Here is a 115,048-nt window from a genome sequence, read left to right as displayed (position 1 = left end):
CAGGGGCCAGGTTGACCGTGATGTGTTTGCTCGGGAACTCGAAATTGCCGTTGAGCAGGGCGCTGCGCACCCGATCCCGCGACTCTTTCACCGAGGTTTCCGGCAACCCCACCATGTTGAAGGCGGGCAGGCCGTTGGAGAGGTGCACCTCCACCGTGACTTGCGGCGCCGCTATCCCCAGGCTGGCACGGCTATAAACAACAGCTAATGACATAAATACCGTCCTTGGTTTGATGTATATGCTGGTTAACCGTTTTTTATTAGTTTTTTGTTCCAGTTGTCAGGTTTCAGAGCAGTCAAAATCAGAGTCTTGTCAGGTAAAAAGTGCTTGCCCAATAAAAATCACCGTGCTAGTTCTAATAGCCATTCGCGGCAAGCTCCGCTCCCATTTCACAGGATTTCCGGTTGTAACTATGAACATGGCCTCCCGTTTCGTCAGCATTATTGTGGTCCTAGTGGTGATTATTATCTCACCGCTCGGGGCTCGTTTGGCTGCACGGAACAAGGGATAGACCCACCACCGGACAGAACGAAACAAGCGACCCCCGAGCCTCACGGCCCGGGGGTTTTTTTTCGACCAAAGGACAGGATTTTCCACATGAACGGCGCGCAGTTTTTGGTACAGGCTCTCAAGAAACAGGGTGTGACCCAGGTGTTTGGTTACCCGGGCGGGGCCATCATGCCGGTCTACGACGCCCTGTATGACGGTGGCCTGGCCCATCAGCTCTGCCGCCACGAGCAGGGTGCCGCCATGGCTGCGGTGGGTTATGCCCGCGCTTCCGGTCAGGTGGGGGTCTGCATCGCTACCTCTGGCCCCGGCGCCACCAACCTGGTCACCGGCCTCGCGGAGGCACTGCTCGATTCGGTACCGCTGGTGGCCATCAGCGGCCAGGTGCCCTGCGCCGCCGTCGGTACCGATGCCTTTCAGGAAGTGGACGTGCTCGGCATGTCCCTCTCCTGCACCAAGCACTCCTTCATGGTGACGGACCCGGCGGATCTGGGACGGGTCATTGCCGAAGCCTTCGCCATCGCCACCGAAGGGCGTCCGGGCCCCGTGCTCATCGACCTGCCCAAGGATGTGCAACTGGCCGCCGTTCCCTCTCAAAGCCCGCTGTTTGCCGTGGAGGAACCCGACCCCCTGAATCAGGCCGAGCTGACGGTCGCCCGTACCCTGCTGGCCGGAGCTGAGCGTCCGGTACTCTACGTCGGCGGCGGGGTGGGCATGGCCAATGCCGAGCAGCAGCTGCGCGACTTTGCCGCCACCACGGGGATGCCGGCGGTCACCACCCTCAAGGGGATAGGTGCCCTCGATCCCGACAGCCCCGTTTATCTGGGCATGCTCGGCATGCACGGTACCAAGGCCGCCAACCTGGCGGTACAGCAGTGCGATCTGCTGGTGGTGGTAGGCGCCCGTTTCGATGATCGGGTGACCGGCAAGCTGGAGGAATTTGCCCCCGAGGCGAAGGTGATCCACCTGGATGTGGACGCCGCCGAGTTCGGCAAGCGCCGCGCCGCCGATGTGGGGATCACCACGGATCTCAAGCGTGTGCTGCCCGCCCTGGCGATGACGCTGACCCTCGACCCCTGGCGCGAGTACTGCGCCACCATGGCTCGGGAATACGCCTTCCGCTACGACCATCCGGGTCAGGCCATCTACGCCCCGGCCCTGCTCAAAGAGCTTTCAAGCCAGCTGCCTGACACCAGCGTGGTGGCCTGCGATGTGGGTCAGCACCAGATGTGGGTGGCCCAGCACATGCGTTTCACCAGCCCGCGCAACCACCTCTCCAGTGCCGGCCTCGGCACCATGGGCTTCGGCCTGCCCGCCGCCATCGGCGCCAAGATGTCGCGCCCCGATGACGAGGTGGTGCTGGTGAGCGGCGACGGCTCCTTCATGATGAACGTGCAGGAGCTCGGCACCATCCGCCGGGCCCGGCTCAAGGTGAAGATGGTGCTGCTGGACAACCAGCGCCTCGGCATGGTGCGCCAATGGCAGGAGCTGTTCTTCGACGGTCGCTACAGCGAGACCAATCTGTCCGACAACCCCGATTTCGTCGCCCTGGCTGCCGCCTTCGGCATTCCCGGCGAGACCATCACATGCAAGGAAGAGATAGGTCCGGCACTGGATCGCCTGCTGGCGAGCGAGAGTGCCTATCTGCTGCATGTGGCTATTTCAGAGGAAGAAAATGTCTGGCCCCTGGTTCCGCCAGGAGTCGCCAACCACAAGATGATGGAGCAACGCCCATGAACCAGCTCAATACCAGCACCCTGGAAATCCATGCCCAACCCAGACCCGAAGTGATGGAACGGGTGCTGCGGGTGGTCCGTCACCGCGGTTTCAATCTCTGCGCCCTCAACATGGAGCAGGATTGCCAACAGCTGCGGATCACGGTTACTGTCGAATCGGTACGTCCCATCCAGCAGTTGTGGAGCCAGCTGGTGAAGCTGGTGGATGTCTCCCGGGTCGATGCACTGGAACAGCAACCCCGGATCAGAGCTTAAGGAGCCAAGCCAATGTCACAGCCTTCCCAATCCGCCGCCCACCCCCAATACATCTGGTTCAACGGCAAGCTGGTCCCCTGGCAGGATGCCCAGGTGCATGTCATGAGCCATGCCCTGCACTACGGCTCCTCGGTGTTCGAGGGGGTGCGGGCCTATGACACTCCCAAGGGGGCCTGCATCTTCCGCCTGCAGGAGCACACCCGCCGCTTGTTCGACTCCGCCAAGATCTACTGGATGGACGTCCCCTACAGCGAGTCTGAGGTGAATGAAGCCTGCCGCACCGTGGTGCGCGAGAACGGCCTGAAGAGCGGCTACCTGCGCCCGCTGGCCTTTGTCGGCAACGTGGGGCTGGGGCTGCATCCGCCGCTGGATGCTAAGGCCGACCTCATGGTTGCGGCCCTGCCCTGGGGCGCCTACCTCGGTGAAGAGGGGTTGAAAAACGGAGTGGATGTGTGCGTCACCTCCTGGAACCGGCTCGCTCCCAACACCATCCCGACCGGTGCCAAGGCGGGAGGCAACTATCTCTCCTCCCAGCTCATCAGCCGCGAGGCCAAGCGCAACGGCTTCGCCGAGGGGCTGGCGCTGGATGTGAACGGCTATCTGAGCGAAGGGGCGGGGGAGAACCTGTTTCTGGTGAAGAACGGCGTGCTGTTCACCCCGCCCGCCACCGCCGCCATCCTGCCCGGCATCACCCGCGACACCATCATGACGCTGGCGCGCGACTTGGGTTACGAGGTACGCGAGCAGGCGCTGCCCCGTGAAGCGCTGTACGTCGCAGACGAAATCTTCATGACCGGCACCGCCGCCGAGGTGACCCCGGTGCGCTCGGTGGATCGGATGAAGGTGGGCGCCGGTTGCCGTGGCCCGGTGACCGAGCAGTTGCAGAACGCCTTCTTCGGCCTGTTCAACGGCAAGACCGAAGACAAGTGGGGCTGGCTGACGCCGGTCAACGACTGATGAGAGCGGGGAGGCGTCACGCCTCCCCGAGTCGCTTCCGGTGAAGGCTCCCCGAGGTGCCTTCACCAGGATCGATTCCCGATCCGCGAATCACACATTCATGTTGAAAGACAATGCGCCCCAGGGGCATTCAGGGAGTAGAGACAATGCCGAAGTTGAGATCCGCCACCACCACCCACGGACGTAACATGGCCGGGGCCCGCGCCCTCTGGCGTGCCACCGGCATGACCGATCAGGATTTCGGCAAGCCCATCATCGCCGTGGTCAACTCCTTCACCCAGTTCGTGCCGGGCCACGTCCACCTCAAGGATCTGGGCCAACTGGTCGCCCGCGAAATCGAGGCGGCTGGCGGGGTCGCGAAGGAGTTCAACACCATCGCCGTGGATGACGGCATCGCCATGGGCCACGGTGGCATGCTCTATTCCCTGCCGTCCCGCGAACTCATCGCCGACTCGGTGGAGTACATGGTCAACGCCCACTGCGCCGACGCCATGGTCTGCATCTCTAACTGCGACAAGATCACCCCGGGGATGCTGATGGCTGCCCTGCGCATCAACATCCCGGTGATCTTCGTCTCCGGCGGCCCCATGGAAGCGGGCAAGACCAAGCTGTCGGATCAGATCATCAAGCTGGATCTGGTGGACGCCATGATCCAGGGCGCCGACCCCAAGGTCTCCGACGCCCAGAGCGACCAGATCGAGCGCAGCGCCTGCCCCACCTGCGGCTCCTGCTCCGGCATGTTCACCGCCAACTCCATGAACTGCCTGACCGAGGCACTGGGTCTCTCCCAGCCGGGCAACGGCTCCCTGCTGGCGACCCACGCCGATCGCGAGCAGCTGTTCAAGCTGGCGGGCCAGCGCATCGTCACTCTGGCCAAGCGCTGGTATGAGCAGGACGATGCCTCGGCACTGCCGCGCAACATCGCCACCAAGGCGGCGTTCGAGAACGCCATGGCGCTCGACATCGCCATGGGCGGCTCCACCAATACCGTGCTGCACCTGCTGGCGGCAGCCCAGGAGGCGGGCGTCGACTTCACCATGGCCGACATCGACCGCATGTCCCGCAAGGTGCCCCAGCTGTGCAAGGTGGCGCCTTCCACCCAGAAGTACCACATGGAAGACGTGCACCGCGCCGGCGGCGTGGTTGCCATCCTGGGTCAGCTGGAAAAAGCGGGCCTGGTGCACGGGGATACCCGCAACGTGCTGGGCACTTCCCTGGTGGAGCTGCTGGCCGAATATGACGTCAGCCGCAGCAATGACAAGGGGGTTCACGACTTCTACCGTGCAGGCCCTGCCGGCATCCGTACCACCAAGGCGTTCAGTCAGGATTGCCGCTGGCCCGAGCTGGATCTGGACCGCGCCGAGGGGTGCATCCGCTCCTTCGATCACGCCTACAGCCAGGAAGGTGGCCTGGCGGTCCTCGCTGGCAACCTCGCCCTCAACGGGGCCATCGTCAAGACCGCCGGGGTGGACGAGGAGAACCTCACCTTCCGCGGCCCGGCCCGGGTATTCGAGAGCCAGGAGAGCGCGGTGAGCGGCATTCTGGACGGCACGGTGAAAGCCGGTGAAGTGGTGGTGATCCGCTACGAGGGCCCGAAAGGGGGCCCCGGCATGCAGGAGATGCTCTATCCCACCACCTATCTCAAGTCCATGGGATTGGGCAAGGCGTGTGCCCTCATCACCGACGGTCGCTTCTCCGGCGGTACCTCGGGTCTCTCCATCGGTCATGTCTCCCCGGAGGCGGCCTCCGGTGGCACTATCGGTCTGGTGGAGGATGGCGACATCATCAACATCGACATCCCGGCCCGCAGCATGGTGCTGGAGGTGGCAGACAGCGTGCTGGCTGCTCGTCGCGCCGCCGTCTCTGCCCGTGGCTGGAAGCCGGTCGATCGTCAGCGCGAGGTCTCCTTTGCCCTGCGCGCCTACGCCATGTTCGCCACCAGCGCCGACAAGGGCGCGGTGCGCGATCGCACCCTGCTGGGGGAGTGAGAGAATGAACTGTCATGATATGGGCGCATTGCGCGCCCTTCGCCACGAGACGGGGGTATAAACCATGGTCTCTGCGGCGGATTATCTACGCAAGGTACTGCTCTCCCCCGTCTACGAGGCGGCGAGGGTCACCCCTTTGCAAACCCTGAAGAAACTCTCCGAGCGGCTCGGCAATCACGTCAGCCTGAAGCGGGAGGATTTGCAACCGGTTCACTCCTTCAAGCTGCGCGGCGCCTACCACAAGATCGCCACCCTGACCCAGGAGCAGAAAGAACGCGGCGTCATCGCCGCCTCTGCCGGCAACCACGCCCAGGGGGTCGCCCTGTCGGCCGCCAAGCTCGGCATCAAGGCGATCATCGTGATGCCCAAGACCACGCCGGACATCAAGATCGACGCGGTGCGCCGTCAGGGCGGCAACGTCATGCTGTTTGGCAACAGCTTCGATGAGGCCTACGGCGAGAGCCGCCGACTCGCCGAGTTGGAGGGCTACACCCTGATCCCGCCGTTCGACGACGTCGAGGTGATCGCGGGCCAGGGCACCATCGGCAAGGAGCTGCTGGAGCAGGATACCCACCTCACCCACGTCTTCGTGCCGGTGGGCGGCGGCGGCCTGGCCGCCGGGGTGGCGGTCTACATCAAGCAGCTGCTGCCGGATGTGAAGGTGATCGGGGTGGAGGCGGAGGGGTCCGCCTGCCTCAAGGCGGCGCTGGCGGCTGGCGAGCCGGTCAATCTGGACCGGGTCTCCCTGTTTGCGGACGGGGTGGCGGTCAAGCGCATCGGCGAGGAGACCTTCCGGCTGTGCAACCAGTATCTGGACGAGGTGGTGACCGTCTCCAACGACCAGATCTGCGCCGCCCTGAAAGACATCTTCGATGACTGCCGCGCCATCGCCGAGCCGTCAGGGGCCTTGTCCCTGGCGGGCCTCAAGGCCTACAGCGAGCGAGAGCAGGTGAAAGGGGGGCGGATGGCGGCCATTCTGTCCGGCGCCAACGTCAACTTCCACAGCCTGCGTTACGTGTCGGAGCGCTGCGAGATCGGCGAGAAGCGCGAGGGCATGCTGGCGGTGACCATCCCCGAGCGCAAGGGGGCCTTCCTCGACTTCTGTCGTCAGCTGGGGCCGCGCATGGTGACCGAGTTCAACTACCGCTATGCGGATGCCGAGCAGGCGTCGCTGTTCGTTTCGGTGCGCCTCACCGGCGGTGACGAGGAGCTGGGCCAGATCATCGATCAGCTCGGCGGCAACGGCTATCCGGTGGTCAACATGACCGAGAGCGAGCTGGCCAAGAACCACGTGCGCTACATGATTGGCGGCCGCCCGGCCCGGCCCCTCGGTGAACGCCTCTACAGCTTCAAGTTTCCGGAGCAGCCGGGTGCCCTGATGCGCTTCCTCGAGACCCTGGGCTGTCGCTGGAACATCAGCCTGTTCCACTACCGCAACCACGGCGCCGACTACGGACGGGTGCTCTGCGCCTTCGAGCTGCCGGACGAGGACGTGGCCGCCTTCCACGACTACCTGCACGAGATTGGCTACGGCTGGAAAGAGGTGAGCGAGGATCCCGCCTACCGCCTGTTCCTGGCGAGCCAGGGCAGTCAGTGAGCAGGGAGCCATCCCCTTGCCAGATGAAAAACGAAGAGCCCGGCTCTTCGTTTTTTTATGGGCAACGCGCCGGCCCCCATGATTGGGGGCACGGTGGCCGATAATGTCGCCAATATCACACTCCTGAGTCCCTGGTCGTTTGAGGCTGGTTGCAGATGGGATAATCTGAATGCGGGGCTTGGGTTCAGGGCCCCGTCAGGGAAGAGAGACGCAGCCGCGTCATAACAATTCATTGCAGGGGCTCATCCATGAACAGATCTATGCTCGCCGTCCTGATCGGCGCTTTGATGGCAACAGGGACGGTGCAGGCTGCCGCCCAGGACAACACCTGGTATGTCGGCGGCAAGGCCGGCTGGTCAAATTATTACGGGGTGGATTACAACGCTCAGGTCGAAGAGCTGTTCGATGCGACCAAGGTGAACGAGAACAGCGATGATCTCGGTCTGGGGCTGTTTGCCGGTTATCAGGTGAACAGAAACGTGGCGATTGAGCTCGGCTATGACTGGCTCGGCAAGTATCAGGTGGACAAGCACTACTCGGGCAACGGGGTTGATTTCGCACTCGATGGCGAGGCCAAGGCCCAGATGGTGCAGGCCACCATGAAGATTATCCTGCCTGCAACCTCGGCACTGGATATCTACGGTCGTCTCGGGGGGGCCTATGCCTGGACCGAGAGCTCACTCAACGTCAGGGCCAGCGATGGCACCAGCAGCCTCTCCGAATCCCATGAGGGCAACAAATATCATGGTGCCGCCTTTGTCGGGGCGCTGGGGGTCGAATACGCCATCGACAAGGATTGGGCCGCCCGCCTCGAATACCAGTACACCACCCCCCTTGGGAAGACTTCCCTCGACGAGTCAGGCATCGAGATGGACAACGGCCTGCTGTCGGTCGGCATGCTCTATCGCTTCGGCCAGATCGGGGACGAGCCGGTGGCACCAACGCCTGCGCCCGAACCTGCGCCCGCCCCGGCCCCCGTGCTGGTGGAGAAGCAGTTCAGCCTGGATTCCGATGTGCTGTTCGAGTTCAACAAGGCGACCCTGAAGCCAGCCGCCAGTCAGGCCCTCGACAACCTGTTTGCCCAGATCCTGGCAGCCAATCCGAAAGACGGGGTGGCGACGGTGATCGGTCATACCGACCGCATCGGCTCGGAGGCCTACAACCAGTCCCTTTCCGAACAGCGTGCCCGCACGGTGGCGGATTATCTCATCGCCAAGGGATTGTTTGCCGACAAGGTGCGTGCCGAAGGGCGGGGAGAGTCTTCGCCCGTGACCGGGGGCAGCTGCCCGGATGGCGCCAAGGCGCAGATGATCGCCTGTCTGGCCCCGGATCGCCGGGTCGAGGTACGCCTGACCGGGGTCTCCCAGGTCGCCGAATAAGCCATCTTTGCCTTGCTATTAAACAACGAGGGGGCCTTGGCCCCCTCGTTGTTTATGTGGTTGTGAGTCGTGACGTTTGCAGCCGCCTGGCGCAATGACTCACCATGATCAGCAGCAAGGCGCCGGGCAGCACGGTTTGCCAGAGGAAAGGCCAGGACTGGGTGGTGAGCAGGATCAACAGTGGATTGGCTCCGGCAGGGGGGTGGATCAGCCCCAGTCCCTGCATGAGTGCAATGGACAGGCCCACACCCAGCGCCAGCTTGAGTTCCATCGGTAGCGGTAGCAATTGCACCACTAACCCCACGGTGGCCGATAACAGGTGGCCTCCCAGCACGTTCTGCGGACGGGCCAGCGGACTGTCCGGCAGTGAGAAGAGCAGCACACAGCTTGCCCCGAACGGTGCCATCAACAGGGTCGACTGCCAGCTCATGTCCAGCCAGCCGAGCAACATTATGGCCAGGCAGGCACCGAGCCCTGCCAGCCAGGCACTTCGCCATCGTCTTGTTTCCATCTCCTGTCTCCTTGTCTGTGCCGGATCACTTGATCCAGCCTGCGACATTAGGTAGACAGATCGGTGTACTTCAAGAGGAAAGTCACCATGAGCGAAAAACGGCAACAGCTGATGACGACAGCTTATCGGTTGTTCAATCGTCACGGCTTTCACGCCACCGGCATCGATCGCATCTGGGCCGAGGCAGGCAGTACCAAACGCACCCTCTATCGCCACTTCCCCACCAAGGATGCCTTGATCGAAGCGGTGCTGATGGCGCGGGATGCGGAGTTCTTTGCCCTGCTCGATGCAAGGATGGATGGGGTGTCGGGACGGGAGGCCAGGTTGCTGGCACTGCTCGACGGCTTTGCGGACTGGTTTGGCCGCAGCGACTTCTACGGCTGCAACTTCATCAACGCGAGCGCCGAGTTCTCCGATCCTCGCCACCCGGTGCGCAAGCTGGTGGTGGCCCACAAGCGTGCGTTGCTGAACTGGGTCAGGGAGGCCCTCGAATGCACCGAGGTGCAGGCCATCGGATTATGCCTGCTGCTGGAAGGGGCCGTGGTGATGGCCCACAGCTATCAGCAGCCCCTGGCTCTGGAACAGGCCAGGGTGTTGGCGGAGGCCGTGCTGGCAGAGCCGCGCTAGTTCAGTTCCGTGGGGTCGATATCCAGACTCCAGCGCACCCGCTTGGTCTCGGGCCACCCCTCCAGCTCCGTCACCGCCCAGTCGAGCAACTGGGCCAGCGGTGCCCGGCTGGGCCCCTGCACCAGCAGCTGCATGCGAAACTTGCCCGCCTTGCGCTCCATGAAGCCGCTGATGGGCCCCAGCACCTGCACCTGGGGATAGCGGGCGCTGCGCAGGGTATCGGCGAGCCGGCTGAGGAACAGCTGCACCTCGTCGCGACCGTTGGCCTCGGCCCGGAACAGTCCCTGATGGCTGAACGGTGGCAGCCCCAGCAGGCGGCGCTCTTTCAGCGCCGTGTCGGCGAAGTGGCCATAGCCGTTCTGGGTCAGATCCTGCAGCAGGGCGTGTTCGGGATGGTGGCTCTGCAGCACCACCAACCCGGGTTTGCTGGCGCGACCAGCCCGGCCCGCCACCTGGGTGTAGAGCTGGGCCAGTTTCTCGGCAGCGCGAAAATCGGCACTGAATAGCGCACCATCCACATCCAGCAGGCCCACTAGCGTCACGTCCGGGAAGTGGTGGCCCTTGGCCAGCATCTGGGTGCCGATCAGGATCTTGTACTTGCCCGCCTTGATGTCGCCGAGGTGGGTTTCGAGTTCCCCCTTGCGCCGGGTGTTGTCCCGGTCGATGCGCACCACCGGATATTGCGGGAACACGGTGCCGAGCAGCTGCTCCAGCTGTTCGGTGCCGACCCCGGAGCCGATGAGCTCGTTGCTGCCACACTCGGGACAGTGGTGGGGCAGCGGGCGCACGCTGTCGCAGTGGTGGCAGTGCAGCCGCCGACCGGCCTGGTGCCAGGTGTACCAGGCGTCACAGCGCTCGCAGGCGGCACTCCAGCCGCACTGGTGGCAGATGAGTGCCGGCGCATAGCCCCGGCGGTTGAGAAACAGCATCACCTGGTTGCCCGCCGCCAGGTGCTCGGCCATCAGCTGCTCCAGCTGGGGGGAGAGCCCCGCCTGCAGCCGCACGTTCTTGATGTCGAGGATCACCTGGCGAGCAGTCTGGGCGTTGCCGGCGCGGCGAGTGAGCGTGAGGTGGTGATACTTGCCGCTACGGGCGTTGTGCAGCGTCTCCAGCGACGGGGTGGCAGATCCAAGCAGGATGGGAATGCCGGCGCGATGGGCCCGCATCACTGCCAGATCCCGCGCGTGGTAGCGAAAGCCGTCCTGTTGCTTGAAGGAGCCGTCGTGCTCCTCGTCGATGATGATGATGCCGAGGTCCTTGAACGGCGTGAACACCGCAGATCGGGTGCCGATCAGAATGGCGGCACCGCCGTCGCGGCAGGCCAGCCAGGCATCGAGCCGCTCCCTGTCGTTCATGGCGGAGTTCATCGCCACCACGGGCACGTTGAAGCGGCGGCGAAAGCGGTTGATGGTCTGGGGGGTGAGGCCGATTTCAGGCACCATCACCAGCGCCTGCTTGCCAGCCTTGAGCAGGGGCTCGAGGATGCTGAGGTAAACCTCGGTCTTGCCGGAGCCCGTGATGCCGTCCAGCAGGAAGGCACCGAACTTGTTGCTCTGGCTGGTGACGGCGGCCACCGCCAGCGCCTGCTCGCCGTTGAGGCGCAGCCCCTCACCCGGCTCGAAGCGGGTGGCCCAATCGCCATCATGGCTCGGCTCCAGCGAGCGCTTTTCCAGCAGTCCCTTCTTCTCCAGCGTGGTGAGGGCCGCGCTCTGGATCTCCTCCTGTTTGAGGGCGGAGGGGGTCTGCGGCCCCTTGCGCAGCAAGGCGAGGGCCTGCTGCTGCTTGGCCGCCCGCTTGAGCTCGTTGAGGTCGATGGCCATGCCCGCATCGGTAGCAAACCAGAACTCCAGCTCCCGATAGGCGGCGGGCTCCCCCTTGCGCACCAGCACCGGCAGGGCATGGGGCAGCACTTCCCCCAGCGGATGCTGGTAGTAACCGGCGCTCCAGGCCATCAGCGCCAGAATGTCGGGCCCCAGCACGGGGGCGTTGTCGAGCACTCTCTTCAAGGGCTTTAATTTGTTGCGGGGGACCTGGCTCTCGGTCGGGTGATCCACCACCAGACCGACCAGGGTCTGCGGGCCGAACGGGATCTCGACCCGGCAACCGGGGGCAGGCAAGGGCAGGGGAGAGAGATAGTCGAAATGACGGCGTAACGGCACCGGCACAGCCACACGAACCAGATCCAGCGTTTGGGAAGAATTCACCAGGGGTTGCCTATTTTTTCTGCGAAGCCACTTGCCTGATCTCAGGCGTTTCCTATATTATTCGCAGCCTTTGAAACTGTGTTCAACAATCGTGTGGTGTCCGACAAGAGATCGGATGGCGACACGGCCTGATAATTGAGGTTGTCCATGAAAGCTGGTATCCATCCTGACTACGTAGCCATCACCGCCAAGTGCTCTTGCGGTAACGTCATCAACACCTTCTCTACCATCGGTAAAGATCTGAACCTGGACGTGTGCTCCGAGTGCCACCCGTTCTACACCGGCAAGCAGAAAGAAGTTTCTAGCGGCGGCCGCGTAGACAAGTTCAACAAGCGTTTCGGTGGCTTGACCTCCAAGAAGTAATCTTGCTTCTGAAGAATTCTGAAAAAGGCGCCCATCGGGTGCCTTTTTTATTGGCCGCCATTCTGTAATTCCCCGCTTTGCCCTATGGTGTTGGCTCAACCAAGGGAGAAGAGCCGATGCGCACATGTCTGGTGATGGGAGCTGCCGGGTACATAGGATCCTACCTGGTGCCCCATCTGCAGGGTCTGGGGTACAGGGTCATCGCCGGGGCCCGTCGTCCCTGCCGTCTGCCGGAGGGGGTGGCGTTTCGCCTCGCCGACAGCCTCAAGCCGGCCACCCTGCCCCCTGCGCTGGCGGGGGTCGACACCGTCTTCTATCTGGTACACGCCATGGGGGCGGGGGCCGGTTTTCACCGGCTGGAGCAGCAGGGAGTGAAGAACTTCGCCGCCGCCGCCCGTGCCGCCGGGGTGCGCCGCATCGTCTATCTCGGGGCCATCCAGCCCGAGCCCTGCAACAGTCGCCACCTCAACTCCCGGCGCTACTGTGGCGAGCTGTTTCGCAGCGCAGGGGTGCCCACGGTAGAGCTGCGTGCCGGCATCATCATAGGCCCCGGCTCGGCGGCGTTCGAGGTGATGCGGGATCTGGTGTACAACCTGCCCATGATGGTGACGCCCAAGTGGGTGCGTTCCCGCACGCCCCCCATCGCCCTCTCCAACCTCTTGCACTATCTGGGCGGGCTGGTGGAAGCCGACGGGGTGGACGGCCAGATCTTCAACGCGGCGGGCCCCGAGCTGCTCAGCTACCAGCAGCAGCTCCAGAAATTCGCCGCCCATATCGGCAAACGCTGCCCCATCATTCCGATCCCCTTTTTGAGCCCCCGGCTCTCCGCCTGGTGGCTGCAGTTCGCCACCTCGGTTCCCCAGCCCATCGCCAAGGCGCTGGTGGGGGGGCTCAAGCACGACATCCCGGCGGATGACGGCCCCTTGCGCGCCCTGCTGCCCCAGCATCTGCTCAGCTTCGATGAGGCGCTGGCGGAGAGCCTGGCGCTGGAGCAGAGGCTCGGTGCCGAGCAGCACGGGGAGGAGACGCCCCTTGGTCTGCGCTGGCGCCATCCCGAATATGGCTTCTACGACCGCACCGCCAGCGGGGAGGCGGATTGCCTCGCCGCCCCCGAGGTGGTGTGGCAGGTGTTGCAGCAGCTGGGGGGTGAGCAGCGCTACTTCTACATGAACGAGCTGTGGGTGGTGCGCGAATGGATGGATCACCTGATCGGCGGCCCGGCCCGGACCCGGGGGCGTACCAACCCGGATCGCTTCGTGAAGGGGGACATGCTGGACTCCTGGCAGATCCTCGGGGTGGATGAAGGACGCAGGCTGGATCTGCTGTTCAACATGAAGGCCCCCGGCGTCGGTCGGCTGGAGTTCAACATTCAGCCCCTGGAGTCCGGCCTGACCCGGCTGCGGGTGACGGCCCACTGGCATCCGCAGGGGGCCTGGGGGCTGGCCTACTGGCTCGCCATGCTGCCGTTTCACCTCTTCATCTTCCAGGGGATGACGGAGGCCATCGCCCGGCAGGCAGAGGCAAAAGCCGGCATTCCAGTCATGGATTGAAATCGAATCTATAACTAATTGGGTAATTATGGGTGGCATGACATGCTACTGACTAGCGTGTCATTGCTATCCAGCGATATTTTATGCTGTGAAAGGGCGGGGGATTTCTTTATGATCCTCAGCCCTCGCCCGCTGGCGAGCCAACGCATCACTCATTCATTTCCGTATCGGGGTCCCCCATGTCCGATCAGCAGCACGATCTCCGCCAACAGGCACTCGACTACCACGCCCAACCCGTTCCGGGCAAAATCGCCATCGCCCTCACCAAGCCCGCCGAGACCGCTCGCGATCTGGCGCTGGCCTACAGCCCGGGCGTAGCCGAACCGGTACGCGAGATCGCCGCCAATCCGGCCGATGCCTACCGCTACACCGGCAAGGGCAACCTGGTGGCCGTCATCTCCAACGGCACAGCCATCCTGGGGCTGGGCAATCTGGGCCCGCTGGCCTCCAAGCCGGTGATGGAGGGCAAGGCCCTGCTGTTCAAGCGCTTTGCCGGCATCGACGCCATCGACATCGAGGTGAAGCACGAGACCAGCGCCCAGTTCATCGATACGGTGGCCGCCATCGCCGACACCTTTGGCGGCATCAACCTGGAAGACATCAAGGCCCCCGAGTGCTTCGAGATTGAAGAGGCGCTGATCGCCCGCTGCGACATCCCGGTGTTCCACGATGACCAGCACGGTACCGCCATCGTCACCGCCGCCGGGCTGCTCAACGCGCTGGAAGTGCAGGGCAAGGAGATTGGCACCAGCCGCATCGTCTGCATGGGCGCCGGTGCCGCCGCCACCGCCTGCATGGATCTGCTGATCAAGTGCGGGGCTGCGCCGCACAACATCTTCATGCTGGACCGCCAGGGTGTGATCCACAGCGGCCGCACCGATCTGAACCAGTACAAGCAGCGTTTCGCCAACGACACCCCTCTGCGCACTCTGATGGATGTCATCGACGGGGCTGACGTCTTCGTCGGCGTCTCCGGCCCGGACGTACTGCCTGCCGAGGCGGTGGCCCTGATGGCCCCCAACCCGGTGATCTTTGCCTGTTCCAACCCGGACCCCGAGATCAAGCCTGCCCTGGCTCACGGAGTGCGCGGGGATCTCATCATGGGAACCGGCCGCTCGGACTACCCGAACCAGATCAACAACGTGCTCTGCTTCCCCTTCATCTTCCGCGGCGCCCTCGACGCCCGTGCCAGCCGCATCAACGATGCCATGAAGATTGCGGCAGTGGAGGCGATCCGGGCTCTGGCCAAGGAGCCGGTTCCCGCCGAGGTGCTGACCGCCGCTGGCGTGAGTGAACTCGCCTTCGGCAAGGATTACGTCATTCCCAAGCCCATGGATGCCCGCCTGCTGCCGCGGGTTGCCCGTGCCGTGGCGCTGGCGGCGGTTGCCTCCGGGGTGGCCCGCATCGAACTGCCAGGGGATTACATGCTGGGTTGAGTCACGGCAAGCGCGCAAAAACAGAAGGGGCCCCCTGTCGGGGGCCCCTCTTTCATGGCGGAAGCGGGCAGCTTACTTGGTCTTGGGGGCAACCTTGACGGCCGGCGCCTTGGCGTGGGCAGCCTTGTGATGCTTTTTCACGACCTTGGTCTGGGTGGCGTGGGGAGCGGCGGCCTTGGTCGGGGTGGCGGCCATGGTGAAGCCGGAGGTCAGGGCGAAGACAGCGGCCAGAGTCAGGGGGATCAGCTTGTTCATATTCCAGTTCCTCGTTCGGTTTGATGACATGGAGCGTTTCTCCATGACTTCATCCTAGGGCTGTTCGACCTGCGGTTCAGTGAGCGACTGGTGACGGTTTGTATCCAAATGTACGGGCAGGGTCAGGCAGAAACGGGCACCGCTGCTGCTTGGCAGCAGTTGCACCTCGCCGCCATGGTGGTGGGCGATGCTGCGCACTATGGCCAGCCCCAGCCCGGCGCCGCCGGTGCGTCTGTCCCGGCTCTGATCCAGGCGCACGAAGGGCTCGAAGATTTGCGGGGCCAGCGCGGGATCGATGCCGGGGCCATCGTCGGCCACCTCCAGCAGATAGTCGTCCCCCTGTCGCGCTATGCAGAGGCTTGCCTGGCTGGTGGCATGGCGCAGGGCGTTGCCGATGAGGTTCTCCAGCGCCCGGTCCAGCAATCGGGTGTCGCCGCGCCAGGGCAGAGCCATGGCCGGGCGCACGAAGTCGAGCCGCTTGTCCGGTCGCAGGGCCTGCCAGTCGGCCAGGCGGCTGCCGGCCCAGCTGCCGAGCTCCAGATCGCTGCATTGCAGCGGCAGTTCGGGGCGATCGAGCCTGGCATAGGTCAGCATCTCCTCGATGAGGGCATCGAGGGCGCCGAGGTCCCGCTCCAGTCCCTGCTGCTCCTCGGGTGAGGGAGGCTCGGCCAGCATGGCGAGGCGATAGCGCAGCCGCACCAGGGGGGAGCGCAGCTCGTGGGCGATGGCGTCGGTCAACTGCTTGCGACTGGCCAGCATGGCCTGCAACTGCTCCGCCATCTGGTCGAAGGTGCGGCCGACCCGGCCCAGGCTGCTGCCGGGCGGCAAACCGGTGCGACAGGAGAGATCCCCGTCGCCGACCCGGCGGGCGGTCTGTTCGAGCTGTTGCAGGCCGCGCCAGTGGGGGCGCAGCCAGAGCAGGATGGGCAGGCCGAGGGAAAGGCCGATGAGCAGCAGCAGCCCCACGTCCACCCAGTGCAGCTCGTGCAGGTAGGAGAGGTAGGGGACAGGGCCGACGATCAGCACCTTGTCGGTGTTCGGGATGCGCTGCAGGAAGGTGTCATCCTCTTCGACGATGACGATGTTGCCCGCCTCGAGGAAGGCCTGATCCTCGCTGGCCAGGGGCTGGTTGGCGAGGACGCCGATCTGCAGCGGCAGATTGAGCTGGCGGCTCTGCTCGCCGGTGCGGGTGGCCCAGTGTTCCGGCGGCAGCCGGGCCAGCTCGCCAGTGAGCAGGCCGAGGGAGCCTTGCATCATCCGCTCCAGATAACGGTCCCCCGCCCGCTCTGCACTGACCTGATAGACCAGCCCGATGAGCAGAATGGCGAGGGTGAAGCAGCCTATCAGCAGCAGATAGAACTGGATAAACAGGCGTCGCATCGGGGCTCTCCTCTTGCCTGGATTGCGTCTGGGCATTGCCTTGTTGCCCCTCATCCCCAACCCTTCTCCCGCAAGGGGAGAAGGGCGCTGAGAGCATCAAGGTCATTCGGCGGGGCTTATTCCCAGGCCTGGGGCACCAGCAGGTAACCTTTCTGGCGCACCGTCTTGATCCAGATCGAGTTGTTGCTGTCATTCCCTGGCTTCTGGTGTGCAGGCGTGTGAGACACCAGCTCATTCCCAGGCCTGGGGTACGAGTAGATAACCCTTCTGGCGCACCGTCTTGATGCGGGTCGGGTTGTTGCTGTCATCCCCGAGCCGGCGGCGCAGACGGGAGATGGCCACGTCCATGCTGCGATCCTGGCCGTCGTAGTCGCGCCCCCGCAGGCTGCGAAACAGCGCCTCCCGCCCCAGGATCTGGCCGGCGTGGCAGGCCAGCTCCCACAGGAGGTCGAAATCGGCGGTGGAGAGGGGAATGCTCTCCCCATCGAGGCGCACGTCCCGACCCGGGCCGTCTATCTGGAGGCGGCCGAACTGCAGGCGCTGGGGTGGGGCGGCGGGGACCACGGCCTGCTGGCTCTGCCCCTGCTGGCGAAACTGGACCCGCAGCCGGGCCAGCAGCACCGGGGGGGGTGTGGTCTTGAGGATGTAGTCGTTGGCCCCCAGCTCCAGGCTCAGGATCTGGTTCATGTCGCTGTCGAGCGAGGTGAGCATGACGATGGGGCCGGCAAAGCGCGGGCGCAGATCCCGGCACAGGGAGAGGCCATCCTGCCCCGGCAGCATGATGTCGAGCAGCACCAGATCCGGCTGCTCGGCCAGGGCCCTGTCGAGAGCACGGTCACCCCGGGTCTCCAGCAGCACCTCGATGTCGTGGCGACCGAGCCAGCTGCTGATGAGCTGGCCAATCTCGGGATCGTCTTCAACAAACAGAACGCGTGGCATGGTGGCGTGATTCCCCGGTCATGGCGTGAGTGGGCGTGTCGCCAGCATAACGGCTGCGTCCGCGCTCTGCACCGGGATAACTAATCAATGCGGGGGTTTTTGCCCCTTCTCCCGGGGGAGAAGGGGGGACAGGATGAATCGGTTGGTATCGGGCCGCCCCCACTTGTCCCGTGGCGGGTCGGGGCAGCGCGATGAGGCAGGATCCGTGCCCTTCAGTGGCCATAGCGGCCCCGGCTGCCATGGAGCAGCCGGGGAACCGCCCGGATCAGCCGCCCTTGCGCTTCAGGTACACCCCGGCTTCCATGTGGTGGGTCCAGGGGAACTGGTCGAACAGGGCGAAGCGGGCGATCTCGTGGGTTTCACCGAGCACGGCCATGTTGGCCTGCAGGGTCTCGGGGTTGCAGGAGATGTAGAGGATATTGTCGTAATCCTGCACCAGCTTGACGGTGGCGTCGTCCAGACCGGCCCGGGGCGGGTCGACGAAGATGGTGTTGCACTGGTAGGCGCCGAGATCGACCCCCTTGAGGCGGTTGAACTCCCGCTCACCGCGCATCGCCATGGTGAACTCCTCCGCCGACATGCGCAGGATGATCAGGTTGTCGACACCGTTGGCGGCGATGTTGAACTGGGCGGAGTCCACGCTCGGCTTGGCGATCTCGGTGGCCAGCACCTTGCGAAAGTTCTGCGCCAGGGCGATGGAGAAGTTGCCGTTGCCGCAGTAGAGCTCCAGCAGGTCCCCCTCGCTCTCTTTGGTCACGTCCAGGGCCCAGCCCAGCATCTGTTCGTTGATGGCGGCGTTGGGCTGGGTGAAGCTGTTTTCCACCTGCTTGTAGACCAGCTCGCGCCCCTGCACGGTCAGGCGTTCGATGACGAAGTCATCCCCGAGGCAGATCTTCTGCTTGTGGGCGCGGCCAATCAGTTGCAGCTCGAACCCCTTGGCACGCAGGTCGGCCTGCAGCGCCTCGGCGGCCTGCTGCCACTCGGCTTCCAGCTTGCGGTGGTAGAGCAGGCTGACGCAGATCTGGCCGGACTGGGTGGAGAGGTAGTCGATCTGGAACAGCTTCTTGCGCAGCACGGGGTGCGGGCGAAGCCCGGCCAGCAGCACCGGCATCAGCCGGTTGATGAGCAGGCTGGCGGTGGGGAAGCTGTCGACCCGGATGATCTCCTTGGTGGCCGGTGCATACATGCAGTGGAAGAGGTCATCCCCCTCGTGCCAGATGCGGAACTCGGCGCGCATCCGGTAGTGTTCGGCGGGAGAGGCGTGCAACTCCAGCGCGGGCGGATTGAGGGGGGCGAACAGCTGGGTGAGGCGATCGCGCTTCTCGTCGAGCTGGGTCTGGTAGTCGGCAGGAGTCCGTCTGCCCTGGGCGTCGGCGGAAGAGGGCTGGGATTGAGTCATGGATACCTCGCATGCACCGGGCTGAGCCGGGGAAAGACCGGGGGAAGGCCGTAGCCAACCAAAGGGTGGGGATTTTAAAAGGCCGTTGCGGATTGTCCAAGTTTTTTGTGGTCAAGAAGTGGCCAGTCGGGCCGATAACCGATCCACCACTATAGGCGGGAGAGTAATGATGCAAATTGATGGCATGGGCGCAGCCCAACCCAAGGGAGTGGGCATTGCTCCCAAATCGCCTCAACAGACGGAGTCGAAGACGGCGGACAAGGGGGATGAGGTCTCCCTGAACAAGCCCCCGAAATGGGCCCAGGTGCTGATCCAGCAGGCGCTGCAATTTGCGCTGGAGATCAACGGCCAGGGCTACAAGGCACCCAAGGTGCAGGAGCCCCAGGAGGTTACTCCGGAGACCCTGTTCGATTTCCAGTCGGTGGCGGACAACGTGTTGCAGTTCGTCACCGGGCGGATAGGCGCGGCCCGTGCCGACGGCAAGTCCGACGACGACCTGACCAAGATGATGGAGCAGGCCCGCAAGGGGGTGGACAAGGGCTTCGGTGACGCCAGGAAGCTGCTCGGTGACTGGGCGGACAACGAGGACATCAAGACCGGCATGGATCAGAGCTACAAGCTGATCCAGAAGGGGCTCGACGAGTTCGAGAAGGAGTTCTTCGGCAAGGTGTCGACCACGGATCTGGGGGATGCCAGGATGGCCAGCCGCCAGCAGGCCCTCCTCGAGATCGAGACCCGGGACGGGGACAAGGTGATGCTGCGCTTCAGCGACAGCTGGCAGTTCAAGTCCCAGAGCGACGGGGGTGGCAGCCAGTTCAGCCTCAAGTCGAGCCAGAGCTTCGACTTCTCCCTGGAGGGGGATCTCGACAGTGCCGAGATGGATGCCATCGGCACCCTGGTCAAGGGGCTGGACGAGCTGGCCGGGCAGTTCTTCAAGGGGGGCGACGGCAAGACTCTGGCTGACGGGCTGAACGGGCTGCAACTGGATGACAGCCAGCTGGTCTCCTACTCCCTCAAGCTCAAGCAATCGGCCAAGTTGAGTCAGACCTACCAGGGGGCCAGTTCCCTGCAGGAGAGCCTCAAGCCCCTGGCGGACTACCTGCCGAGGCTCAGCCGGTTGCAGCAGCAGGCCGACGCCCTGCTGCCCCCTTCCCAGCAGGAGGCGCTGACGCCCACCGTGCTGGCGGCGCGGGGTCAGGACGGGGCGACCCAGGGGGCAGGCTTCATGGGCTTCAACCAGCGGATGCTGGAGGCCATGCGGCTGCTTGGCCAGCAGATGGCGACCGGCTAGTCTGGCGACGCCCCCGTGATGCCGGCGGGGGCGGGGTGTTTGCCAGCCCGTCCCCGGGCTGGCACACTGCCCTTTTCCCCAGCCCGGCGATGCCATGAACCCCAAGAAGCCAAGAGACAAGCGCGAGCTCTGCTACCCCTTCATCTTCGAAACCCAGTTCCAGTGCGACTACGAGATCGCCACCGACGAGCTCTGCTGCCAGGTGGGGGCCGTGCTCTCTCATCTGATGCCGGATGAGGATACCCGGCCCGTGATGGCGGATCTGGCGACCCTGCAGCGGCTCATCTACAACCTCAACGGCTCGGTGCGGGGACGGCTCGGCATCTTCGAGGAGGATCTGGACTGGCTGAAGGGACGGTACGATCACTACAACGAGGCGAGTCGCGGCCGGGTGACCGGCTTCGTGCTGCCCCAGGGGCCCCAGCCCATTCCCACCCTGCACCTGTGCCGCTGTGGCAGCAAGAAGGTGGTGCGCCTGCTGGTGCGCCTGGAAGAGAGCGGCGTGCGCTTCGATCCCATCCTCTATCGCTTCGCCAATCTGCTGGCCAACTTCTTCTTCGTGCTCACCGTCTACCTCAAGCAGGCGTGGGATGTGACCGAAGTCCCCTATGTCAGCATCAACTACTGATGAAGAGATGATGTTTGATGCATTCGTCGCATCACACATGGCGGCGTAGGGTTATTGGATCGAAAAACAGCGATGAGGCAGCATCCGTCACTTCGGGGGATGCAGGCATAAAAAAACCGGCGCCCCGAGCGCCGGTTTTCTATTGCCGCTATCCCTAGCTCGACAGCAGTACCCTGGCCGAGTTGGCCGGGATGGTGAGCTGCACCTCCCCCTGCACCACCTCGCACTTGTCGCCGTTGAAGGCGTCGGTGAAGCGGCTGGCGGGGCTGGCGGTCTGCCACAGGGGCAGGCTGATGGTGCGCGGCTCCGTGGGGTGGCGGTTGCAGGCGACCACCACCTGATCGCTTTGCAGGGTACGGGCGAACACATAGCTGTGAGGGCCGGCGTAGAGGGTCTGGATGTCTCCCCGACGCAGGGCCGGGCGCTGGCGGCGCAGCTGGATCAGGCGGCGATAGTGGTCGTGCAGCACGTGATCCCAGTCGGTGGTATCCCAGGGGAAGCAGCGGCGGCAGTCCGGGTCGTTGCCGCCGGAGAGCCCCACCTCGTCGCCGTAGTAGATGGAGGGCACGCCGATGTAGGTGATGAGCAGGGTGGCGGCGAGTCGCATCCGCTGCTTGTCTTCCCCCAGCAGGTGCAGGAAGCGGGCGGTGTCGTGGCTGTCCAGCAGGTTGAACTGGGCCAGCTGGTTCTTGAACGGAATATGGGCCCGCGCCAGCTTGAGCCAGTGATCCAGCTCGGTGGCGCTGATCTTGATGGGGTGATAGGCGATGTCCTGCCCCGCCAGGAAAGCGCGGATGGGGTGGGCGAAGCCGTAGTAGTTCATCGCGCCATCCTCCTGATCCCCCTGCAGCCACTGGCTCGCCTCGAAGAAGTGCTCGCCCAGCACGTAGGCGTCCGGATTCTCCTGCTTCACCGCACCGCGAATGGCGCGCACATGGCCGCGATTGCCCTCGGCAGTGCCCCGCTCCCCCAGCATGTGGATGACGTCAAAGCGCCAGCCATCGATCTGGTAGGGGGCGCGCATCCAGTAGCGCAGAATGGCGTTGTCTGCCCGATAAACGGCGTCCTGCACCTGTTCACTTGAGAAATCCAGCTTGGGCAGGCTGCGGATCCCTTTCCAGCTAACATAATCCCCTTCCTGATCGAAGGTGTAGAAGCTGCGCCAGGGGGAGTCCGGGTTGCTCTGGGCGCCCAGCGGCGGGCAGAACCAGGGGTGCTCGGTGGAGGTGTGGTTGACCACCGCATCCAGGATGATCCTCATGCCGCGCTGGTGCAGGTTGCGGGTCAGCTCGGCAAACTGGGCATTGGTACCGAGGTGCGCATCCACCTTGAAGTAGTCCTGGGTGTCGTACTTGTGGTTGCTCGGCGAATCGAAGATGGGGTTGAGGTAGAGCGCCGTCACCCCCAGGGATTGCAGGTAGTGCAGCTTGGCGTCGATGCCCGCCAGATCCCCGCCGTAGAATTCACAGGCGCCGTGCCCCTCTTCGTGGCGGCTGACCGGCTCGCCCCAGGCCTTGCTGATGACCGCCTTGCCCCTGTACTCGTACTCGTGATGCTTGACGCTCAGCGACGGGTCGCCGTTGCAGAAGCGGTCGGGGAAGATCTGGTAGAACACCTGATCCTGCACCCAGGCCGGGGGCTGGTGATGGCTGTTGAAGCGGAAATGCTGCTCCCGCGGCGGCATGGCGGCGCTGACGCCTGCCCCGTGCAGCCACCACTGCTCCTCGTCGGTGAGGCACTTGAAGCAGTAGAGGTGGATCTCCTGCCCTCTGGCCAGCGGCAGTTCGACCTGCCAGACCTGAAGCCTGTCCCGGGTGGCGACCGGCGTCATGGCGACCAGATACTCCTCGTTGTCCGGCTCGTGGCGCAGCCACACCTCGCGGATGGGGGCGTTCAGCTCGCTGAACAGGGTGAGCTGCAGGGTGTCGGCATTCTCTTTGAACCAGGGTGCCGCCTGGGGGTGAAACAGGAAGGGATGGGTCATGGTATCTACTGTGTCAGAGAGGCTCAGGAGTGGGGGATGGGCGCAGGCCATCTTATCCCGTCCATGGGCGTGTGTATGTGACGACCGGCCAGAATGAGACGGTGCTTCCGGCTTGGCTGGGCGGTCTGCCGTGACGCTATTGGGTCAGCAAATCGGCAAGGGCATTGCCTTGTTCGTACAGCTGTTCGAGCTGATCCTCCAGAATGAGACGGGGATCCGGCTCCTGCTGATCGGCCGTTGTACATCTACTGGGTCAGCAAATCGGCCAGGGCGTTGCCCTGTTCGTGCAGCTGCTCCAGCTGATCCGCCAGGCTGGCGGGATCCAGCCCCAGCTGGTCAGCCAGGGTTCTGGGGAAACGGGCGATGATGGCCTGTGCCGGTACGCCGGCCTGCCAGGCGAAGGAGACGAAGACGGCGAGCCGGATGAGCACGGCCTCCTTGCTGACCGGATCGTGGGAGAGGGGGTCGAGCTGCTGGGCGATGGCATCCACGAAGGCGGGCGACAGGTTCCAGCGCCGCGCCAGCTCTGCGCCGAGCTGGGCATAGTCGTAACCCAGCATCTCCCGCTGGGCATCGACCCGGCTGCTGCCTTTCTCGATGGCCAGATTGATGAGTCCCGCCTCTTCCGGCAGGGTGCTCTGGATCAGCAGCTCGCCGATGTTGTGAATGAGGGCGCAGGTGAAGGCGGTCTCGGGATCCACCGAGGTGGTCTGCTGTGCCAGGGTGCGGGCAATGGTGGCGACCTGGAAGGTCTGGGTCCAGAAGTGGAGCTTGTCAAAGCCGGGGGGGGCCTTGAAGCTGCTGATGATGCCGGAGGCGACCACCACGGAGCGCAGGCGGTTGAAACCGAGGCGGATCACCGCCTGTTCGATGGAGGTGATTTCATTGCCACGGCGCAGGGCGGCGGAGTTGGCCATCCGCAGTACCTTGACGCTGATCACCTGGTCCATGGCGATCTTGGCCGCGATCTCGTCGATGCGGGCATTCTCGTCGTTGAAACTCTGCATCAGCTCGTGCAGCAGTTTCGGAATTGTGGGCAGTTGCTTGATCTTGCCAAACAGGCGATCCATCGACATGGCTGAGGCAGCCTCCATTGCTAACAATGCCTCATATTGTGCCACAGCCTGGCCAGTTGTTCCTGCTGGCGAGCGGTTTTGTGAGCCCTAGTACACCCAGTCTTGCAGCCTGTATTCCAAACGGTGCCGTTTTCCCTGGAGGATCAGGGTCTGGGTGGAACCGCTCAGTGTGGCCCCCTCCGTCAGGGTGGCGAGCACGGCCTGCTCTATCAGATCGAGTTCGGGGGGGCAGGCCATGGCGGTGCTGCCGAGGCTGGTGACCCAGAGCTTGTTCCCCTTGAGGTGACCCTGGCCGAAGTAGCGGTTGCAACCGGCGATGCCGTTGACGGTGAAGTGTTCACCGATCTCGATGTCGGGGGGATTGCTGCGGCGGCTGGCGATGGCCTGGCCATCCAGCCGATCGAGCACCCAGTGATGGTGTTGCAGATCTTGCGAGGCAAAGCGGGGAGCACTGCTGCAGGCGCTGAGCAGAAGCAGGGCGAGCAGCAGTAGCAGGTATCTGGGCATTGAAGGGGCTCCGGTGGTGGGTATGACAAGCATACCCGTCCCCGGGCCCGGGCGGCAGGGCGAGGGGGGAGGAGCCCGACCGCTTCTGTCGCCCCGGGGGAAGAGGGGGTGTCGGCAAATGGCAACACCCGCCCCGAGCGAACCTGTCTACCGGTTGCCCATGGCTCCCCTGGCCGTCTCAGTCCGCAAACAGGCGCTCGGCATAGCGGGCGAGGCCCGAGGCCACCGAACCGAAGTCATCACCCCCCTCCAGCGGTACCTTGGGCAGTTTCTGCTGGATGAAGGCCTTGATGAGGGGGGAGCGGGCACTGCCGCCGGTGACGAAGACCCGGTCAGGCTGCACGCCTGCCGCCTGGATCGCCTCGTCCATCAGCTCGCCAATCTTTTCCAGCAAGGGGGCGGAAGCACTGGCCAGCTGGGGGCGGGTGAGTGCCGCCTCCAGCCCTTTTTCCAGCTCGTTCAGGGTCTGGTGATTGTGCTCGTGGTCGGAGAGGGCGATCTTGCCCTGCTCGGCGCGCCACACCAGTTGATGGCTCAGCTTGTGGGCCCGCAGGCTGGCGAGGCGCGGGAGCTTGCTGCCGGGCTGGCTGTCGAGCTGGAGATCCTGCAACTGGCGGGCGGTATCCAGGCTGTAGAAACGGCTCTGGGCACTGACGTCATTGATGGCGGCGGCGTCCCAGAACAGGGGATGGGGCAGCGGCTTGCCGGTCTTGAGGGTCTCGTGCATGCCGAGCAGCGGCATCATGCCCTCCACGGTCAGGCGGATGTCGAAGTCGTTGCCCCCGATGCGCTGGCCGCTGTGACCGAGCAGATCGCCGCTGCGATCCAGCTGGTCACGGTGGCTCGGGCCCATGCGCAGTACGGAGCAGTCGGTGGTCCCGCCCCCGATGTCCACCACCAGCACCACCGCATCCTCGGTGAGGCGCGCTTCGAACTCGAAGCCGGCGGCCACCGGCTCATAGAGGAACTCCACCCGCTCGAACCCGGCGAGGCGTGCCGCCTCCCTCAGGATGGCGATGGCCTGGCGGTTGCTCTCTTCCCCCGCCAGTCCCTGGAAGTTGACCGGTCGGCCGATCACCGCCTGGCGGATGGTGCTGCCCGTCTGCTGCTCCGCCTCCCGGCGCACGTGCAGCATCATGGCGCAGACGATGTCCTCGAACAGGGCGATCTGGGGAGCCTTGAGGCCATAGGCACCGAGAAAGGATTTGGGGGACTTGATGTAGTAGCCCTCGTCCGGCTCTTCCAGATAGCGCGTCAGCGCCGCACCGCCGAAGCTCAGCTCGTCGATGAGTCCCTCTTCGCGCATCTGGCGGCGCACCGCTTGTGCCCGGGTCACCACGGGACCGCGCAGCTTGAGGTATTCGCTCTGCTGGACGGGGGCCAGGCCTTCGGCCAGGAGGCCGGCGATGGCGTCCCGGTGGGGGGCGTGCAGGGTGGAGGGAAGGTAATGGGAACCGGAGAGGGTCAGCAGCCTGGGGCTGCCCTGTTCCATCACGGCGACGGCACAGTTGGAGGTACCGTAATCAAATCCGATGAACATGCTGGCCAGACTCCTGTACAAAAAAGGGCTGGTAGCCTACCCGATGCCGCCGGGTCTCACAACCCGGCGGCGGGATCAATGGCGTGGCGACAACGCCTCAGGGATCACTCCACTTCGTTGTCAGAGCGGCCCTGGCTCTCGATGGCCTGGATGTTGCTGAGGGTGGTGTCGGCGATGGCGTGCAGCGCCTCCCGGGTCAGGAAGGCCTGGTGACCGGTGAACAGCACGTTGTGGCAGGCAGACAGGCGGCGGAAGACGTCGTCGGTGATCACCTCGTTGGACTTGTCCTCGAAGAAGAGGTCTTCCTCCTCCTCGTAGACGTCCAGCCCCAGGGCGCCGATGCGGGCAGTCTTGAGGGCCTCGATGGCGGCGTTGGAGTCGAGCAGGCCGCCCCGGCTGGTGTTGATGATCATCACCCCGTCCTTCATCTTGGCGAAGGCCTCCTTGTTCAGCAGGTGATAGTTCTCCTTGAACAGGGGGCAGTGCAGGCTGATGACATCGGACTGACGGAATAGGGTGTCGAGATCCACGTACTCGGCGCCCAGATCGATGGCCGCCTGGTTCGGATAGGGATCGCTCACCAGCAGGCGCATGCCGAACCCCTTGAGGATGCGCAAGGTGGCGATGCCGATCTTGCCGGTGCCTATGATGCCGGCGGTGCGGCCATGCATGTTGAAGCCGACCAGCCCCTCCAGGGAGAAGTTGGCGTCCCGGGTGCGCTGATACGCCTTATGGATGCGGCGGTTGAGGGTCATCATCAGGCCCACCGCATGTTCGGCAACGGCCTCGGGGGAGTAGGCAGGCACCCGCACCACCTTGAGTCCCAGCTCCTTGGCGGCGGCCAGATCCACGTTGTTGTAACCGGCGCAGCGCAGGGCGATGACCCTGGTGCCGTACTGCGCCAGCTCGGTCAGCACTTCGCGGTCGGCATCATCGTTGACGAACAGGCAGACCACGGGGAAGCCGTGGGCGAGACGGGCCGTCTTGGCCTCCAGCCGCACGTCGAAGAACTCCAGATCGAAACCGTACTGGGCGTTGGCCTGGTGGAAATGTTCCTTGTCGTAGCTCTTGGTACTGAAAACGGCGACTCTCATGGTGCGCTCTCCGTAGATAATGATGTGGTTAAATTACAACAAATAGTGACCGTCATCACGGGATAAGTGGTGCTGTTTCAACCCCAGGGCATGATGGGGACGGCACTCACTGCACTCTTGTACGAACCATCCACCAACTTGGTGCTGTAAGTCAGATAGACAAGGGCATTGCGCTTCTCGTCGTAAAAACGCACCACCTTCTGCTCCTTGAACACCAGCGAGGTGCTGACGTCGAACACCTCTTCCCCCGCCTTCAGCTTGGCGGGCAGGGTGATGGGGCCGATCTGGTGGCAGGAGAGGGAGGCGGGGGAGGGATCTTCCGCCAGCCCAAGGCCACCCTTGACGCCGCCGGTCTTGGGGCGGGCCAGATAGCAGGCGACACCGGCGATTTTAGGGTCGTCGAACGCCTCCACCAGGATCTTGTGGTTGGGTCCGAGCAGCTTGAAAGCGGTGCTCACCTCGCCGACGGGATCGGCCTTGTCGGCCAGCACCGGGCCGGCCATCAGTGCCCCCAGCAGCAGGGGCAGGGTGCGAGCAAGGGTCTGAAGATGTCTCATGGTCTCTCCTGTTGGCCTCCCTCAGAAAGGGATGCCCAAACGACGATAGAGGCTGGCCAGCACCCAGGCGGGGCCTACCAGCAGAAATTGCAGGTCGGTGAGAAAGGAGGGGCGTTTCCCCTCGATATGGTGACCGACGAACTGGGCTATCCAGAACAGCACGAACCCGATAAGGGCAGGCCACAGCAGCGGCCCCTGCCAGACGTGGCAGAAGGCCAGTCCCAGGGCGGTCAGGGCTGTCATCCCCGTAAAGATCGTCAACGACAGCCGCAGGTAGAAGACCAGCACCGGGATGGCCACCAGCCCCGCCCAGTTGAAGGACGCTGGCAGGGGACCGGCGGGCAGGCACCAGAGCAGTGCCAGGATGCAGAGGTAGATGCCTGGCACCGCCACCTTGTGGATGGCCACATTGACGGGGTGTTGATGGCTCTGGCCGTAGTCGCGAAACCAGTCATCCAGTCGTTTCATGGCACCTCCCTGGTGCGCGTATTGAGGCCGGGCGACCTCGCGTTCCTGTGCGTCTGCGGCGGGCTGCGCCCACCGGATGGGGTGACCCGCGGCTGATCACGCTCCCGGCGGTGGATATTCCCAATGCCGGGATACCGTGTCCGTTCACGCTCGCAGCGGTGGATATTCCCAACGCCGGAGACCGTGTCCGCTCATGCTCGCAGCGGTGGATATTCTCAACGCCAGATATCGTGTCTGTTCACGCTCGCAGCGGTGGATATTCTCAACGCCGGATATCGTGTCCATTTACTCCTGCGACGGTGGATATTCCCAATATTGGGCCGGAATGCTTTTGAGCAAGGGGGTCATGTCGGGATTGGGCAGGGCGATGGTGACTCTCTGCTCCAGATTGGCGCTGGCCAGGGCCTCGCGGATCTTGGGGTTCTCCCGAAAGAACGCCATGAAGCTGCCGTCGGCATAGGCACGCTCGAGGCCGGTCTGGATCGCCTTGGCCAGCTTCGGCGACTCCGGGCTGACGAAGAAGAACTCGGCGAAGGGGTAGCGGATCAGCAGGTGCTGATCGATCACCAGGTTGGGATATTGTGCCGCCAGCTCGCTGCGTTCGGCGAAGATTTCCACCAGACCACGGGGGAAGAAATCCAGCTTGTCGCCGTCATTCATCAGGCGAAACAGGTTGCTGTAGCGCCCGGCATAGGTGGGAATGCCTGCCAGTTCCAGGATCTTGTTGTCGGCCCAGCCCACCCCCTGTGCGGCTTTCAGTTTCTTGAGGTCTGCCAGGGTGTTGATCTGGTTGAACCGCTCCTGGGCATCAGCGTGGATGAAGGAGAGGCGCAGCCCTTCCAGGCCACGAAACAGCGGGATTGGCACTGCGGTGAGGGAGGATTCCAGCGCGCTGGAGGTACCCATCCAGAACACATTGATGACCTTGCCCTTGGCAAGCGCCTGCTGGAGGCTGTACTGGTTGAGATTGAGGTCGACCCGCTCCAGCTTGTAGGGCTGCCCGGCGTGGTTGAGCGCCAGTTCCAGCAGCTTGAGCTGGTATTCGTTGTCGAGATCGTTGATCGGTCGGCTGGGGACCTTGACGGTGAGCGTCTGTGCTTGTGCCAGTAATGGCAGGCACAAGCACAGCCTGATGAGCCATTTCACGCTTTGATCTCCTGTAGGATCCGGGACTTGCCCGGAGTCTAACAGAAGTTGTCACGCTCTTGCTGTGAAAGGGGCCGGGGATCACCCGGCCGCGTCATCTTCGGGCATGACCTGCCCTGTGCCCGGCTCGTACCGAGGCCGGGCTTGTTCGCCGCATCAGGCGACGCGACGGAACACGTGAGTGTCGTTGAATTCCTTGGTGCTCTGGCATTCAACACAGAAGCGGGACTCGGGACGGGCCTGCAGCCGCTTGAGAGAGATCTCGTCGCCACAGGATTCGCAATAGCCGAAATCCCCTTCATTGATCCGCTTCAACGCCCCTTTCAGCTTGCGCAGGTGCAACTTGTCGTGCTCGATGCGGTTCAGCTCCAGGCGACGGGCCTCCTCGACACTGGCACGGTCAATTTCATCCGCCATTTCGTTGGTATCGGTGGCGATAGCCTGGCTGGCCTGGGAGTTGAGACGTTCTTCGAGCTCAAGGATTTGTCGCTCGATCTGGCCTTTGTAGAAGGTCAGTTGGTCTTCTGTCATGAAATCACACATACGGTTTGCTACCAGTCAGTTTCCCAATGTTACCCATTGATGGGGGCTGTCTGTCGTCAGACCAAGCCCTTGTATCCCGTTTTGCACCAAATCCATGCAGGAGAGTGCAAATCAGGGCGGGCCTTGTACCAAAAAAATGCAGACATGCAAAGGAAATTGGATAAGGAGTGTGCGCCCTTGCAAAGAAATGGGCCTTCTCCGACAGGGTCTGACTGAGTATCGAACGAGATCCCGCCGCCGTTGGCATCGAGCTTGCAGTGGGCTGATCGTGACACAAAGTGTTTAGTATTTGGTGCCGCGCTGGTCATTATACAGGCCGTTGTTTATAGTTTTTTAAACACCGCTGCTTGACAAAGGCCTTTATCACGGGCTTTTATGGTGTGGTCGATTACATTTTCTTAACAAGGGTGTTCCTTATATTAGACACCCTTGACAATGGCAACCGTAAAGTCGGGGTTTAACATGGACAGTATCAAGGGCTGGATGGAGAGCAATCGCATCACGGAAGTGGAGTGCCTGTTTCCAGATTTCACCGGCAATGCCCGAGGCAAGATCATTCCAGCCAACAAGTTTCTGCGCGAGGGGGGCATGCGGCTGCCCGAGGTCATCTTCACCCAGACGGTGACCGGCGAGTACCCGGATGACGACAGCATGATAGACCCGCTGGAGCGGGACATGCAGCTCTATCCCGATCCCAACACCATTCGTTTCGTACCCTGGGCGCTGGAGCCCACCGCCCAGGTGATCCACGACTGCTTTGACGTCAACGGCAAGCTCATCGACATCGCTCCCCGCTCCGTGCTGCGCCGGGTTCTGTCATTCTACGAGAAGCAGGGCTGGAAGCCGGTGGTGGCGCCGGAGCTGGAGTTCTACCTGGTGACCCGCAACGAAGATCCCGACTATCCGCTGGTGCCGCCGGTGGGCCGCAACGGCCGCCCGGAAACGGCCCGCCAGTCGTTCAGCATCGATGCGGTGAACGAATTCGACCCCATCTTCGAGGACATGTACGACTACTGCGAGGCCCAGGAGCTTGAGGTGGACACCCTGATCCACGAATCCGGCGCCGCCCAGATGGAGATCAACTTCCTGCACGGGGATGCCATCGATCTCGCCGACCAGGTGTTTCTGTTCAAGCGCACCATGCGCGAGGCCGCCCATCGCCACGGCATCTATGCCACCTTCATGGCCAAGCCCATGAGCAACGAACCGGGTTCCGCCATGCACATCCACCAGAGCCTGGAAGACATGGATGGCAACAACCTGTTTGGTACCAGCGAAGGGGGCAACTCCGATCTGTTCATGCATTTCATCGCCGGCCTGCAGAAATACACCCCGGCAGTGACCGCCCTGCTGGCGCCGAACGTCAACTCCTACCGCCGCCTCACCTTTGGCGAGAGTGCGCCGCGCAACGTGCAGTGGGGGGTGGAAAACCGCACCTGCGGCCTGCGGGTCCCCTTCTCCGAACCGAGCGCACGCCGGGTCGAGAACCGCTTCGCCGGGGCCGATGCCAATCCGTATCTGGCTCTGGCCGCCACCCTGGCCTGCGGCTACCTCGGCATGCTGGAGAAGCTCGAACCCATGCAGGAGATGAAGGCGAGTGCCTATGACCTGCCCTACAGCCTGCCCCGCTCGCTGGAGGAATCGCTGAGCCACCTGGAGCAGTGTGAACCCATCAAGGACATGCTGGGGGAGCGCTTCATCCGCGCCTTCGTGGCCGTCAAGCGCAAGGAGTACGAGACCTATTTCGGCGTGATCAGCCGCTGGGAACGGGAATTCCTGCTGCTGAACGTCTGATCTGTCCCCGGGGGAGGCGAGGCCTCTCCCCGTCATATCGCAAGCAAGGGGCTGAAGGCCCGTCTCGCGGCGGCGCCCGCGACCCGGAAGGCACCGAGTAAAGGTGAGGCCCGCTCCCGCAATGGAGAGGGGGTCACCTGCAATCAACTGGCGACGATGTTCGCCCCATGGAAAGGCATCGAGCAGGCAAGAGAGTGCCAGCCCCGTGAATGGCAGTGACCGGGCCGGCCATCCGTGCCCTCATGAATGGCGACAAGATTCGCCGAATCGAAGGAACCGAGGAGCAAGCAATGCAGCACACCACCCGTGAGTGGCAGCAACTGGAAGCCAGCCATCATCTGCATCCGTTTACCGATTTTCAGGCCCTGAACAAGAAGGGCAGTCGCATCATCACCAAGGCCGAAGGCGTCTATCTGGAAGACTCCGAAGGCAAGCGCATTCTGGACGGGATGGCGGGTCTGTGGTGCGTCAACATGGGCTACGGCCGTAAGGAGCTGGTGGATGCCGCCACTCGCCAGATGCAGCAACTGCCCTACTACAACCTCTTCTTCCAGACCAGCCACCCCCCTGCTGCCGAGCTGGCCACCCTGCTGGCCGAGATCACCCCTTCCCACCTCAACCACGTCTTCTTCACCGGTTCGGGTTCCGAGTGCAACGACACCGTGCTGCGCATGGTGCGCCACTACTGGGCCAGCAAGGGACAACCTGACAAGCAGGTGATCATCAGCCGCCACAATGCCTATCACGGCTCCACCGTGGCGGGGGCCAGTCTGGGGGGCATGAAGGGGATGCACGCCCAGGGCGGCTTGCCCATTCCGGGCATAGTCCACATCGACCAGCCCTATCACTTCGGTGAGGGAGAGGGCATGAGCGCCCACGAGTTCGGTCTGGCCCGTGCCCGCCAGCTGGAAGAGAAGATCCTGGCACTGGGGGTGGACAAGGTAGCCGCCTTCATCGGCGAGCCTATCCAGGGTGCGGGGGGGGTCATCATTCCGCCCGAGAGCTACTGGCCGGAGATCCAGCGCATCTGCGACCAGTACGGCATCCTGCTCATCGCAGACGAGGTGATCTGCGGCTTTGGCCGCACCGGCCACTGGTTTGCCAGTGAAGGTTTTGGCATCAAACCCGACCTCATGTGCCTGGCCAAGGGCATTACCTCCGGCTATCTGCCGATGGGCGCCGTGATGGTGGGGGACAGGGTTGCCAGGGTGCTGGTGGAAGAGGGGGGGGAGTTCAACCATGGCTTCACCTATTCCGGCCATCCGGTCGCCTGCGCCGTGGCCATTGCCAACATCCAGCTTATGCAAAGGGAGAGCATAGTTAAGCGAGTTCATGATAGTATCGGCCCCTATTTGCAGCGCCGCTGGGCTGAGCTGGCGGACCATCCGCTGGTGGGGGAAACCCGTGGGAAAGGCCTGGTCGCCGCGCTGGAAATAGTACAGGACAAGCAGACGAAACGTCGCTTCCCGGCCAAGCTCCATGCCGGGATGACCTGTCGGGAGTTCTGTTTTAACAATGGCTTGGTGATGAGGGCTGTCGGCGATACCATGATCATATCGCCCCCCTTGGTGATCACCGAGGAACAGGTGGATGAATTGGTCAAACTGGCCAGGCTCAGTCTGGACCTGACGGCTGCAAAGCTGCGGGAATAGGCGGGAACCGGGCAGGTTGGCTTACGCATACAATTTGCTTAGGAGACAAGGACTATGTCTTTTAAAAAGGGAATGATGGCTGCTTCCGTGGCGCTGGTCATGATGAGTACCGGGGCGATGGCCGACGAGAAGGTGCTGCACGTCTACAACTGGAGCGACTATATCGCGCCGGATACGCTGGAAAACTTCCAGAAGGAGACGGGCATCAAGGTGGTCTACGACGTGTTCGACAGCAACGAAGTGCTGGAAGCCAAGTTGCTGGCAGGCAAGTCGGGCTATGACATCGTCGTACCGTCCAACCCCTTCTTGGCCAAGCAGATCAAGGCAGGTGTCTTCCAGAAGCTGGACAAGTCCAAACTCTCCAACTGGCAGAACCTGGACGTCGACCTGCTCAAGGCGCTCGAACCGAGCGATCCGGGCAACCAATACTCCATCCCTTACCTGTGGGGCACCATCGGCTATGCCTACAACGCCGAGAAGGTGAAGGCCGTGCTGGGGGCGGATGCCCCGGTGGACTCCTGGGATCTGGTGTTCAAGCCGGAGAACATGGCCAAGCTGAAGGAGTGCGGTGTCTCCTTCCTCGACTCGCCGACCGAAATGCTGCCGGCCGCCCTGCAATACCTGGGCTTCAAGCCGGACAGCCAGAAGCCGGACGAGCTGAAGAAGGCAGAGGCGTTGTTCCTCTCCATCCGTCCCTATACCGCTTACTTCCACTCCTCCAAGTACATTTCGGATCTGGCCAACGGCAACCTGTGCGTGGCGGTCGGTTACTCCGGTGACCTGCAGCAGTCCAAGGCGCGTGCCGCCGAGGCCAAGAACGGTGTCAGCCTGACTTACACCATTCCGAAAGAGGGGGCAGGCAGCTTCTTCGACATGATCGCCATCCCGGCGGATGCCAAGAACGTCGAGGCGGCCCACACCTTCATCAATTACCTGATGAAGCCGGACGTGATCGCGAACATCACCAACGTGGTGCAGTTCCCGAACGGCAACAAGGCGGCCACGCCGCTGGTGGACGAGGCGATCCGTACCGACCCGGGTATCTACCCGACGCCGGATACCCTCAAGAAGATCTACACCTTCCCGGATCTGCCGGCCAAGGTGCAGCGTCTGATGACCCGCAGCTGGACCAAGATCAAGTCAGGCAAGTAAGAGTGACGAGTACCCCTCCCGGTCCGCAGTTCGGCCGGGAGGGTGGTGACCACCCGACAGGTTGGACGGCGCGTATGGATGCGCGACTGGCAAAATCACACAAATGAGGACTGATAAGTGCACATGACCAAGATGGCAACGCTGGCCCTGACCCTGGGGTTTGCAAATCTGACCCAGGCAGCCCCTGTGGTTCATTTTTACAACTGGTCCGATTATATCGGCGAGACCACCCTCAGTGACTTTCAGCAGAAGACCGGGATCAAGACCGTCTACGACGTGTTTGACTCCAACGAGACGCTGGAAGGCAAGCTGCTGACCGGACGCACCGGCTACGATCTGGTCGTGCCCTCCAACAATTTCCTGGCCAAGCAGATCAAGGCGGGGGCCTTCCAGAAGCTGGACCTCACCCTGCTGCCAAACCTGAGCAACCTGGACCCCATGCTGCTCAAGCAGCTCGAGAAGGTGGATCCGGGCCATCAGTACGCCGTGCCCTACCTCTGGGGCACCAACGGCATCGGCTACAACGTCGACAAGATCAAGGAAGTGCTGGGTGTCGACAAGATTGACTCCTGGGCGACCATCTTCGAGCCGGAAAACATGAAGAAGCTCTCCCAGTGCGGCGTGGCCTTCCTCGATTCGGCGGACGAGATGATCCCGGCTGCCCTCAACTACCTGGGGCTCAACCCCAACAGCCATGAGCCGGCGGACATCAAGCGGGCCGAAGAGCAGCTGCTCAAGGTGCGCCCCTACGTGGCCTACTTCCACTCCTCCAAGTACATCGGTGACCTCGCCAACGGCAACATCTGCGTGGCGGCGGGTTTCTCCGGCGACATCCTGCAGGCGGCGTCCCGGGCCGAGGAGGCGGGCAAGGGGATCAATATTGCCTACAGCATCCCCAAGGAGGGTGGCAATCTCTGGTTCGACATGATGGCGATCCCGGCCGATGCCACCAACGTGAAAGAGGCTCACGCCCTGATCAACTACATTCTCGAACCGCAGGTCATCGCCAAGGTGAGCGACTATGTGGGTTACGCGAACCCGAACATCAAGGCGGGAGAGTTCATGGACAAGGCCGTTCGCGAGGATGAGTCTGTCTATCCCCCCCAGGCGGTGCTTGAGCGTCTGTATGTGCAGGAAGCACATCCCCGCTCGGTGCAGCGCCTGATCACCCGGAGTTGGACCAAGATCAAATCCGGAACCTAACCTTGGCGCCCATCCCGGGGCGCCAGATTGTATTGATGGATCGGCCCAGGCCGGAATCACCTTTGGGAGTTTGGTAATGGCGATAGCCTCCAGTGCCTACAAGAAAGCCCTCGAGGGCAGCCAGCAGCGTAAAGAAGTGCTGGTCAAAATAGACAGGGTAAGCAAGCAGTTCGACGAAACGCTGGCGGTCGACAACGTGTCTCTCAACATCCACAAGGGCGAGATCTTCGCCCTGCTGGGTGGGTCCGGCTCCGGCAAGTCCACCTTGCTGCGGATGCTGGCCGGGTTCGAGCGACCCACGGAAGGACGGCTGTTCCTCGACGGCGTCGACATTACCGACATGCCGCCCTATGAACGCCCCATCAACATGATGTTCCAGTCCTATGCCCTGTTCCCCCACATGACGGTGGCCCAGAACATCGCCTTCGGCCTCAAGCAGGATGGCCTGCCCAAGGCGGAGATCGATGCCCGGGTGGAAGAGATGCTCAAGCTGGTGCAGATGACCCAGTACGCCCGCCGTAAGCCGCACCAGCTCTCCGGTGGTCAGCGTCAGCGGGTGGCCCTGGCCCGTTCCCTGGCCAAGCGTCCCAAGCTGCTGTTGCTGGACGAGCCCATGGGGGCGCTCGACAAGAAGCTGCGCTCCACCATGCAGCTCGAGCTGGTCGAGATCATCGAGCGGGTCGGCGTGACCTGCGTCATGGTGACCCACGATCAGGAAGAAGCCATGACCATGGCCGAGCGGATCGCCATCATGCACCTCGGTTGCATCGAGCAGATCGGCAGCCCGATGGATATCTACGAGACCCCGGCCAGCCGGCTGGTGTGCGAGTTCATCGGCAACGTCAACCTGTTTGACGGCCTGCTGGTGGAGGATGAGCAGGACCACGCCATCATCGCCTGTGCGGATCTGGAGCAGCCCATCTATGTGGGTCACGGCATCAGCTCCCGGGCGGAGAACAAGAAGGTCACCTATGCCCTGCGTCCGGAAAAACTGCTGATGAGCCTGCAAAAGCCGGAAGAGATCGAGCATCCGGACTTCAACTGGACCAAGGGCGAGGTTTATGACATCGCCTATCTGGGCGGCCATTCCGTGTATCACATCCAGTTGCCCTCGGGCAAAATCGTTCAGGCTTTCATCGCCAATGCCGAACGCCACGGCAAACGGCCGACCTGGGATGACCAGGTGTTCCTCTACTGGGAAGATGACAGCGGCGTGGTGCTGCAATCATGAAGGCATTGAGACGACTCAAACAGGTGGGAGGGCGGCAGCTGGTCATCGGCATCCCCTTCTTCTGGCTGTTCCTCTTCTTCCTGCTGCCCTTCATCATCGTCGTGAAGATCAGCTTCGCCGAAGCGGACGTGGCCATCCCCCCCTATACGGACGTGGTGAGCTGGGCAGACAATCAGCTCACCATACTGCTCAACCTGGGCAACTACCTGCTGCTGCAGGAGGATGAGCTCTACATCGCGGCTTATCTGGGGTCCCTCAAGATAGCCCTGGTCAGTACCCTGCTCTGCCTGTTGATCGGTTATCCCATGGCTTACGCCATTTCGCGGGCCAACAAGGAGACCCAGACCGTTCTGCTGCTGCTCATCATGATGCCGACCTGGACGGCGATCCTGATCCGGGTATACGCCTGGATGGGGATCCTCAGCAACAACGGGCTGCTCAACAGCGTCCTGCTGGGCATCGGGGTGATCGACGAACCGCTGCAGATCCTCAATACCAACCTGGCGGTCTATATCGGCATCGTTTACTCCTACCTGCCGTTCATGGTGCTGCCGCTCTACGCCAACCTGGTCAAGCACGACCAGAGCCTGCTGGAGGCGGCCTCCGATCTGGGTGCCCGCAACCTGACCCGGTTCTGGCAGATCACGGTGCCACTCTCCAAGAACGGCATCATCGCCGGTTGCATGCTGGTCTTCATCCCGGTGGTGGGCGAGTTCGTCATCCCCGAGATGCTGGGTGGTCCGGAGACCCTGATGATCGGCAAGGTGTTGTGGCAGGAGTTCTTCAACAACCGTGACTGGCCGGTGGCCTCCGCCCTGGCGGTGGTGATGCTGGCGGTGCTGATCATTCCCATCATCCTGTTCAACCGCAACCAGGCCAAAGAGCTGGAGGGCAAGGCATGAGACGTTTCGGTTTTGCCAAGCTGATGCTGTGGCTGGGTCTGCTGTTCATCTACCTGCCCATGATCATCATGGTCATCTACTCCTTCAACGCCTCCAAGCTGGTGACGGTGTGGGGAGGCTGGTCGCTCAAGTGGTACTTCGGCCTGCTCGACAACAAACAGTTGATCGGGTCCGTGTTCCGCTCCCTGGAGATCGCCTTCTACACCGCCATCGCGGCGGTGGCGCTGGGGACGGTGGCGGCCTTCGTGCTGACCCGGATCCCTCACTTCCGTGGCCGGACCCTGTTCGGCGGCATGGTGACGGCGCCGCTGGTGATGCCCGAGGTGATCACCGGTCTTTCCCTGCTGCTGCTGTTCGTGGCCATGGCCCAGCTGGTGGGTTGGCCCGCGGAGCGGGGCATGCTGACCATCTGGATAGCACATACCACCTTCTGTACCGCCTATGTGGCGATCGTGGTGTCGGCGCGGCTGCGGGAGCTGGATCTCTCCATCGAGGAGGCGGCCATGGACCTGGGAGCCAAGCCCTGGAAGGTGTTCTTCCTGATCACCATCCCGATGATCGCCCCGTCGCTGGCGGCGGGTGGCATGATGTCGTTTGCCCTGTCGCTGGATGACCTGGTGCTGGCGAGCTTCGTCTCCGGCCCGGGTTCGACCACCTTGCCGATGGAAGTGTTCTCGGCGGTGCGTCTCGGCGTGAAGCCCGAGATCAACGCCATCGCGAGTCTGATCCTGCTGTCGGTATCCCTGTTCACCTTCGGTAGCTGGTATCTGATGGCCCGGGCGGAGAAACGCCGTCGCGCCGAAATCGCCATGACCACCCAGATGCAGGCAGTTGCCTGACCTGCCCCGTGATAAGATCCGCATTCCCCCATCCGTCAGGAGAATGGAATGCGGATCTCCCTCTTCATCGGCCAGAGCGCCGAACTGAACCCAGAGCAGGCCCCCGGCCTCATCAGTGCCATCCACAAGCAGCCTGCCGACGCCCCTCTGTGGTGTGATTTCCTCGGCCTTCGCGGGGATGAGCAGAGCGACAGACGCCATCATGGCGGCCCGGATCGAGCCCTGCACCATTACCCTGCGGAGCACTACGCCTGGTGGAAAACCTGGCAAACCGCGCTGGGACTGCCTGTACCACGCACACCCTGGCAGCCTGCCGCCTTTGGCGAGAATCTCTCTGGTTCGGGGCTGACGGAGGCGCAGGCCTGCATCGGCGATGTCTATCGACTTGGGGAGGCGCTAATCCAGATAAGCCAGCCCAGATCCCCCTGTTTCAAGCTCAACCAGCGCTTTGGCTATGGCCAGCTCTCCCAGGTGATGCAGCTGAGTGGTCGCTGTGGCTGGCTGCTGCGGGTGCTGGAAGAGGGAAGGGTGGATCCGCAGGGGGAGCTGACACTGGTGGACAGACCCTACCCTGAGCTGACGGTGAAGCGCACCGCCGACATCCTGTTCAACCAGGCCCGCAACGAGGAAGAGCTGCAACTGCTGCTGGAGAACCCGGCGCTCTCTCCCAACTGGCGCCAGCATGCGGCTCATTGGCTGGAACATGGAGTGGTGGCGGATTGGATCCGGCGTTTGCTGGGGCCGACCGAGTTCAGGTTGCCTCGACAGGGCTGAAGGCAGGCGGAAAGATGCCTTGTGGCGATTTTTGCTGCGACTCGCTGAATTATTGAGCGTAAAGCCATTTTTTTAGAGTGAATGCAAAAAAAGGCTTGTGTCGGGTCGGGGCTTTCGGTAAATTCTCGCCCCGCAGACATCGGTGTGTAGCGCAGCTTGGTAGCGCACTTCGTTCGGGACGAAGGGGTCGGAGGTTCGAATCCTCTCACACCGACCACATTTGAAAAGGCCGCTCAATGAGCGGCCTTTTCGCATTTGGTCTGTTGAAGCAAAGCTGACATTTCCATTGCCGATTGCTGCTCCTGCTCCTGCTCCTGCTCCGATCCCCCTCATTTGCCCAACTAAAAGGGCCACCGCTCGGTGGCCCCACTGGTGGAGTCTGATCCTGACTCCGGCACTCTAGATTGTGACAATCTCGTTATGGGTCTTGTCGATGGTGCCCTCCTTGCGCCCCAGGCGCTCATTCAGATATGCCAGTGTTGATGCCGCAATGCCTTGAAACCGTGTTGGGTTTGCAGGGCCGCATGCTTGGGGTACTCACTAATGAAATGTGCTATTCCCTCCATCAGTTGTGAACGCAGCGAAGACACGGGCTCATGCCAGGCTTGCAGGCAGAGATGACCAGGGATCAGCTGCTCTCGATACGCTTCCAGCAGCGATTCCGGCCAGGGCTCGATATGGGAATCGTGACGCAGTAAATAGTGGGCGGCGGGTTCACGGGCATAGATGAACTGAACTTGGGCCAGGTCGCGTTGGCTTAGCGTTTGGCTGCCGATATGGCAAGTCAGATATTTTCCCGTCTTCAGATTCAGGAAGTGACCGCGTTGCCGACAGGCAATGATGCGATACCAGGGCAGGGGTGAACAGAGAGAATACCCCTCCAGCTCCTGTTCCAACCAGTGACGGCACTCTGGGGTCTGCACTTCTTCGCGCATGGCCTCAAGTCGTGTCAGCAAGGCTCTGGATGGTTGGGTAGCCAGTATCGCGCTCATCGTCTGCAATCCTCCCTCTGCACAGAATCCCGACTTTCAGTATGGACCCTGAGCGGAGGAGGGGGTAAGAATTCTAATGATTAAAATCAGCTTAGAAGCGCACTTTTTATGCAATAAAAACCATTAGCCGACGAGGTAGGTGCCCGTGCCGAAGGCGATGTGAGTGCCCTCTTCGTTGTGCAGCTCCATGCGGGCGACTGCGACCTTGCTGCCTGCCCGGATGATGTGGGCGGTGGCGATGAACTCGTTGCCGCGACCGGGACGAAGATAGTCCACCCGCAGATCGATGGTGCCAAGTCGCGAGAAGCGCTCCTTGAGATAGCTGGGGGAGAAGTCCTCCAACTCGTCGATGCAGGAGGCGGCGACTATCATGCCGCCCGCCACATCGAGCAGGCTGGCGGTGACGCCGCCGTGCAGTATGTTGTGGAAAGGGTTGCCGATGAGCTTCTGTTCCATCTTGATGCGCAGCTCCACCTTGTCGAAGTCGTAGTGGGTGACTTGCATGCCGATCAGCTTGTTGAAGGGCATTTTTTCGGCGAACAGGTTGGCTATGCCACTGAGCGCCATCTTCTTGAGCATCTGTTTCATTACTTGAGTCCGCCCTGTCATCAAAGCCGAGTAAAAACTCCAGCCAGTCTGCAACACTTCCTTAACACTCGCAATGGCAGGTTTATTGTGGGCGGCGGCTGCTTTAGAATGGCGACCCCAAAGGAGAGCCCATGACCGTCATTGCCGAAACCCTGCCTGACCCTCAGCCAGAGAATCCCCTTGCCCTGTTGCAGGCGGTGTTTGGCTATCAGCAGTTTCGGCCGGGCCAGCTCGAGATCATCGAGCAGATAGTGGCGGGGCGCGATGCCCTGGTGCTCAAGCCCACCGGCGGCGGCAAGTCGCTTTGCTACCAGATCCCGGCGCTGCTGCGACCCGGGCTCGGGGTGGTGGTCTCCCCCCTCATCTCGCTGATGAAGGATCAGGTCGACACCCTGCGTGCCAACGGCGTGGCGGCGGTCTACATCAACTCGGCCCTGAGCCGGGAGGAGATGATCCAGAACTTTGCCGCCATGCGCCGAGGCGAGATCAAGCTGGTTTATGTTTCCCCCGAGCGTTTGCTGCAGCACGAGTTCATGGACCGGTTGGCGGAGTTGCCCCTCGGCCTGTTCGCCATCGACGAGGCGCACTGCGTCTCCCAGTGGGGGCACGATTTTCGGCCGGAATACGCGGCGCTGGGACGGCTCAAGCAGTGGTTCCCCCAGGTGCCGGTGGTAGCGCTCACCGCCACCGCCGACGAGGCGACCCGCAGCGACATGCTGCACCGGCTGGAACTGAACGATCCCTTCATCCACACCGCCAGCTTCGATCGGCCCAATATCCGCTACAGCCTGGTGGAGAAGTTCAAGGCAGCGGAGCAGCTGCTGCGCTACGTGCAGAGCCAGAAGGGCAACTGCGGCATCGTCTACTGCTCCAGCCGCAATCGGGTGGAGGAGGTGGCCGAGCGGCTCTCCCGTCACGGCTGCAAGGCGGCACCCTATCATGCCGGTCTGCCGCTGGAGCTGCGTCAGCAGACCCAGGAGGCCTTCCTCAAGGATGACATCGAGATCGTGGTGGCGACGGTGGCGTTTGGCATGGGCATCGACAAGCCCAACGTGCGCTTCGTGGTGCACTACGACATCCCGAAGAACATCGAATCCTACTATCAGGAAACCGGCCGTGCCGGGCGTGACGGCACTCCGGCCGAGGCGCTGCTGCTCTACGATCCCGCCGACATCGGGCGGGTGCGCCGGCTGCTCGACAACATCGAAAACCCCCAGCAGCTGCAGGTGGAGCAGTACAAGCTCAACGTGATGGCGGCCTTTGCCGAGGCGCAGACCTGCCGCCGTCAGGTGCTGCTCAACTACTTCGGCGAGTACAACGACAAGCCGTGCGGCAACTGCGACATCTGCCTCGATCCACCCCAGAGTTATGACGGCACCGAAGATGCCCAGAAGGCGCTCTCCTGTGTCTGGCGGGTGGGACAGAATTTCGGGGTGGGTTATGTGGTGGAGGTGCTGCGCGGGTCGCTGAACCAGCGCATCAAGGATCACGGTCACGACAAGCTCTCGACCTACGGCATCGGCAAGGATCAGAGCCACGAATACTGGATGAGCGTCATCCGCCAGCTGATCCACAAGGGATTGCTGACCCAGAACATCACCCGCAATCTGGTGTTGCAGTTGACCGAAGCGGCCCGCCCCGTGCTGCGCGGCGAGGTGAAGCTGGAATTGGCGGTACCCCGCCTGCAGCCCATCTCCAGCCGCAAGGAGAAGCGCAACGGCCTGCTCGACAACGCCAATTATGACAAGCGGCTGTTCAAGGAGCTGCGCGCCCTGCGCAAGAAGATCGCCGAGGATGAAGAGGTGCCGCCCTACGTGGTGTTCAACGATGCGACTCTGGTGGAGATGGCGCAGCTCATGCCGATGACCGAGGAGGAAATGCTAGCGGTCAACGGTGTCGGTCACCGCAAGCTGGAGCGCTTCGGTGAGGCATTTATGGACCTGATCATCGACTACTGCCGCCGGTAGGGTCGGCCCTGGTAGACCTTGTCATCGACCGCAGCAGGCCCAGGCCGGTAGGCTGGCACAACAAACATTGGAAAGGCGCCCGTTGGTCGGCGCCATGCATTATTTGAGGTTGGCGTAATAGGCCGCCAGATTCTCCATGTCCGCCTCGGTCAGCATCGCCATGAAGGGAACCATCAGTGGCTCGGTACGGGAACCCTCCTTGAACGCCTTCATCTGCTTGAGCAAATAGGCCTGGTTCTGGCCCGCGAGGTGGGGGTAGGTCGGGACGCTCGCCTTGCCATCCGCGCCATGACAGGCGGCACAGACCACGGATTTGGCCTTGCCTTCGTCTATGTCGGCCGCCTTGGCCTGATGGCCCCAGGCAAGCGCCAGCAGGGGCAGGGTATAGACCCACTTTTGCATCGTCTTCTCCTTGAAATGAATAATCGTGATCGCCTGTTAGCCTCGACGAGCCGACGGCGGTATAAAGAGTGACACGAGCATACGCAGGGACAACCCTCATCACCATGAAGTTGATCAACACTTTTGCCACCGAACTCCCCTGGGCTTGCGAGCCCGTTGCCCCGCAGCCGCTGCATGGCCCCAGATTGCTGCATCTGAACCGTGCGCTGCTTGGGGAGCTGGGGCTCGGGGAGGTGAGCGAGGCGCAGTGGCTCGCCTGTTGCGGCCAGGGGCAGCCCCTGCCGGGCATGCAGCCGGTGGCTCAGGTCTATGCGGGCCACCAGTTCGGCGGCTACAGCCCGCGTCTCGGGGATGGCCGCGCCCTGCTGCTGGGGGAGCAGCTGGCGCCGGATGGGTGCCGTTGGGACCTGCACCTCAAAGGGGCGGGCAAGACGCCATTCTCCCGCTTCGGCGACGGCCGTGCCGTGCTGCGATCCAGCATTCGCGAGTACCTGGCTTCCGAGGCGCTGCATGCCCTCGGCATTCCCACCACCCGGGCTCTGGTGCTGCTGGGCAGTGACGAGCCTGTCTACCGGGAGCTGGTGGAGAGCGGGGCGACCGTGCTGCGCACCGCGCCGAGCCATCTGCGCTTCGGTCACTTCGAGTATTTCGCCTGGAGCGGGCAGGGGGAGAAGATCCCCGCCCTCATCGACTATGCGCGGCGTTACCACTTCCCCGAGCTGGCCGATGGCGCCGAGCTGTTTGCCGAAGTAGTGCGCCGCACCGCGCGGCTCATCGCCAAGTGGCAGGCGGCGGGGTTCTGTCACGGGGTGATGAACACCGACAACATGTCCCTGCTCGGGTTGACCCTGGATTACGGCCCCTATGGTTTCATCGATGCCTATGTGCCGGACTTCGTCTGCAACCACTCGGATCCGGACGGCCGCTATGCGCTGGATCAGCAGCCTGCGGTCGGATACTGGAACCTGCAGAAGCTGGCGCAGGCGCTGGCCGGCCATGTGGATGGCGACGCGCTCGCGTCGGCCCTGGCCCAGTACGAGCACCAGCTGATGTTGCACTACTCCGAGCTGATGCGCGCCAAGCTGGGGCTGGCGGTGTGGGAAGACGACGATCCGGCGCTGTTCCGCGAGTTGTTCCGGCTGCTGGCGGCGCACAAGGTGGATTACCACCTCTTCCTGCGACGGCTGGGGGAATTGACCGCTCAGGGTGACTGGCCCGCCCGCCTGCTGGCCTTGCTGCCCGATCCTGCCGTCTGGCAGGGGTGGCTTGAGGCCTATCGGGCACGCCTCGCCCGGGAAGGGAGCGAGGATGGCGTGCGTAAGGGGCAGATGGATGCGGTCAATCCCAAGTATGTGCTGCGCAACGCCCTGGCCCAGCAGGTGATAGAGGCGGCTGAACGGGGCGACATGGCGCCGTTCGAGCGGCTGTTTGTGGCCCTGCAGCACCCCTATGATGACCAACCCGAATACGAGGATCTCGCCACTCCGCATCCGGGCTGGTATTGCGGGGGCGAGCTCTCGTGCAGCAGTTGAGGAGCAACGGATGAACTGGCGTATCACGCAGACAGACAGGGAAGCCGGGGTGGTGATGCTGACCTGCCCGGGCCTTGACTGGGACAGCTTCCCGACTCTGGCAGAGTCCCTGTTGCAGGAGTGGGAGCTGGCGGCTCTCGAGCGGGAGTGGGGGGCGGATCGCCACAGCTGGCTGCTGGAGTTTGAAGGCAGCCGCTTTCGGCTCGAGTACGAACATTACAGCGGCTGCTGGATGGCGGCGGTGCAGCCGGATGACGCGGAGGCGCTGCTCTGGCTTGCTCGGCAGTCCCGGGAGTGAGCTTGGCGTGCGATGCGAGTCAATCTCTTGAGATAACCGCATAAAGATTGAACTATCAATTTTGGGGCGTATAATCTCGCCCCTTGATTATCGCCATGGTGGCGATATGGGTTCCCTAACCCCATTAACCAAAAAGGTCACAATATGAACCTGACTCCGGCTCAGTACCAGACGGCACTGATGCGTCTCTCGCTGTTCCACATCCTGATCATTGCCAGCAGCAACTACCTGGTGCAGCTGCCGATCACCATCTTTGGCTTCCACACCACCTGGGGTGCCTTCAGCTTCCCGTTCATTTTCCTGGCCACCGATCTGACGGTGCGGATTTTCGGCGCAGGCCTGGCGCGCAAGATCATCCAGACCGTGATGCTGCCGGCATTGACCGTGTCCTACGTGCTCTCGGTACTCTTCTTCGAAGGGAGCTTCCAGGGGGTGGGCAATCTGGCAGAGTTCAATCTCTTTGTTGCCCGGATCGCGTTAGCCAGCTTTATGGCCTATCTGGTGGGCCAGTTCATGGACGTGGTGGTGTTCAACCGCCTGCGCCTGCTGAAAGCCTGGTGGGTGGCTCCGGCGGCCTCCACCCTGTTCGGCAATCTGGTGGATACCATCGCCTTCTTCAGCATCGCCTTCTGGCGCAGCACGGATCCCTTCATGGCCGAGCACTGGGTCGAGATCGCGACCGTGGATTACGTATTCAAGTTGCTGATAAGTCTTGGGTTGTTTGTGCCGCTTTACGGTGTGCTGCTGCGCTATCTCAGCCGCAAGCTGGTGGGGGAGGCCGGATTGGCTGGCCTGCAAGCTGCTACGCGACAAGCCTGATGAGATTGACCACCCCCATGGGTGGTCAATTTTTTTGCGATCTTCGCAAATAAGGCTTGCACAGTTAAATGAGAATGATTATTGTTACCTTGTTTTCCGGGAAAGACTTCATTTGTTCCAACGTGATGGACTTCTTGTGAAGGCACGACATTGCTCACATTGCTCACATTGCTTCCAGTTAAGGGGCCAGTAGTTTACTGGCCCTCTTTTTTGCGTCTTTTCCGCCATCAGCGGGCATAAAAAATGGGAGCCAGGGCTCCCATTTTCACTCAGCGCTGTTTACTCGATGTCGAGGGCATCGGGGGAGAGGATCACCCCTGTGGTATCGGCATAGAGGTGGTCATCCGGCAGGAAAGTGACGCCGCCGAAGTTGACCGGCAGATCGGTTTCCCCGATATCCTTGCTGTCGGCGCCCACCGGAATGGCGGCCAGGGCCTGAATACCGATGTCGAGATCTTCCAGGATATCGACCTCACGGACGCAACCGTAGCAGACGATCCCTTCCCACTCATTTTCCGCCGCCGTGGTGGCGATCTCGCTGTCGATCAGGGCGCGGCGCATGGAGCCACCGCCGTCGATCAGCAACACCCGACCGACGCCGTTCTCTTTGACGAGTTCACGGATCAGGCCGTTCGATTCGAAGCACTTGACTGTGGTGATGACGCCGCCGAAAGAGGCGCGGCCGCCGAAGGAGCAGAGCATGGGTTCAAGTACATCCACCATGTCCTGATAGATGTCGCACAGTTCTGAAGTGTTGTATTCCATTGTGTCAGATCCACCGCTGGAAACAGGTGGATCCAGTATAAGGAGTGGGGTTGGCATTTCAACGACTATTCCTTGCCCAGTGGCGGGAAATGCCGTTTTTGCGCGAAAGCGGCCCCGCGTCATGGCAGGCGCCGCAGACGGTCAGCCTCGGGCCCTAGAGCAAGAACAGGGTCGCCAGCCCCAGGAAGATGAAGAAGCCGCCGGTGTCGGTGATGGCGGTGATCATCACGCTGGCACCCACCGCCGGGTCGCGCCCCAGCCGGCTCATGGTCATGGGGATGATGACCCCCATCAGGGCAGCCACCAGCAGGTTGAGGATCATGGCGAGCGTCATCACGCCCCCCAGCGCCGCATCCTGATAGAGCAGGAAGGTGGCGATGCCCATGATGCCGCCCCACACCAGGCCGTTGATCAGGGCCACCCCCAGCTCGCGCCACAGCAGGAAGGAGACGTTGCCTGTCTGGATGTGCTGCAGCGCCAGCGCCCGCACTATCATGGTGATGGTCTGGTTGCCGGTGTTGCCGCCGATGCCGGCGACGATGGGCATCAGCGCCGCCAGCGCCACCAGCTGGGAGATGGTGTGCTCGAACAGGCCGATTACCCGCGATGCCACGAAGGCGGTGCAGAGGTTGATGGCGAGCCAGGCCCAGCGGGTCTTGACCGCCTTGGAGACGGGGGCGAACACGTCTTCTTCCTCGCTGATCCCCCCCATGCGGCGCAGGTCGGTGTCGCTCTCTTCATAGACCAGGTCCACCACCTCGGCGACGGTGAGCCGTCCCATCAGCTTGCCCCTGGCATCCACCACGGCGGCGGAGACCAGGTCGTCCCGCTCGAAGGTGCGGGCGGCGGCCTCGTCGTTGTCTTCCGGATCGAAGGTGACCGGATCCTTCTCCATCGCGTCGCTCACCAGGGTTTCGGGCTTGTGCAGCAGCACGGCGGTGAGGGGCAGCTCCCCTTGCAGCCGGTTGCGCCGATCGGTGACGAACAGCTTGTCGGTGTTCTCGGGGATCTGGCCGCGCAGGCGCAGATAGCGCTGGACGGTGGCCAGGGTCACGTCGGGCCGCACCGTGATGAGCTCGAAGTCCATCATGGCGCCGACCGTGTGCTTGCCGTAGCGGATCACCTCCCGCACCTTGTCCCTGTCCACCGGCGCCATGGAGGTGAGCAGCCGTCCCATCAGGTTGCGGGGCAGGTACTGACCCAGGTAGATCTGGTCGTCGATGTCGAGGGTGCTCAGGGCGTGCAGCAGCTCCTTGTCGCTCATGCCGCTGATGAGGCTGTCCCACACCGTCTCCGACGCTTCCACCAGGATCTGGCCGTGCTTGTCTGCATCCACCTGCTGCCACAGCACGTGGCGCTCGTCCGGCGGCAGGGACTCCAGCGCATCGGCGATATCGGCGGCGGGCAGGCTGTTGACCAGCCGGGTCAGCTCGCTGGTCTGGTCCCGAAGCGCTGCGTCCTGCTCCCCTTGCGGGTCGAGCAGGCTCTCGGTGAGGGCGTCATCGGCCAGCAGCAGCGTGAGGATGCGGGCTCTGTCGTGTTCACGCTGTTTGGCGCTGTTCTTGGGGGGGAGAGACATGAAGCAGAATTCCTGAATTCGGTGATCCGGCGGACAGTCCCCATAGGATACCAGACTCAAAACAAGAGGTTATGACAGTAAATGCAGAAAAAGAAACGCCACCCGAGGGTGGCGTTGGAATGGATGCAGCGATCAGGCCGAGGCCAGGGCCGCGTCGGCGGCGCCTCCTTGCCCGAACCAGGCAAGCTGGTCCGCCAGGGTCACCACCGAACCCACCATGATGAGGGCCGGGCTCTCGACGCCCACCGCCAGCGCGGGCAACTGATCGAGGGTACCGCGAATGACCCGCTGGCTCGGCTGGGTGCCGCGCTCGATGAGCGCCACCGGGGTGTCTCCCCCCTTGCCGTGGGCCAGCAATTGCTCGCGGATGGTGGCGCAGGATGAGAGTCCCATGTAAAACACCAGGGTCTGTTTGTCTTTGGCCAGCAGCGGCCAGTCGAGATCCTGGGCGCCCCCCTTGCCATGGGCGGTGACGAAGCGCACGCTCTGGGCGTGGTCGCGGTGGGTGAGCGGAATACCGGCGTAGGCGGCGCAGCCGCTGGCCGCGGTGATCCCCGGCACCACCTGAAAACCGATGCCGCTGCCGACCAGCGTCTCCAGCTCCTCGCCGCCACGGCCGAAGATGAAGGGGTCGCCCCCCTTCAGCCGCACCACCCGCTGGCCCTTCTTCGCCTCTTCCAGCAAGAGCTGGTTGATCCCCTCCTGCGGCACGCAGTGGTTACCCGCCTGCTTGCCGACGAAGATGCGTTTGGCGTCGCGGCGCACCAGCGCCATCACCTCGTCCGAGACCAGCCGGTCATAGACCACCACGTCCGCCTGCTGCATCTGGCGCAGGGCGTGCAGGGTGAGCAGACCCGGATCGCCGGGGCCGGCTCCCACCAACACCACTTCGCCAGCGGTGTGGCTTTCGTCGGCAAACAGATTGTCGGCCAGTTGGTGGGCAGAGGCGTGATCCCCCCGCGCCAGCGCCTGCCCGAGCCGGTCCGCCCCGAGCAGCCGTTCCCAGAAGCGGCGCCGCTCCCCCATGGTGGCGAAGCGGGCCTTGACCCGCTCCCGCAGGCTGCCGGCGAAGGCCGCGACGGCGCCCAGATGCTGGGGCAGCAGGGCCTCGAGTTTTTCCCGCAGCAAGCGAGCCAGCACAGGCGCCTTGCCACCGGAGGAGATGGCCACCATCAGGGGCGAGCGATCGATGATCGACGGCATGATGAAGCTGGAGCGTTTCGGGTCATCCACCACGTTGGCAAAGATCCGCGCCATATTGGCGCTCTGGTAGACCAGGGCATTCACCTCGCGCCGATCGGTGGCGGCTACCACCAGCCACTTGCCCGTCAGTTGCTGCGGCGCAAATTCACCGGCCAGCCACTCGATGGTCCCGTTGGCAGCCAGTTCCGCCAGCTCGGGGTCGAGATCGGGCGCGACCACGGTGAGCTGGGCTCCGGCATCCAGCAGCAGGCGCGCCTTGCGCTCTGCTACCTCGCCGCCGCCGACCAGCAGCACGGGTTTGTTGTCGAGTCGGCAAAAGATGGGCAAGTAGTCCATGGGGCCTCCTGATCAGGCGGTTTGGGTCTGGCTGGCAGTGGTGGTGGTCTCGCTCACCGCGACCGGGCGCTCAGCCTTGGGGGTGGCATACCAGTAGCCGAGGCCCATAAAGAGGGCGCCGGAGACGGTGTTGCCCAGGGTTACCCACAGCAGGTTGTGGCCGATGCCGCCCAGGGTGTAGGCCTCGGAGTGGGCACCGAACCAGGAGAGGGCAAACAGGGTCATGTTGGCGACTGAGTGCTCGTAGCCGGAGGCGATGAAGGCCAGCAGACACCACCAGATGGCGATGAACTTGGCGGCACCCTCGGTGCGCAGCGCCATCCAGATGGCGAGGCAGACCAGCCAGTTGCACAGCACGCCCTTCATGAACAGGGTCAGCGCCGGTGCCTGGGTCTTGGCCAGCGCCACCTTGTGCGCCAGGCTGCCCGCGTCCGGCAGCAGGCTGCCGCCGTAGGAGTAGATCAGCGCCACCGCGATGGAGCCGAGCAGGTTGCCAGCCCAGGTCTGCGGCAGGATGCGCAGCAGGTCGGCCATGACGATCTTGCCGCTCTTCACCCCGAAGGTGAGGAACATGGTGTGGCCGGTGAACAGCTCGGAGCCTGCGATGATGACCAGGGTCAGGGCGATGCCGAAGGTGGCCCCCATCACCAGCGGACGGATGCTCGGGTCCACCAGGTTGCCCAGGGTGAAGATGAGGATGATGCCGAGGCCCACATAGGCCCCCGCCATGGCGGAGCTGAGCCAGAAGCCGAGCTTGTCGCTGCGCTCGAAGCGATTGATGCGGGCCGCGTTGGCTGCGCACTTGTTGATGGTTTCGGTATACATCTTTGTTTCCTTCAAGAGGGCCGCCCGCGGGCAGCCCTGACTGTTTTTTAACCCCCTCCCTGCCTCCCCCTTGTCAAGGGGGAGGGGCTTTTTGCTCCCTCCCCTGTGAAGGGGAGGGCCGGGGTGGGGTCTGGTGTTAGACGGCGATCCAGACCTGCTGGTCGCGCACTTCAACGGGGTAGCTCTGCACCGACATGGCGGGGTTGTCGAAACAGTGGCCGTCGCTCAGGCGAAAGCGCTGCTTCTTGAGCGGGCTGGCCACCCAGAGCTCGCCGTCGTGTTCGCAAATCAGGCCCCGCGACAGCACATTGGCGGCGAAGAAGGGATCCCGGTTGTCGATGGCGAACACCTCGGCGGCCGCGCTCGGGCGGAACAGAGCGATCTGACGACCCTCGATCAGAGCGCAGACGCCGGTGCCCGGCAGGATGTCGTTGAGTTGGCAGGCAAGTTTCATCATTTGGTTTCCACCTCGATCTGGTAGACGGGGATGCGCTCGGCCGGAGTGGCGGGTCTGTGCTGGTCGCGTTCGCTGACGAACTGCACGTCCGGGTCGCGCTTGTCGCTGTTGATGAAGTGGCTGAAACGCTTGAGCGCTTCCTCTTCGTTGAGGGTGCGCGACCATTCGCACTCGTAGCTGTCGATGAGGGTCTGGATATCGCGCTCCAGCGTCTCGGCCAGTCCCAGCTTGTCGTCGACGATCACTTCGCGCAGGTAGTCGACGCCCCCTTCCAGATTGCCGAGCCAGACCGAGGTGCGCTGCAGTTTGTCGGCGCTGGTGACGTAGAACATCATGAAACGGTCGATCAGCTTGATGAGGGTCTCGCGGTCGAGGTCAGACGCCAGCAGATCGGCGTGGCGCGGCTTCATGCCACCGTTGCCGCCCACATAGAGGTTCCAGCCCGCATCGGTGGCGATGATGCCGACATCCTTGCCCTGTGCTTCCGCACATTCACGGGTGCAGCCGGAGACGCCGAACTTCATCTTGTGGGGGGTACGAATGCCCTTGTAGCGGTTCTCGAGGAAGACCCCGAGGCCGACGCTGTCCTGCACGCCGAAGCGGCACCAGGTGCTGCCGACGCAGGTCTTGGCCATGCGCAGCGCCTTGGCGTAGGCCTGACCGGTCTCGAAGCCCGCTGCCAGCAGCTTGCGCCAGATGGCGGGCAGATCATCCTTCTGGGCCCCGAACAGGCCGATGCGCTGGGCGCCGGTGATCTTGGTGTAGAGCTTGTAGTCGCGGGCCACTTCGGCCACCGCCAGCAGCCCTTCCGGGGTCACCTCGCCACCGGCCATGCGCGGGATGACGGAGTAGGTCCCGTCCTTTTGCATGTTGCCGAGGAAGATGTCGTTGGTGTCCTGCAGAGGTGTGTTAAGCGGGCTCAACACGTAGTCGTTCCAGCAGGAGGCGAGGATGGAGCCGACCGTCGGTTTGCACACCTCGCAGCCATGGCCCTGGCCATGTTTGGCCAGCAGCTCGTCGAAGCTCTTGATCCCCTCCACCTTGACCAGGTGGAACAGCTCCTGACGGGAGTGGGGGAAGTGGGCGCAGAGGTGGTTGTTGACCTCGATGCCCTGTTTCACCAGTTCGGCGTTGAGCACCTGACTGATGAGCGGCACGCAGCCGCCGCAGCCGGTACCGGCCTTGGTCTGCTGCTTGATGGCTGCCAGGGTGGTGTGGCCCTCGGCCACCGCCTTGGCGATGTCGCCCTTGGAGACGTCGAAGCAGGAGCAGATCTGGGCGCTTTCCGGCAGGGCATCCACCCCCAGGGTCGGCTTGGCACCGGCGTAGGCGGGCAGGATCAGGGTGTCCGGGTGGCTCGGCAGGGGCAGGGCGTTGAGCATCATCTGCAGCAGGTTGCCGTAATCCTCCACGTCACCCACCAGCACGGCGCCGAGCAATCGGCTGTTGTCTTCGCTCACCACTATCTTCTTGTAGACGCCGGCCTGGTCGTCCTGGAACACATAGCTGTGGCTGCCCGGGGTGCGGCCGTGGGCATCGCCGATGGAGCCGACGGAGACGCCGAGCAGCTTGAGCTTGGCGCTCATGTCCGCCCCTTCGAAGCGGCTGTCGCCGCCCTGCAGGTGGTCGACGGTGATCTGGGCCATCTTGTAGCCCGGTGCCACCAGGCCGAAGAAGCGACCCTGCCAGGCGGCGCACTCGCCGATGGCATAGATGTCGGAATCGGAGGTGAGGCAGTGATCGTCGATGACGATGCCGCCGCGCTCGGCGATGGCGAGATCGCCGTAGCGACCGAGGGTGTCTTGCGGGCGGATGCCGGTGGAGAAGACCACCACGTCCACTTCCAGCTGGCTGCCGTCGGCGAAGGCGAGGCGGTGTTTCGCCTGCTCGCCGCCATGCATCAGGATCTCGCTGGTGCTCTTGCTGGTGTGTACCTGCACACCCATGGATTCAATCTTGCGGCGCAGCAGCTGGCCGCCCTGACCGTCGAGCTGCTCGGCCATCAGTACCGGAGCAAACTCCACCACATGGGTCTCGAGACCCAGCGCCTTGAGGGCGCCGGCCGCCTCTAGGCCAAGCAGGCCGCCCCCGATCACCACCCCGCTCTTGCCGCTCTTGGCCGCGCTGCGGATGGCTTTGAGATCCTCGATGGTGCGATAGACGAAGCACTCGTGGTGCTGGCTGCCCGCAATGGGCGGCACCCAGGGGTAGGAGCCGGTGGCCAGCACCAGCTTGTCGTACCCGACCACAGTGCCCTTGTTGGAGTGCACTTCGCGGTTGGTCCTGTCGATTTTTTTCACCGCTTCGCCGAGCAGCAACCGAATGCCGTGCTTGTCGTAGAAGCCGGGTTTGACGAGGGAGAGATCTTCGCTGGTGTGATGGGAGAAGTAGGAGGAGAGATGGACGCGATCGTAGGCGGGACGGGGTTCTGCACCGAAGACGGTGATCTCGTAGCGGCCCGGATCGGACCGCTCGATCAGCTCTTCGATGAAGCGGTGCCCCACCATGCCGTTGCCCACAACGACCAGTCTGACTTTGCTCATAGTTGCCTCAAGTTTGGAGTAATAAAACATCATTCTGAGGCTAGGCTACCCAGTCGGCAGGGGCAGACGATTGATGCAAATCAAGTGTCTATTTATATATCTCCTCAGGGGTAATTCGAGAAAATTCAGAACTATACAAAAATAGGTATACCAGTTAATGATTTCTGCGTTAGCTCGGGGTGAGGGATGGTGGAGGGTAAGCCCGGTTTACCAACTGCCGGGGAGTGAAAACTTATGTCGGAAAAAGGCCGGTCTCGCACTGGGCGAGACCGGCATCAGCTGAACAAGGTGGCGCGTCAGGCAATATGGCGGCGGAACATGGCGAGCGCCAGCGACAGGGTGACGCCGGCGATGGCGAGCAGCGGCCAGAGCAGGGGCCAGGCGGCCGACCAGTCGAACCCCTTGAGGAAGACCCCCTTGAGCAGCACGATGAAGTGGGTGAGGGGGTCGATGGCCGCCAGCCACTGGAACACCTGGGGCATGTTCTCCACCGGCGAGATGTAGCCCGAGAGGATCACCGCCGGGACGGTGAAGGAGAAGACCCCGAGAAAGGCCTGCTGCTGGGTCGAGCAGAACGACGAGATGAAGAGCCCGATCCCGGCCAGTGCCAGCCCGTAGCAGACCATGCCCGCCATCAGCAGGCTGAGGCTGCCGGCAAAGGGGAGGTTGAAGACAAAACGGGCGGCCAGCGCGACTATGCACCCTTGTCCCACCGCCACCATGATGCCGGGCACCGCCTTGCCCGCCATGATCCAGCCTGCGGTGAGGGGCGAGACCAGCAGCTGATCGAAGGTGCCCTCCTCCCGCTCCCGCGCCACCGAGAGGGCGGTGACAATCAGACAGCCGGTGGTGGTGATGATGGCTACCAGTGCCGGCAGGATATGCCAGTGGAACTCAACGTTGGGGTTGTAGAGGTTGCGTACCGCCAGCTCGGGTTGCCCCTTGCCCTCACTTTGCCAGCGGGCGATCACCTGACTGATGTAGCCCGCCGCCACCTGACCGCCGTTGGAGCGGCGGCCGTCGATAATCAGCTGCACCTTGGCCGGTTCGCCCCGCGCCAGCCGGCGCGAGAAATCCCCCGGAATAATCAGCCCGAGCAGCGCCTGTTGCCCGGTGATGGCCTCGGTCATGCCCGCCTCGCCTTGCACCGGGATGATGGTGGTGAAGGCGGGCATATGGGTGAGGCGCTCCAGCAGCTCGCGGCTCTGGGCTCCGCCATCCTGGTTGTAGATGGCCAGCGTGTTGCCGGTCACCTCCAGAGTGGCGGCGAACGGGAAGAGGGCGGTTTGCAGCAGCACCGGCATGATGAGCAGAAAGCGCCCCTGGGTATTGCCCATCAGGGCCTGCAGCTCTTTTCGGATCAGCCACCAGAGTCGGATCAGCATGGGTTACTCCAGAGTGCGCCGCGTCTTGCGGGCGGTCAGGGCCAGCCAGAAACCGGCCAGCAGCAGCAGACAGAAACCGTTGACCAGCAGGATCGAGAAGACGCTGCCCGCCTGATAGAGGGTCTGCAGGGAGCTCGCGAAGTAGCGGGCCGGAATGAGGTGAGTGATGGCCCGAAGCCAAGGTGGCATGCTGGCGATCTCGAACACGAAGCCCGACAGCATCACGGCGGGCAGAAAGGCGGCGATCAGCGCTGCCTGCGCGGCATTGAACTGGCTGCGCATCACGGTGGAGAGGAACAGGCCGAGCCCGAGGGCGCTGCCGAGAAAGACGCTGGTGACCAGAAAGAGCAGCAGCAGGGAGCCGCGCCACGGCACCGCCATCACCGCCACCGAGAAGAGCAGGCAGAGCAGCATGGCAATGATGCCAAGGCCATAGTAGGGCAACAGCTTGGAGAGCAGCAGCTCCCCCTTGGTGACCGGGGTGGCGAGCAGCGCCTCCATGGTGCCGCGCTCCCACTCCCGCGCCACCACCAGCGAGGTGAGCAGGGCACCTATGATGGTCATCACCACCGCAATGGAGCCCGGCACCAGAAAGTTGCGGCTCACCAGCGCCGGATTGAACCAGGCGCGGCTCTCTATCGACACCGGCATGGCGACCCCCTCGCCAGCAAGCCACCCCTGCCAGATCCCCTGCACATAGTTGGTGACGAAGTTGGCGGTGTTGGGCTCGGAGCCGTCGGTCAGCAGCAGCGCCTGCGGCGTGCCATTACCCTGACCGGCCAGCGCGCGGGAGAAGCCGTCATCGATCACCAGCAGGCCGCGGATCTCGCCGCGGGCCAGACTGGCGAGCAGGGACTCCTTGCTCGGGCCGCTGTGGATCTCCAGTGCGGTAGAGCCGCGCAGGGCCTGCTCCAGCCGCACCGCCGGGGCGCCGCTGTCGGTACGCCAGATGCCGAGGCGCAGATGGTCCACATCCAGATTGATGGCGTAACCCATCACCACCAGCAGCACCACCGGCATGATGAAGGCAATGAGGATGCTGCTCGGATCTCGGACGATTTGCAGCGTCTCCTTGCGGCAGAGGGCCAGCAGTCGCCGACGGTTGATGCTCATGCGTCCTCCTCGCTGGCCCGCTCGACCAGGGTGATAAAGGCCTCTTCCATTGTTGGCAAAGAACAGGTCGGCAAGGAGCCGGTTTGCAAAGGGATCGCCGCCTCTTTGGCAGCCAGCCCCTTGAGATCGTCCGGGGTGCCGAGGGCCAGCAGCTTGCCGCGATAGATGAGGGCGATGCGGTCGCAATACTCCGCCTCGTCCATAAAGTGGGTGGTGACCAGCACGGTGACGCCGTGGTCGGCCAGCGCGTTGATGTGCGACCAGAACTCGCGCCGGGTCACCGGATCGACCCCGGATGTGGGCTCGTCGAGGAACAGCAGTGGCGGCTCGTGCAGCAGGGCGCAGGCCAGCGATAAGCGCTGGCGCAGGCCGAGCGGCAGGGATTCCGCCTTCTGATCGAGCCAGGGGGCGAGGGCAAAAGCGGTCACCATGGCGTCGATCCGCGTCTGCTGGTGGCGGCCGAACAGGCCGTAGATACCGGCGAAGAAGGAGAGGTTCTGGGCCACGGTGAGCTGCTTGTAGAGGGAGAACTTCTGCGCCATGTAGCCGAGACGCTGGCGCGCTGCCGAGGGGCTGTGGGCCAGATCGATGCCGGTCACCAGCGCCTGTCCCTCGCTCGGGCGTAGCAGGCCGCACTCCATCTTGAAGGTGGTGGACTTGCCCGCCCCGTTGGGGCCGAGCAGGCCGAAGATCTCGCCGCGGCGCACCGCAAAGCTGACATCATCGGTGGCGGCAAAATCGCCGAAGCGTTTGGTGAGGTGGCGCGCCTCGATCACTGCCTCGGGGGAGACCCCTTGCGGCAGTTCGGCTTCTCGCATCCCGGCTGCCAGGCTCGACTCTCCGCCTGGGCCGCCGCCGAGCAGGTCGATAAAGGCATCCTCCAGCCGGGGCTGGGCCGGTTGAAAAGCGCCGTTGGCGAGATGCAGCTCTGCCAGCGGTGGGGGCGTCATGCCCGGGTGCAGCAGCAGGCGCACCCGCTCCCCCGCTACCGCGCCATCCATCACCGCCGGGTGAGCCAGTGCCCGGCGCAGCAGGGCGCGTCGCTCGCGGCCATCCAGTTGCCCCGCCTCCAGCAGCCAGCAGCGGCTGGCCATGGCCCCCATCAGATCGGCTGGCGTGCCGCTGGTGCGCACCTCGCCATCCGCCATCAGCAGCACGTGGTCGCACAGCTCCGCCTCATCGAGATAGGCGGTGCTCCAGAGCACCGTCATTCCCCCCTTGGCCAGTTCGCGCACCATCTGCCAGAGGGCGCGGCGGGAGATGGGATCGACCCCGACCCCCGGTTCGTCGAGCAGCAGCACATCCGGGGTGCCGAGCAGGGCGCAGGCCAGCCCGAGTTTCTGCTTCATCCCGCCAGAGAGCTTGCCGGCTGGCCGCGCGGTGAAGCGGGCAAGATCGGTGAAGGCGAGCAGCCGCGCGAAGGTGGGCGTGCGTTCGGGCTCCAGTACGCCGCGCAAGTCAGCGTAGAGGGTGAGGTTCTCCAGCACGCTGAGATCCTCGTAGAGGCCGAACTGCTGGGGCATGTAGCCGAGGCGCTGGCGCAGCAGATCCCCCTCGCTCACTGGATCCAGCCCCAGCACCCGGATGGTGCCCGCTTCGGGGATCAGCAGACCGGCCAGCAGGCGCAGCAGGGTGCTCTTGCCCGCGCCGTCGGGGCCCACCAGCCCGGTGATGCCGCCAGCCGGAATGGTGGCGGAGATGGCGTTGAGGGCGACCCGCTCGCCAAAGCGTTTGGTGAGCCCCTCAAGGGAGATGGCGCTGTTCATGGCGCGAGCCTGACGGTGACCGGTATCCCTTGGCGCAGGGCCGGGTCGGGATCCTGTACCACGATGCGCAGCCGGTAGACGAGGTGGGTGCGAAGATCCGGCGTTTCCACGGATTTGGGGGTGAACTCGGCGGTGGGAGAGACAAAGCCCACCACCCCGTGATAGGGCTGATCCGGCCGCGAGTCGGTGGTGAGGGTCACCTTGGCGCCGCTCGGGAAGTGGCCGAGCCAGGGCTCCTCCACATAGGCGCGCACCCAGACCGGCGCGGTCAGGGAGAGGTTGAAGGCGGTCGCTCCGCTCTGCACCATGCTGCCGTTCTCGATGGCGCGGCTGATGATGATGCCGTCGCTGGGGGCGGTCAGGCTGGCATCGGCCAGCGCCAGCTCGGCACTGGCGAGCGCCGCTTTGGCCCCTTCCAGCTGGGCATCGGACTGGGCGATTTCCTCCGGGCGGTAGCCGGTTTCGAGCTGGGCGAGCTGTTCGCGTGCCGAGCGTACCTGCGCCTGGGTCTGATCCCGCTGGGAGCGGGCGGTATCGAGCTGACCACGGGAGATGGCGCCGGTGGCGGCCAATGCGCTCTGGCGGCGCCACTGCTGGTTGGCCTCCAGTGCAGCGGCTTCGGCGGCGGCAAGTGCGGCCCGGGCGCGGTCGGTCTCTTCGCTGCGATAGCCTTTGTGGATCAAGGCGTTGGCGGCAGTGAGCGCAGCCAGATTGGCCAAGGCGCTGTCGCGGCTGTGGGTGAGGGGCGCCGGATCGAGGCGGGCCAGCAGTTGACCCGCTTTCACGCTATCCCCCTCATCGACCAGCACCTGATCGACGCGTCCGCCGACCCGAAAGGCCAGATTGACGTCGCGAATATCGACGTTGCCGTAGAGGATGGAGCCGTCGGCGGGGCGCCCCTGCCACCAGAGGTAGCCACCGATAACGGTTAGCAGCAGGGCCAGGATTGCAATGCGTTGCTTCATACCGCTTCTCCTTGAGGATGGCTCTGCAACCAGAGGTCACCACCGAGAACGGCCAGCAGCAGAGCTAGCATCGCGATGCGTTGTTTCATGCCGTTTCTCCTTCTTTCATGTCGGTGGGGCGCAGGCCGCGCAGGGCCCATACCAGCCGCTGTCTGGCGGCCTCGGGGTTGTCTATCTGGCTGAGAAAGGGGGCGGCCTGTTCAGGCAGCCAGCCGAGCTGACGACCGCTGCCGGCGATCACCAGCGGCAGGCCGACCGACCCCATGATGAAGATCATCAGCTGGAGCGGGTGACCCGCGACCAGCGACCCTTCCGCCTGTGCCATCCGTACCTGCTCGATCAGCAGCAGGGGGTGGCGGCGAGGCAGGCTGAGCAGAAAGCGCTGGGCCGCCCCTTCCCCCGCCAGCGCATCGCCAAACAGGTGGTTGATGAAGCCGCGCTGGCGGGCCACCAGCCCGATCAGCGCCTCCATGGTGGCCTCGAACATGGCGATGGCAGAGGGGTAGGAGCCTTTGGCTGCCACCGCCTTGAGCTCGTCATAGAGGGGGGCGTACCAGAGCTCCACCAGCTCGTCGATAAAGGCGTCGCGGTTGCCGAAGTGGTAGACGAAGGAGCCGAGGTTCACCTCGGCCGCCGCCGCCAGCTCGCGCACCGTGAGGCCGCGCAGCCCCTTCTCGGTGGCGATGGCGAGGCCGGTATCGAGCAGTTTCTGACGGGTGGGGTGCATCTGGCTGGCGCTCCTGGTGTATGCATTTTGTACGCAATTATACGACCGTATAAAAAATGCGGAAGCGGGCGGCAGGATCTTTTTGCCCGCAATGTGATCCGCCCCGCTCTGAGGGGCCGTGATCCCCGTCCGGCAGGGGGAAGGATCCACCACTTGTGCCCAAGCCACAGGCATGTCGGTGTGACGGGGTGGTGACAGGCGCTTCAGGCCCCGGGTGCGGGTGCCCGGGCCACAAGAGGCTGGTGATGGAGCCGGGAGCTGCCTGACCCGGATCAGGGGGTGTCGGTGGTCCCGGTGTGATAGGGGGGCCGGGCACAGGTGTCCCGTATCAGGGCGCGCAGCCAGCGGTGGCCCGGATCGGCATCCTGACTGGGGTGCCAGAGCAGGGCGACCCGGATCCCTGGCAGAGCGAAGGGCAGGGGCAGGGTGACCAGATCGCCGAGCAGGCTGGCGCAGTGCAGGTGCGGCACCGTCGCCACCAGATTGCTCTCCCTGACCAGGGCCAGCGCCGTCGCAAACCCGGGTACCAGGGTGGTGATGGTGCGTCTTTTCCCCTGGCCTGCGAGGATCTCGTCGATGGGGCTGTGAGGCTGGCCCCGGCGGGAGACCAGCACGTGGCGCGCGGCGGCATAGCGCGCCACGGTCAGGGTGCCGTCGCAGAGGGGGTGGTCCGGGTGCACCACGGCGACGAAGTGGTCCTGGAACAGGGCCTGGGTGCGCAGCTCAGGGGCCGTGGTGGCGCCGATCACCCCGGTCTCGAAGTCCAGCTCGCCACGGCGCAGGGGGCCGCTCTCCTTGTCGGGTTTGGCCAGAAAGTGCAGCCGCACCCCGGGGGCCTCGACGGCGAGGCGCGCCAGCAGGGCGGGGCCCACCGCCTACACGAAGCCGTCACTGGATCGCAGGCGGAAGGTGCGCTCCAGGCTCGCCGGGTCTACTTCCTGCTGGGGGCGCAGCACGGCCCGGGTCTCCTGAACCAGGCGGGCAACCTCATCCCGCAGGATCTGCGCCCGGGGTGTGGGGATCAGGCCGCGTCCCGCCCGCACCAGCAGCGGATCCCCCGTGGTATCCCGCAGCCTTGCCAGGGCCCGGCTCATGGCGGAAGCACTCAGGCCTAGCCGTCTGGCGGCGCCCGCCACACTGCCCTCTTCCAGCAGGGCATCCAGGGTGATCAGCAGGTTGAAATCCGGGGTCATGGTCGTCTCCTCGCAGGCGGCGCCTGACGGGCCGACCCCTTCATGATACGCGAGTTGCCGTCTCTTCATATGGCGTCTGATGCAACTATAAGCTGCAATCCGTGCGTCTTCCGCCTTGTCATCTCCCCCGCTAGCCTGAGTGCATCATCACTTGCCGGAGAGACTGCCATGTCCACACCACTTCTTGTTCCCCCTCCCGTGACGCGCCGTCTTGGTCTCGCGGGGCTCGGGCTCGCCACCCTGCTGCCCATGCTGGCGGGCAGCATGGCCAACCTGGTGCTGCCTGCCCTGGGGCAGGACTTCGGCGTGCCCTTCGCCAGCCTGCAATGGGTGCTGGTGGCCTACCTGCTTGGGATCACCAGTCTGACGGTGGTGGCGGGCCGGCTCGGGGATCGTCTGGGGCGGCGTCGCCTGCTGCTCTGGGGGACCGGGGTCTTTGCGCTGGCTTCCCTGCTGTGCGCCCTGGCCCCTTCCATCAGCTGGCTCATTGCAGCTCGCACCCTGCAAGGGGCGGGTGCGGCCTGCATGCTGGTGCTCTCGCTGGCCATGGCAGGAGAGCTGGTGCCGCCAGCCCGACGGGGCTGGAGCATGGGATTGCTCGGCACCCTGTCGGCCTGCGGCACGGCGCTCGGCCCCTCCTTCGGCGGCCTGTTGATCGGCGGATTTGGCTGGCAGGCACCCTTCCTGCTGCTGTTCCCCCTGGCGTTGCTGGCGCTGGGGTGTGCCTGGCGGGATCTGCCCCGGGATGAGGCGGGCTCTGCCGAGGGAGGCCTCCCGCTCACCAGTCTGTTGCTGCTGGTGACGGCGCTGCTCTGCTACGGGCTGGCACTGACCCGGGGCAGCCCACTCGGGGTCTGGCCGGGGATAGGGGCGCTCGTCGCCATGGTGCTCTTCGTGCGTGCCGACTCGGGCGCCCGTCGCCCCCTGCTGCCTCTGGCGCTGTTGGGGGCGTCCAGGCGAAGAGGCGGGATCATCGCCAGTGCGCTGGTGGCCAACGTCATGGTGGCGACGCTGCTGATCGGTCCTTTCTACCTTCACGGCGCCTTTGCCCTCGACATGGGGACGGTGGGGCTGATGATCTCCATGGGCCCCCTGCTGGCGGCGCTGTCCGGCATGCCCGCTGGCTGGTTGGTGGACAGGGTGGGGGCGAACCCTGTGGTGCGCCTCGGCCTGGGACTCATGGTGGTGGCCGCCGTCTTGCTGGCCTTGCTGGACAGGGCGCTCGGGCCCCTCGGCTACCTGCTGCCCATCCTGCTGCTCACCGCCGGTTATGCCCTGTTCCAGACCGCCAACAACAGCGCCGTGGTGGGGGAGGCGGAGGGGGCGAGCCGTGGCGCCGTGGCCGGGCTGCTGACCCTGTCGCGCAACCTGGGCCAGCTGACGGGGGCGGCGGGGCTGGGGGGCCTGTTCGCCGCCCTGGTAGGGCGGCCCGATCTCGCCCTCGCGACGGCGGACGAGCTGGCGTTTGCCACCCGGGTCACCTTCGCCCTGACGGCCTTGCTGCTGATGAGTGCGCTCTGGTTGGCGGGAAGGGAGGAGCGTGCCGTGCAGGGTGATGTGGCCCGGGACGGCTGCGAGTCGGGAGAACGCTGAAAACGAAGACGCCTCCACAGGGGAGGCGTCTTGCTATGGGATTGAGCAGGATAGTAAACCGCTCAGCTCCTTGTTATCGATCAACCTGTTACAGAATGAAGCGGCTCAGATCCTCGTCTTCAATCAGCTTGCCGAGGTGGGCGTTGACGTAGTCGGTGTTGATGACGAAGGTCTCGCCTGACTTCTCGGAGGCGTCGTAGGAGATGTCTTCCATCAGCCGCTCCATCACGGTGTGCAGACGACGGGCGCCGATATTCTCGGTGCGCTCGTTGACCTGCCAGGCCGCTTCGGCCAGACGGCGGATGCCATCCTGGGTGAACTCGATGTTGACCCCTTCGGTGGCCATCAGCGCCTTGTACTGATCGGTCAGGGAGGCGTTCGGCTCGGTCAGGATGCGCTCGAAGTCTTCGGTGGTCAGGGCGGTCAGCTCGACCCGGATCGGCAGACGGCCCTGCAGCTCGGGGATGAGGTCGGACGGCTTGGCGATCTGGAAGGCACCGGAGGCGACAAACAGGATGTGATCGGTCTTGACCATGCCGTGCTTGGTGTTGACGGTGCAGCCCTCGACCAGCGGCAGCAGGTCGCGCTGAACCCCTTCACGGGAAACGTCCGGGCCTGAGCTCTCGCCGCGCTTGCAGATCTTGTCGATCTCGTCGAGGAAGACGATGCCATTGTTCTCGACGGAGGCGATGGCCTTCTGCTTCAGCTCTTCCGGGTTGACCAGGCGGGCCGCTTCCTCTTCGATCAGCGCCTTCATGGCCTCCTTGACCTTGATCTTGCGCTTCTTCTTCTGGTTCTGGCCCAGGTTCTGGAACAGCCCCTGCAACTGGTTGGCCATCTCTTCCATGCCCGGCGGGGTCATGATTTCGACACCCATGGGGGAGGCGGCCAGATCCAGCTCGATCTCCTTGTCATCCAGCTGACCTTCCCGCAGTTTCTTGCGGAAGATCTGGCGGGTGTTGGAGTTGTCGGCTTTCTCTTCCTCACCCCAGCTGTTGCGCGGGTTGGGCAGCAGTGCGTCGAGGATGCGCTCTTCGGCGGCTTCCTCGGCGCGGTATTTCATCTTCTCCATCTCGGTCTCGCGCACCAGCTTGATGGCGACATCGGTCAGATCGCGGATGATGCTGTCCACTTCCTTGCCCACATAGCCCACTTCGGTGAACTTGGTCGCTTCCACCTTGATGAAGGGGGCGTTGGCCAGCTTGGCCAGGCGACGGGCGATCTCGGTCTTGCCGACGCCGGTCGGGCCGATCATCAGGATGTTCTTCGGGGTCACCTCGTGGCGCATCTCCTCGGAGAGCTGCATCCGGCGCCAGCGGTTGCGCAGGGCGACGGCGACCGCGCGCTTGGCGTCGGCCTGACCAATGATGTGTCTGTCCAGCTCGTGGACGATTTCTCTCGGGGTCATCTCGGACATGGTGGCGTTCCTGTATCCGGGGCGGGCAGGGCCCACCCCTTGGAAAATGGGGTGTCTGGCAAGGCGGCCTTATTTGGCTGCGTAGTCCAGTACTTCGATGGTGTGGTTGCCGTTGGTGAAGACGCAGATGTCGCCCGCAATCTTGAGGGACTTCTCGACAATGCTCTTGGCGTCGAGCTCGGTGTTCTCCAGCAGGGCGATGGCGGCGGACTGGGCAAAGTTGCCGCCGCTGCCGATGGCGATGAGATCGTGCTCCGGCTGCACCACGTCACCGTTGCCGGTGATGATGAAGGATTTGTGCTCGTCGGCGACGGCCAGCAGCGCTTCGAGGCGGCGCAGGGCGCGATCGGTGCGCCAGTCCTTGGCCAGCGCCACGGCGGCGCGCTCCAGGTTGCCCTGATGGGCCTGCAGTTTGGCTTCGAAGCGCTCGAGCAGGGTGAAGGCGTCGGCGGTGCCGCCGGCGAAACCAGCCAGTACCTTGCCGTTGTAGAGGCGATGAACCTTGCGGGCGTTGCCCTTCATGACGGTGTTGCCAAGAGAAACCTGGCCATCGCCACCGATGACGACCTGACCGTTGCGGCGAACTGAAACTATGGTAGTCACTTTACTTACCTCGCTTGAGCCGAATGACGGCCTGACTGTGCATGGAGGAAAAGATGGGGATGGCAAAACGGCTTTTCAAGCCTGTGCCGAGCACGGATCGCGGGGGAGGGATCGGGTGGGCGCGGGATGGCGCCAAAAGAAACAGGGCCGGGTGTTGCCACCCGGCCCTGTGCATGGACGCGGCGATCACCCCTTCTTGGGGATGCAGCCGCTGATGCCCGAGCCCTGCAGCTTGCGGTTGGCCGCATCGGCCGCCGCCTTGCCGTTGAAGGGGCCCACCATCACCTTGTAGACGGCGCCACCGGCCCCGTTGACCACCTGCAGGCTGGAAGATAGCCCGGCGGTGAAGGCGATACGCGCCTTGAGGGATTCCGCGGAATCCTGGGAGCGCAGGGCGGCACACTGCATCATGTAGCGACCGCCGTCGGCGGCTGCGGTCTGTGCAGTCTGGGTCGCCGCCTTGGCCCTGGCGGCCTCGGCACGCTCCCGCTCCAGTTCGGCGCGGATCTCCCGCTCCATCCGCTCACGCTCGGCCTTCTGGTCGATCACCTGCTCCCGGGCGCTGGCGACCGGGGCGCCGGTGGCCGGCTTGGCCGGTTGCACCGGTTGCGGCTGATAGGGCTTCACCTGACCGATGGGGGTTCCCGGCTGGGGGATGTCGGTCGCGACCGGCTTGGGCAGTGCCTCCGGTTGCAGGGTCATGGTCTCGGCGGGCGGGGGCGGCAGCACGCCCGGCTGGGGCGGCGGCTCTATGATGTCCACCTGCTTGTTCTCCAGCCGCTCGATGTAGCTCCACTTCTCCTGGGGCAGGGTATTGCCCTGTGCCTTGGGTTTGTTGGCCTTCACCTGCTCTTCGATGGTGGGGGCATCGGCGCCCTTGCCGTTGATGAGGTAGAGGAAGGCGCCGAAACCGACGACCAGGGCCCCGGCCAGCAGTGCCGGGATAACAGGAAAGCGGCGAGGGGCCGCTTTCTTGATGTTACGGCCACCCGCCCGTCGTCTCGGGCTGTTGCCGACGTAATCCCGGGTCGCCATCTATTACATGCGCTCCAGGGTGTGGATGCCCAGCACGCCCAGGCCCAGCTTGAGCACCTTGGCGGTGGCGGCGCACAGCAGCAGACGGCTCTGGCGGGTCGCCTCGTCCACGCCGTCCTTGTTGATCGGGCAGGCTTCGTAGAAGGTCATGAAGTTGCCGGAGAGCTCATACAGATAGGTACAGAGCAGGTGCGGCATCCCCTTGTCCGCCACGCCGTTGACCGCGTCGGAGAACTGGATCAGCTTCTGGGCCAGGGTCTCTTCGGCATCTTCGCTCAGGACCACCTTGCCGCTCAGGGTATCGGCATCGACGCCGGCCTTGCGGAAGATGGACTGGATGCGGGTGTAGGCGTATTGCAGGTAGGGGGCGGTGTTGCCTTCAAACGACAGCATCAGATCCCAGTCGAAGATGTAGTCGGTGGTGCGGTTCTTGGAGAGATCCGCATACTTGACCGCGCCCATGGCGATGGCGTGCACCACCTGGGCCTTCTCTTCGGCAGAGAGGTCGCTGTTGCGGCTCTCCAGCAGGGCGCTGGCGCGCTCTTCCGCTTCGTTCAGCAGGTCAACCAGCTTGACGGTGCCGCCGGAGCGGGTCTTGTAGGGACGGCCGTCCTTGCCCAGCATCATGCCGAAGGCGTGGTGCTCGAGGGGAACGGACTCCGGCACATAGCCCGCCTTGCGGGTGATGGTCCAGGCCTGCATCAGGTGCTGGTGCTGACGGGAGTCGATGAAGTACATGACCCGGTCGGCGCCCAGGTTCTCGTAACGGTATTTGGCGCAGGCGATGTCGGTGGTGGTGTAGAGGAAACCGCCGTCGCTCTTCTGGATGATGACGCCCATGGGCTCGCCATCCTTGTTCTTGAACTCGTCCAGGAAGACCACGGTGGCCCCTTCGCTCTCGACCGCCAGCCCCTTGGCTTTCAGGTCGGCAACGATCTGCGGCAGCATGTCGTTGTACATGGACTCGCCCATGATGTCCTTGTTGGACAGGGAGATGTTCAGGCGATCGTAGTTGCGCTGGTTCTGCTCCATGGTCATGTCGACCAGCTTCTTCCACATGGTGCGGCAGTACTCATCGCCACCCTGCAGTTTCACCACGTAGTTGCGGGCGCGCTCGGCGAAGGCTTCGTCTTCGTCATAGTGACGCTTGGCCTGGGTGTAGAAGGCTTCCAGGTCCTTGAGCTCCATGTCGGAGGCGTGCTCGTTGGCCATCTTCTCCAGATAGGCGATCAGCATGCCGAACTGGGTGCCCCAGTCGCCGATGTGGTTGGCACGCACCACCTTGTGGCCCAGGAATTCGAGGGCGCGGGCGGCCACGTCACCGAGCACGGTGGAGCGGATGTGGTGCACCGCCATCTCCTTGGCCACGTTGGGGGCGGAGTAGTCCACCACCACGGTCTGCGGCGCCGGCAGCTTCACGTTGGCGTTGTCGGAGGTCACCATGGCTTCCACCTGACCGGCCAGCCAGCGCGGGTCGAAGAAGAAGTTGATGAAGCCGGGGCCGGCGATCTCGACCTTGGCGATCAGATCGGAGGCGGGCAGGTGCTCGATGATGGCAGCGGCCAGCTCGCGGGGATTCTTGCGGGCCGGTTTGGCCAGCAGCATGGCCAGGTTGGTGGCCAGGTCGCCGTGAGCCTTCTCCTTGCATCGGTCTACTTGCACCCGGGCTTCCAGGTCGGCGGGCAGGACGCCTGCGGACTTGAGATTGGCTACCGTTTGTTCAAGTAGATGATGAATATGCTCTTTCATAACTGACCACCGAGGTTGCGCGTCGAAAAGTGACTGACTGGATAAGGGCGTGAATTTTACCCGCATCGGGCCGAGAAAACTATAGGAACGGCCCGCACCCGTGGGCGTGGCGGATATTTCACTGCGTTTTCCACCACATTGCAGGATATTGATTTGGGTAAGTGGTGGTTATCCATTTCTACTGCATAACGAAACGGCTTGTCCAGGCTATTTTCCCCTGATTATGACAGGGTTATTTATACCGATTCGATCTGAATGATCCCGCTTCCCGTGGCGGTCGTATCCTTTGAGGACGCCGTTGGAGGATGATTCCCATGACACTGGTACTGTTTCCACTCTCCGCTCACCTGCTGCCGGGCGGCATCATGCCGCTGCGCATCTTCGAGCCCAGATACCAGCGCATGATCGCCGAGTCCCGGGAGCGGGAGTTCGCGCTCTGCATGCTGGACCCCCGCCAGCCCGACGCGCTGCGCAACATGTACCCCATCGCCACCCGGGTGCGCATCATCGATTTCGATCTGCTGCCCGATGGTTTGCTCGGCATCACGGTGCTCGGGGTGGAGCGGGTGCGCATCACGGATCTCTGGCAGGAAGAGGACGGTCTGCGGGTCGGCGAGGTGGAGCCCCTTCCCCCCTGGCAGAGCGGCAGGCTCCAGGCGGATCAGCACTCCCTGGCCAAGGCGTTGCAGGACGTGTTCAACGACTATCCGGAGTACGCGGCCCTCTATCCGGAGCCGGACTGGGAGGATGCGAGCTGGGTCGCCCAGCGCTGGCTGGAGGTGCTGCCCATCCCGGTGGAGCAAAAACAGTGGCTGGTGGCGGCCAAGGACAACCAGCCCACCCTCTCCCTGCTGAGCGGTCTGCTGGTCGCGAGCCATTGAATTCCCCTTCCCGGTGATCCTTTTTCCTCGCTCACCGTATTGGGGGTGAACACCACACGCGAGGGATGGCGCAATGGCATATACTGGCCAACCACAATCGGCTCCACGCAGGACATCGCCCCCCATGGACAACCCAGACGGCGACCTCACATCTTTGCTGGTCCGGGTGGCCGAGCGTGCCGACAAGGCTGCCTTCGCCACCCTGTTCCACCACTTCGCGCCGCGCATCCGCAGCTACGGGCTGCGCCACCTCGGCAGCGAGGCCAACGCCATGGAACTGGTGCAGGAGACCATGCTGCTGGTCTGGCAGAAGGCACGGCTCTATCACCCCGACAAGGGCGCCGCCACCACCTGGATCTACACAGTGATGCGCAACCAGAGCTTTGACATGCTGCGCCGCCGCCGCGCCAGCAAGGAGGAGCTCTGCGCCGAGGAGATCTGGCCGCTGCTGGAATTCCGGGCCGAAGAGGAGCACCTGAGCGGCGGTGAAGACGCGGTGCTGACCCGCCAGATGGCCCACTATGTCGCCACGCTGCCGGAGCCGCAGCAGCAGGTGGTGCGCGGCATCTACCTGCAGGAGCTCTCCCAGCAGGAGCTGGCCGACCGGCTCGGCGTGCCCCTTGGCACCATCAAGTCCCGGCTGCGGCTGGCACTACAGAAACTGAAGGAACAAGTGGAGCAAGGCCATGATTAAGACCCATCCGACTGAACCCATGCTGCGCGCCTTCGCTGCCGACGAGCTGCCTCTGCCGCTGGCCGTCGGTGTCTCCGCCCATTGCGAGTTCTGCCCCGAGTGCGCCGCCCGGGTGAAGGAATTTGAAGAGGCGCTGGCGTGCCAGCATCTCGCCCCTGACGCGCCGGACGAGGCGCTGCCCGCCGGATTCGATGCCATGCTGGCGGGCATACTGCAACAGCCGGTGGCGACGGAGGCGGCGCTCGCCCTTGCCGAGAGCCCGAGGCCAGAGCTCAGGGTGGCGGGTCACAGTTACCGGCTGCCGCGGGCATTGGCAAGGCATCATGCCCCCAGGTGGCGTCATCTCGGGGCCATCCGTCAGGTCAGCCTGCCCCTGGACGAGATGGGTGCGCGGGCCAACCTGCTGCACATCGAGGCGGGGGGGCGGATCCCGGAGCACACCCACAAGGGATATGAGCTGACCCTGCTGCTGGCGGGCACCATCGAGGATGGCGACACCCGCTATCAGGCGGGGGATTTCATCTGGCGTGACGCCAGCCACGCCCACAGCCCCCACACCCCGGACGGCTGCCTCTGCTACACGGTGCAAGATGCCCCCGTGCAGTTCACCAAGGGGCTGTCACGGCTGCTCAACGGCATCAGCCAGCACCTCTATTGAGTTGGGATCACGGCTGCTCGGCGATAGCGGGCTGCCGCGCGACTGAGGCGGTATCACGGCATGAAAAAAGGTTCTTCGCGGGATCCTGGGAAAGTGGAAGTTGACAGACAGGGTGCTGGTAAACTGGTTGTCGCCAAACACACCACCACCATCACCCTGCTGTCGCCGTGCATCATATTGATATTACCTCCTTCTGGCCAGGTTATACCGTCATCGCCCAAGCGCTTTCTGCCAACCATCACACCCTGTTTACCCTTGAGCCTCGCGCCGACTTCTTGCCCCGTTGTCGCCGATGCCTGCAACCCACGCCATTGATCCACGACCAACGTATCCGCCGGGTGCGTGAGCGAGACCTATTTGACCGACAAGTCTGGTTACAACTGCCTGTTCGCCGCGTCGACTGTCTGCGCTGTGGTCGCGTCAGTGAACATATCGACTGGCTCCCCTCTGGCTCCCGCCTCACCCGGCGCATGCAGTGCTGGATTGAAGCGCTCGTTCAGTACCTCCCCATCCGCCATGTCAGCCAGCTCACCGGGGTCGGTTGGCACACCATCAAGGAGATCGACAAGCGCCGTTTGCAGACTAGTGTGGGCACCATCGAACTTGGGGAGGTGCGGCGGCTGGTGATGGATGAGTTTGCCCTGCACAAGGGACACCGCTATGCCACCGTGATCATGGATGCCGAGCGAACCCGCGTCCTGTGGGTGGGGCACGGCAACAGTCGGGCCGCTATCCGTCCCTTCTTCGAGCAGCTCGGCGAGCGATGCCAGCAGATTGAGGCGGTGGCGATGGACATGAACACGGCGTTCGACCTGGAGGTGAAGCAACACTGCCCGCAGGCGGAGGTGGTCTACGACCTGTTCCACGTGGTGGCTCGCTATGGCCGAGAGGTGGTGGACCGGGTGCGAGTGGAGCAGGCGAATGCACTGAAAAGCGATAAACCGGCGCGAAAAGTGGTCAAAAGTGCGCGTTGGTTGCTGCTACGTAATCGGGCGAAGCTGAGTGAAAAACAGGATGTGAAGTTGCAGGAGCTGTTGGCGGCGAATCAACCGCTGGCGATGGTGTACGTGCTGAAAGAGGCGTTGAAGGGCATCTGGTATGCGCCGAGCGTGTGGGAAGGATGGCGACGATGGCGGAGCTGGATGCGGCAGGTGAAGGAAAGCGGGCTAGCGCCGCTGCAACGATTTGGTCGAAATTTATCGAAATATATGCGGGGGATCCTGGCGAGTGCAAACTACCCGATGCACACGAGTGTGCTGGAAGGGGTGAACAACAAGATCAAAGTGATAAAGCGCATGGCATATGGATTTAGGGACTCAGAATACTTTTTTCTGAAAATCAAGGCGGCCTTCCCCGGAAAGCCGCGATGAACCTGAAAAAAGGGACCCTCGGGTCCCTTTTGTGTTGCTTGGCGGCGAAGCCCATCAGGCCACGAAGACCAGGTAGACGACGAAGGCCAGCAGGAAGCGGTAGATGGCGAACGGGATGAAGTCGAGACGACGGATCAGCGCCAGGAAGGTCTTGATGGCGACCATGGCCACCACGAAGGCGGTGACGAAGCCCACCGCAAACATGGGGAAGTCCGCCATGGAGAGGAAATCGCGGCTCTTGTAGAGATCCAGGCCGCTGGCCGCGATCATCATGGGTACCGCCATGATGAAGGAGAATTCTGCTGCCGCGTGGCGGCTGATGCCCATCAGCATGCCGCCGCTGATGGTGGCGCCGGAGCGGGAGAAACCGGGCCAGAGTGCCAGGCACTGGAACAGGCCGATGCCGAAGGCCTGCTTGTAGCTGATGTCGTCCAGGGTCTCCGCGGTCACGGCGGGGCGGAACTTTTCGGCGATGATGAGCAGGATGCCGCCGGCCACCAGGGCATACATCACGGTTTCCGGCCCGAACAGATTGGCCTTGATCCAGCTGTGGATAGCCAGCCCGACGAGCACGGCGGGCAGCATGCCGAGGATGACGTGCACCAGGGAGAGGGTCGCGTGGCCCGGGGTCGGTTTCTGACCGAAGTGAATGCCGATGAGTCCGAACAGGCGGCGCCAGAACATGACGACCACTGCCAGGATGGAGCCGAGCTGGATCACCACCTCGAAGGTGGCGGCCTTGGGTCCTTCAAACCCGAGGAGGTGGCCGACGATGATCATGTGGCCGGTGGAGGAGACGGGGAGGAACTCGGTCAGGCCTTCCACTATACCCAGCACAAAGGCGACGAACAGGGCGTAGGATTCGGTCATGGTGCAGATCTCTTGGTTATGGGGTCTGGATAAAATCAACCCCGAACGGGTCGGGGCGGCCAATGATGGCGGAAAATCACGCGGGCAACCAGTGAATATTGGGGATTTCAGCGCCCTGTTCCGGCCGGAAAAGGGCGCTGGCGGACCATGCAGGGCGCGGCTTGCCACATGCTGTCAGAAGCCATGACGGCCCCGTCACGTTCTGACAGGTCAGTCACGCCAGTTGACCTCTGTTTTATGATCTCTTTGTGCTGTCGGGCCAGTATGGACAGGATTTTCTGTTGAAGATCATCGTCCAGGGGGGGCTGCCCCAGGGCCTCGACGGCGCTCGTTATCTGTTGGGGATGGCTGGCGCCGATCAGGGCGCAGCTCACCACGGGGTCGCGCAGCACCCATTGCAGTGCGAGTTGCGACAGGGACTGACCCCGTTGCAGGGCCAGTGCATGCAGGGCGCGGACGGTGGCGAGCTTCTCTTCGGTGATCTGGTCCGCCGTGAGGAAGGGGCTGGCACTGGCGGCGCGGGAATCCGCGGGAATGCCCGCCAGGTAGCGATCGCTCAGCAGCCCCCCCGCCAGGGGCGAGAAGGCGACCACCCCCATGCCGTGCTCCCGGCAGGCCGGCAGGGTGTCGGGCTCAATATCGCGTTGGAACAGGGAGTATTTGAGCTGGTTGACCAGGCAGGGGGTGCCGAGCTCCGCCAGCCGGGCGGCAGCCTTGGCCGCGAGCGGGGCCGGGTAGTTGGAGAGGCCGATGTAGAGCGCCTTGCCCTGGCGCACCATCAGGGCCAGGGCCTGGCAGGTCTCCTCGAGCGGGGTGCGGGGATCCGGCCTGTGGTGATAGAAGATGTCCACGTAGTCGAGGCCCAGACGGCGCAGGCTCTGGTGCAGGCTGGCGAAGAGGTACTTGGCGCTGCCGCCATCGCCGTAGGGGCCGTCCCACATCACGTATCCCGCCTTGCTGGCGATGATGAGCTCGTCCCGATAGGGAGCCAGGCTCCTCTTGAGCAGCGTGCCGAAGGTCAGTTCGGCAGATCCCGGCGGCGGCCCGTAGTTGTTGGCGAGATCGAAGTGGGTGATCCCCAGATCGAACGCCTGATGCACCATGGCCTTCGCGGTGGCGGGATCGCTCCCGGCGCCGAAGTTGTGCCAAAGGCCCAGACCGATGCCGGGCAGGCGCAGGCCGTGGCGGCCCGCCGGTCGGTAGGGCTGGCGCTGGTAGCGGTCGGGGGCGGCGAGGTAGTTGTCATCCATCACGGTGCGGTTCCTTGGCTGGTGTGCAATGAGGAGCGGCGGGCCCTGCGGCCGGCCTCACCCCGGCTGACTCGGCGGTGCCATCGGGGCCGCCATGACGTGGCGGCGCGCCCGGGCTCCTTCGTCTGCCCGAGCGGGGCTGTCAGGGGGCAGGAATAAAGCGATAACGGGTCTGGTGGCGATAACGCTGCCCCGGCAGCAACCAGGGATCGCCGAGGGCGGGCCGGTTCGGGCTGTCGGGCAATTGCTGGGCCTCCAGGCAGAAGCCGTCGTAATCCCGGTAGGGTCGGCCCTGACGATCCGGTGTGCCGGTCAGCCAGTTGCCGCTGTAGAACTGCAGTGAGGGCTGGTTGGTGTAGACCGCCATCGCCAGCTTGCCATCCCCCGAGATCACCCGGGCGGCCCATGGCTGGCTGGACCCACCAAACGGCTCATCAGTAGGCACAAAAACGCTGTTGTTGAGCAGAAATGCGTGATCGTACCCCTTGGCCAACTGCTGCTGGGGGTGGTCCAGCCACGCCTGGCCGATGGGGCGGGGGGCGCGCAGATCGAAGGGGCCTTCCACCGGGGCGATGGCCAGCGGCAGGCTCTGGTCATCCGTGGGCAGGTAGCGGTCGGCGTCTAGGCTGATGGTGTGGTGGCGGATGTCGCCACCGCCATCCAGGTTGAAGTAGGCGTGGCTGGTGAGGTTGACCGGGCTGGGGGCGTCCGTGCTGGCGCAGAAGTCGACCACCAGATCGCACTGCTCCAGCCGATACTCCAGGCTCACCCTCAGATTGCCGGGAAAGCCCTGATCCCCCGCCCGGGAGAGGAGCGCCAGCTTGACCCTGTCCGCCTCCTGCTCCTTGATCTGCCAGGTGCGGCGATGGAACCCGTCGCGCCCGCCGTGCAGGCAGTTGGCCCCCTGGTTGGCGTCCAGCGTCCAGCACTGGCCTTCCCGCTCAAGGCGGGCGCCGCCGATGCGGTTGGCAAAGCGCCCCGCCACGGCCCCCAGCCATACCTGCTGGGTGAGGTAGGCCTCGTCGGCGCAACCCAGCAGCACCTCCCGCCGCTCTCCCGCCACCGGCAGGGTGAGGGAGGTGAGGGTGGCCCCGTATGCGAGACCGCGCAGCCGCAGTCCCTCCTCGTTTTCCAGCTCGAATCTCATCATGGTTTGCGGTTCCCCGTCGTGATCCCGTCGCCCCCTGCCGGCGTCGCGAGTGCCGGGCAGGGGGCGTCACCCGTTGTCAGGCGTGCGTTACAGTCTGCCGGCCCCTGCGCTGGCACGGCAGACGTAGCAGTCCGCCTTGAGGCCGAAACGGGCCGGGTATTCCGCCTCCACCACGGCGATCACCTCGGCCACCTTCTCGGGGCGCAGCAGGGCGACCACGCAGCCGCCAAAACCGCCGCCGGTCATGCGCACACCGCCTTCGCTGCCGATCCGGGCCTTGATGATCTCCACCAGGCCGTCGATGGGAGGCACGGTGATCTCGAAGTCATCGCGCATGGCGGCGTGGGACTGGCCCATCAGCTCGCCGAGGCGCACCAGATCGCCCTGTGCCAGCGCATCGGCCGCCGCCAGAGTGCGGGCGTTCTCGCCGACAACGTGGCGGGCACGGCGATAGCAGGCCTCGTCCAGACCGGCCTTGCCCGCTTCCAGGGTCGCCAGATCCAGGTTGCGCAGGGCCTTGACCCCGTAGTGACGGGCGGCGGTTTCGCACTGCTGGCGACGGGTGTTGTATTCGCTGTCCACCAGGCCGCGGCGCACGTTGGAGTTGACGATGAGCACCGCCAGATCGGTCGGCATGGGGATGAGCCGGGTCTCCAGGGAACGGCAATCGAGCAGCAGGGCGTGATCCTGCTTGCCGCTCGCGGAGATCATCTGATCCATGATGCCGCAGTTGCAGCCGACGAACTGGTTCTCCGCCTGCTGGCCGTTGAGGGCAATTTCCGCCTGGCTGATGGCCAGCCCCTGGGCCTCCTTGAAGGCCTGGCCGATGGCTACCTCCAGGGAAGCGGAGGAGGAGAGACCCGTCCCCTGGGGCACGTTGCCGGAGACCACCAGATTGAGGCCGCGCAGGGCGTGGCCTCGTGCCTGCAGGTGTTTCACCACGCCGCGGATGTAGTCGCTCCAGCGCTGGCTGGGGTGGTGCTCGATGGGGTGATCGAGACTGAACCGGTCGCGCTGGTTGTCGTAGTCGGCGGCGATCACTTCGACCAGGTTGTCGCCGCGCAGGCCGATGGCGACGCAGGTCTCGTAGTCGATGGCGCAGGGCAGCACGAAGCCGTCGTTGTAGTCGGTGTGCTCGCCGATGAGGTTGACGCGGCCTGGAGCCCGTACCAGCAGGTCGGGTTGTTGCTCAAACTGCTCGGCAAACACGGCGCTGACGCGCTGGCTCGGGGTCATAGGGCCTCCTCGTTGGCCTGGTTCTGGTCGTTGTAGTGGATGGGACTGAGGGCGAGCAGCCGTTCCGCCGCCTGTTCCGGGGTGAGATCGCGCTGGGTTTCGGCCAGCATCTCGAAGCCCACCATGAATTTGCGCACCGTGGCGGAGCGCAGCAGGGGCGGATAGAAGTGGGCGTGCAGTTGCCACGCCTCGGGGCAGTCGGAACGGGGCGGGGCGAAGTGCCAGCCCATGGAGTAGGGGAAGCTGCACTGGAACAGGTTGTCGTAGCGGCTGGTGAGCTCCTTGAGCGCGATGGCCAGATCCTGTTGCTGTTCCCGGGTGAGATCCAGCATGGAGGGAACATGGGCTTTGGGCAGCAGCAGGGTCTCGAACGGCCAGGCCGCCCAGAAGGGCACCACCGCCAGCCAGTGGGCCGTCTCCACCACGATGCGGGAGCGATCCGCCAGCTCCCGTTCCACATAGTCCAGCAGCAGGGGGCGGCCGTGTTCGGCCTGCCAGGCGCGCTGGTGCGCCTCTTCCCGGGCAATCTCGTTGGGCAGGAAGTCGCTGCCCCAGAGCTGGCCGTGAGGGTGCGGATTGGAGCAGCCCATGACGGCGCCCTTGTTTTCAAAGACTTGGACCCATTCCCACTGGTCAGAGAGCTCGGCCACCTGGTCCATCCAGGTCGTGATCACCCCTTCGATGGCGGGCAGGGGCAGCTCGGGCAGGGTCTTGCCGTGATCCGGCGAGAAGCAGATGACCCGGCTGGTGCCCCGGGCGGCTTCCAGCTTCAGCAGGGGATCCGGCACCGCGTCAGCGGCCGGGGTGTCCTGCATCAGGGCGGCGAAGTCGTTGGTAAAGACGAAGGTGCCCTGATAGTCGGGGTTGATATCGCCGGTCACCCGGGTGTTGCCCGCACAGAGGAAGCAGTCGGGATCATGGGCCTGGCTCGGCGCCAGGCTCACCTTCTCGACCTGGCCTTGCCAGGGGCGCTTGGCCCTGTGAGGGGAGACCAGCACGTACTGGCCGGTGAGCGGGTTGAAGCGGCGGTGGGGGTGATCAACGGGGTTGAACATCATCACTCCAGTGTGTGAGTTGAATACATCCGAAGGCACAGGCCAGGGCCTACGCCTCGTAACCATTGGGGTTGGCGGACTGCCAGCGCCAGCTGTCGGCGCACATGGCGGCGAGATCCCGGCTGGCGTGCCAGTCCAGTTCCCGAGCGGCCTTGGCGGGATCGGCCCAGCACTCGGCGATGTCGCCGGGGCGCCGTGGCTCGATCCGGTAGGGAAGGGGCCGACCGCAGGCAGCCTCGAACGCCGCGACCATCTGCAACACGCTCTGGCCCTGGCCCGTGCCCAGGTTGTAGGCGTGGACACCGCCCCGTCCGGCGCAGTGTTCCAGAGCCTTGACGTGCCCTTCGGCGAGATCCATCACATGGATGTAGTCGCGCACCCCGGTGCCGTCGATGGTTGGGTAATCGTTACCAAAGACCGAGAGGCAGTCGCGCCGGCCGATGGCGACCTGGGTCAAAAACGGCATCAGATTGTTGGGGATGCCCTGGGGATCCTCCCCCAGAGTGCCGGACTCGTGGGCGCCGACGGGGTTGAAATAGCGCAGCAGGGTCATGCTCCAGTGGGGCTCGGCCCGCTGCAGATCCTCGAGGATCTCCTCGATGATCAGCTTGGATCGGCCATAGGGGTTGGTGGCGCTGCGGGGAAAATCTTCCCGGATCGGGGTGCTGGCGGGATCGCCGTAGACGGTGGCCGACGAGCTGAACACCAGATTGCGTACCTCGGCCCGTTTCATCGCCTGCAGCAATACCAGGGTGCCGCTCAGGTTGTTCTCGTAGTAGTCCAGCGGGATGCGGGTCGACTCGCCGACCGCCTTGAGGGCGGCGAAGTGGATCACGGCGTCGATGTGCTGCTCGCTGAAGATGCGATCCAGCAGGGCCGGGTCACGGATGTCCCCTTCGTAGAAGCGGGGTTCGCGCCCGCTGATGGCGGCGACACGGGTCAGGACGCCCGCCTTGCTGTTGCAGAGGTTGTCCACCACCACGGGCTCCATGCCTGCGGCCTGCAAGGCCAGACAGGTGTGGCTGCCGATGTAGCCGCAACCGCCGGTGACCAGTACTTTCATCCGTTGTTCCACCCTCAACTCCTCGTATCAGGAAAGCCTGAGCAGGAGTCTAGCCGAGGGGCTGACGGGCAAACTGTGAGCTGCTTAACAAATATGTGTAAACGATTACACTTGTTTTCATCGACCAATGTGGCAAGTTCTGATTTTTCCCCCTGTTATCAGTGACATTGAACGGTATAATGCGGCCAGTTGCAGCGTGAAATAAGTGAAAACAGCATGAGCACCATCAAGGATGTCGCCCGTTTGGCCAATGTGTCTGTGGCAACGGTTTCACGGGTGATGAACAACTCACCCAAGGCCAGTGCCGCCTCCCGCGAGGTGGTGCTGAAGGCCATGGCCGAGCTGGGCTATACCCCCAACGCCAACGCGCGGGCCCTGGTCAGCCAGACCTGTGACACCATGGGAGTGGTGGTGGGGGACGTGGCGGATCCTTTCTTCGGCGCCCTGGTCAAAGGGGTCGCGGCGGTGGCGGTGGAGCAGGGCTTGCACCTGTTGATGGGTAATGGTTTTCACCGCGCCCAGCAGGAGCGGGAGGCCATCGAGCTGCTCATCGGCAAACGCTGCGAGGCACTGGTGGTGCACAGCAAGGCGCTCGGCGACGAGGAGCTGGTCGACTACGCCCTGCGCGCCCCCGGCATGGTGCTGATCAACCGCGACATTCCGAGTCTGAGGGGGCGCTGCATCGCCCTCAACAACCGCCAGGGTGCGGCGACCGCCACCCGTCATCTGCTGGATCTCGGCCACCGCCATATCGCCTTCCTGAGCTCGGATCACGCCATCGAGGATGCGCTGTTGCGCCACCAGGGCTATCAGGATGCCCTGGCGGAGGCGGAGGTCTTCGCCGATCCCGAGCTGGTGGAGAGCGGCATGCCCAATGAAGAGGGGGGCGAGCGCGCCATGCTCAACCTGCTGGCCAAGGGGTTGCCCATCACGGCGGTGGTGGCCTACAACGACGCCATGGCGGCAGGGGCCATCTCCGTGCTGGCGGACAACGGCCTCAAGGTGCCGGAAGAGGTGTCTGTGGTGGGCTTCGATGACATCATCTACGCCAGATACCTGAGACCCAAGCTCTCCACCATGCGCTATCCCATCGAGCTGATGGCGGCCCAGGCGGCCAAGCTGGCGCTGCAACTCGCCGCAGGGGAGAGCGAATCGGTGCAGAGCCGCATCTATACCCCCACCCTGATCAACCGTCATTCGGTCGCTCCCGTCAGGTCCTGATCGCAGCGCTTGCGCCCCCGTCGGCGCAAGCGCTGCGCCTGGCGAACCCGGACTGCAGCATATAAAGCGCCCCCATAGCTCAGACGATAGATAGCTCAGACCATGGATAGCTGAAAGCATGGCTAGCGCAGACCATAAAGGACTGTCTGAGGAGTGAGAACCGTCCCCTCACGCTCCCTGCCTGCCGAACTCGCCAGTTCTTCCCGCTCGTCTGTCACGAGCCCCTCTCCCCCGGCCTGCCGAGCCTCACTTCCGGCCAGATCCTGCCAGACGCTCGCCATGGCTTTTCTCTGCGCCGGGCAGGGGCTCTCGTGGTCCCTGCACACTCCTTCGAGAGACCGGGCTGTGTGCCCGGAACCGGGTTGAGGCGAGGGGGCACGATGTCGGGTCTTTGCCATGGCTTGCTCCGCTGGTTCGGCCATTGCCTCCCGGTTTCACACTCCCGGGCATCTTTTGCCCTTCCGAAGGTCCGCTTTTCCCCCCTTGGGGTCATTTACCCGGATTTATCCGATTTTTACTCCGTTTTACTTAACAAAACGAGTGTAATCGTTTACATCTGTGTGAGCGGGATCGCCGATCACCGGGCAAAACTCTCCTACACTGCAGTGGTTTTCAGCGTGAATGCAGGGAGAAGTGAAGCATGCTCAGGGAGATAGTGGCCCGTCAGGATTGGCAGACCCAGGGGATCACCGCCGTGAACCGGTTGCCAGCCCATACCCCCTTGTCCAGTTGGCGCAGTGAAGGGGAAGCCAGGATAGGGGGGTTGTCACCTTCCCGCCTGCTGCTGGACGGCGAGTGGCAGTTCTCCTGGTTCGAGGCCCCGGAGCGGGTGCCGGAGCAGTGGCTGGTGGAGGATCTGCCGGATGCCTGTCCCATCAAGGTGCCGGGCAACTGGCAACTGGCTGCGGCCTACCCAGGGGCGCGGCCCGTCACGGATGTGCCCATCTACACCAACATCAAGTACCCCTTTCCCTGCGACCCGCCCCGGGTGCCTGCCGAGAATCCCACCGGTTGCTACTCCCGCGAGTTCACCGTTGCTGCGGACTGGCTGGCCGAGGGGCAGACCCGGATCATCTTCGACGGAGTGGACAGCGCGTTTCACCTCTTCTGCAACGGCCGCTGGGTCGGCTACTCCCAGGACAGCCGGCTGCCGGCGGAATTCGATCTGACCCCCTTCCTTCAGGCCGGGGCCAACCGCCTCGCCGTCCTGGTGCTGCGCTGGTCTGACGGCTCCTATCTGGAAGATCAGGACATGTGGCGCATGAGCGGCATCTTCCGCTCCGTCAGCCTGCTGCACAAACCGGCCCGTCATCTGATGGATATCCGGGTGACGCCCGAGCTCGACGCCTGCTACCGGGATGCCCGCCTCAAGGTTGAATTGCAGGCGGCCAACGGAGCCGGTCTGTCGGTGGAGGCCAACCTCTATGATGGCGACGAGCGGGTGGCGACCCTGCGCCAGCGGATCGGCACCCAGGCCATCGACGAGAAAGGGGTGTATGACGATCGCGCCGAGCTGTGGCTGACGGTAACGGCGCCACACAAGTGGAGCGCCGAGACCCCGCATCTCTATCGCCTGACCCTGACCCTGCTGGACGAGCAGGGAAGCGTCCTCGAGAGCGAGGCCCATGACGTGGGCTTCCGGGCGGTGGAGATCCGTGGCGGCCTGCTGCGGGTCAACGGTCAGCCCCTGCTGATTCGTGGTGCCAATCGCCATGAACACCATCCCGCCACGGGTCACGTGGTGACCCCGGCCGACATGGAGCAGGATCTGCTGCTGATGAAGCGGCACAACTTCAACGCGGTGCGCTGCTCCCACTATCCCAATCACCCCGAGCTCTATCGCCTGTGCGACCGGCTCGGCCTCTATGTGGTGGACGAGGCGAACCTGGAGACCCACGGCATGACCCCCATGGGGCGGCTGGCGCGGGATCCCGCCTGGAGCAACGCCTTCCTGGAGCGTGTTACCCGCATGGTGGCCCGGGACTTCAACCACCCCTGCATCATCATCTGGTCCCTGGGGAACGAATCAGGTTATGGCCCGGCCCACGACGCCATGTATCGCTGGGTGAAGGGGGCGGATCCCAGCCGTCCGGTGCAGTACGAAGGGGGCGGGGCCGACACCCCGGCCACCGACATCATCTGCCCCATGTATGCCCGTACCCATCAGGATCAACCCTTCCCGGCGGTGCCCAAGTGGGCGCTGGCCAAGTGGATCGGCCTGCCGGAAGAGACCCGGCCGCTGATCCTGTGCGAATACGCCCACGCCATGGGCAACAGCCTGGGGGGCTATGCCCATTACTGGCAGGCATTTCGCGATCATCCGCGGCTGCAGGGTGGGTTTGTCTGGGACTGGGTCGATCAGGGGCTGGACAAGCAGACCGACGATGGCCGCCATTTCTGGGCCTATGGTGGCGATTTCGGCGACACTCCCAACGATCGCCAGTTCTGCTGCAACGGCCTGCTGTTCCCCGATCGCACCCCCCATCCCTCCCTGTTTGAAGCCCGGCGTGCCCAGCAGCCCTTTGTTCTGACCCTGCAGGGTCGCCAGCCGCTGACGGTGGAGATCCGCAGCGAATACCTGTTCCGCGAGACGGACAACGAACGCCTGCAGTGGCGTCTGTGTGAAGACGGCGTGGTGGTGAGCCAGGGTGAATGCCCGCTCGAGCTGGCCCCCCGGGGGAGCGTGACGCTGACCCTGCTGGAGCAACTGCCGGCCTTTGCGCCGGGGGCGCTCGCCTGGCTGGATCTCGCCATCGTGCAGCCCACCGCCACGGCCTGGGCCGGAGCGGGTCACGAGGTGGCTCGCCAGCAATGCCTGTTGCCCGCGCCCCTGGCGCTGCCGTCGGCCTGCCCGGCGGTCAGCCTGACCGAGCAGCGCGATCACTGGGTGCTTGGCGCCGCAGATTCCCTGTGGCAGCTCGACAAGGCCAGTGGTCGCATCGTCAGCTGGCAGAAGCAGGGCCGCGAGCGGCTGCGCGACGCCATCGCCGATCATTTCTATCGGGCGCCGCTCGACAACGATATCGGCACCAGCGAGGCGGATCACGCCGATCCCAACGCCTGGATTGCCCGCTGGCAGGAGGCCGGACTCAATGATCTGCAGCACCGCTGTCTCGGCCTGGAGGCGAGTCCGGAGCTGGGTCTCATCACGGCGCACCACGGCTACTTCGTGGGTGACGAGCCGAAGATCCTGACCCGCTGGCATCACAGGATGGACGGGGAGGGCGCCATGCACCTCGCCATCGAGGTGGAGGTGGCCGCCGACATGCCCTCCCTGCCGCGCATCGGTGCCCGGCTCTGGCTGGCCGATGAACCGGCCGAAGGTGCCCCGGTGAGCTGGCTGGGGCTTGGCCCCCACGAGAATTACCCGGATCGCCGGCTCGCCGCCGATCTCGGTCGCTGGCAATTGCCCATCGAGGCGTTGCACACCCCTTATGTCTTCCCCACCGACAACGGACTGCGCTGCGATACCCGCGCACTGCAACTGGGGGATCTGGCGGTGGAGGGGCGCTTCCACTTCAGCGTCAGCCGCTACAGTCAGCAGCAACTGGCCGAAGCCCGTCACCAGACTGATCTGGTGGCTCTGGGGGGCACGCACCTGTGCCTCGATGGCTTCCACATGGGGGTAGGAGGCGACGACTCCTGGAGCCAGAGCGTGCGGCCCGAGTTCTGGCTGTTGCCGGGGCGTTATCACTGGCACTGCCGTCTGAGCTAGCCGGACCCGCCGTCGCGAGATGGCGAGACCCAAAGGCAGTTTCTCACGTAACTATTTAATTTTTAACAATATTACGGCTATGTAACAGAGTGTAAACGTTTTCATTTTGTTGCCAGGATCACAGACCGCCTCACAACAAACTGATTACATTAGGCTGGCGCCAGTTCAAACGGTGTACAGCATTCCCTACAAAAAACAGATAGAGATCGGAGCATAACAATGAAAAAACTCACGACAGTTGCCACCTTGCTGATGGGACTGATGGCGGGAGCCCAAGCCCAGGCCGATACCCGTATCGGGGTCACCGTCTACAAGTACGACGACAACTTCATGGCCGTGGTGCGCAAGGCCATCGAGAAAGAAGCGGCGGCCACCCCGGGTGTGGAACTGCTGATGAACGACTCCCAGAACGACCAGTCCAAGCAGAACGACCAGATCGACGTGCTGCTGGCCAAGGGCGTGAAGGCCCTGGCCATCAACCTGGTTGACCCGGCGGCGGCCCCTGTCGTGATTGAGAAAGCCCGTGCGGACGAGATCCCCGTGGTCTTCTACAACAAGGAACCGAGCGCGGCCGACCTGGCCAGCTATGACAAGGCCTACTACGTGGGAACCGACTCTAAAGAGTCCGGAATCATCCAGGGCCAGCTGATCGCCAAGCACTGGAAAGCGCACCCCGAGTGGGATCTGAACAAGGATGGCGTCATCCAGTTCGTGCTGCTCAAGGGTGAGCCTGGTCACCCGGATGCGGAAGCCCGCACCACCTACGTCGTCAAGACCTTGAACGATGGCGGCATCAAGACCGAGCAGCTGCACATGGATACCGGTATGTGGGATACCGCCATGGCCAAGGACAAGATGGACGCCTGGATCTCCGGTCCGAACGCCAACAAGATCGAAGTGGTCATCGCCAACAACGACGGCATGGCGATGGGCGCCGTGGAATCCCTGAAGGCCCAGGGCAAGACCGCCATCCCGGTGTTCGGTGTTGACGCCCTGCCGGAAGCCCTGGCCATGGTCAAGAGCGGTGCCATGGCTGGTACCGTGCTGAACGATGCGGCCAACCAGGCCAAGGCCACCTTCGAGCTGACCAAGAACCTGGCCGAAGGCAAGCCGGCCGGTGAAGGCACCAACTGGAAGATCGACAACAAGGTCGTCCGCGTTGCCTACGTGGGCGTAGACAAAGACAACCTGTCCCAATTCGAGTAATTCCTCCCCTCAGGGCAAGGGAGATCCCCTTGTCCTCTTTTCAACCAGATGTGATGGCTGATATGACAACACGGCAACAATCAGAATGGCTGTTGGAGATGATTGACGTCAGTAAGAGCTTTCCTGGCGTCAAGGCACTCGATAATGTCAATTTACGGGTCCGTCCTCATTCTGTGCATGCGTTGATGGGCGAGAATGGCGCAGGGAAGTCCACGCTGCTCAAGTGCCTGTTCGGCATCTACGAGAAGGATCAGGGCAAGATCTTCTTCAAGGGACAGGAGATCAACTTCACCTCGTCCAAAGAGGCGCTGGAGAATGGCGTTTCCATGGTGCACCAGGAGCTGAACCTGGTACTGCAACGCACCGTGATGGACAACATGTGGCTCGGCCGCTATCCCACCAAGGGACTGTTTGTCGACCACGGCAAGATGTATCAGGACACCAAGCATATCTTCGAGGAGCTGGACATCGACATCGACCCCAGGGTCAAGGTCGGCACCCTGTCGGTTTCCCAGATGCAGATGATCGAGATTGCCAAGGCATTCTCCTATGACGCCAAGATCGTCATCATGGACGAACCCACCTCCTCCCTGACCGAGAAAGAGGTCAACCACCTCTTCAAGATCATCAACAAGCTCAAGGAGAAGGGGTGCGGCATCGTCTACATCTCCCACAAGATGGAAGAGATCTTCCAGCTCTGTGACGAGATCACCATATTGCGGGATGGCCAGTGGGTGGCGACCCAGCCCCTCAAGGGCATGACCATGGATCAGATCATCGGCATGATGGTCGGCCGCGAGCTCACCCAGCGCTTCCCGGAAAAAACCAACCAGCCCAAAGAGGTGATCCTCGAGGTCGAGCACCTGACGGCCAAGAACCAGCCTTCCATCAAGGACGTGACCTTCAACCTGCACAAGGGGGAGATCCTCGGCATCGCCGGTCTGGTGGGGGCCAAGCGCACCGACATCGTGGAGACCCTGTTCGGCATCCGCGATCGCAGCGAAGGGACCATCAAGCTGCACGGCAAAGAGGTGGCGAACCACAACGCCCACGAGGCGATCCAGAACGGCTTCGCTCTGGTGACCGAGGAGCGCCGCTCCACCGGGATCTATTCACGCCTCGACATCGCCTTCAACTCCCTGATCGCCAACATGGACAACTACAAGGGATCCATGGGGCTGCTCAGCGACAACAAGATGAAGAGCGATACCCAGTGGGTCATCGACTCCATGCGGGTCAAGACACCGACCCAGCAGACCCAGATCGGCTCCCTCTCCGGTGGCAACCAGCAGAAGGTGATCATCGGTCGCTGGCTGCTGACCCAGCCCGAGATCCTGATGCTGGATGAACCGACCCGGGGTATCGACGTCGGCGCCAAGTTCGAGATCTACCAGCTCATCCTGGAGCTGGCGAAGAAGGACAAGGGCATCGTCATCATCTCCTCCGAAATGCCGGAACTGCTCGGCATCACGGACCGAATCATGGTCATGAGCAATGGCCGGGTCGCGGGGATCGTCAACACCAAAGAAACTGACCAGAGCGAGATCCTGCGCCTGGCATCTCTGTACCTATAAAGACAGGAAGACATTATGGAGTCGGCTAAAAATTTCAATCTGATGCAGGCGCTCAAAGAGAACGGCATCTATGTGGTGTTGCTGGTGTTGCTCATGATCATCGTGATCAAGGAGCCCTCCTTCCTCAGCCTCACCAACCTCAGCAACATCCTGACCCAGTCCTCGGTACGGGTCATCATTGCCCTCGGGGTGGCGGGCATCATCATCACCCAGGGTACTGACCTGTCGGCCGGTCGTCAGGTCGGTCTGGCGGCGCTGATCGCGGCCACCATGCTGCAGGCCCTGACCAACGTGAACAAGGTCTTCCCCACCCTGGGGGAGGTGCCCATTCCGGCGGTGATCCTGCTGGTGTGCGTGGTGGGCGCCCTGATTGGTCTGGTCAACGGCCTGATCGTCGCCTACCTGAACGTGACGCCCTTCATCACCACCCTGGGCACCATGATCATCGTTTACGGCATCAACTCCCTCTATTTCGACTCCGTGGGGGCTTCCCCGGTGGCCGGGTTTGACCCTCGCTTCTCCAACTTTGCGCAGGGCTTCATCCGGATTGGCGGGTTCAAGCTCTCGTACCTGACCTTCTATGCGGCCATCGCCAGCGTCTTCGTCTGGGTGCTGTGGAACAAGACCCGCTTTGGCAAGAACATCTTCGCCATCGGTGGCAACCCGGAAGCGGCCAAGGTGTCCGGCGTCAACGTCGCCGTCAACCTGGTGGTCATCTATGCCCTGGCCGGTGTCTTCTACGCCTTCGGCGGCATGCTGGAAGCGGGGCGGATCGGCAGTGCCACCAACAACCTCGGCTTCATGTACGAGCTGGATGCCATCGCGGCCTGCGTGGTGGGGGGCGTTTCGTTTGCCGGCGGTGTGGGAACTGTCGCGGGTGTGATCACCGGCGTACTTATCTTCACGCTGATCAACTATGGTTTGACCTACATCGGTGTCAGCCCTTACTGGCAGTTCATCATCAAGGGCGGCATCATCATCCTGGCGGTAGCCCTGGACTCCATGAAGTACGCCAAGAAGAAGTAAGCATTGGCAGGGAGGGCCGGGTCATCCCGGCCCTTTCTCTTTGGAGGGACCCATACCATGGCATTCAAAGTCAAAATCAACGTGCTGTTGCTGCTCGCCATTCTGGTCACCATCGGTACCGCCTGGTTCAGCGTCAACCACTTCATCAGCGGCTACATCCGCACCCAGGCCACCCAGAACATCAACGAGCAGATCACCCTGGTCAGGGAGAAGCTGGCGGGTGACATCAACCAGAAGGTGCTGCTGGCCGCCAACCTCAACCTCGGGGTGACCAGCGTCAAGAAGGCGCTGCAGGAGACCGGCTTTCACAACATCGTCAAGCTTATTGGCGACATGGCATTCGACGCGAACGGGGTCATCGACGACAAGGCCAGGGTTGACGCCCTGCGCAAGCTGATCCCCGCCGCCAACAACCAGATCACCGTCAGCCCGCTGGAGCAGCTGGACGGCAAACCCGTCATTTCCATCCTGGTGCCGCGTGGTGCCGACTCCGCCTACCTCTACTACCTCGACATGAGCGAATTCAAGACGCTGCTGACCAAGGTAAGCGGGGAAGGGCGTTACTTCTCCCTCACCGACAGTCAGGGACAGGTGCTCTACAGCAGCAAGCCCCAGGGAGAGAGCGAGAGCCGCCCCAACAAGCTGGATATTCGCGGCAGCGAGTGGACCCTGACCGGTTATGTGGATCTCGACTATATCCGGGCCATGACCCAGGCGCTCAACGGCAAGATCACCCTGGCCCTGCTCGGGGTGGCGGCGCTGGTACTGGCCCTCTCCATGGTGGCCCTCAACCTGGCCTATAGACCCATCCTCTCCCTGCGCGACCTGGTGCAGGAGCTCTCCCAGGGCAATGGGGATCTGACCCGCCGGCTCACGGTGACTAGCAAGGATGATCTCGGCCAGATCTCGGCGGGCATCAACCGTTTCATCGAGCAGTTGCAGGGCATGATGGGGGAGGTGAGACAAGCGAGCGGCCAGCTCAATGAAGGGATATCGGCATTGGCGAGGCAGACGGGGTCGGCCCAGGGCCTGCTGGCGGAGCATGTGCGGGAGACCGAACAGGTGGTCACCGCCATCAACGAGATGAGCCGTACTGCCGTCTCGGTATCGGAGAGCGCGGCCAATACTGCCCAGCTGACCGGCCAGAGCCAGCAATTGGCCAACCAGTCGCGTCAGGTGGTGGATCAGGCCATGGCCAGCGTCACTGCGCTGGTGACGGAGGTGGAGACCACGGCACACTCCATCGAAGCCATGCAGCAGGATGTGCAGCAGATAGGCTCGATTCTCGGGGTCATCGGTGGCATCGCAGAGCAGACCAACTTGCTGGCCCTCAACGCCGCCATCGAGGCGGCCCGGGCTGGTGAGCAGGGGCGGGGGTTTGCGGTGGTGGCGGACGAAGTGCGCTCTCTGGCGGGACGCACCCAGAAGAGCACTGCCGAGATCCAGACCATGCTGACCCGGCTGCAACGGGGCACCCAGACCGTGGTGGCCGCCATGGGCAACACCCGGCAGAGCTGCCAGGATGCGGCGGAAAACACCAGCAAGGTGAATGCGTCACTGGATCTGATGGCGGGAGAAGTGGTGGAGATCAACGATCTCATCGGCCATATCGCCACGGCCGCAGAGGAGCAGAGTGCCGTTGCCGAGGAGATCAATCGCAACATGAGTGCCATCGCCGAGGTGATCACCCAGCTCAAGGGGAATGGCGAGCGCACCGTGGACAGCTCGAACGCCATGCAGCGCACCTATGACAGGCTGCGGGAAATAGTGGGGCACTTCCGGCTGGAATAGCGCCGGCTGGGCGAGTCCCGGTTACCCTGGCCAGCAATGCCGTGGTCGGGGTGACCCATCAGCGGGCAGACGTGAAAAATACCCAAAAAAGATGGGGGCGACTTGCGTCGCCCCCGATAGTCTTATCGCTCATATCCTTGAACGAAGTTGCTCCCTGCAATCCCTGACTATACCTCTTCCTTTAGGTTTCCCCTTCCCAATCCTTTGGGGTGTCCTTTAGCCATCATGGCCTGACGAGTCATCCGTTCCCGTCGCACTTTCTCCGTCCTGGGAGGTGTCCTTTACCACATCCTGTGGTGAGTCCATTTGCCCAACCCTGGCAGCCAGTCTTCCTGACCGACTTCATTGCGTCCGTGCAGGAGTAACTATAAGGATTTCGCGCAGGGCGACAATGACATGCTGAAAAACGTTTTGTTCAAACTGGTTTCCCGCGAAAGGATAATGAAGTTATCTTTTTTAAAATCATGGTTTTAATGATCTCTCATGCTGTTTTTTCACGCGCATCTTCCGACTATGGCGAGAATTTTATTGGTGCTTTGCTTACGCAGTCGATGGCGAATATCTCACAAGGCGTTTAACTGCGGTTCAGAATCCGGGGAGGCCGGTCAGTGTCGATCGCAGATGAGGGTGGAGGAGGGCAATGGGCATGATGCTGGTGGCGTGGTCCGGATCCCATTCAGGAGATAAAGGAGGTAAAGCGGGGATGACCCAAGAGGAGCTCGCCTCCCCTTGGGCGAGAGGGTCAGGGATGCTGGCTGCCACCGTGCCATTGGCATAGGTAGGCGGGTACCAGCATCTGGGGTGTCTGGTCAACGTGACAGACCACCAGCGGCATGGCGGGGGCTCCCTGGGCATGCACCAAGGCCGGTGTCATGGGCAGGACCAGGGCGACGAGCAGAAACAGCGACGGGATCTTCATGGTTATCTCCTTGGTGACGGGAACGAATGTGACAAGCATCACTTTTTGAGTTAAGGCGAACCCGAAATCGGCGCAAGGTGACTGAAAAAATTCAACTAATGAAAAAACTTTGAATCCCGGTTGCACTCCGGTCGGTGAAAAAGGCGCCATCAGGATGCGTGCAAAATGCATATCCATATAAAAGAGATAGTGCACACAACTTGGCAATGAGGCTCGCCATCTGGCCCGGGCAGGCCGCCATGATCTGGGACAAGAGATGGATTATTCAGCGATAAAGGAGCAGGTGATTATTTATGTGGGAGCAAACGGGATGATAAGCGAGTATAAATTCAAAGGTGGGTGAAGTTTATTCAAAAAATGAGCGATTTGATTTTAATAAAATGATTTATTTGATGTTTTTTATTTGTGGCTATCCATTTATGGATATCATGGATGAATGAAATTGCGTTCTTTGTGGAATATATTGGGGCTTTATTGCGTATTTATGCCGGATGGAGGGTGAAGGAAATGTCAGATATGTAAACTCCATCATAAATTAACTTCTGAATTTATGCAGTCTCGGGTGAATGTGATCAATGTCCAAGTTTGGTGGAGTTGCCAGACCTAATCTCTGCGTCGAAAGGCAAGGGCAGGATAGAACACAAGCCGAGTACCCTACATAAAGAATATCCCGCCTTAGCCACGAGCCTGAATAGAAGGAATCTATTCAATCACTCGCAGGGACCACTGCTAGACGGAATATCATCATGAGCAAATTTTATGTAGGTTCTGAAGTTGGCCAGTTGCGCCGTGTCATGTTGCACCGCCCCAACCTCAGTCTGAAGCGTCTGACCCCTTCCAACTGCCAGGATCTGCTGTTTGACGACGTCCTGTCCGTGGAACGTGCCGGTCAGGAGCACGACAAATTCGCTCAGGTACTGCGCGATCAGAATGTCGAAGTCTTCCTCCTGACCAATCTGCTGGCGGAAACCCTGGACGTGCCGGAAGCCAAAGCCTGGCTGCTGCAACACCAGGTCTCCGACTATCGCCTCGGCACTGCCCTGGCCAACGACGTGCGCTGCTTCCTGGCGGACATGCCTCACCGCGAGCTGGCCCGCATCCTCTCCGGCGGCCTGACCTACTCCGAGATGCCCTACAGTGGCGTCAACATGGTGGTCGGCATGCATGCCCCGACCGATTTCATCATCGAACCGCTGCCCAACCACCTCTTCACCCGCGATACCTCCTGCTGGGTCTATGGCGGCGTCTCCATCAACCCCATGGCCAAGGCCGCCCGTCGTCGCGAGACCAACCACGTGAAGGCCATCTACCGCTGGCACCCGCAGTTTGCCGGTCAGGAGTTCATCAAGTACTTCGGTGACGAGGAGCGCGACTACGACAACTCCACCATCGAAGGGGGCGACGTCTTGGTCATCGGCCGTGGCGCCGTGCTCATCGGCATGTCCGAGCGCACCACGCCACAAGGGGTGGAGCACCTGGCCCGCAGCCTGTTCAAGCACGGTCAGGCGAAGCAGGTCATCGCCATGGAGCTGCCGAAACACCGCAGCTGCATGCACCTCGACACCGTCATGACCCACATGGATGTCGACACCTTCTCCGTCTATCCGGAAGTCATCCGCAAGGATGTGAACTGCTGGAGCCTGACCCCGGGAGGTACCACCGGGATGAACATCAAGGAAGAGGGTTACTTCGTGACCGCCATCGAGAAGGCGCTGGGGGTGGATCAGCTCAGGCTCATCACCACCGGCGGCGACAGCTTCGAGGCCGAGCGGGAGCAGTGGAACGACGCCAACAACGTGCTGACCGTGCGCCCCGGCGTGGTGGTGGGTTACGAGCGCAACACCTACACCAACGAGAAGTACGACAAGGCCGGCATCACTGTGCTGCCCATCCCGGGTGAAGAGCTGGGACGTGGCCGCGGCGGCGCCCGCTGCATGAGCTGCCCGATGGAACGTGACGGCATCTGACAAGACGGCGTGGCGCCGGCAGAGGCTGGCGCCACACACACCCGAATTCGAGAGTAACACCCATGAAAAAACCAACTGTCGTCGTCGCCCTGGGGGGCAATGCCCTGCTCCGCCGCGGTGAACCTCTGGAAGCCGACATCCAGCGCAAGAACATCGCCACCGCCGCCAAGACCATCGCCCGCATCGCCGAGGATTACAACGTGGTGCTGGTGCACGGCAACGGCCCGCAAGTCGGCCTGCTGGCCCTGCAAAACAGCGCCTACACCAAGGTATCCCCCTATCCCCTGGATGTGCTGGGTGCCGAGTCCCAGGGCATGATCGGTTACATGCTGATCCAGGAATTGAAGAACCTGATGCCGAGCCGCAACGTCACCGCCCTGCTGACCCAGGTGCAGGTCGATCCCCAGGATCCGGCGTTTGCCAACCCGACCAAGTTTATCGGCCCGGTTTATGAAGAAGTGGAGGCCCGCGCCCTGGCTGCCGAGAAGCAGTGGTCGGTCAAGGCCGACGGCAAGTTCTTCCGCCGCGTGGTGCCGTCCCCGCTGCCCCAGCGCATCGTCGAAGGCGACGCCATCGAAACCCTGATTGCCCAGGGTCACCTCATCATCTGTACCGGTGGTGGTGGCATCCCGGTGACCTGGGATGGCCAGAGCCTGACCGGCATCGAGGCCGTCATCGACAAGGACATGTCTGCCGCCTACCTGGCCAAGCAGATCAAGGCCGACGCCCTGCTGATCCTGACCGACGCCGATGCCGTCTATCTGGATTGGGGCAAGCCGACCCAGCGTCCGCTGCGGGTCACCAGCCCGGACGAGCTGGCCGGGGTCAAGTTCGATGCCGGCTCCATGGGGCCCAAGGTCGAAGCCTCCTGCGAATTCGTCAAGGCGACCGGCGGCATGGTCGGCATCGGCGCCCTGGAAGATGGCCTCGCCATCCTCAAGGGGGAAGCCGGCACCAACATCGTCGCCACCAATACCGTCAATGCCTGAGCCAAGGCTCTGGTCTGAACAACTGCGTAGTCAATAACACTGCCAAATTGGTCTGAACAAATATAGAGAGAACTCATCATGGCTTTTAATCTGCGTAACCGTAACTTCCTGAAACTGCTGGACTTCACCCCGCGCGAAATCCAATACATGATTGACTTGGCCATCGACCTGAAGAAAGCCAAATACGGTGGCTATGAGCGCAAGCATCTGGTCGGCAAGAACATTGCCCTGATCTTCGAGAAGACCTCCACCCGCACCCGCTGTGCGTTCGAAGTGGCGGCCTTCGACCAGGGCGCGCAAGTTTCCTACCTCGGCCCAAGCGGTTCCCAGATCGGTCACAAGGAGTCCATGAAGGACACCGCCCGGGTACTGGGTCGCATGTATGACGGTATCGAATACCGTGGCTACGGCCAGGAGATCGTCGAAGAGCTGGGTGCCTACGCCGGTGTGCCGGTCTGGAACGGCCTGACCAACGAATTCCACCCGACCCAGATCCTGGCGGACTTCATGACCATGCTGGAGCACGGCAAGGGCAAACGTCTGGATCAGATCAAGTTCGCCTACCTGGGTGACGCCCGCAACAACATGGGCAACTCCCTGATGGTGGGCGCCGCCAAGATGGGCATGGACATCCGCCTGGTGGCGCCGAAAGCCTTCTGGCCGGAAGAGAAGCTGGTTGCCACCTGCCGCCTCATCGCCGAAGAGACCGGTGCGCGCATCCACCTGACCGAAGACGTGAAAGAGGGTGTGCTGGGTGCCGACTTCCTCTACACCGACGTCTGGGTCTCCATGGGTGAAGCGAAGGAAGCCTGGGATCAACGGGTAAAACTGATGACCCCGTATCAGGTCAACATGGACGTCATCAACGCGACCAAGAACCCGGATGTGAAGTTCATGCACTGCCTGCCGGCGTTCCACAACGACGAGACCAGCATGGGCAAGGAAGTGGCCGACAAATATGGCATGAAGGGCCTGGAAGTGACCGAGGACGTGTTCGAATCCGAGCACAGCATCGTGTTCGACGAGGCGGAAAACCGGATGCACACCATCAAGGCAGTGATGGTGGCTACGCTGGGCGACTGACGTCGTCAGTGGTGCCGGGGGGTGACCCCCGGCTTTTCAACCATGTGACAGCGGCATAATACCTCCAACCCTACGACCCGCAGCCTGCATGGATACCACACCCACAGAAGGAAGCTGGACCATGACCAAATTCAAGTTCCCGTCAGCCTACACGATACTGTTTGTGCTGATCGCCCTGGTGGCCGCCCTGAGCTGGATAGTGCCGGCCGGCAAATACGAGATGACCATGAACGAGGCCCTCGGCAAGGAAGTGCCGGTGGCCGGTACCTACAAGCTGGTGGATGCCAATCCCCAGGGGATCGTCGACGTGCTGCTGGCACCCATCGACGGTCTCTACAACCACGACACCTACGAGGCTGGCGCCATCGACGTCTCCCTCTTCATCCTGATCATCGGTGGCTTCCTTGGCATCGTGACCAAGACAGGTGCCATTGATGCAGGTATCGAGCGTGTAACCGATCGCCTGCGTGGCCGTGAAGAGTGGATGATCCCGATCCTGATGGCGCTGTTCGCCGCAGGGGGCACCATCTACGGCATGGCGGAAGAGTCTCTGCCGTTCTACACCCTGCTGGTGCCGGTGATGATGGCGGCCCGCTTCGACCCTGTCGTAGCTGCCGCGACCGTATTGCTGGGCGCCGGTATCGGTACCCTGGGCTCCACCATCAACCCGTTCGCCACCGTGATCGCCGCCAACGCGGCCGGCATCTCCTTCACCGACGGCATCTGGTTGCGGGTCGCCATGCTGGTGGCCGGCTGGCTGATCTGCGTGGCCTATGTGATGCGTTACGCCAAGATGGTGCGAAGCGATCCCAGCAAGTCCCTGGTGGCTGACAAGTGGGAAGAGAACCGTGCCCAGTTCCTTGGCAACAAGAGCGACCAGATGCTGGAGTTCACCACCACCCGCAAGATCGTGCTGGGTATCTTCGTCGCCGCCTTTGCCGTGATGATCTACGGGGTGGCCGTGCTGGGCTGGTGGATGGCGCAGATCTCCGGCGTGTTCCTGGCTGCCGCCATCATCGTCGGCGTCATCTCCCGCATGAGCGAGGAGGAGCTGACCTCCAACTTTATCGATGGTGCCCGCGATCTGCTCGGCGTGGCCCTCATCATCGGTATCGCCCGCGGTATCGTGGTGGTGATGGATAACGGCATGATCACCCACACCATTTTGCACAGTGCAGAGGGGATCGTGACCGGCCTCTCCACCATCGTCTTCATCAACGTGATGTTCGTGCTGGAAGTGGTGCTCTCCTTCCTGGTGCCGTCCTCCTCCGGTCTGGCGGTGCTGACCATGCCGATCATGGCGCCGCTCGCCGACTTCGCCAACGTGGGCCGCGAGCTGGTGGTCACCGCCTATCAGTCCGCTTCCGGCCTGGTGAACCTGGTGACCCCGACCTCCGCCGTGGTCATGGGGGGACTGGCCATCGCCAAGGTGCCCTATGTGCGCTGGCTGAAGTGGGTGGCCCCGCTGCTCGGCATGCTGACTGTGCTGATCGTGCTCTGCCTGAGCCTGGGTGCCGTGCTGGCATGAATGCCGACAGACATAGGGACAACAACGGGAGCCTGGGGCTCCCGTTTTTGATGGCTGGCAAGGCGGGGCGCCCGGGCTCTCCCGTGGTCTGGCTCCTTGCCGCGCGGGCAACAAAAAGGCGACCCCAGGGTCGCCTTCTGGCATCCAGCAGGGGTCAGCGGGCGTTTTCCAGGGTGCGCACCACGGCGGCGTGAGCCTGGCGGGTTCGGCTGATGTGGCGCGGGGCGATCAGTACCACGTCGTTGCCGGCCACGGCCCCCAGGATCTCGGGATTGGCGTTTCGATCCAGCAGGCGAGCCACCACGGTAGCGGCCCCCGGGGTGGTATGCACCAGCACCATCTGCTGGTTGTGGACCACGGCGCGCACCATGTCGTGGATGGAGCGGGTGCTGCCGGCGGGCTCCAGCTGCTCGTCCACCAGGGTGTAGACCTTCTTGCCGTTGGCGTTCTGGGCCTTGGCGACCCCGAGACGGCGCAGCAGGCGGGAGATGGTGGACTGGCTGATGTCCGCAAAACCGCGGGCGGAGAGCTCGCGGCGGATCTCCTCCTGGGTGCTGTAACAGTGCTGGCCGATGATCTGGCGGCAGGCGTCTAGCTGGGCCAGGTCGGACTCTGGTTCTGCTGGGCGGCTGAGGGTGTTGACCATGGCGACTTCCTTTGGCGATGAGCGATGGCGGTCTCGCCCAGTCTGTCGTTCCGGCTTTTCATAGCGAAAAACACTAGTGAGGAGCACTCAAGCAGGGGATGAGCGAGGTATATCCATTACGGGATGGCAAATTATAACCAAAGGGGGAATAAGTGATGTGACAGGGTTCAAAAATGGGCCCGACGGGGCCCACATGGATATCCTTTGTCGGCAGGAAATCAGTAGCGTTCGCTGACGATGTCCTGGGTGAAGGACTTCTCGCAGTATTTGCACTTCATCCGCACCGCCCCTTTCACCTCGCGCACCCGGAAGTAGCTCTCCACCGGTTCGTTGTGGGAGATGCAGTTGGAGTTGGGGCAGTGGAAGACCCCTTCGATGAACTCCGGCAGCGCCAGCTGGTGCTTCTTCACCACCACGAAGTCTTCGATGATGTTGACGGTCGCCTTGGGGGCGAACAGGGCAAGCTGGTTGGCCTGCTGCTCGGTCAGACGGGTGTTCTCGATCTTGATGAGATCCTTCTTGCCGAGGGCGCCGGATTTGAGGTTGAAGCCGACGGTGATCCGCTCCTGGGTCTCGATCAGCTGGAACAGCTTGAGGATCTTGATGCCCTGGCCGGCGGGGACGTGGTCGATGACGGAGCCGTGACGGATGGCTTCGACTTGCAGTTGGTTCTTCTCGGACATGATGTTCCCCTTTCCCTTAGACGGTTTCGTTCAGTACCAGTGCCAGCAGTGCCTGGCGGGCATAGACCCCGTTCTCCGCCTGCTGGAAGTAGTAGGCGTGGGGGGTCTTGTCGACGGCGACCTCGATCTCGTCAACCCGGGGCAGGGGATGGAGGATCTTCATGGTGGGCTTGGCCCCTTCCAGAGTCGCCAGCTCCAGCACGAACTTGGCGGCCATGTGCTTGTACTCGGTCTCGTCGAAGCGCTCCTTCTGGACGCGGGTCATGTAGAGGATGTCGAGCTCCGGCATCACCTCTTCCATGGTCTCGTGCACGCTGAAGCGGATGCCTTTCTCTTCCAGCTCCTCGCAGAGGTAGTCCGGCATGGCCAGCGCCTCCGGGGAGATGAAGAAGAAGCGGCAGTTGAACAGGCTCAGGGCCTGGGCCAGGGAGTGGACGGTGCGGCCGTACTTCAGGTCACCGACGAAGGCGACGTTGAGGCCGTCCAGCTTGCCTTGGGTCTCGTGGATGGAGAAGAGGTCGAGCAGGGTCTGGGTGGGATGCTGGTTGGAGCCGTCACCGCCGTTGATGACCGGCACCCGGGAGAACTCGGAGGCCAGACGGGCTGCCCCTTCCTTCGGGTGGCGCATCACCACCGCATCGGTGTAGGAGCTGATGATCTTGATGGAGTCGGCCAGAGTCTCGCCCTTCTTGGCGCTGGTGTTGCCGCCGTCGGCGAAGCCGATGATGTTGCCGCCCAGGCGCTGGACCGCGGTCTCGAAGGAGAGACGGGTGCGGGTGGAGGCTTCGAAGAAGCAACTGGCGACCAGCTTGTCTTTCAGCAGGCGGCTGTCGGGTTCGGCCTTCAACCGCTGTGCGGTGGCGACCACCAGTTCCATGTCGGACCGGGTCAGATCCGAGATGGAGATGACGTGTTTGTTATAGAGTGGATTGGTCATCGTCTGCATTCCCTTTGGCATCAATGAAGGTTTTTCCGGCACAAAAAAAAGCCCCTGAAACAGGGGCTCTTTTCAAAAAAAACGGGGGATCTGTGGGACGGGAACCGGAAACAACGGGGCCGCTCTGGTGCGCTCCACCCGTCTGCAAGGCTGCTTTTTTCATCAAAAACGGCATTGTCCTGTCCCGACCTTTTTCAAAACCGCACCGATTATAGGGCTGGTTTTTGAATTGTCAAAAATTTATTTCATAGGCAGGATTTGGCCAGAAAAACGTTTAAGTGTCGCGAACGGGTCGACAAATCCAGAGTGCGTGCTGCGCCTGCAAGGGGGCGCCATCGGCGGCCATGCTGCGCAGGTAGCCGAGCCTGTGGTGCCCCTCCAGCAGGCAGTAGGGATGGGGCAGGGGGTGACCGTCCGGGTAGCAGGTGCCCGGGGCGGTGGCGAGGACGATGACAGGCTCGGACCAGGTGCCCCGGCGCAGCATGTCATCGCCGAGCCAGGAGCGGCGCACGTAGCGGTTGCTGCGCAGCATCTCGCCCCAGCGATCGATCACCTCCATGTGGCGGGAGTCTATCTGCTCGATAATCTGCGCGGTGGGCCAGTGCTCGCACTCGAACTGGTGGCTGGCGAGATCGATAAAGCTCCAGTTGGATTCAAAACCGCGCCAATGACGGTAAATCCACTGGGCGAGCACATTGGAGGGAATGGAGGGCGCCAGGGGAGAGACTCTGTCCAGATAATCGGCCAGGGTCTCCGTCTTGCGCTCATCCCGGAAGTTGAGGGGCGCAAGCTGTTGCAGCAGTCGGTAATTGAGCATGGGCAGCCTCCCTGAGCCTGGTTTCACCCTACCCCCATTTGTGTCCCATTCCTACCCCGTCGGGGCTGCAAATACAGCAGCTTACCCCCGCTCCTTGTTGGAATTGCGGGGATCTGCTCGTCATTTGTTCGATCGCATCGAAAGTGAGAAAAAAAGCCTTTACCTTTGACCTCCGCTTTGTATACTACGCCTCGTTTGTTGCAGGGGCGTAGTTCCAATTGGTAGAACAGCGGTCTCCAAAACCGATGGTTGCGGGTTCGAGTCCTGCCGCCCCTGCCATTTTCAGAAAGGCCAGCTCATTGAGCTGGCCTTTCGCATTTCTGTCATCTGATGAAATTCCGATTATTCCCTCCGTCGCAGCCACCTGTTTCGGTGTTTATTAAAGAGTGCTTGAGTGTGACGACTCAAGCACTCCTGTTGATGCATTGTGCCATGGCGGGGTGCTAGTGCGGCTGTTCAAGGGCTTTACTCTCCTCGAAGGCGGCCTGCGCCGCCTCCAATCGCCCTTGGTCATTGGCAATATTCCCCAGCTTGTTTAACACAATGGATAGATCCCACAACACTTGCGGACTGTCGCCGAGGCTGGCTCGCAGGCTGCGGCAAAGAGTCAGGCTCTCCTCAAATAGGGCCTGGGCGGCTTCAAGCCGCCCCTGGGCATGGGCAACATCACCAAGTCGTTCGAGTGAGACGGAAAGATCCCGCAGCTTCTGCGGGCTATCGCCGAGGCTGGCTCGCAGGCTGCGGCAAAAGGTCAGGCTCTCCTCAAAGGCTGCTTGGGCGGCTTCAACCGACATTCCGCACCTGATTTAGGAATAAATTTGCCGATAGCGCTCACCCAATACCTCCAAAATGATCTGCTGGTCTCCTGTTAGCTCCGTTACTTGTGGCGGAGCTTCTCCCAGTCGATATTCATGGATGCCACCAAAGCGCAAAAAGATCCAACGGGCCGTCGGCTGCTGGGTCGGTTTCTTTTTCATATCCGCCACACTGCGATTCTGCTCCACTAATCCCTGCCGGATCCGGTGCTCCAACGCTGCGTAAATCATCAGGCTACAGGTCATCACCATGAGCAACGCTTCAATCCGCTCCGGCTTTTTCAGGTACAGTGAGGAGGTTAAAAACTCCGGGCTCTTGAGAAAACGAAAGCCCCGTTCGACATTCTGCTGCGCTTTATAGGTGGCCAAAAGTTCGGCCATGGTCAGCGTATCGCTGTGGTCATTGGTCGCCAGGATGAACACCCCGGTCTGGTTGTGGGCCTCTTCAACGCAAGCCAGGCTAGTTGCCGCCAACCCAGTGATTTGAAACTGATGGCCAATTGGCTCTTCGCCACGCTTGGGTCTGCCACGTCCTGTATAAACGGGTTCACCTACCACTTCGGCATCCAGTTGCAGCAGCATCAAGCTGGCGGTAAAACAGCTCAACTCAGCTTGGGCATCCGCCTCACAAGCAAAGCGTCGGGCACACAATTTGGCGAAGGCTTTGAGCTCGCGGGTACTGTCTTTGAGCAGGTTTTTGGCCAATGTCTGCTGCTCGCGGTGGCTGGCTTGTTCGCTGCGCACCAGCAACCAACGTTGCGCGACCCCGGCATAATTCGCGTGTTGCCAACGGCCATGATAGCCATTGCCCAGAGCGGTCAGCGGTTGTGCACCTATGGTTGCCACGGCCTGCTTTGCCTCATTGAGAGTGACGGGCACCCGGGTCACAAATAGTTGCTGCTGTTGCGCCAGTAATTGCAAGGTATCGGCGCAGTACAGTGCGGCATCGCCGACCAGATAACGGCACTCCTGCGCGGCCTTGAGACTGCTCAAATGGCGACGAACGGTCTGGGCAAAGGCTTTGGTGTCATTACTATTGCCGCTCAGGGCCTGCATATAGACAGGTAGGCCGGCCTGATTTTCACAGATGAGCTCAAGGATCACTTGATTCAGCTCTGGCCGGTGATCACGACTATAACCACGCACCAGTTGCAGCTTACCGACCAGATCCCCATCGGCACAGTCATAGGCGCCATCGACGTGGAAGCTGGTAATATCGAGGTGCACTGCGGTGCTTTTGAGCCCCAGCCGCTCGACAACTTGCGCCGCCATCACCTGATACAAGGCGCTGACATCGGCCTCAAAGAGGGCATCGAGACAGCGACCGAGCACATCATCATTGAGGTCATCAGCACAGATCCCGGGGCCAATCAGGCGCTCAACCGGCTTGTTAGCGAAGAATTGCGGGAACATGTGCAGGGTGCTGCTGTGAAAGCCGAGGCCGTTCACTATCATGGCGACCAAGGCTTCACCATGTGAGACCTTGAAAGGCGGGGTTTTGGGGAGCAAGGCATCGATCATGCGGGCAATGCCCAGTTCCTGGCAGAGTGCGGCGACCAAACCAAGGTGATCGAGGTTACGGATCGAGATAGCGGGTGCGGCCATGATGATCTACCTGCAAAAGAGAGTAATAGATCAGAACGGCCGATCGCCGTCAAGCACTGAAAATAGCAAAATCAGGTGCGGAATGACGGCTTCAAGCCTCCCCTGGGCGTGGACAATATCACCCAGCCTGTTTAACGCGACGAAGAGATCTCGCAGCACTTGCGGGGTATCGCCGAGGCTGGCTCGCAGGCTGCGGCGAAGGGTCAGGCTCTCCTCAAAGGCGGCCTGGGCGGCGTCAAGCCGCCCCTGGGCGTGGGCAACATCGCCAAGTCGTTCGAGTGAGATGGATAGATCCCGCAGCACCTGCGGGCTATCGCCGAGACTGGCTCGCAGATTGTGGCGCAGGGCAAGGCTCTCCTCAACGGCGGCTTGGGCGGTTTCAAGTCGACCTTGTATGAGAGCGATATCTCCCAGCTTATTTAACCCCACGGAGAGATCCCGCAGCACCTGCGGGGTATCGCCAAGGCTGGCTCGCAGGCTGCGGCAAAGGGTCAGGCTTTCTTCACAGGCGGTCTGGACGATCTCAAGTCGTCCCTGAGCCCGAGCGATATCAGCGAGGTTATTCAGAGAGACTGAAAGATCTCTTAGCATCTGGGGCTGCTGCCCCCATTTGCTTACAAGAGAGCGAAACGTCGCGTTCGCTTTCTGTTCAAGCTCGAACGCCTCCTCGAATAGATGAATGCGACACAGCATCTTTGCCAGTTGAGATTGGGCTACTGCAAGGTGTCGCATATTTTTTGCAGACGGTTTTTTCTGACATGCGTTTTCGGCGCGCCTGAGCGCCTCACGCCGACTGCTCACCTGTTGGTCGAGGGTGGCCCGATCCTCCGGGAGCGGTGGGATAGGGGGCTCGTGAAAAATATCTGGTTGAGCGAGCATCCGGGGTAATTCGATAAGCTGCTGGCGGATGCTCCAAAGGTCTGGCGCCATGGTCACGATGTGCGGAGCAAAAGAGAGGGGCAGCTGGATAAACAAGGGGCTATTGAGGCGCTTTTCCAGTTCTGAGCGGCGTTTATTGAGAATGGAGAGGATGGTCTTTCGTGCGCGATCCCAGGGTTGCTCTGTTTGGCTTGATTCTGGTGAGGCATTGACTACAGCATCCACCGCCGATAACTCAAGCCACACCGGGGCGCCTTGAGTGCGCGTCTCGTCAAACAGCTCGGCGATTAGGGTGGTTTCGGCCTTTCTTGCATCCGTTGAGCGGAGCCATCTTAGTGGCTTGCAGTGGGATCGCATCAGGTCGTTGACGTGCTCGCGCAGGGTGATAGCGGCGCGACTGTCTTCTACCAGTACAAAGAAAAGGGAGAAGTCCTGATGCCAATCCAGCAGCAGCTTAATTTCAGTCCAAAGTCGTTCGAGATGATTATCAGACATGTTGGTAAATGATCGGGGGAACTTGATACCAGATACTGCCATTTTGATAGTTCAGTACCAATGAATGATCGAACAGACGAATAATGGGTGGCAGATCTTTTTCCAGCGCAGTCATGTGCTGTGCCAAATTACCACTCTCTCTTGCAGTGTTCTAAATAACTGATCCCAATAGTGCTACACCTTCGCTGTGCCATAGCCATTCCCCGGGAAAGGAGACACGGTATCCATGAAGTGTTTCACTCGGGCCAGCAGGTTTGCCATCCCTCTGCATTGATGATTGCGCGTGATGGTTTCATGTAACTTGTGCCATAGCCGTTCTATGTGATTAACCCAAGGGCTGTAAACTGGCTGGAACACCAGGCAGAACTTGGGATTCTTCTTCAACCATCGCTCGGTCTGTTTGCTTTTGTGAATGATGTAGTTATCGAGGATCAACGTGATGGTTTTGGCTCGTCGGTAGTGGTGGCGCAGCTTTTCCAGCATGGCAATAAACAGCGATGAGTTTTTCTTGATCCCGCTGACGTAAAGTACCCTTCCGTTGCCTGCGTGGAGAACGCCTGCCAGATAATGCTTGGCATTCTGCCCCGGTGTGACAACCCGCTTTTGCTGCGCTCTGAACATCCAGTCGGCTCCTAATTTGGGATTGAGGTCTATATCGACTTCATCCTCATAAAACACCGGATTATCGGCATCACAGCGGGCCAGCGCGGCGTCGATATTCGCCATTTTTTCCTGATAGGCTGGGTCTTTTATCCGCAAGGTCGGCACGGGCCTGCGCCAGACAATGCCCATACGAGGTAACCATCGGCGGAGCGTGGAGGCTGCCACATTGAGCCCTGTTAACCGATTGATTTTTATAGCCAATAGTTCAGTACACCAACGGCTGCGCTGATAACCAAAATCTTGCGGAGAAAACTGCATGAGCAGCACCAGTAGGGTGACAATCTTGGCGATAGGTAAGACTGGGGCACGGCCAGCCGGTAAGGCTTCTAGCGCATCTATGCCTTCATCTCGATACCACCGAAGCCAACGACCGATGGTCGAGCGCGCAGCGCCGGTAAGGTGATGAACATCGGTGATCGTGCGTCCTTCATGTAACAGCAAGATGGCCATCAAGCGACGAGCATGTCCTTTATCACGGGTGGCATGGATGATTTTGTGAATGCGGCGCCGTTGTGGTCGTGGCAGAGGTGGTAGGATAGGCATCAACTCAGTCCTTTGGGTGTGGCTTGTTTTGTTTAGCGACTAATCAGATCGCACAAACTGGACTGAGTTCCCTTCCTCCGGTGATCTACTATTCGGAACAGCTATTTAGCCATTTCCGGTCTTCGGCGTTTAGCCAATGCAGATGTTTGGTTTCCTCCACTATGGCCTGAGTGATGGGTTCGCTCTGCATATCCGCGAGTGGATAACCTGACTTTATCCGGGAATTCAGATAATAAGTGCGACACTCATGGATGAATGGCGAGAGGTGGCCAACTGCTGATTGGTGGTACCCTTCTGCTCGCCAAAGTAAAAGCAGTATCACCATGAGCTATCAGCAGTTGACCGAGGGGCAACGATACCAGTTATCGGTGCTTCGCGCACAGGGGATGTCCATCCTTGCCACCGCACGCGCCATTGGCGTTCATCGCTCCACCCTCTACCGGGAGCTGCGTCGTAACGCCGGGCCGCAGGGCTACCAGCCAGACAATGCGCATCAGCACGCCACCCACCGACGGGCCAGTGCGGCCAAATCTCGGCTATCTGCCGATGTCATCCAGTTTGTCGAGCTGACACTCGCCTGGTGGTGGAGCCCGGAGCAGATAAGCGCGGTGGGCAAGCAGATAGGCCTCATGGTGAGTCACGAGTGGATATACCGCCATGTGGCCGCCGACAAAGCCCGGGGTGGCCAGTTGTACCGCCATCTGCGCCAGGGCCACAAGCGCTACCGCAAGGGGGCGAGCAGCCTGCGTTCTCCCATCAAGGAAGCCCGCTCTATTGATGAACGGCCGGCTATCGTCGATAGCCGGGAGCGGCTCGGTGATTGGGAGGCGGACACGGTGCTGGGCAAGCAAGGCACAGGTGCACTGGTCACCCTGGTGGAGCGCAAGAGCCGGCTCTATCTGGTCAAGCGGGTCGCGAGCAAACAGGCTGGGGTGGTGCGGGATGCGATAATCGAGATGTTAACGCCCTACATCGAGCAGGTGCATACCATCACCTTTGACAACGGCGGCGAGTTTGCCGAACACAAGGCGATAGAGGAAGCGCTGGGTGCCGAGACTTACTTTGCGCACCCTTACTCTTCGTGGGAGCGCGGTCTGAACGAGAACAGCAATGGGCTGTTGAGGCAGTTTATCCCAAAGGGAACAGACCTGAGAGAGGTCACGGACGAGGATGTCAGGAGAGCGGAGCAGTGGCTCAACCTACGACCTCGGAAATGTCTCGGATTCAGGCAGCCTGTCAAGGTATTCGAAGAGTACCGTCAGGCGGCATAGGCGAGTGTCGCACTTCGAAGTTGAATTCGCGATCAGCTCCGCCTTTCTGATACTGAGCCTGATGAGAGAAAACATGCGCCTGAGGTTACCACCAGATAGCCAGGCCAGTTCGCTCATGATTTCTAATGTGATATAGCGCACCCAGTCAGGACGTCGCCTATTAACCACTTCCAATATTTTATCGATGCCGGACTGATTTTTTTCTGGCATCTGACCTTGCTCCGGCTTGTTCATCACCTTGAAGTTAGAGAGTGAGTAGGTCCCAGAATAGAATTGATCGATATTAGGTAACACGGCATGCAGATAGGGTGGTGTAGTGTAGATGACGGTAATGTCAGGGAACGATAAACGATCAGGAAAATTAAAGAAGAGATCCTTCAGTGAGTCATAAAGAACCTGTTCGTGGCCAGATGGGGCTGACAAACGCTCCAGAGAGTCGACGATAAGCACCAATTTATTCTGTCCGGTTTTGGCTTTTACCTGGTCGGCGACTTCCTTGGCAAAGGTATTGGCATCTATAAAAAATTGACTGGAGGCGCGAGCGAACTGGATCAGCTCTTTTTTGAAGGACGGATTATCCCGCAGTGAAAAGGCAGCTTCGATATTGGCCATCTTCAAGGTTGGTTTAAGCTCGACATCACTGGTCAGGGCTCGTTTGGTACGTTCCCAGATGCTTTCTGTGAGGAAGTTTTTTCCAAATTTTATTTCAATCCCATGGGATAGCCCGGCCAAGGCGGTAAAAACCAGTTCGGTTTGGGTGATCTCCGGTTCATTTAAATCGAGGTAATCACCTGCATCACAATAAAATACCGGAATGTTTTCTTGTTCGAGTTCGAGCATCAGTTTCTTTAGCTCGGTGGTTTTACCTGCACCCCTGAGGCCGGAAAATAAATAACAACCCGGAGAGTCTTCCCAATCTATAGCTTGTTTGATTTCGGCAACGATATCGTGGGCTGCATCGGGAGAACGATTTACATAATAGGTTGCCACATCTTTGTCACGCAATGCGGTATCCAAAAATGCATTGTGAAAATCTTTGGGGCTCCATGCTGTCCAGGGTGAGAGCGTGAACATCCTGTTAAATTTCAGAGAGTTTTTGCAGGCCAGCTGCGAGCACAGTGTCCAGATAGTCACTGCTCATCGCCGCTATTTTCTGCTTGCGTCTGATGCTCGCTTTGCGTGATGTTTCCGCCCTTAGCATGTTCACGGCCATGTGTCGGATACAGGCCAGATTCTCCGCCGCGTCTTCGCGATAGATGGGGCACGCATCTTCTCCCATCGTCACATCCAACACCCAGTGAAGCTCGTTTTCGATGGCCCAATGACCGCGCACGGCACGGGCAAACTCATCTCGGTCAAGCACCTTTGAGCTGATGAAATAACGTTGTTCTATAGCTATTTTTTGATTTTTTTCAATACGATAAGAGATGGCTACACCCAGGCTCTGCAACCCGTCCCAATCGGCAAACTGGGCCGCCAGTTCCCCGGCCGGGATGACGTGATATTCACGACCGTCAACGCGCCCATGAGCCTGTTCTACCGCCGCCGTCTGCGCTGACAGCGGGGTGGCCATGGCCGGAGCGAGCGCCTGTTTCACGGCCTCAAGCAGCTTGGGCTGATTCCCCTTGACGGCCAACAGATAATCCCCACCCTGCTGCCGGATAGACGTGGCAATGGCAGTCTGGCAGCCCATGGCATCGATGGAAACCAGGCATTGACGAATGTCGAGCAGTGCCAACAATTCGGGAATGGCGGTGATTTCGTTGGATTTTTCAGCGGTTTTCACCTGACCGAGCACCAGTTTGTTGGCGGCGGCGTAGGCGCTGACCATGTGGATAGTCGATGAACGATCTCCGGGTTGATAGGAGCGACGCAGGGTCTTGCCATCAACGGCAATCAATGCCCCATCCATCTGCTGCTGGATGGCCTGGGTCCAGCGAATGAATGCTGCCTGAAACTGCTCTGGCTGGATGCGGGAGATGATCCTGGCGATGGTGTCATGCACAGGAATACCATTTAGAAACAGTCCCTTATCTTGAAGCCATGCCAGATGGACCTCGCCAAAGTCTTCGATGTCCTCCCACCCCTGAGCGCCACCAATCACAGCGCAAACGGTCAGAAACAGGACATCGTAAAAGGGATAAGAGATTTTCGCGGGCTGGCGGTTATCGTGGATTTCACTGAAAAACCGGGTAAAGAGGGCATCGACTGACATCACATGGCTCCAGAAAAGAGCACATAAGATCATAGTCAGATCGTGAGGTCAAACCTGTTTATATGGTTAAAAAACATTCACGATCCCGCCCTGCCATGCTGTCTCGTTCATGATATTTCACCGAAAAAACAAAATAAGTGCTCGAGAATAACATGCGCAAGGCGGCGCTGTCACTGGGCAGTGTCATGGGGGGGAAAATGCAGAATATTTAAAATAATTCAATAAAATCAACACGATAAAGTGGTTTTTCGCAGGTTATGTACAGGGCCTTAAGCGGCGAGCCCATTTAAATGTCTTCCAACGTCCTGTTCTGTATCGATTTGCTCTGCTTGATTCGGCAGGCGTTCTTGGCCAAATACTCGGCTGTCTCCATGCCAGTATTTCCATTATTCCTGTCAGGGCACTATGAGCCACGGCTTCCAATAGAGGCAGCCACCACGTCACACTGCGCTTCGACGCTTCCAATATCGATAATGCCCCACTCATCACACTCTGCGCGCCCCGTCTTTTCATCATCAACGACAGCCGCTCGTCCGCGCCCAGTCACCCTCACCAGTGGATGGCGGGGGGCGCCTGAAGGAGGAGAGAGGAGGCGAGGATCTCGTGATTTTCGTGACTCACAGCAGCTCCTGTTGTCAAAAATAATCAAATTGAGGTGATTCACTAAAGTCCAGTGGGACTGCCGCCGATATCACCTACCAATATGGGGGTGTTCCTGGCCTCCTGTCACCACAAGGATTTGTAGTCATGACTCTCTCGTTGCGCGGCAAGCTGCTCGCGGCCAGCCTGGGGGTAGTGCTGCTGATGGCAGCCCTGCTCGGTATTGTCGCCTTCCACACCCTCAAATCCCGCACCCTTGACGCCATCCAGAGCGAGGCGGTCAACTACGGCCACGCCCACTCGGTGGCCATCGGCAACTGGCTTGAGGATCGCAAGCACGCGGTCGACGCCCTGGCCGCCGTCATTGCGCGCGACCCCGACACGGCCCTGGTGCCCCACCTGTTGCAGACCCGCACCTCCGGCGGTTTCGGCCTCACCTATTTTGGTTCGGCGCAGGGGGAGATGACCCGCCACGATCCCGCCCTCAACACCGCCAACTATGACCCCAGGGCCCGCCCCTGGTACCAGAACGCCGACAAGGCGGGCAAGCTCATCGTCACGCCGCCCTATGTCAGCGTGACCATGCAGCAGATGGTGGTGACCCTGGCCGAGCCGGTGAGCCACCAGGGCCGGGTGATCGGGGTGGCCGGGGCGGATCTCTCCCTCGACGCCCTCATCGACGAGGTGCTGGCCATGAAGGTGCAGGGAGAGGGCTACGCCATGCTGCTCGACCGCACCGGCCTCATCGTCGGCCACCCGAACAAGGAGCTGGCGCTCAAGCAGGTGGCGGAGCTGGATCCCGGCCTCACCGGGGCGGCGCTGGATGCGTGGAGCCGCGACGGCGAGCTGCACGGCGCCAACCTGAACGGGCGCGAGGTGCTGCTTTCGGTGCAAGGCGTGCCCGGCACCGACTGGCTGCTCGCCATGGTGATGTACAAGGAGGTGCTGGAGGCGCCGCTCGCCTCCCTGCTGTGGCAACTGGTGGGGCTGACCCTGGTACTGCTGCTGGTGTTCGGTGCCCTGCTCATCGCCATGTTCAACTACCTGTTCGCGGATCTGGGGCGGGTCTCCAGGGCGCTCGCCGACATCGCCCACGGGGAGGGGGATCTCACGGTGCAGATCGCCACCCGCAGCCAGGATGAGGTGGGGCAGCTGGCCCAGAACTTCAACCAGTTCGTGGCGCGACTGCACGGCATCGTCAGCCGGTTGCGGGACGTCACCGTCGAGCTGGCGGCCCAGTCCCGGACCCAGGCGGCGGGGGCCGAGGCCCGCAGCCAGCGGGTGCGCCAGCAGCAGGACGAGATCGTCATGGTAGCGACCGCGGTGACCGAGATGGCCTCCGCCACCCAGGAGATCGCCGGCAACGCCGAGTTTGCCGCCAACACCGCCGGCGATGCGGTGCGCCTCGCGGTGGCCGGCCAGTCCCAGGTCGGCCAGAGCCAGCGCAGCATCACGGGGCTGGCGGGGGAGGTCTCCGACGCCAGCCAGACCATCCACGAGCTGGATGGCCACGCCCAGCAGATCAGCGGCATTCTGGCCACCATCAGCGGCATCGCCGAGCAGACCAATCTGCTGGCCCTGAACGCTGCCATCGAGGCGGCCCGGGCCGGGGAGCAGGGGCGCGGCTTTGCCGTGGTGGCGGATGAGGTGCGGGTGCTGTCGCGCCGCACTCACGACTCCACCGCCGAGATCCAGCAGATGATCGAGGCGCTGCAGCAGACCACCCGCAAGGCGGTGGGCGGCATGGAGACCAGCCACCAGCTGGCGGGCACCAGCGTGGAGGACGCCGAAGCGGCGAATCTCAGCCTGGGAAGGATCAACGAGGCCATCGGCGCCATCAGCGACATGGCGACCCAGATCGCGGCGGCGGCCGAGGAGCAGACCTCGGTGACCGGCGAGATCAGCCGCAACACCGAGAATATCCGCCACGTCTCCCAGGCGCTGGCGGCCCAGGCTGGCGAAGAGGCCGCCCAGGCGGCCCAGCTCAAGTCTCTTACCGAGCGGCTGGAGCAGGAGATCGGGCGCTTCCGGCTCTAGGCTGCGACCCGGATGTGACAAAGGCGACCCTGGGGTCGCCTTTATTCATCCTGTGTATGGATATTATTTCGCCATGCACCTGCTGAATAATGCCGGGTCCTGGCCCGGCAATCGGCCAGGCCAGGGGCTCAGAGGGGCTTGATGTAGCTGTAGAACTCGTTGTCCCGCTGGTAGCCGTGCCCTTCGTAGAGGGCCTGAGCCTGCCGGTTGTCGGTGGCGGTGCTCAGCATCAGGAAGGCGGCGCCCGTCTCCTGGCCGTGGCGATCGGCCCGCGCCAGCAGCGCCTGGGCCACCCCCTGCTGGCGGGCCGCCGGCGCCACGAACAGATCGTACAGCAGCCAGATGGGCTTCAGGGCGAGGGAGCAGAACAGGGGATAGAGGTGGGCAAATCCCAGCACCTCTCCCGCCTCGCTCTGGGCCACGAAGAGCACCGACTCCCCGGCGGTGCAGCGCTCCAGCAGGAAGGCTTCGGCGGCCTCGGGCCGGGCAGGCAGCCGGTAGAACGCCCGGTATTCCACGAACAGGGGGGTGACCCGGGGAATGTCCTGCGGGGTGGCCTGGAAGATCCTCATGGGGCGTTCCCCGCCGGATCCTGGCTGACCCAGATCAGCCGGTCGGTGGCAAAGCCGAGCCCCCGGGCCCGCTCGACCAGGGCCTCTACCTTCTCTTTGGGGGGATGGGGCGTGCGGGAGAGGATCCAGAGGTACTGGAGGTTGTAACTGCTCACCAGGGAGAGCTCATAGTCCGTCGCCAGCACGTTGTAGCTGCCGTAGAAGGGGCCGAAGAAGCTCACCTTGAGGCGCCCCTCGTCGCTGTCACCCACGAAGTAGGCGCGCCCCTCGGCCTCGCGCCACTCCCCCTGTTCGTCCTGCCCCCGGTTGATCACCCTGACACCGCCGTCATCCCGCAGGCTGTAGGTGGCGGTGACCCGGTTCAGGCCGCGCTCGAAACCGTGATCGAGGCGGGCCACCTCGTACCAGGTGCCCAGGTAGCGGTCGAGCTGGAAGGGCTTGACCACCTGGTGTCCCGGTGGAATGCCGGTGCAGGCGGTGGCCAGCAGGGTCAGAACGAGCAGGATCAGTGTGCGCATGTCATCCCTCCACGATACGCAGTTGTCCCGAGCGGAAGCGTGCCGCGTGTTCGCTCGGGGTGTTGCCAAAGAAGCGTTTGTATTCGCGGCTGAACTGGGAGCCGCTCTCGTAGCCTACCTTGTCCGCCGCCACCCCGGCCTTGAGGCCGTCGTGCAGCATCATCAGCCGCGCCCGGTGCAGGCGCAGGGTCTTGATGTACTGCAGGGGCGAGGTGGCGGTGGCCGCCTTGAAGTGGTGGTGGAAGGCCGAGACGCTCATGTTCGCCTCCCGGGCCAGCTCCTCCACCGTCAGGTTCTCGGTAAAGCGCTGCTCCATGATACGCAGCACCCGGGCTATCTGGCTCACCTGGCTGTGACGGCTGGCCATGGCCAGCAGGGCGGGGGCACCCCCTTCGTGCAGGGCGTGGAACAGGATCTCGCGCACGATCTGGGGCCCCAGCACCCGGGCGTGGAGCGGCTTGTCCATCACGTCGATGAGGCGCTCCACCGCGCAGAGCATGGTCTCGGAGAGGGGCACGGAGACCACGCCGCGACCCGGCTCCGCCGGGGCGGGGGCCGCGTCCCCCATCTCCAGCAGCAGGGCCTGCAGCGCCGCCACGTCGATCTCCACCGAGAGCCCCACCAGGGGGGATTCGGGGGAGGCGAAGCACTCGCACTCGCAGGGCAGCGGCAGGGTCATCATCAGGTAGTGCTCGGGGTCGTAGCGGAAGGTGAAGTCCGAGAGATAGCCCACCTTGTGCCCCTGCAGGATGATGATCATGCGCGGGCGGTAGAGCACCGGGATGCGGTCGTGATGCTCCGTGGTGTAGATGAGGTGCACGCCGGGCACGGGGGCGGCGGTGATCCCCGGGTGGGGTGCCAGGGCGGCGAGTCGGCTGGCGAGGGCGGACTGGTGGGTCGCCGCGATGGGCTGATTTGTACTCATTTATCCAGGCTCAGTAGAAATAGGCAAGAAATCGGCAGAAAGCTCCCTTGATGGTAAGGGGTTATAAGAGAAAAATGCAACCCATACCTTACCGACTACGACCACCCCGGGAGATCCCATGAACAACTTCATCCTGCACACCCCCACCAAGGTGCTGTTCGGCAAGGGCCAGGTGGCCCAGCTGCGCGGCCAGATCCCCAGCGACGCCCGCATCCTCGTCACCTACGGCGGTGGCAGCGTGGTGCGCAGCGGCCTGCTGGACCAGATCCGCCGCGAGCTGGCCGGCCTGACCCTGTTTGAATTTGGCGGCATCGAGCCCAACCCCACCTACGAGACCCTGATGGGCGCCGTCGAACTGGCCCGCGCCGAGAAGGTCGACTTCCTGCTGGCAGTGGGCGGCGGCTCCGTGCTGGACGGCTCCAAGTTCATCGCCGCGGCCGCGCACTACGATCCGGCCAGGGATCCCTGGCACATCCTCGAGACCGTCGGGGGGGAGGTGGCCTCCGCCATTCCCCTGGGCAGCGTGCTGACCCTGCCGGCCACCGGTTCCGAGATGAACATGGGCGCCGTCATCACCCGCAAGAGCACTGGGGACAAGCAGCACTTCTTCTCTCCCTTCGTGATGCCGCGCTTCGCCGTGCTCGACCCCGTGCTCACCTACACCCTGCCCGCCCGTCAGGTGGCCAATGGGGTGGTGGATGCCTTCATCCACACCCTGGAGCAGTACCTCACCTACCCGGTGGATGCCAAGGTGCAGGATCGCTTCGCAGAAGGGCTGCTGCTGACCCTGGCGGAAGAGGGGCCCAAGGCGCTGGTGGAGCCGGAAAACTACGACGTGCGTGCCAACATCATGTGGAGTGCCACCCTGGCACTGAACGGCCTGATCGGAGCCGGTGTACCCCAGGACTGGGCCACCCACATGCTGGGCCACGAGATCACCGCCCTGCACGGTCTGGACCACGCCCAGACCCTGGCGGTGGTGCTGCCCGCCCTGCTTCAGGCCAAGCGCGAGCAGAAGCGCGCCAAGCTGCTGCAATACGCCGAGCGGGTCTGGGATCTGCGCAGCGGCAGTGACGAGGCGCGTATCGACGGTGCCATCGCCGCCACCCGCGACTTCTTCGAGCGGATGGGGATCAAGACCCGGCTGCGGGATTACGTGGCCGACGCCCGGATCGACGCCCTGCTGGCCAAGCTCGAAGAGCACGGCATGACCGCCCTGGGTGAGCACGGCGACATCGACCTGGCCCAGAGCCGGCATATTTATGAGGCGGCCTGGTAAGCAGAGCGCGCCTGAAACGGGCCCAAGGCCCGGTTGCACCAGGGGGCCCGAACCCGCCAGCAGGCGGGGACGCGGCCCCCTGAACGTTGCAAAATGGTTACTTTTTCCCTTTTCATCTCATCAGATGAGCCAACGGCAGATTTCGTAAGAACAAAAAACGCTAAGGTAGAGGCCGGGTTAAACATTTTTTTTGACTGGTTGGATCACTTTTTTCAGCGCTTTTTGCTGTTATAAGCCCCTAATTTGGTTTGTTTTTTTTAATCATGGTCCGGGATGGGCTGAATTCTGTACCCGCCCGCCCGGGGCCGTGGTTGTAATAAAACTCCAAAATTTGATACTAATCATCCTCGCGCCTGAAAAGCGGGGGCCTGACCGTGACAGGAGGTCGAGGTGAAGCCTGCTGATTTTCATAACAAAGGGCCCGTGACCTGCACTTTGATCATGCCTTGTCCCCTCAGACATGAGAGACTTGGCGATGATTGTTTATTAACCATCAGGGAATAGTCATGCAGATTGGAATACCGAGAGAGAGTCTCGCCGGTGAGACCCGGGTCGCAGCGACCCCGGCCACTGTCGAGCAGCTGAAAAAGCTCGGCTTCGAGGTTGCCATCGAGGCCGGTGCCGGCCTGCGAGCCAGCTTCGATGATGCCGCCTTCGAGGCTGCCGGTGCCAGCGTGGTACCGAACGTCTGGCAAGCCGACCTTGTCTTCAAGGTCAACGCGCCGACCGAGGCCGAAATCGCACAAATTAAGGATGGTGCCACCCTGGTGAGCTTCATCTGGCCCGCCCAGAACCCCGAGCTGGTCAAGAAGCTTTCCGAGCGCAACATCAATGTGATGGCGATGGACATGGTGCCGCGGATCTCCCGTGCCCAGTCCCTCGACGCCCTCTCTTCCATGGCCAACATCGGTGGCTATCGCGCCGTCGTGGAAGCCGCGCACCAGTTCGGTCGCTTCTTCACCGGCCAGATCACCGCCGCCGGTAAAGTTCCGCCCGCCAAGGTGCTGGTCATCGGTGCCGGTGTGGCCGGTCTGGCCGCCATCGGGACCGCCGGTTCCCTCGGTGCCATCGTGCGTGCCTTCGATACCCGTCTGGAAGTGGCCGAGCAGATCGAGTCCATGGGTGGGGAATTCCTCAAGCTGGACTTCGGCGGCGAAGATGGCGCTTCCAGCGACGGCTACGCCAAGGTGATGAGCGAAGAGTTCATCAAGGCCGAGATGGAGCTGTTCGCCCAGCAGGCCAAGGAAGTGGACATCATCATCACTACCGCCCTGATCCCGGGCAAGCCGGCACCCAAGCTCATCACCAAGGAAATGGTGGACAGCATGAAGCCGGGCTCCGTCATCGTGGACATGGCGGCCCAGGCCGGCGGCAACTGCGAATACACGGTACCGGGTGAACTGCATGTCACTGACAACGGCGTCAAGGTGATCGGTTACACCGATCTGCCGGGCCGCCTGCCTGCCCAATCCTCCCAGCTCTACGGCACCAACCTGGTGAACCTGATGAAGCTGATGTGCAAGGAGAAGGACGGCAACGTCGCCATCGACTTCGAAGACGTGGTGCAGCGCAACATGACGGTGGTCCAGGCCGGTGAAGTGACCTTCCCGCCCCCCGCCATCTCCGTCTCTGCCGCCCCGCAGAAACCCGCTGCCGCCAAACCGGCCGCCAAGAAGGAAGAGGCCAAGCCCTCCAACAAGAAGTTCGTGTTCGGTGCCCTCGGCATCGCCGCCTTCGGTTGGGTGGCTGCCGTGGCGCCTGCCGCCTTCCTCTCCCACTTCACCGTCTTCATCCTGGCCTGCGTGGTCGGTTACTACGTGGTGTGGAACGTCTCTCACGCCCTGCACACGCCGCTGATGTCGGTCACCAATGCCATCTCCGGCATCATCGTGGTCGGTGCGCTGTTGCAGATTGGACAAGGGTCGACCCTGGTCACCGTGCTGGCCTTTGTCGCCGTGCTGATTGCCAGTATCAACATCTTCGGTGGCTTCACCGTCACTCAGCGCATGCTGAAGATGTTCCGTAAGGATTAAGGGGGTTTAACGTGTCTCAAGGACTGGTAACAGCATCCTATATCGTTGCCGCCGTGCTCTTCATCCTCAGTCTCGCGGGACTGTCGAAGCAAGAAACGGCCAAGCATGGCAACCTGTTCGGTATCGCGGGGATGGCCATCGCCCTGCTCGCCACCGTCTTCAACCCGGAAACCAGTGGCGTCCACTGGATCATCCTGGCCATGGCCATCGGTGGCGCCATCGGCGTGCGTCTGGCCCTCAAGGTCGAGATGACCGAGATGCCCGAGCTGGTGGCCGTGCTGCACAGCTTCGTGGGCATGGCAGCGGTGCTGGTGGGCTTCAACAGCTTCATCGATCTGCACCCCTCCGCCCCCGCTGAAGTGGTGGTCTCCGTCGGTTCCAACCTGGATGCGACCCTGGCAGCCGCCCGGGCGGCATTCGAGCAGGCGGCAAGCGTCGCCCAGGTCGAGCACCTCTCCGGCGCCATGCTGAACATCCACCTGGTGGAAGTGTTCCTGGGCGTCTTCATCGGTGCCGTGACCTTCACCGGTTCCGTGGTTGCCTTCGGCAAACTGCGTGGTCTCATCTCCTCCAAGCCGCTGATGCTGCCGCACCGCCACAAGCTGAACCTGCTGGCCGTGGTGGTCTCCATCGCGCTGATGATCCACTTCGTCAACGCCGGTGGCTCCACCTTCGCCCTGCTGGTGATGACCCTGATCGCCTTCGCCTTCGGCTGGCACCTGGTCGCCTCCATCGGTGGTGCGGACATGCCGGTGGTGGTCTCCATGCTGAACTCCTACTCCGGTTGGGCGGCGGCGGCGGCGGGCTTCATGCTCTCCAATGACCTGCTGATCGTCACCGGTGCCCTGGTGGGTTCCTCCGGTGCCATCCTCTCCTACATCATGTGCAAGGCGATGAACCGCTCCTTCATCTCCGTGATCGCCGGTGGCTTCGGCTCCGACGGCGTGGCTTC

97 protein-coding genes, 2 tRNA genes and 4 pseudogenes (2 of these 103 running past the window's edge) are annotated in these 115,048 nt (G+C 62.6%); 46 read left to right on the top strand and 57 right to left on the bottom strand.

The features are described 5' to 3' along the window. Positions 1–214, bottom strand: partial view of a YifB family Mg chelatase-like AAA ATPase gene (locus I6L36_RS12045; protein WP_045522719.1) — the 5' portion only. Its footprint begins 1,304 nt before the window's first position; only the first 214 of its 1,518 coding nucleotides appear in the window; its start codon is at positions 212–214; the stop codon falls past the left edge of the window. A 384-nt stretch (positions 215–598) separates the two neighbouring features. On the opposite strand from I6L36_RS12045, the gene ilvG reads away from it, so the two are divergent. The 6 genes from ilvG to ompA all read left to right on the top strand — a co-directional run bounded on the left by ilvG (position 599) and on the right by ompA (position 8,420). Continuing rightward, positions 599–2,245: an acetolactate synthase 2 catalytic subunit gene (gene ilvG / locus I6L36_RS12040; RefSeq protein WP_201921217.1), complete on the top strand. Its 1,647-nt coding sequence runs from the start codon at positions 599–601 to the stop codon at positions 2,243–2,245. Continuing rightward, entirely contained in the window at positions 2,242–2,499 is a 258-nt protein-coding gene (ilvM, locus tag I6L36_RS12035) for an acetolactate synthase 2 small subunit (protein WP_010676086.1), read from the top strand. Before ilvG ends, ilvM begins: the two co-directional genes overlap by 4 nt. A 12-nt stretch (positions 2,500–2,511) precedes the next feature. Continuing rightward, positions 2,512–3,456, top strand: a complete 945-nt coding sequence (locus I6L36_RS12030) for a branched-chain amino acid transaminase (RefSeq protein ID WP_128273003.1) — start codon at positions 2,512–2,514, stop codon at positions 3,454–3,456. Positions 3,457–3,602: 146 nt separating this feature from the next. Then, positions 3,603–5,444: a dihydroxy-acid dehydratase gene (ilvD, locus tag I6L36_RS12025; protein ID WP_043153414.1), complete on the top strand. Its 1,842-nt coding sequence runs from the start codon at positions 3,603–3,605 to the stop codon at positions 5,442–5,444. A 64-nt stretch (positions 5,445–5,508) separates the two neighbouring features. Further along, a complete protein-coding gene (gene ilvA / locus I6L36_RS12020) occupies positions 5,509–7,041 on the top strand; it encodes a threonine ammonia-lyase, biosynthetic (protein WP_010676083.1) in 1,533 nt (510 codons plus the stop codon). A gap of 248 nt (positions 7,042–7,289) precedes the next feature. Next, positions 7,290–8,420 (top strand): porin OmpA, encoded by a 1,131-nt coding sequence (ompA, locus tag I6L36_RS12015; RefSeq protein WP_041211986.1) that lies wholly within the window; start codon positions 7,290–7,292, stop codon positions 8,418–8,420. A gap of 52 nt (positions 8,421–8,472) precedes the next feature. Here the strand turns inward: ompA and I6L36_RS12010 are convergent, their stop codons facing one another. Further along, the gene (locus tag I6L36_RS12010; protein ID WP_174213895.1) at positions 8,473–8,868 is read right to left on the bottom strand and encodes an HPP family protein; all 396 of its coding nucleotides are present in this window, start codon (positions 8,866–8,868) and stop codon (positions 8,473–8,475) included. Positions 8,869–9,018: 150 nt separating this feature from the next. On the opposite strand from I6L36_RS12010, the gene I6L36_RS12005 reads away from it, so the two are divergent. Beyond that, positions 9,019–9,558 (top strand): TetR/AcrR family transcriptional regulator, encoded by a 540-nt coding sequence (locus I6L36_RS12005; protein ID WP_201921219.1) that lies wholly within the window; start codon positions 9,019–9,021, stop codon positions 9,556–9,558. On the opposite strand, the gene priA is transcribed toward I6L36_RS12005, so the two are convergent. After that, positions 9,555–11,762 carry a primosomal protein N' gene (priA, locus tag I6L36_RS12000; RefSeq protein WP_201921220.1) on the bottom strand — a complete coding sequence of 736 codons (2,208 nt, stop codon included), beginning with the start codon at positions 11,760–11,762 and terminating at the stop codon, positions 9,555–9,557. The genes I6L36_RS12005 and priA overlap by 4 nt on opposite strands. 147 nt (positions 11,763–11,909) lie before the next feature. Here priA and rpmE point away from each other — a divergent pair, with 147 nt between their 5' ends. From rpmE to I6L36_RS11985, 3 genes are all read left to right on the top strand, one after another. Then, entirely contained in the window at positions 11,910–12,125 is a 216-nt protein-coding gene (rpmE, locus tag I6L36_RS11995) for a 50S ribosomal protein L31 (RefSeq protein WP_010676078.1), read from the top strand. 116 nt (positions 12,126–12,241) lie between these two features. After that, positions 12,242–13,675: a DUF2867 domain-containing protein gene (locus tag I6L36_RS11990; RefSeq protein WP_010676077.1), complete on the top strand. Its 1,434-nt coding sequence runs from the start codon at positions 12,242–12,244 to the stop codon at positions 13,673–13,675. 179 nt (positions 13,676–13,854) lie between these two features. Next, entirely contained in the window at positions 13,855–15,111 is a 1,257-nt protein-coding gene (locus tag I6L36_RS11985; protein WP_045522880.1) for a malic enzyme-like NAD(P)-binding protein, read from the top strand. A 72-nt stretch (positions 15,112–15,183) separates the two neighbouring features. On the opposite strand, the gene I6L36_RS11980 is transcribed toward I6L36_RS11985, so the two are convergent. From I6L36_RS11980 to trmA, 5 genes and pseudogenes are all read right to left on the bottom strand, one after another. Next, complete coding sequence (locus I6L36_RS11980; protein ID WP_010676075.1) at positions 15,184–15,366, bottom strand: hypothetical protein; 183 nt, start codon at positions 15,364–15,366, stop codon at positions 15,184–15,186. A 54-nt stretch (positions 15,367–15,420) separates the two neighbouring features. Continuing rightward, complete coding sequence (rstB, locus tag I6L36_RS11975; protein WP_048209594.1) at positions 15,421–16,746, bottom strand: two-component system sensor histidine kinase RstB; 1,326 nt, start codon at positions 16,744–16,746, stop codon at positions 15,421–15,423. Between the two features lie 116 nt (positions 16,747–16,862). Then, positions 16,863–16,952: pseudogene (locus I6L36_RS11970) on the bottom strand (two-component system response regulator RstA); the annotation flags it as partial. Between the two features lie 25 nt (positions 16,953–16,977). Continuing rightward, positions 16,978–17,685, bottom strand: coding sequence for a two-component system response regulator RstA (rstA, locus tag I6L36_RS11965; RefSeq protein WP_010676073.1), 708 nt, complete (start codon positions 17,683–17,685; stop codon positions 16,978–16,980). Positions 17,686–17,950: 265 nt separating this feature from the next. Further along, positions 17,951–19,084 carry a tRNA (uridine(54)-C5)-methyltransferase TrmA gene (gene trmA, locus I6L36_RS11960; RefSeq protein ID WP_053288001.1) on the bottom strand — a complete coding sequence of 378 codons (1,134 nt, stop codon included), beginning with the start codon at positions 19,082–19,084 and terminating at the stop codon, positions 17,951–17,953. A 169-nt stretch (positions 19,085–19,253) separates the two neighbouring features. On the opposite strand from trmA, the gene I6L36_RS11955 reads away from it, so the two are divergent. Together I6L36_RS11955 and I6L36_RS11950 are read left to right on the top strand one after the other, a co-directional pair. Beyond that, positions 19,254–20,375 (top strand): DUF5610 domain-containing protein, encoded by a 1,122-nt coding sequence (locus I6L36_RS11955; protein ID WP_053288185.1) that lies wholly within the window; start codon positions 19,254–19,256, stop codon positions 20,373–20,375. A 94-nt stretch (positions 20,376–20,469) separates the two neighbouring features. After that, positions 20,470–21,003, top strand: a complete 534-nt coding sequence (locus I6L36_RS11950) for an ATP--cob(I)alamin adenosyltransferase (protein WP_042016441.1) — start codon at positions 20,470–20,472, stop codon at positions 21,001–21,003. 154 nt (positions 21,004–21,157) lie between these two features. On the opposite strand, the gene malZ is transcribed toward I6L36_RS11950, so the two are convergent. The 9 genes from malZ to I6L36_RS11905 all read right to left on the bottom strand — a co-directional run bounded on the left by malZ (position 21,158) and on the right by I6L36_RS11905 (position 29,918). Then, on the bottom strand, positions 21,158–22,987 hold the full coding sequence (gene malZ / locus I6L36_RS11945) for a maltodextrin glucosidase (RefSeq protein ID WP_053288186.1): 1,830 nt from the start codon (positions 22,985–22,987) through the stop codon (positions 21,158–21,160). Between the two features lie 245 nt (positions 22,988–23,232). After that, positions 23,233–24,081: an HDOD domain-containing protein gene (locus I6L36_RS11940; RefSeq protein ID WP_039039670.1), complete on the bottom strand. Its 849-nt coding sequence runs from the start codon at positions 24,079–24,081 to the stop codon at positions 23,233–23,235. Between the two features lie 69 nt (positions 24,082–24,150). After that, the gene (locus tag I6L36_RS11935) at positions 24,151–24,570 is read right to left on the bottom strand and encodes an META domain-containing protein (protein ID WP_010676067.1); all 420 of its coding nucleotides are present in this window, start codon (positions 24,568–24,570) and stop codon (positions 24,151–24,153) included. Between the two features lie 178 nt (positions 24,571–24,748). Then, on the bottom strand, positions 24,749–26,110 hold the full coding sequence (gene yegD / locus I6L36_RS11930; protein ID WP_053288002.1) for a molecular chaperone: 1,362 nt from the start codon (positions 26,108–26,110) through the stop codon (positions 24,749–24,751). A gap of 104 nt (positions 26,111–26,214) precedes the next feature. Beyond that, positions 26,215–27,204 (bottom strand): 2-hydroxyacid dehydrogenase, encoded by a 990-nt coding sequence (locus tag I6L36_RS11925; RefSeq protein ID WP_042864752.1) that lies wholly within the window; start codon positions 27,202–27,204, stop codon positions 26,215–26,217. 77 nt (positions 27,205–27,281) lie between these two features. Continuing rightward, entirely contained in the window at positions 27,282–27,761 is a 480-nt protein-coding gene (locus tag I6L36_RS11920; RefSeq protein ID WP_216986698.1) for a CreA family protein, read from the bottom strand. A gap of 21 nt (positions 27,762–27,782) precedes the next feature. Then, complete coding sequence (locus I6L36_RS11915) at positions 27,783–28,229, bottom strand: DUF962 domain-containing protein (RefSeq protein ID WP_041214237.1); 447 nt, start codon at positions 28,227–28,229, stop codon at positions 27,783–27,785. 285 nt (positions 28,230–28,514) lie between these two features. Further along, positions 28,515–29,375: a hypothetical protein gene (locus I6L36_RS11910; protein WP_010676062.1), complete on the bottom strand. Its 861-nt coding sequence runs from the start codon at positions 29,373–29,375 to the stop codon at positions 28,515–28,517. A gap of 156 nt (positions 29,376–29,531) precedes the next feature. Then, the gene (locus I6L36_RS11905) at positions 29,532–29,918 is read right to left on the bottom strand and encodes a TraR/DksA C4-type zinc finger protein (RefSeq protein WP_010676061.1); all 387 of its coding nucleotides are present in this window, start codon (positions 29,916–29,918) and stop codon (positions 29,532–29,534) included. Between the two features lie 462 nt (positions 29,919–30,380). On the opposite strand from I6L36_RS11905, the gene I6L36_RS11900 reads away from it, so the two are divergent. The 9 genes from I6L36_RS11900 to I6L36_RS11860 all read left to right on the top strand — a co-directional run bounded on the left by I6L36_RS11900 (position 30,381) and on the right by I6L36_RS11860 (position 39,682). After that, on the top strand, positions 30,381–31,712 hold the full coding sequence (locus I6L36_RS11900) for a glutamine synthetase family protein (RefSeq protein ID WP_010676060.1): 1,332 nt from the start codon (positions 30,381–30,383) through the stop codon (positions 31,710–31,712). A gap of 290 nt (positions 31,713–32,002) precedes the next feature. Beyond that, entirely contained in the window at positions 32,003–33,364 is a 1,362-nt protein-coding gene (locus I6L36_RS11895) for an aspartate aminotransferase family protein (RefSeq protein WP_216986697.1), read from the top strand. Positions 33,365–33,418: 54 nt separating this feature from the next. Then, positions 33,419–34,516, top strand: a complete 1,098-nt coding sequence (locus I6L36_RS11890) for a polyamine ABC transporter substrate-binding protein (RefSeq protein ID WP_029314872.1) — start codon at positions 33,419–33,421, stop codon at positions 34,514–34,516. Positions 34,517–34,633: 117 nt separating this feature from the next. Beyond that, a complete protein-coding gene (locus I6L36_RS11885) occupies positions 34,634–35,719 on the top strand; it encodes a polyamine ABC transporter substrate-binding protein (RefSeq protein WP_043153440.1) in 1,086 nt (361 codons plus the stop codon). A gap of 76 nt (positions 35,720–35,795) precedes the next feature. Continuing rightward, positions 35,796–36,950 carry a polyamine ABC transporter ATP-binding protein gene (gene potA, locus I6L36_RS11880; RefSeq protein ID WP_010676056.1) on the top strand — a complete coding sequence of 385 codons (1,155 nt, stop codon included), beginning with the start codon at positions 35,796–35,798 and terminating at the stop codon, positions 36,948–36,950. Beyond that, complete coding sequence (locus I6L36_RS11875) at positions 36,947–37,852, top strand: ABC transporter permease subunit (protein WP_010676055.1); 906 nt, start codon at positions 36,947–36,949, stop codon at positions 37,850–37,852. Before potA ends, I6L36_RS11875 begins: the two co-directional genes overlap by 4 nt. Beyond that, positions 37,849–38,691: an ABC transporter permease subunit gene (locus I6L36_RS11870; protein WP_010676054.1), complete on the top strand. Its 843-nt coding sequence runs from the start codon at positions 37,849–37,851 to the stop codon at positions 38,689–38,691. Before I6L36_RS11875 ends, I6L36_RS11870 begins: the two co-directional genes overlap by 4 nt. 48 nt (positions 38,692–38,739) lie before the next feature. Next, positions 38,740–39,465: an MOSC domain-containing protein gene (locus I6L36_RS11865; protein ID WP_053288003.1), complete on the top strand. Its 726-nt coding sequence runs from the start codon at positions 38,740–38,742 to the stop codon at positions 39,463–39,465. Positions 39,466–39,605: 140 nt separating this feature from the next. After that, positions 39,606–39,682, top strand: a tRNA-Pro gene (locus tag I6L36_RS11860). Between the two features lie 247 nt (positions 39,683–39,929). Here I6L36_RS11860 and I6L36_RS11855 read toward each other — a convergent pair. Both I6L36_RS11855 and I6L36_RS11850 read right to left on the bottom strand, forming a co-directional pair. After that, entirely contained in the window at positions 39,930–40,457 is a 528-nt protein-coding gene (locus I6L36_RS11855) for a hypothetical protein (protein ID WP_010676052.1), read from the bottom strand. A 123-nt stretch (positions 40,458–40,580) separates the two neighbouring features. Beyond that, complete coding sequence (locus tag I6L36_RS11850; protein WP_039039661.1) at positions 40,581–41,045, bottom strand: thioesterase family protein; 465 nt, start codon at positions 41,043–41,045, stop codon at positions 40,581–40,583. Positions 41,046–41,176: 131 nt separating this feature from the next. Here I6L36_RS11850 and recQ point away from each other — a divergent pair, with 131 nt between their 5' ends. Then, entirely contained in the window at positions 41,177–43,012 is a 1,836-nt protein-coding gene (gene recQ, locus I6L36_RS11845) for an ATP-dependent DNA helicase RecQ (protein WP_053288004.1), read from the top strand. Between the two features lie 99 nt (positions 43,013–43,111). Here recQ and I6L36_RS11840 read toward each other — a convergent pair whose 3' ends face one another. Then, positions 43,112–43,414, bottom strand: a complete 303-nt coding sequence (locus I6L36_RS11840) for a cytochrome c (RefSeq protein WP_053288005.1) — start codon at positions 43,412–43,414, stop codon at positions 43,112–43,114. A gap of 104 nt (positions 43,415–43,518) precedes the next feature. Here I6L36_RS11840 and I6L36_RS11835 point away from each other — a divergent pair, with 104 nt between their 5' ends. The 3 genes from I6L36_RS11835 (at position 43,519) to I6L36_RS11825 (ending at position 46,063) form a co-directional block, all read left to right on the top strand. Continuing rightward, positions 43,519–44,946, top strand: coding sequence for a YdiU family protein (locus tag I6L36_RS11835; RefSeq protein WP_053288006.1), 1,428 nt, complete (start codon positions 43,519–43,521; stop codon positions 44,944–44,946). A 10-nt stretch (positions 44,947–44,956) separates the two neighbouring features. Further along, positions 44,957–45,244 (top strand): DUF3630 family protein, encoded by a 288-nt coding sequence (locus tag I6L36_RS11830; RefSeq protein WP_053288007.1) that lies wholly within the window; start codon positions 44,957–44,959, stop codon positions 45,242–45,244. Positions 45,245–45,388: 144 nt separating this feature from the next. Further along, positions 45,389–46,063, top strand: coding sequence for a 7-cyano-7-deazaguanine/7-aminomethyl-7-deazaguanine transporter (locus I6L36_RS11825; protein WP_010676046.1), 675 nt, complete (start codon positions 45,389–45,391; stop codon positions 46,061–46,063). A gap of 279 nt (positions 46,064–46,342) precedes the next feature. Here the strand turns inward: I6L36_RS11825 and rraA are convergent, their stop codons facing one another. From rraA to I6L36_RS11765, 12 genes and pseudogenes are all read right to left on the bottom strand, one after another. Next, positions 46,343–46,828 carry a ribonuclease E activity regulator RraA gene (gene rraA / locus I6L36_RS11820; protein ID WP_010676045.1) on the bottom strand — a complete coding sequence of 162 codons (486 nt, stop codon included), beginning with the start codon at positions 46,826–46,828 and terminating at the stop codon, positions 46,343–46,345. A 154-nt stretch (positions 46,829–46,982) separates the two neighbouring features. Continuing rightward, on the bottom strand, positions 46,983–48,407 hold the full coding sequence (gene mgtE, locus I6L36_RS11815) for a magnesium transporter (protein ID WP_053288008.1): 1,425 nt from the start codon (positions 48,405–48,407) through the stop codon (positions 46,983–46,985). Positions 48,408–48,539: 132 nt separating this feature from the next. Then, positions 48,540–49,946: a siroheme synthase CysG gene (cysG, locus tag I6L36_RS11810; protein ID WP_053288009.1), complete on the bottom strand. Its 1,407-nt coding sequence runs from the start codon at positions 49,944–49,946 to the stop codon at positions 48,540–48,542. 12 nt (positions 49,947–49,958) lie between these two features. Next, positions 49,959–50,771: a nitrite transporter NirC gene (gene nirC / locus I6L36_RS11805; protein ID WP_053288010.1), complete on the bottom strand. Its 813-nt coding sequence runs from the start codon at positions 50,769–50,771 to the stop codon at positions 49,959–49,961. 136 nt (positions 50,772–50,907) lie between these two features. Beyond that, complete coding sequence (nirD, locus tag I6L36_RS11800; RefSeq protein ID WP_053288188.1) at positions 50,908–51,225, bottom strand: nitrite reductase small subunit NirD; 318 nt, start codon at positions 51,223–51,225, stop codon at positions 50,908–50,910. Further along, positions 51,225–53,771 (bottom strand): nitrite reductase large subunit NirB, encoded by a 2,547-nt coding sequence (gene nirB / locus I6L36_RS11795; RefSeq protein WP_053288011.1) that lies wholly within the window; start codon positions 53,769–53,771, stop codon positions 51,225–51,227. The genes nirD and nirB overlap by 1 nt, the downstream gene beginning before the upstream one ends. Before the next feature lie 296 nt (positions 53,772–54,067). Continuing rightward, on the bottom strand, positions 54,068–55,156 hold the full coding sequence (locus I6L36_RS11790; RefSeq protein WP_053288012.1) for an ABC transporter permease: 1,089 nt from the start codon (positions 55,154–55,156) through the stop codon (positions 54,068–54,070). Positions 55,157–55,159: 3 nt separating this feature from the next. Then, a complete protein-coding gene (locus tag I6L36_RS11785; RefSeq protein WP_005342544.1) occupies positions 55,160–56,269 on the bottom strand; it encodes an ABC transporter permease in 1,110 nt (369 codons plus the stop codon). Beyond that, a complete protein-coding gene (locus I6L36_RS11780; RefSeq protein ID WP_053288013.1) occupies positions 56,266–58,035 on the bottom strand; it encodes an ATP-binding cassette domain-containing protein in 1,770 nt (589 codons plus the stop codon). Before I6L36_RS11780 ends, I6L36_RS11785 begins: the two co-directional genes overlap by 4 nt. Beyond that, entirely contained in the window at positions 58,032–59,000 is a 969-nt protein-coding gene (gene hlyD / locus I6L36_RS11775) for a secretion protein HlyD (protein WP_053288014.1), read from the bottom strand. Before hlyD ends, I6L36_RS11780 begins: the two co-directional genes overlap by 4 nt. A gap of 85 nt (positions 59,001–59,085) precedes the next feature. Beyond that, a complete protein-coding gene (locus I6L36_RS11770; RefSeq protein WP_010676034.1) occupies positions 59,086–59,727 on the bottom strand; it encodes a TetR/AcrR family transcriptional regulator in 642 nt (213 codons plus the stop codon). A gap of 272 nt (positions 59,728–59,999) precedes the next feature. Further along, positions 60,000–60,920, bottom strand: a pseudogene (locus tag I6L36_RS11765) (LysR family transcriptional regulator). 168 nt (positions 60,921–61,088) lie between these two features. On the opposite strand from I6L36_RS11765, the gene I6L36_RS11760 reads away from it, so the two are divergent. Further along, the gene (locus tag I6L36_RS11760; protein ID WP_216986696.1) at positions 61,089–62,513 is read left to right on the top strand and encodes an MFS transporter; all 1,425 of its coding nucleotides are present in this window, start codon (positions 61,089–61,091) and stop codon (positions 62,511–62,513) included. Positions 62,514–62,601: 88 nt separating this feature from the next. Here the strand turns inward: I6L36_RS11760 and hslU are convergent, their stop codons facing one another. The 4 genes from hslU to argS all read right to left on the bottom strand — a co-directional run bounded on the left by hslU (position 62,602) and on the right by argS (position 67,317). Beyond that, positions 62,602–63,930 (bottom strand): HslU--HslV peptidase ATPase subunit, encoded by a 1,329-nt coding sequence (gene hslU / locus I6L36_RS11755; RefSeq protein WP_010676031.1) that lies wholly within the window; start codon positions 63,928–63,930, stop codon positions 62,602–62,604. Between the two features lie 69 nt (positions 63,931–63,999). Next, a complete protein-coding gene (gene hslV, locus I6L36_RS11750; protein ID WP_041214255.1) occupies positions 64,000–64,533 on the bottom strand; it encodes an ATP-dependent protease subunit HslV in 534 nt (177 codons plus the stop codon). 186 nt (positions 64,534–64,719) lie between these two features. Next, a complete protein-coding gene (locus tag I6L36_RS11745; RefSeq protein ID WP_052815344.1) occupies positions 64,720–65,568 on the bottom strand; it encodes an SPOR domain-containing protein in 849 nt (282 codons plus the stop codon). A gap of 3 nt (positions 65,569–65,571) precedes the next feature. Next, positions 65,572–67,317, bottom strand: coding sequence for an arginine--tRNA ligase (gene argS / locus I6L36_RS11740; protein WP_053288018.1), 1,746 nt, complete (start codon positions 67,315–67,317; stop codon positions 65,572–65,574). Between the two features lie 314 nt (positions 67,318–67,631). Between argS and I6L36_RS11735 the strand changes: the two genes are divergently transcribed. The 4 genes from I6L36_RS11735 (at position 67,632) to I6L36_RS11720 (ending at position 70,920) form a co-directional block, all read left to right on the top strand. Beyond that, positions 67,632–68,198 carry an LON peptidase substrate-binding domain-containing protein gene (locus tag I6L36_RS11735; protein ID WP_010676027.1) on the top strand — a complete coding sequence of 189 codons (567 nt, stop codon included), beginning with the start codon at positions 67,632–67,634 and terminating at the stop codon, positions 68,196–68,198. 124 nt (positions 68,199–68,322) lie between these two features. Next, complete coding sequence (locus I6L36_RS11730; protein ID WP_010676026.1) at positions 68,323–68,892, top strand: sigma-70 family RNA polymerase sigma factor; 570 nt, start codon at positions 68,323–68,325, stop codon at positions 68,890–68,892. Beyond that, positions 68,885–69,550 (top strand): ChrR family anti-sigma-E factor, encoded by a 666-nt coding sequence (locus I6L36_RS11725; RefSeq protein ID WP_053288019.1) that lies wholly within the window; start codon positions 68,885–68,887, stop codon positions 69,548–69,550. The genes I6L36_RS11730 and I6L36_RS11725 overlap by 8 nt, the downstream gene beginning before the upstream one ends. A 167-nt stretch (positions 69,551–69,717) precedes the next feature. Further along, positions 69,718–70,920: an ISL3-like element ISAeme19 family transposase gene (locus I6L36_RS11720; RefSeq protein WP_080988673.1), complete on the top strand. Its 1,203-nt coding sequence runs from the start codon at positions 69,718–69,720 to the stop codon at positions 70,918–70,920. A gap of 54 nt (positions 70,921–70,974) precedes the next feature. On the opposite strand, the gene bacA is transcribed toward I6L36_RS11720, so the two are convergent. From bacA to galE, 6 genes and pseudogenes are all read right to left on the bottom strand, one after another. Then, a complete protein-coding gene (gene bacA, locus I6L36_RS11715) occupies positions 70,975–71,790 on the bottom strand; it encodes an undecaprenyl-diphosphate phosphatase (RefSeq protein ID WP_053288020.1) in 816 nt (271 codons plus the stop codon). A gap of 257 nt (positions 71,791–72,047) precedes the next feature. After that, positions 72,048–73,040 (bottom strand): annotated as a pseudogene (locus I6L36_RS11710) (aldo/keto reductase); the annotation flags it as partial. A gap of 142 nt (positions 73,041–73,182) precedes the next feature. Next, positions 73,183–74,190, bottom strand: coding sequence for a galactose-1-epimerase (locus I6L36_RS11705; RefSeq protein ID WP_053288021.1), 1,008 nt, complete (start codon positions 74,188–74,190; stop codon positions 73,183–73,185). An 87-nt stretch (positions 74,191–74,277) separates the two neighbouring features. Beyond that, positions 74,278–75,426 carry a galactokinase gene (gene galK / locus I6L36_RS11700; protein WP_053288022.1) on the bottom strand — a complete coding sequence of 383 codons (1,149 nt, stop codon included), beginning with the start codon at positions 75,424–75,426 and terminating at the stop codon, positions 74,278–74,280. Further along, complete coding sequence (locus tag I6L36_RS11695) at positions 75,423–76,481, bottom strand: UDP-glucose--hexose-1-phosphate uridylyltransferase (protein ID WP_053288023.1); 1,059 nt, start codon at positions 76,479–76,481, stop codon at positions 75,423–75,425. Before I6L36_RS11695 ends, galK begins: the two co-directional genes overlap by 4 nt. Before the next feature lie 49 nt (positions 76,482–76,530). Continuing rightward, a complete protein-coding gene (gene galE, locus I6L36_RS11690; RefSeq protein WP_053288024.1) occupies positions 76,531–77,544 on the bottom strand; it encodes a UDP-glucose 4-epimerase GalE in 1,014 nt (337 codons plus the stop codon). 216 nt (positions 77,545–77,760) lie between these two features. On the opposite strand from galE, the gene I6L36_RS11685 reads away from it, so the two are divergent. The 6 genes from I6L36_RS11685 (at position 77,761) to I6L36_RS11660 (ending at position 88,077) form a co-directional block, all read left to right on the top strand. Continuing rightward, a complete protein-coding gene (locus I6L36_RS11685) occupies positions 77,761–78,765 on the top strand; it encodes a substrate-binding domain-containing protein (protein WP_010676018.1) in 1,005 nt (334 codons plus the stop codon). 640 nt (positions 78,766–79,405) lie between these two features. Beyond that, positions 79,406–82,480, top strand: a complete 3,075-nt coding sequence (locus I6L36_RS11680; protein WP_053288025.1) for a beta-galactosidase — start codon at positions 79,406–79,408, stop codon at positions 82,478–82,480. 219 nt (positions 82,481–82,699) lie between these two features. Further along, positions 82,700–83,686, top strand: coding sequence for a galactose/glucose ABC transporter substrate-binding protein MglB (gene mglB, locus I6L36_RS11675; RefSeq protein ID WP_010676016.1), 987 nt, complete (start codon positions 82,700–82,702; stop codon positions 83,684–83,686). Between the two features lie 53 nt (positions 83,687–83,739). Beyond that, positions 83,740–85,260 carry a galactose/methyl galactoside ABC transporter ATP-binding protein MglA gene (mglA, locus tag I6L36_RS11670; RefSeq protein ID WP_010676015.1) on the top strand — a complete coding sequence of 507 codons (1,521 nt, stop codon included), beginning with the start codon at positions 83,740–83,742 and terminating at the stop codon, positions 85,258–85,260. 15 nt (positions 85,261–85,275) lie between these two features. Continuing rightward, positions 85,276–86,286: a galactose/methyl galactoside ABC transporter permease MglC gene (gene mglC / locus I6L36_RS11665; RefSeq protein WP_010676014.1), complete on the top strand. Its 1,011-nt coding sequence runs from the start codon at positions 85,276–85,278 to the stop codon at positions 86,284–86,286. Between the two features lie 57 nt (positions 86,287–86,343). Next, entirely contained in the window at positions 86,344–88,077 is a 1,734-nt protein-coding gene (locus I6L36_RS11660; RefSeq protein ID WP_053288026.1) for a methyl-accepting chemotaxis protein, read from the top strand. A gap of 742 nt (positions 88,078–88,819) precedes the next feature. Here I6L36_RS11660 and I6L36_RS11655 read toward each other — a convergent pair. After that, complete coding sequence (locus I6L36_RS11655; RefSeq protein WP_174219058.1) at positions 88,820–88,996, bottom strand: hypothetical protein; 177 nt, start codon at positions 88,994–88,996, stop codon at positions 88,820–88,822. A gap of 746 nt (positions 88,997–89,742) precedes the next feature. On the opposite strand from I6L36_RS11655, the gene arcA reads away from it, so the two are divergent. The 4 genes from arcA to I6L36_RS11635 all read left to right on the top strand — a co-directional run bounded on the left by arcA (position 89,743) and on the right by I6L36_RS11635 (position 94,563). Continuing rightward, entirely contained in the window at positions 89,743–90,963 is a 1,221-nt protein-coding gene (gene arcA / locus I6L36_RS11650; protein WP_053288027.1) for an arginine deiminase, read from the top strand. 62 nt (positions 90,964–91,025) lie between these two features. Next, positions 91,026–91,952 (top strand): carbamate kinase, encoded by a 927-nt coding sequence (locus I6L36_RS11645; protein WP_053288028.1) that lies wholly within the window; start codon positions 91,026–91,028, stop codon positions 91,950–91,952. Between the two features lie 78 nt (positions 91,953–92,030). Next, positions 92,031–93,035 carry an ornithine carbamoyltransferase gene (gene argF, locus I6L36_RS11640; RefSeq protein WP_216986695.1) on the top strand — a complete coding sequence of 335 codons (1,005 nt, stop codon included), beginning with the start codon at positions 92,031–92,033 and terminating at the stop codon, positions 93,033–93,035. A gap of 121 nt (positions 93,036–93,156) precedes the next feature. After that, the gene (locus I6L36_RS11635) at positions 93,157–94,563 is read left to right on the top strand and encodes a YfcC family protein (RefSeq protein WP_053288030.1); all 1,407 of its coding nucleotides are present in this window, start codon (positions 93,157–93,159) and stop codon (positions 94,561–94,563) included. A gap of 154 nt (positions 94,564–94,717) precedes the next feature. Here the strand turns inward: I6L36_RS11635 and I6L36_RS11630 are convergent, their stop codons facing one another. From I6L36_RS11630 to I6L36_RS11615, 4 genes are all read right to left on the bottom strand, one after another. After that, positions 94,718–95,209: an arginine repressor gene (locus tag I6L36_RS11630; RefSeq protein WP_039039633.1), complete on the bottom strand. Its 492-nt coding sequence runs from the start codon at positions 95,207–95,209 to the stop codon at positions 94,718–94,720. A gap of 218 nt (positions 95,210–95,427) precedes the next feature. After that, positions 95,428–95,892, bottom strand: coding sequence for an aspartate carbamoyltransferase regulatory subunit (pyrI, locus tag I6L36_RS11625; protein WP_010676006.1), 465 nt, complete (start codon positions 95,890–95,892; stop codon positions 95,428–95,430). Positions 95,893–95,908: 16 nt separating this feature from the next. After that, complete coding sequence (pyrB, locus tag I6L36_RS11620; RefSeq protein ID WP_010676005.1) at positions 95,909–96,829, bottom strand: aspartate carbamoyltransferase; 921 nt, start codon at positions 96,827–96,829, stop codon at positions 95,909–95,911. Positions 96,830–97,103: 274 nt separating this feature from the next. After that, positions 97,104–97,646: a hypothetical protein gene (locus I6L36_RS11615; protein ID WP_053288031.1), complete on the bottom strand. Its 543-nt coding sequence runs from the start codon at positions 97,644–97,646 to the stop codon at positions 97,104–97,106. Positions 97,647–97,848: 202 nt separating this feature from the next. Between I6L36_RS11615 and I6L36_RS11610 the strand changes: the two genes are divergently transcribed. Next, positions 97,849–97,925: transfer RNA gene (locus I6L36_RS11610), tRNA-Trp, on the top strand. 164 nt (positions 97,926–98,089) lie between these two features. Here I6L36_RS11610 and I6L36_RS11605 read toward each other — a convergent pair. The 4 genes from I6L36_RS11605 to I6L36_RS11590 all read right to left on the bottom strand — a co-directional run bounded on the left by I6L36_RS11605 (position 98,090) and on the right by I6L36_RS11590 (position 102,646). Beyond that, complete coding sequence (locus tag I6L36_RS11605) at positions 98,090–98,440, bottom strand: tetratricopeptide repeat protein (protein ID WP_216987140.1); 351 nt, start codon at positions 98,438–98,440, stop codon at positions 98,090–98,092. A gap of 12 nt (positions 98,441–98,452) precedes the next feature. After that, positions 98,453–100,066: an IS1634-like element ISAs25 family transposase gene (locus I6L36_RS11600; RefSeq protein WP_049636888.1), complete on the bottom strand. Its 1,614-nt coding sequence runs from the start codon at positions 100,064–100,066 to the stop codon at positions 98,453–98,455. A 30-nt stretch (positions 100,067–100,096) separates the two neighbouring features. Continuing rightward, positions 100,097–101,482 (bottom strand): tetratricopeptide repeat protein, encoded by a 1,386-nt coding sequence (locus I6L36_RS11595; protein ID WP_216986694.1) that lies wholly within the window; start codon positions 101,480–101,482, stop codon positions 100,097–100,099. 132 nt (positions 101,483–101,614) lie between these two features. Beyond that, complete coding sequence (locus I6L36_RS11590; RefSeq protein WP_001809438.1) at positions 101,615–102,646, bottom strand: IS630-like element ISAhy2 family transposase; 1,032 nt, start codon at positions 102,644–102,646, stop codon at positions 101,615–101,617. A gap of 323 nt (positions 102,647–102,969) precedes the next feature. Here I6L36_RS11590 and I6L36_RS11585 point away from each other — a divergent pair, with 323 nt between their 5' ends. Further along, a complete protein-coding gene (locus I6L36_RS11585) occupies positions 102,970–103,917 on the top strand; it encodes an IS30-like element ISAs2 family transposase (protein ID WP_019706001.1) in 948 nt (315 codons plus the stop codon). On the opposite strand, the gene I6L36_RS11580 is transcribed toward I6L36_RS11585, so the two are convergent. The 3 genes and pseudogenes from I6L36_RS11580 to I6L36_RS11570 form a co-directional block, all read right to left on the bottom strand. Beyond that, positions 103,846–104,991, bottom strand: a complete 1,146-nt coding sequence (locus I6L36_RS11580; protein ID WP_216986693.1) for an ATP-binding protein — start codon at positions 104,989–104,991, stop codon at positions 103,846–103,848. The two genes, I6L36_RS11585 and I6L36_RS11580, sit on opposite strands and share 72 nt — an antisense overlap. Before the next feature lie 4 nt (positions 104,992–104,995). Continuing rightward, entirely contained in the window at positions 104,996–106,132 is a 1,137-nt protein-coding gene (locus I6L36_RS11575; protein WP_114523334.1) for an ISAs1 family transposase, read from the bottom strand. 286 nt (positions 106,133–106,418) lie between these two features. After that, positions 106,419–106,657: pseudogene (locus I6L36_RS11570) on the bottom strand (IS4 family transposase); the annotation flags it as partial. Between the two features lie 222 nt (positions 106,658–106,879). On the opposite strand from I6L36_RS11570, the gene I6L36_RS11565 reads away from it, so the two are divergent. Continuing rightward, positions 106,880–108,769 (top strand): methyl-accepting chemotaxis protein, encoded by a 1,890-nt coding sequence (locus tag I6L36_RS11565; RefSeq protein WP_216986692.1) that lies wholly within the window; start codon positions 106,880–106,882, stop codon positions 108,767–108,769. 128 nt (positions 108,770–108,897) lie between these two features. On the opposite strand, the gene I6L36_RS11560 is transcribed toward I6L36_RS11565, so the two are convergent. From I6L36_RS11560 to I6L36_RS11550, 3 genes are read right to left on the bottom strand one after another with little or no spacing between them, the layout of a single operon-like run. Beyond that, positions 108,898–109,341 (bottom strand): GNAT family N-acetyltransferase, encoded by a 444-nt coding sequence (locus I6L36_RS11560; RefSeq protein WP_053288033.1) that lies wholly within the window; start codon positions 109,339–109,341, stop codon positions 108,898–108,900. Further along, positions 109,338–109,859 (bottom strand): lipocalin family protein, encoded by a 522-nt coding sequence (locus tag I6L36_RS11555; RefSeq protein ID WP_041211937.1) that lies wholly within the window; start codon positions 109,857–109,859, stop codon positions 109,338–109,340. The genes I6L36_RS11560 and I6L36_RS11555 overlap by 4 nt, the downstream gene beginning before the upstream one ends. 1 nt (position 109,860) lies before the next feature. Further along, positions 109,861–110,784, bottom strand: coding sequence for an AraC family transcriptional regulator (locus I6L36_RS11550; protein ID WP_010675998.1), 924 nt, complete (start codon positions 110,782–110,784; stop codon positions 109,861–109,863). A 118-nt stretch (positions 110,785–110,902) separates the two neighbouring features. On the opposite strand from I6L36_RS11550, the gene yqhD reads away from it, so the two are divergent. The 3 genes from yqhD to pntB form a co-directional block, all read left to right on the top strand. Continuing rightward, positions 110,903–112,063, top strand: a complete 1,161-nt coding sequence (yqhD, locus tag I6L36_RS11545) for an alcohol dehydrogenase (protein WP_041214265.1) — start codon at positions 110,903–110,905, stop codon at positions 112,061–112,063. Positions 112,064–112,569: 506 nt separating this feature from the next. After that, complete coding sequence (locus tag I6L36_RS11540) at positions 112,570–114,096, top strand: Re/Si-specific NAD(P)(+) transhydrogenase subunit alpha (protein WP_010675996.1); 1,527 nt, start codon at positions 112,570–112,572, stop codon at positions 114,094–114,096. A gap of 11 nt (positions 114,097–114,107) precedes the next feature. After that, positions 114,108–115,048: the 5' portion of a Re/Si-specific NAD(P)(+) transhydrogenase subunit beta gene (gene pntB / locus I6L36_RS11535; RefSeq protein WP_010675995.1), read on the top strand. It continues 544 nt past the right edge of the window; 941 of the gene's 1,485 nt are visible here — the first part of the coding sequence; the start codon lies at positions 114,108–114,110; its stop codon lies off the right edge, out of view.

Origin of the sequence: Aeromonas sp. FDAARGOS 1406 (assembly GCF_019048565.1) — a bacterium.
GTDB classification, from domain to species: Bacteria; Pseudomonadota; Gammaproteobacteria; order Enterobacterales; family Aeromonadaceae; genus Aeromonas; species Aeromonas caviae.
This window is presented reverse-complemented; position numbering and strand designations above follow the sequence as displayed.

Coding starts and splice junctions, on each gene's coding strand:
- ilvG (WP_201921217.1), top strand. CDS start 599: ATGAACGGCGCGCAGTTTTTGGTACAGGCTCTCAAGAAACAGGGTGTG.
- ilvM (WP_010676086.1), top strand. CDS start 2,242: ATGAACCAGCTCAATACCAGCACCCTGGAAATCCATGCCCAACCCAGA.
- I6L36_RS12030 (WP_128273003.1), top strand. CDS start 2,512: ATGTCACAGCCTTCCCAATCCGCCGCCCACCCCCAATACATCTGGTTC.
- ilvD (WP_043153414.1), top strand. CDS start 3,603: ATGCCGAAGTTGAGATCCGCCACCACCACCCACGGACGTAACATGGCC.
- ilvA (WP_010676083.1), top strand. CDS start 5,509: ATGGTCTCTGCGGCGGATTATCTACGCAAGGTACTGCTCTCCCCCGTC.
- ompA (WP_041211986.1), top strand. CDS start 7,290: ATGAACAGATCTATGCTCGCCGTCCTGATCGGCGCTTTGATGGCAACA.
- I6L36_RS12005 (WP_201921219.1), top strand. CDS start 9,019: ATGAGCGAAAAACGGCAACAGCTGATGACGACAGCTTATCGGTTGTTC.
- rpmE (WP_010676078.1), top strand. CDS start 11,910: ATGAAAGCTGGTATCCATCCTGACTACGTAGCCATCACCGCCAAGTGC.
- I6L36_RS11990 (WP_010676077.1), top strand. CDS start 12,242: ATGCGCACATGTCTGGTGATGGGAGCTGCCGGGTACATAGGATCCTAC.
- I6L36_RS11985 (WP_045522880.1), top strand. CDS start 13,855: ATGTCCGATCAGCAGCACGATCTCCGCCAACAGGCACTCGACTACCAC.
- I6L36_RS11980 (WP_010676075.1), bottom strand. CDS start 15,366: ATGAACAAGCTGATCCCCCTGACTCTGGCCGCTGTCTTCGCCCTGACC.
- rstB (WP_048209594.1), bottom strand. CDS start 16,746: ATGCGACGCCTGTTTATCCAGTTCTATCTGCTGCTGATAGGCTGCTTC.
- rstA (WP_010676073.1), bottom strand. CDS start 17,685: ATGCCACGCGTTCTGTTTGTTGAAGACGATCCCGAGATTGGCCAGCTC.
- trmA (WP_053288001.1), bottom strand. CDS start 19,084: ATGACTCAATCCCAGCCCTCTTCCGCCGACGCCCAGGGCAGACGGACT.
- I6L36_RS11955 (WP_053288185.1), top strand. CDS start 19,254: ATGCAAATTGATGGCATGGGCGCAGCCCAACCCAAGGGAGTGGGCATT.
- I6L36_RS11950 (WP_042016441.1), top strand. CDS start 20,470: ATGAACCCCAAGAAGCCAAGAGACAAGCGCGAGCTCTGCTACCCCTTC.
- malZ (WP_053288186.1), bottom strand. CDS start 22,987: ATGACCCATCCCTTCCTGTTTCACCCCCAGGCGGCACCCTGGTTCAAA.
- I6L36_RS11940 (WP_039039670.1), bottom strand. CDS start 24,081: ATGGAGGCTGCCTCAGCCATGTCGATGGATCGCCTGTTTGGCAAGATC.
- I6L36_RS11935 (WP_010676067.1), bottom strand. CDS start 24,570: ATGCCCAGATACCTGCTACTGCTGCTCGCCCTGCTTCTGCTCAGCGCC.
- yegD (WP_053288002.1), bottom strand. CDS start 26,110: ATGTTCATCGGATTTGATTACGGTACCTCCAACTGTGCCGTCGCCGTG.
- I6L36_RS11925 (WP_042864752.1), bottom strand. CDS start 27,204: ATGAGAGTCGCCGTTTTCAGTACCAAGAGCTACGACAAGGAACATTTC.
- I6L36_RS11920 (WP_216986698.1), bottom strand. CDS start 27,761: ATGAGACATCTTCAGACCCTTGCTCGCACCCTGCCCCTGCTGCTGGGG.
- I6L36_RS11915 (WP_041214237.1), bottom strand. CDS start 28,229: ATGAAACGACTGGATGACTGGTTTCGCGACTACGGCCAGAGCCATCAA.
- I6L36_RS11905 (WP_010676061.1), bottom strand. CDS start 29,918: ATGTGTGATTTCATGACAGAAGACCAACTGACCTTCTACAAAGGCCAG.
- I6L36_RS11900 (WP_010676060.1), top strand. CDS start 30,381: ATGGACAGTATCAAGGGCTGGATGGAGAGCAATCGCATCACGGAAGTG.
- I6L36_RS11895 (WP_216986697.1), top strand. CDS start 32,003: ATGCAGCACACCACCCGTGAGTGGCAGCAACTGGAAGCCAGCCATCAT.
- I6L36_RS11890 (WP_029314872.1), top strand. CDS start 33,419: ATGTCTTTTAAAAAGGGAATGATGGCTGCTTCCGTGGCGCTGGTCATG.
- potA (WP_010676056.1), top strand. CDS start 35,796: ATGGCGATAGCCTCCAGTGCCTACAAGAAAGCCCTCGAGGGCAGCCAG.
- I6L36_RS11875 (WP_010676055.1), top strand. CDS start 36,947: ATGAAGGCATTGAGACGACTCAAACAGGTGGGAGGGCGGCAGCTGGTC.
- I6L36_RS11870 (WP_010676054.1), top strand. CDS start 37,849: ATGAGACGTTTCGGTTTTGCCAAGCTGATGCTGTGGCTGGGTCTGCTG.
- I6L36_RS11865 (WP_053288003.1), top strand. CDS start 38,740: ATGCGGATCTCCCTCTTCATCGGCCAGAGCGCCGAACTGAACCCAGAG.
- I6L36_RS11855 (WP_010676052.1), bottom strand. CDS start 40,457: ATGAGCGCGATACTGGCTACCCAACCATCCAGAGCCTTGCTGACACGA.
- I6L36_RS11850 (WP_039039661.1), bottom strand. CDS start 41,045: ATGAAACAGATGCTCAAGAAGATGGCGCTCAGTGGCATAGCCAACCTG.
- recQ (WP_053288004.1), top strand. CDS start 41,177: ATGACCGTCATTGCCGAAACCCTGCCTGACCCTCAGCCAGAGAATCCC.
- I6L36_RS11840 (WP_053288005.1), bottom strand. CDS start 43,414: ATGCAAAAGTGGGTCTATACCCTGCCCCTGCTGGCGCTTGCCTGGGGC.
- I6L36_RS11835 (WP_053288006.1), top strand. CDS start 43,519: ATGAAGTTGATCAACACTTTTGCCACCGAACTCCCCTGGGCTTGCGAG.
- I6L36_RS11830 (WP_053288007.1), top strand. CDS start 44,957: ATGAACTGGCGTATCACGCAGACAGACAGGGAAGCCGGGGTGGTGATG.
- I6L36_RS11825 (WP_010676046.1), top strand. CDS start 45,389: ATGAACCTGACTCCGGCTCAGTACCAGACGGCACTGATGCGTCTCTCG.
- rraA (WP_010676045.1), bottom strand. CDS start 46,828: ATGGAATACAACACTTCAGAACTGTGCGACATCTATCAGGACATGGTG.
- mgtE (WP_053288008.1), bottom strand. CDS start 48,407: ATGTCTCTCCCCCCCAAGAACAGCGCCAAACAGCGTGAACACGACAGA.
- cysG (WP_053288009.1), bottom strand. CDS start 49,946: ATGGACTACTTGCCCATCTTTTGCCGACTCGACAACAAACCCGTGCTG.
- nirC (WP_053288010.1), bottom strand. CDS start 50,771: ATGTATACCGAAACCATCAACAAGTGCGCAGCCAACGCGGCCCGCATC.
- nirD (WP_053288188.1), bottom strand. CDS start 51,225: ATGAAACTTGCCTGCCAACTCAACGACATCCTGCCGGGCACCGGCGTC.
- nirB (WP_053288011.1), bottom strand. CDS start 53,771: ATGAGCAAAGTCAGACTGGTCGTTGTGGGCAACGGCATGGTGGGGCAC.
- I6L36_RS11790 (WP_053288012.1), bottom strand. CDS start 55,156: ATGCTGATCCGACTCTGGTGGCTGATCCGAAAAGAGCTGCAGGCCCTG.
- I6L36_RS11785 (WP_005342544.1), bottom strand. CDS start 56,269: ATGAGCATCAACCGTCGGCGACTGCTGGCCCTCTGCCGCAAGGAGACG.
- I6L36_RS11780 (WP_053288013.1), bottom strand. CDS start 58,035: ATGAACAGCGCCATCTCCCTTGAGGGGCTCACCAAACGCTTTGGCGAG.
- hlyD (WP_053288014.1), bottom strand. CDS start 59,000: ATGAAGCAACGCATTGCAATCCTGGCCCTGCTGCTAACCGTTATCGGT.
- I6L36_RS11770 (WP_010676034.1), bottom strand. CDS start 59,727: ATGCACCCCACCCGTCAGAAACTGCTCGATACCGGCCTCGCCATCGCC.
- I6L36_RS11760 (WP_216986696.1), top strand. CDS start 61,089: ATGTCCACACCACTTCTTGTTCCCCCTCCCGTGACGCGCCGTCTTGGT.
- hslU (WP_010676031.1), bottom strand. CDS start 63,930: ATGTCCGAGATGACCCCGAGAGAAATCGTCCACGAGCTGGACAGACAC.
- I6L36_RS11745 (WP_052815344.1), bottom strand. CDS start 65,568: ATGGCGACCCGGGATTACGTCGGCAACAGCCCGAGACGACGGGCGGGT.
- argS (WP_053288018.1), bottom strand. CDS start 67,317: ATGAAAGAGCATATTCATCATCTACTTGAACAAACGGTAGCCAATCTC.
- I6L36_RS11735 (WP_010676027.1), top strand. CDS start 67,632: ATGACACTGGTACTGTTTCCACTCTCCGCTCACCTGCTGCCGGGCGGC.
- I6L36_RS11730 (WP_010676026.1), top strand. CDS start 68,323: ATGGACAACCCAGACGGCGACCTCACATCTTTGCTGGTCCGGGTGGCC.
- I6L36_RS11725 (WP_053288019.1), top strand. CDS start 68,885: ATGATTAAGACCCATCCGACTGAACCCATGCTGCGCGCCTTCGCTGCC.
- bacA (WP_053288020.1), bottom strand. CDS start 71,790: ATGACCGAATCCTACGCCCTGTTCGTCGCCTTTGTGCTGGGTATAGTG.
- I6L36_RS11705 (WP_053288021.1), bottom strand. CDS start 74,190: ATGATGAGATTCGAGCTGGAAAACGAGGAGGGACTGCGGCTGCGCGGT.
- galK (WP_053288022.1), bottom strand. CDS start 75,426: ATGACCCCGAGCCAGCGCGTCAGCGCCGTGTTTGCCGAGCAGTTTGAG.
- I6L36_RS11695 (WP_053288023.1), bottom strand. CDS start 76,481: ATGTTCAACCCCGTTGATCACCCCCACCGCCGCTTCAACCCGCTCACC.
- galE (WP_053288024.1), bottom strand. CDS start 77,544: ATGAAAGTACTGGTCACCGGCGGTTGCGGCTACATCGGCAGCCACACC.
- I6L36_RS11685 (WP_010676018.1), top strand. CDS start 77,761: ATGAGCACCATCAAGGATGTCGCCCGTTTGGCCAATGTGTCTGTGGCA.
- I6L36_RS11680 (WP_053288025.1), top strand. CDS start 79,406: ATGCTCAGGGAGATAGTGGCCCGTCAGGATTGGCAGACCCAGGGGATC.
- mglB (WP_010676016.1), top strand. CDS start 82,700: ATGAAAAAACTCACGACAGTTGCCACCTTGCTGATGGGACTGATGGCG.
- mglA (WP_010676015.1), top strand. CDS start 83,740: ATGGCTGATATGACAACACGGCAACAATCAGAATGGCTGTTGGAGATG.
- mglC (WP_010676014.1), top strand. CDS start 85,276: ATGGAGTCGGCTAAAAATTTCAATCTGATGCAGGCGCTCAAAGAGAAC.
- I6L36_RS11660 (WP_053288026.1), top strand. CDS start 86,344: ATGGCATTCAAAGTCAAAATCAACGTGCTGTTGCTGCTCGCCATTCTG.
- I6L36_RS11655 (WP_174219058.1), bottom strand. CDS start 88,996: ATGAAGATCCCGTCGCTGTTTCTGCTCGTCGCCCTGGTCCTGCCCATG.
- arcA (WP_053288027.1), top strand. CDS start 89,743: ATGAGCAAATTTTATGTAGGTTCTGAAGTTGGCCAGTTGCGCCGTGTC.
- I6L36_RS11645 (WP_053288028.1), top strand. CDS start 91,026: ATGAAAAAACCAACTGTCGTCGTCGCCCTGGGGGGCAATGCCCTGCTC.
- argF (WP_216986695.1), top strand. CDS start 92,031: ATGGCTTTTAATCTGCGTAACCGTAACTTCCTGAAACTGCTGGACTTC.
- I6L36_RS11635 (WP_053288030.1), top strand. CDS start 93,157: ATGACCAAATTCAAGTTCCCGTCAGCCTACACGATACTGTTTGTGCTG.
- I6L36_RS11630 (WP_039039633.1), bottom strand. CDS start 95,209: ATGGTCAACACCCTCAGCCGCCCAGCAGAACCAGAGTCCGACCTGGCC.
- pyrI (WP_010676006.1), bottom strand. CDS start 95,892: ATGTCCGAGAAGAACCAACTGCAAGTCGAAGCCATCCGTCACGGCTCC.
- pyrB (WP_010676005.1), bottom strand. CDS start 96,829: ATGACCAATCCACTCTATAACAAACACGTCATCTCCATCTCGGATCTG.
- I6L36_RS11615 (WP_053288031.1), bottom strand. CDS start 97,646: ATGCTCAATTACCGACTGCTGCAACAGCTTGCGCCCCTCAACTTCCGG.
- I6L36_RS11605 (WP_216987140.1), bottom strand. CDS start 98,440: ATGTCGGTTGAAGCCGCCCAAGCAGCCTTTGAGGAGAGCCTGACCTTT.
- I6L36_RS11600 (WP_049636888.1), bottom strand. CDS start 100,066: ATGGCCGCACCCGCTATCTCGATCCGTAACCTCGATCACCTTGGTTTG.
- I6L36_RS11595 (WP_216986694.1), bottom strand. CDS start 101,482: ATGGCAGTATCTGGTATCAAGTTCCCCCGATCATTTACCAACATGTCT.
- I6L36_RS11590 (WP_001809438.1), bottom strand. CDS start 102,646: ATGCCTATCCTACCACCTCTGCCACGACCACAACGGCGCCGCATTCAC.
- I6L36_RS11585 (WP_019706001.1), top strand. CDS start 102,970: ATGAGCTATCAGCAGTTGACCGAGGGGCAACGATACCAGTTATCGGTG.
- I6L36_RS11580 (WP_216986693.1), bottom strand. CDS start 104,991: ATGTTCACGCTCTCACCCTGGACAGCATGGAGCCCCAAAGATTTTCAC.
- I6L36_RS11575 (WP_114523334.1), bottom strand. CDS start 106,132: ATGTCAGTCGATGCCCTCTTTACCCGGTTTTTCAGTGAAATCCACGAT.
- I6L36_RS11565 (WP_216986692.1), top strand. CDS start 106,880: ATGACTCTCTCGTTGCGCGGCAAGCTGCTCGCGGCCAGCCTGGGGGTA.
- I6L36_RS11560 (WP_053288033.1), bottom strand. CDS start 109,341: ATGAGGATCTTCCAGGCCACCCCGCAGGACATTCCCCGGGTCACCCCC.
- I6L36_RS11555 (WP_041211937.1), bottom strand. CDS start 109,859: ATGCGCACACTGATCCTGCTCGTTCTGACCCTGCTGGCCACCGCCTGC.
- I6L36_RS11550 (WP_010675998.1), bottom strand. CDS start 110,784: ATGAGTACAAATCAGCCCATCGCGGCGACCCACCAGTCCGCCCTCGCC.
- yqhD (WP_041214265.1), top strand. CDS start 110,903: ATGAACAACTTCATCCTGCACACCCCCACCAAGGTGCTGTTCGGCAAG.
- I6L36_RS11540 (WP_010675996.1), top strand. CDS start 112,570: ATGCAGATTGGAATACCGAGAGAGAGTCTCGCCGGTGAGACCCGGGTC.